The sequence below is a fragment of the Pseudomonas sp. JL2 genome, assembly GCF_031570495.1.
Classification (GTDB): Bacteria; Pseudomonadota; Gammaproteobacteria; order Pseudomonadales; family Pseudomonadaceae; genus Aquipseudomonas; species Aquipseudomonas rhizophila.
Genome location: NZ_JAKUDH010000012.1, coordinates 1 through 115,343, shown reverse-complemented (window position 1 = coordinate 115,343; position 115,343 = coordinate 1). Strand labels below are relative to the sequence as shown.

At 60.0% G+C, this 115,343-nt stretch carries 97 protein-coding genes and 2 pseudogenes (1 of these 99 running past the window's edge); 55 read left to right on the top strand and 44 right to left on the bottom strand.

Annotation, left to right across the window (positions count from 1 at the left end; translation table 11 throughout):
* The 5 genes from hflK (MKS85_RS16805) to cfaB form a co-directional block, all read left to right on the top strand.
* Window positions 1-1,393: the 3' portion of a protease modulator HflK gene (gene hflK, locus MKS85_RS16805; protein WP_188251898.1), read on the top strand. Its footprint begins 569 nt before the window's first position; only the last 1,393 of its 1,962 coding nucleotides appear in the window; its start codon lies off the left edge, out of view; it ends in the stop codon at window positions 1,391-1,393.
* Window positions 1,390-2,427 carry a protease modulator HflC gene (locus MKS85_RS16800; RefSeq protein WP_310663033.1) on the top strand — a complete coding sequence of 346 codons (1,038 nt, stop codon included), beginning with the start codon at window positions 1,390-1,392 and terminating at the stop codon, window positions 2,425-2,427. Before hflK (MKS85_RS16805) ends, MKS85_RS16800 begins: the two co-directional genes overlap by 4 nt.
* On the top strand, window positions 2,424-3,473 hold the full coding sequence (gene hflK, locus MKS85_RS16795; protein WP_188251896.1) for a protease modulator HflK: 1,050 nt from the start codon (window positions 2,424-2,426) through the stop codon (window positions 3,471-3,473). Before MKS85_RS16800 ends, hflK (MKS85_RS16795) begins: the two co-directional genes overlap by 4 nt.
* Window positions 3,470-5,413, top strand: coding sequence for a cation-translocating P-type ATPase (locus tag MKS85_RS16790; protein WP_188251895.1), 1,944 nt, complete (start codon window positions 3,470-3,472; stop codon window positions 5,411-5,413). Before hflK (MKS85_RS16795) ends, MKS85_RS16790 begins: the two co-directional genes overlap by 4 nt.
* A gap of 152 nt (window positions 5,414-5,565) precedes the next feature.
* Complete coding sequence (cfaB, locus tag MKS85_RS16785; RefSeq protein WP_047226679.1) at window positions 5,566-6,753, top strand: C17 cyclopropane fatty acid synthase CfaB; 1,188 nt, start codon at window positions 5,566-5,568, stop codon at window positions 6,751-6,753.
* 15 nt (window positions 6,754-6,768) lie between these two features.
* On the opposite strand, the gene cls is transcribed toward cfaB, so the two are convergent.
* A complete protein-coding gene (gene cls / locus MKS85_RS16780; RefSeq protein ID WP_310663032.1) occupies window positions 6,769-8,208 on the bottom strand; it encodes a cardiolipin synthase in 1,440 nt (479 codons plus the stop codon).
* 141 nt (window positions 8,209-8,349) lie between these two features.
* Between cls and MKS85_RS16775 the strand changes: the two genes are divergently transcribed.
* Complete coding sequence (locus MKS85_RS16775; protein WP_139048682.1) at window positions 8,350-8,871, top strand: DUF3617 domain-containing protein; 522 nt, start codon at window positions 8,350-8,352, stop codon at window positions 8,869-8,871.
* A gap of 105 nt (window positions 8,872-8,976) precedes the next feature.
* On the opposite strand, the gene MKS85_RS16770 is transcribed toward MKS85_RS16775, so the two are convergent.
* From MKS85_RS16770 to MKS85_RS16750, 5 genes are all read right to left on the bottom strand, one after another.
* Window positions 8,977-9,852 (bottom strand): metal ABC transporter substrate-binding protein, encoded by an 876-nt coding sequence (locus MKS85_RS16770; RefSeq protein ID WP_188251893.1) that lies wholly within the window; start codon window positions 9,850-9,852, stop codon window positions 8,977-8,979.
* An 11-nt stretch (window positions 9,853-9,863) separates the two neighbouring features.
* A complete protein-coding gene (locus MKS85_RS16765; RefSeq protein ID WP_188251892.1) occupies window positions 9,864-10,730 on the bottom strand; it encodes a metal ABC transporter permease in 867 nt (288 codons plus the stop codon).
* A complete protein-coding gene (locus MKS85_RS16760; RefSeq protein WP_188251891.1) occupies window positions 10,730-11,398 on the bottom strand; it encodes a metal ABC transporter ATP-binding protein in 669 nt (222 codons plus the stop codon). The genes MKS85_RS16765 and MKS85_RS16760 overlap by 1 nt, the downstream gene beginning before the upstream one ends.
* The gene (folE2, locus tag MKS85_RS16755; RefSeq protein ID WP_076383191.1) at window positions 11,395-12,291 is read right to left on the bottom strand and encodes a GTP cyclohydrolase FolE2; all 897 of its coding nucleotides are present in this window, start codon (window positions 12,289-12,291) and stop codon (window positions 11,395-11,397) included. Before folE2 ends, MKS85_RS16760 begins: the two co-directional genes overlap by 4 nt.
* Before the next feature lie 127 nt (window positions 12,292-12,418).
* A complete protein-coding gene (locus tag MKS85_RS16750; RefSeq protein ID WP_076383192.1) occupies window positions 12,419-12,811 on the bottom strand; it encodes a glutamine synthetase in 393 nt (130 codons plus the stop codon).
* Between the two features lie 163 nt (window positions 12,812-12,974).
* Between MKS85_RS16750 and zigA the strand changes: the two genes are divergently transcribed.
* Together zigA and MKS85_RS16740 are read left to right on the top strand one after the other, a co-directional pair.
* The gene (zigA, locus tag MKS85_RS16745) at window positions 12,975-14,183 is read left to right on the top strand and encodes a zinc metallochaperone GTPase ZigA (RefSeq protein WP_188251890.1); all 1,209 of its coding nucleotides are present in this window, start codon (window positions 12,975-12,977) and stop codon (window positions 14,181-14,183) included.
* Window positions 14,183-14,833, top strand: a complete 651-nt coding sequence (locus MKS85_RS16740; RefSeq protein WP_188251889.1) for a DUF1826 domain-containing protein — start codon at window positions 14,183-14,185, stop codon at window positions 14,831-14,833. The genes zigA and MKS85_RS16740 overlap by 1 nt, the downstream gene beginning before the upstream one ends.
* Here the strand turns inward: MKS85_RS16740 and MKS85_RS16735 are convergent.
* Entirely contained in the window at window positions 14,830-15,183 is a 354-nt protein-coding gene (locus MKS85_RS16735) for an NADH:ubiquinone oxidoreductase (protein WP_188251888.1), read from the bottom strand. The genes MKS85_RS16740 and MKS85_RS16735 overlap by 4 nt on opposite strands.
* Window positions 15,184-15,210: 27 nt before the next feature.
* Between MKS85_RS16735 and MKS85_RS16730 the strand changes: the two genes are divergently transcribed.
* Window positions 15,211-16,176, top strand: a complete 966-nt coding sequence (locus tag MKS85_RS16730; protein WP_188251887.1) for a GTP-binding protein — start codon at window positions 15,211-15,213, stop codon at window positions 16,174-16,176.
* Between the two features lie 12 nt (window positions 16,177-16,188).
* Here MKS85_RS16730 and MKS85_RS16725 read toward each other — a convergent pair whose 3' ends face one another.
* Entirely contained in the window at window positions 16,189-16,611 is a 423-nt protein-coding gene (locus tag MKS85_RS16725) for a DUF3301 domain-containing protein (RefSeq protein ID WP_047226690.1), read from the bottom strand.
* Window positions 16,612-16,730: 119 nt separating this feature from the next.
* On the opposite strand from MKS85_RS16725, the gene pdxY reads away from it, so the two are divergent.
* A complete protein-coding gene (pdxY, locus tag MKS85_RS16720) occupies window positions 16,731-17,603 on the top strand; it encodes a pyridoxal kinase PdxY (RefSeq protein ID WP_139048674.1) in 873 nt (290 codons plus the stop codon).
* A gap of 39 nt (window positions 17,604-17,642) precedes the next feature.
* On the opposite strand, the gene MKS85_RS16715 is transcribed toward pdxY, so the two are convergent.
* Window positions 17,643-18,128: an acyl-CoA thioesterase gene (locus tag MKS85_RS16715; RefSeq protein ID WP_047226692.1), complete on the bottom strand. Its 486-nt coding sequence runs from the start codon at window positions 18,126-18,128 to the stop codon at window positions 17,643-17,645.
* A 255-nt stretch (window positions 18,129-18,383) separates the two neighbouring features.
* On the opposite strand from MKS85_RS16715, the gene MKS85_RS16710 reads away from it, so the two are divergent.
* Window positions 18,384-20,147 (top strand): cation:proton antiporter, encoded by a 1,764-nt coding sequence (locus tag MKS85_RS16710; protein WP_139048673.1) that lies wholly within the window; start codon window positions 18,384-18,386, stop codon window positions 20,145-20,147.
* Between the two features lie 22 nt (window positions 20,148-20,169).
* Here MKS85_RS16710 and MKS85_RS16705 read toward each other — a convergent pair whose 3' ends face one another.
* The 3 genes from MKS85_RS16705 to uvrD form a co-directional block, all read right to left on the bottom strand.
* Window positions 20,170-20,577: an SMI1/KNR4 family protein gene (locus MKS85_RS16705; RefSeq protein ID WP_003187120.1), complete on the bottom strand. Its 408-nt coding sequence runs from the start codon at window positions 20,575-20,577 to the stop codon at window positions 20,170-20,172.
* A gap of 138 nt (window positions 20,578-20,715) precedes the next feature.
* Entirely contained in the window at window positions 20,716-21,591 is an 876-nt protein-coding gene (locus MKS85_RS16700; RefSeq protein WP_139048672.1) for a Tim44 domain-containing protein, read from the bottom strand.
* 308 nt (window positions 21,592-21,899) lie between these two features.
* Window positions 21,900-24,083, bottom strand: a complete 2,184-nt coding sequence (uvrD, locus tag MKS85_RS16695; protein ID WP_047226695.1) for a DNA helicase II — start codon at window positions 24,081-24,083, stop codon at window positions 21,900-21,902.
* Between the two features lie 260 nt (window positions 24,084-24,343).
* On the opposite strand from uvrD, the gene MKS85_RS16690 reads away from it, so the two are divergent.
* The 3 genes from MKS85_RS16690 to MKS85_RS16680 all read left to right on the top strand — a co-directional run bounded on the left by MKS85_RS16690 (window position 24,344) and on the right by MKS85_RS16680 (window position 28,566).
* Window positions 24,344-27,217, top strand: coding sequence for a bifunctional diguanylate cyclase/phosphodiesterase (locus tag MKS85_RS16690; protein ID WP_076383197.1), 2,874 nt, complete (start codon window positions 24,344-24,346; stop codon window positions 27,215-27,217).
* A 140-nt stretch (window positions 27,218-27,357) separates the two neighbouring features.
* A complete protein-coding gene (hexR, locus tag MKS85_RS16685; RefSeq protein ID WP_003187110.1) occupies window positions 27,358-28,224 on the top strand; it encodes a transcriptional regulator HexR in 867 nt (288 codons plus the stop codon).
* 132 nt (window positions 28,225-28,356) lie between these two features.
* The gene (locus MKS85_RS16680) at window positions 28,357-28,566 is read left to right on the top strand and encodes a PA3496 family putative envelope integrity protein (RefSeq protein WP_047226697.1); all 210 of its coding nucleotides are present in this window, start codon (window positions 28,357-28,359) and stop codon (window positions 28,564-28,566) included.
* Here the strand turns inward: MKS85_RS16680 and MKS85_RS16675 are convergent.
* Window positions 28,508-29,470: a LysR family transcriptional regulator gene (locus MKS85_RS16675; protein ID WP_047226698.1), complete on the bottom strand. Its 963-nt coding sequence runs from the start codon at window positions 29,468-29,470 to the stop codon at window positions 28,508-28,510. The genes MKS85_RS16680 and MKS85_RS16675 overlap by 59 nt on opposite strands.
* Window positions 29,471-29,658: 188 nt before the next feature.
* Between MKS85_RS16675 and MKS85_RS16670 the strand changes: the two genes are divergently transcribed.
* Entirely contained in the window at window positions 29,659-31,074 is a 1,416-nt protein-coding gene (locus MKS85_RS16670; RefSeq protein WP_047226699.1) for an acetyl-CoA carboxylase biotin carboxylase subunit, read from the top strand.
* Between the two features lie 11 nt (window positions 31,075-31,085).
* The gene (oadA, locus tag MKS85_RS16665) at window positions 31,086-32,894 is read left to right on the top strand and encodes a sodium-extruding oxaloacetate decarboxylase subunit alpha (RefSeq protein WP_047226700.1); all 1,809 of its coding nucleotides are present in this window, start codon (window positions 31,086-31,088) and stop codon (window positions 32,892-32,894) included.
* Window positions 32,895-32,957: 63 nt separating this feature from the next.
* Here the strand turns inward: oadA and MKS85_RS16660 are convergent, their stop codons facing one another.
* Window positions 32,958-34,616 (bottom strand): autotransporter domain-containing protein, encoded by a 1,659-nt coding sequence (locus MKS85_RS16660; RefSeq protein WP_257220619.1) that lies wholly within the window; start codon window positions 34,614-34,616, stop codon window positions 32,958-32,960.
* Here MKS85_RS16660 and MKS85_RS16655 point away from each other — a divergent pair.
* On the top strand, window positions 34,581-35,045 hold the full coding sequence (locus MKS85_RS16655; RefSeq protein ID WP_310663031.1) for a hypothetical protein: 465 nt from the start codon (window positions 34,581-34,583) through the stop codon (window positions 35,043-35,045). The genes MKS85_RS16660 and MKS85_RS16655 overlap by 36 nt on opposite strands.
* A gap of 282 nt (window positions 35,046-35,327) precedes the next feature.
* On the opposite strand, the gene MKS85_RS16650 is transcribed toward MKS85_RS16655, so the two are convergent.
* Entirely contained in the window at window positions 35,328-36,164 is an 837-nt protein-coding gene (locus MKS85_RS16650; RefSeq protein WP_188251885.1) for an amino acid ABC transporter permease, read from the bottom strand.
* Complete coding sequence (locus MKS85_RS16645) at window positions 36,161-36,982, bottom strand: ABC transporter substrate-binding protein (RefSeq protein WP_188251884.1); 822 nt, start codon at window positions 36,980-36,982, stop codon at window positions 36,161-36,163. The genes MKS85_RS16650 and MKS85_RS16645 overlap by 4 nt, the downstream gene beginning before the upstream one ends.
* Window positions 36,983-37,095: 113 nt before the next feature.
* On the opposite strand from MKS85_RS16645, the gene MKS85_RS16640 reads away from it, so the two are divergent.
* Entirely contained in the window at window positions 37,096-37,995 is a 900-nt protein-coding gene (locus MKS85_RS16640; RefSeq protein WP_047226704.1) for a homocysteine S-methyltransferase family protein, read from the top strand.
* Between the two features lie 248 nt (window positions 37,996-38,243).
* On the top strand, window positions 38,244-43,592 hold the full coding sequence (locus MKS85_RS16635) for a dermonecrotic toxin domain-containing protein (RefSeq protein ID WP_310663030.1): 5,349 nt from the start codon (window positions 38,244-38,246) through the stop codon (window positions 43,590-43,592).
* 159 nt (window positions 43,593-43,751) lie between these two features.
* Here MKS85_RS16635 and MKS85_RS16630 read toward each other — a convergent pair whose 3' ends face one another.
* Genes MKS85_RS16630 through MKS85_RS16620 form a run of 3 tightly spaced genes read right to left on the bottom strand, consistent with a single transcriptional unit; the run spans window position 43,752 to window position 45,524 of the window.
* A complete protein-coding gene (locus MKS85_RS16630; protein WP_310663029.1) occupies window positions 43,752-44,423 on the bottom strand; it encodes a GNAT family protein in 672 nt (223 codons plus the stop codon).
* Between the two features lie 10 nt (window positions 44,424-44,433).
* Window positions 44,434-44,880 carry a GNAT family N-acetyltransferase gene (locus MKS85_RS16625; RefSeq protein ID WP_281459698.1) on the bottom strand — a complete coding sequence of 149 codons (447 nt, stop codon included), beginning with the start codon at window positions 44,878-44,880 and terminating at the stop codon, window positions 44,434-44,436.
* Window positions 44,881-44,882: 2 nt separating this feature from the next.
* Complete coding sequence (locus MKS85_RS16620; RefSeq protein ID WP_310663028.1) at window positions 44,883-45,524, bottom strand: FMN-binding negative transcriptional regulator; 642 nt, start codon at window positions 45,522-45,524, stop codon at window positions 44,883-44,885.
* A gap of 100 nt (window positions 45,525-45,624) precedes the next feature.
* Between MKS85_RS16620 and MKS85_RS16615 the strand changes: the two genes are divergently transcribed.
* Entirely contained in the window at window positions 45,625-47,175 is a 1,551-nt protein-coding gene (locus tag MKS85_RS16615) for a PLP-dependent aminotransferase family protein (protein ID WP_310663027.1), read from the top strand.
* A 124-nt stretch (window positions 47,176-47,299) separates the two neighbouring features.
* On the opposite strand, the gene MKS85_RS16610 is transcribed toward MKS85_RS16615, so the two are convergent.
* The 8 genes from MKS85_RS16610 to aspA form a co-directional block, all read right to left on the bottom strand.
* Window positions 47,300-51,901 (bottom strand): dermonecrotic toxin domain-containing protein, encoded by a 4,602-nt coding sequence (locus tag MKS85_RS16610; RefSeq protein WP_310663026.1) that lies wholly within the window; start codon window positions 51,899-51,901, stop codon window positions 47,300-47,302.
* 152 nt (window positions 51,902-52,053) lie between these two features.
* Entirely contained in the window at window positions 52,054-53,154 is a 1,101-nt protein-coding gene (locus MKS85_RS16605; protein WP_310663025.1) for a polyamine ABC transporter substrate-binding protein, read from the bottom strand.
* Window positions 53,155-53,166: 12 nt separating this feature from the next.
* Complete coding sequence (locus MKS85_RS16600; protein WP_188251876.1) at window positions 53,167-54,198, bottom strand: histone deacetylase family protein; 1,032 nt, start codon at window positions 54,196-54,198, stop codon at window positions 53,167-53,169.
* Window positions 54,199-54,579: 381 nt separating this feature from the next.
* Window positions 54,580-54,942 carry a DUF6124 family protein gene (locus MKS85_RS16595; RefSeq protein WP_310663024.1) on the bottom strand — a complete coding sequence of 121 codons (363 nt, stop codon included), beginning with the start codon at window positions 54,940-54,942 and terminating at the stop codon, window positions 54,580-54,582.
* A 383-nt stretch (window positions 54,943-55,325) separates the two neighbouring features.
* Window positions 55,326-56,318 (bottom strand): AraC family transcriptional regulator, encoded by a 993-nt coding sequence (locus tag MKS85_RS16590; RefSeq protein ID WP_047226713.1) that lies wholly within the window; start codon window positions 56,316-56,318, stop codon window positions 55,326-55,328.
* 182 nt (window positions 56,319-56,500) lie between these two features.
* On the bottom strand, window positions 56,501-57,505 hold the full coding sequence (locus MKS85_RS16585; protein ID WP_139048659.1) for an asparaginase: 1,005 nt from the start codon (window positions 57,503-57,505) through the stop codon (window positions 56,501-56,503).
* A 131-nt stretch (window positions 57,506-57,636) separates the two neighbouring features.
* The gene (locus tag MKS85_RS16580) at window positions 57,637-59,088 is read right to left on the bottom strand and encodes a sodium:alanine symporter family protein (protein ID WP_047226715.1); all 1,452 of its coding nucleotides are present in this window, start codon (window positions 59,086-59,088) and stop codon (window positions 57,637-57,639) included.
* Between the two features lie 492 nt (window positions 59,089-59,580).
* Complete coding sequence (aspA, locus tag MKS85_RS16575) at window positions 59,581-61,005, bottom strand: aspartate ammonia-lyase (RefSeq protein WP_025216214.1); 1,425 nt, start codon at window positions 61,003-61,005, stop codon at window positions 59,581-59,583.
* Between the two features lie 181 nt (window positions 61,006-61,186).
* Between aspA and MKS85_RS16570 the strand changes: the two genes are divergently transcribed.
* The 5 genes from MKS85_RS16570 (at window position 61,187) to MKS85_RS16550 (ending at window position 65,002) form a co-directional block, all read left to right on the top strand.
* Entirely contained in the window at window positions 61,187-62,104 is a 918-nt protein-coding gene (locus MKS85_RS16570; protein ID WP_139048657.1) for a LysR substrate-binding domain-containing protein, read from the top strand.
* A 335-nt stretch (window positions 62,105-62,439) separates the two neighbouring features.
* A complete protein-coding gene (gene purE, locus MKS85_RS16565) occupies window positions 62,440-62,931 on the top strand; it encodes a 5-(carboxyamino)imidazole ribonucleotide mutase (protein ID WP_003196369.1) in 492 nt (163 codons plus the stop codon).
* Between the two features lie 12 nt (window positions 62,932-62,943).
* On the top strand, window positions 62,944-64,029 hold the full coding sequence (locus tag MKS85_RS16560) for a 5-(carboxyamino)imidazole ribonucleotide synthase (RefSeq protein WP_047226717.1): 1,086 nt from the start codon (window positions 62,944-62,946) through the stop codon (window positions 64,027-64,029).
* 103 nt (window positions 64,030-64,132) lie between these two features.
* Window positions 64,133-64,378 carry a GlsB/YeaQ/YmgE family stress response membrane protein gene (locus MKS85_RS16555; protein WP_039593587.1) on the top strand — a complete coding sequence of 82 codons (246 nt, stop codon included), beginning with the start codon at window positions 64,133-64,135 and terminating at the stop codon, window positions 64,376-64,378.
* 87 nt (window positions 64,379-64,465) lie between these two features.
* Window positions 64,466-65,002 carry a DUF3299 domain-containing protein gene (locus tag MKS85_RS16550; RefSeq protein WP_076383207.1) on the top strand — a complete coding sequence of 179 codons (537 nt, stop codon included), beginning with the start codon at window positions 64,466-64,468 and terminating at the stop codon, window positions 65,000-65,002.
* Window positions 65,003-65,136: 134 nt separating this feature from the next.
* Here the strand turns inward: MKS85_RS16550 and MKS85_RS16545 are convergent, their stop codons facing one another.
* Both MKS85_RS16545 and MKS85_RS16540 read right to left on the bottom strand, forming a co-directional pair.
* Window positions 65,137-66,036, bottom strand: coding sequence for a D-hexose-6-phosphate mutarotase (locus tag MKS85_RS16545; RefSeq protein ID WP_047226719.1), 900 nt, complete (start codon window positions 66,034-66,036; stop codon window positions 65,137-65,139).
* Window positions 66,037-66,093: 57 nt separating this feature from the next.
* Window positions 66,094-66,498 (bottom strand): acyl-CoA thioesterase, encoded by a 405-nt coding sequence (locus MKS85_RS16540; RefSeq protein ID WP_003177184.1) that lies wholly within the window; start codon window positions 66,496-66,498, stop codon window positions 66,094-66,096.
* 362 nt (window positions 66,499-66,860) lie between these two features.
* Between MKS85_RS16540 and MKS85_RS16535 the strand changes: the two genes are divergently transcribed.
* The 8 genes from MKS85_RS16535 to MKS85_RS16500 all read left to right on the top strand — a co-directional run bounded on the left by MKS85_RS16535 (window position 66,861) and on the right by MKS85_RS16500 (window position 77,695).
* The gene (locus MKS85_RS16535) at window positions 66,861-68,159 is read left to right on the top strand and encodes an MFS transporter (RefSeq protein ID WP_047226720.1); all 1,299 of its coding nucleotides are present in this window, start codon (window positions 66,861-66,863) and stop codon (window positions 68,157-68,159) included.
* A gap of 230 nt (window positions 68,160-68,389) precedes the next feature.
* A complete protein-coding gene (locus MKS85_RS16530; protein ID WP_047226721.1) occupies window positions 68,390-69,394 on the top strand; it encodes a phosphate ABC transporter substrate-binding protein PstS family protein in 1,005 nt (334 codons plus the stop codon).
* 467 nt (window positions 69,395-69,861) lie between these two features.
* A complete protein-coding gene (locus MKS85_RS16525) occupies window positions 69,862-71,895 on the top strand; it encodes an ABC transporter permease subunit (RefSeq protein WP_188251916.1) in 2,034 nt (677 codons plus the stop codon).
* Between the two features lie 15 nt (window positions 71,896-71,910).
* Entirely contained in the window at window positions 71,911-73,581 is a 1,671-nt protein-coding gene (gene pstA / locus MKS85_RS16520; protein ID WP_047226723.1) for a phosphate ABC transporter permease PstA, read from the top strand.
* 139 nt (window positions 73,582-73,720) lie between these two features.
* Window positions 73,721-74,554 carry a phosphate ABC transporter ATP-binding protein PstB gene (gene pstB / locus MKS85_RS16515; RefSeq protein ID WP_047226724.1) on the top strand — a complete coding sequence of 278 codons (834 nt, stop codon included), beginning with the start codon at window positions 73,721-73,723 and terminating at the stop codon, window positions 74,552-74,554.
* Window positions 74,555-74,667: 113 nt separating this feature from the next.
* Window positions 74,668-75,429, top strand: a complete 762-nt coding sequence (phoU, locus tag MKS85_RS16510) for a phosphate signaling complex protein PhoU (RefSeq protein WP_047226725.1) — start codon at window positions 74,668-74,670, stop codon at window positions 75,427-75,429.
* Window positions 75,430-75,598: 169 nt separating this feature from the next.
* Window positions 75,599-76,561: a response regulator gene (locus MKS85_RS16505; protein WP_047226726.1), complete on the top strand. Its 963-nt coding sequence runs from the start codon at window positions 75,599-75,601 to the stop codon at window positions 76,559-76,561.
* A gap of 237 nt (window positions 76,562-76,798) precedes the next feature.
* On the top strand, window positions 76,799-77,695 hold the full coding sequence (locus MKS85_RS16500; protein ID WP_047226727.1) for a M23 family metallopeptidase: 897 nt from the start codon (window positions 76,799-76,801) through the stop codon (window positions 77,693-77,695).
* A gap of 144 nt (window positions 77,696-77,839) precedes the next feature.
* Here the strand turns inward: MKS85_RS16500 and MKS85_RS16495 are convergent, their stop codons facing one another.
* The 3 genes from MKS85_RS16495 to phoB all read right to left on the bottom strand — a co-directional run bounded on the left by MKS85_RS16495 (window position 77,840) and on the right by phoB (window position 81,361).
* Window positions 77,840-79,180 (bottom strand): hemolysin family protein, encoded by a 1,341-nt coding sequence (locus tag MKS85_RS16495; RefSeq protein ID WP_047226728.1) that lies wholly within the window; start codon window positions 79,178-79,180, stop codon window positions 77,840-77,842.
* A 123-nt stretch (window positions 79,181-79,303) separates the two neighbouring features.
* Window positions 79,304-80,590: a phosphate regulon sensor histidine kinase PhoR gene (gene phoR, locus MKS85_RS16490; RefSeq protein ID WP_230682609.1), complete on the bottom strand. Its 1,287-nt coding sequence runs from the start codon at window positions 80,588-80,590 to the stop codon at window positions 79,304-79,306.
* 81 nt (window positions 80,591-80,671) lie between these two features.
* Window positions 80,672-81,361 (bottom strand): phosphate regulon transcriptional regulator PhoB, encoded by a 690-nt coding sequence (phoB, locus tag MKS85_RS16485; protein WP_003177195.1) that lies wholly within the window; start codon window positions 81,359-81,361, stop codon window positions 80,672-80,674.
* 152 nt (window positions 81,362-81,513) lie between these two features.
* Between phoB and MKS85_RS16480 the strand changes: the two genes are divergently transcribed.
* Window positions 81,514-81,900, top strand: a complete 387-nt coding sequence (locus tag MKS85_RS16480) for a hypothetical protein (RefSeq protein ID WP_076383212.1) — start codon at window positions 81,514-81,516, stop codon at window positions 81,898-81,900.
* Between the two features lie 92 nt (window positions 81,901-81,992).
* Here MKS85_RS16480 and ubiA read toward each other — a convergent pair whose 3' ends face one another.
* The gene (gene ubiA / locus MKS85_RS16475; RefSeq protein WP_188251872.1) at window positions 81,993-82,883 is read right to left on the bottom strand and encodes a 4-hydroxybenzoate octaprenyltransferase; all 891 of its coding nucleotides are present in this window, start codon (window positions 82,881-82,883) and stop codon (window positions 81,993-81,995) included.
* Entirely contained in the window at window positions 82,883-83,446 is a 564-nt protein-coding gene (locus tag MKS85_RS16470) for a chorismate lyase (RefSeq protein ID WP_047226791.1), read from the bottom strand. The genes ubiA and MKS85_RS16470 overlap by 1 nt, the downstream gene beginning before the upstream one ends.
* A 197-nt stretch (window positions 83,447-83,643) precedes the next feature.
* Here MKS85_RS16470 and MKS85_RS16465 point away from each other — a divergent pair, with 197 nt between their 5' ends.
* The 3 genes from MKS85_RS16465 (at window position 83,644) to MKS85_RS16455 (ending at window position 85,460) form a co-directional block, all read left to right on the top strand.
* Window positions 83,644-83,808 (top strand): rubredoxin, encoded by a 165-nt coding sequence (locus MKS85_RS16465; RefSeq protein ID WP_047226732.1) that lies wholly within the window; start codon window positions 83,644-83,646, stop codon window positions 83,806-83,808.
* 35 nt (window positions 83,809-83,843) lie between these two features.
* Window positions 83,844-84,992, top strand: coding sequence for an NAD(P)/FAD-dependent oxidoreductase (locus MKS85_RS16460; RefSeq protein WP_047226792.1), 1,149 nt, complete (start codon window positions 83,844-83,846; stop codon window positions 84,990-84,992).
* 192 nt (window positions 84,993-85,184) lie between these two features.
* Window positions 85,185-85,460 (top strand): HU family DNA-binding protein, encoded by a 276-nt coding sequence (locus tag MKS85_RS16455; protein ID WP_024777879.1) that lies wholly within the window; start codon window positions 85,185-85,187, stop codon window positions 85,458-85,460.
* A 194-nt stretch (window positions 85,461-85,654) separates the two neighbouring features.
* On the opposite strand, the gene MKS85_RS16450 is transcribed toward MKS85_RS16455, so the two are convergent.
* Together MKS85_RS16450 and MKS85_RS16445 are read right to left on the bottom strand one after the other, a co-directional pair.
* Window positions 85,655-86,563, bottom strand: a complete 909-nt coding sequence (locus MKS85_RS16450; protein ID WP_310663023.1) for a hypothetical protein — start codon at window positions 86,561-86,563, stop codon at window positions 85,655-85,657.
* Entirely contained in the window at window positions 86,560-87,255 is a 696-nt protein-coding gene (locus MKS85_RS16445) for a hypothetical protein (RefSeq protein WP_310663022.1), read from the bottom strand. The genes MKS85_RS16450 and MKS85_RS16445 overlap by 4 nt, the downstream gene beginning before the upstream one ends.
* A gap of 499 nt (window positions 87,256-87,754) precedes the next feature.
* Here MKS85_RS16445 and MKS85_RS16440 point away from each other — a divergent pair, with 499 nt between their 5' ends.
* Both MKS85_RS16440 and MKS85_RS16435 read left to right on the top strand, forming a co-directional pair.
* Entirely contained in the window at window positions 87,755-88,552 is a 798-nt protein-coding gene (locus MKS85_RS16440; RefSeq protein ID WP_310663021.1) for a restriction endonuclease, read from the top strand.
* Window positions 88,553-88,646: 94 nt separating this feature from the next.
* Complete coding sequence (locus MKS85_RS16435; protein WP_310663020.1) at window positions 88,647-89,465, top strand: hypothetical protein; 819 nt, start codon at window positions 88,647-88,649, stop codon at window positions 89,463-89,465.
* Window positions 89,466-89,831: 366 nt separating this feature from the next.
* On the opposite strand, the gene MKS85_RS16430 is transcribed toward MKS85_RS16435, so the two are convergent.
* Window positions 89,832-90,191: a DUF6124 family protein gene (locus MKS85_RS16430; RefSeq protein ID WP_310663019.1), complete on the bottom strand. Its 360-nt coding sequence runs from the start codon at window positions 90,189-90,191 to the stop codon at window positions 89,832-89,834.
* A 501-nt stretch (window positions 90,192-90,692) separates the two neighbouring features.
* On the opposite strand from MKS85_RS16430, the pseudogene MKS85_RS16425 reads away from it, so the two are divergent.
* A pseudogene (locus MKS85_RS16425) lies at window positions 90,693-90,872 on the top strand (serine/threonine protein kinase); the annotation flags it as partial.
* A 69-nt stretch (window positions 90,873-90,941) separates the two neighbouring features.
* Here the strand turns inward: MKS85_RS16425 and MKS85_RS16420 are convergent.
* Together MKS85_RS16420 and desA are read right to left on the bottom strand one after the other, a co-directional pair.
* Complete coding sequence (locus MKS85_RS16420) at window positions 90,942-91,475, bottom strand: cysteine hydrolase family protein (RefSeq protein ID WP_310663018.1); 534 nt, start codon at window positions 91,473-91,475, stop codon at window positions 90,942-90,944.
* Between the two features lie 272 nt (window positions 91,476-91,747).
* Complete coding sequence (gene desA / locus MKS85_RS16415) at window positions 91,748-92,932, bottom strand: delta-9 fatty acid desaturase DesA (protein WP_076383221.1); 1,185 nt, start codon at window positions 92,930-92,932, stop codon at window positions 91,748-91,750.
* A 146-nt stretch (window positions 92,933-93,078) separates the two neighbouring features.
* Here desA and dibA point away from each other — a divergent pair, with 146 nt between their 5' ends.
* From dibA to MKS85_RS16370, 9 genes are all read left to right on the top strand, one after another.
* The gene (gene dibA, locus MKS85_RS16410; RefSeq protein ID WP_139048649.1) at window positions 93,079-94,986 is read left to right on the top strand and encodes a phosphodiesterase DibA; all 1,908 of its coding nucleotides are present in this window, start codon (window positions 93,079-93,081) and stop codon (window positions 94,984-94,986) included.
* A gap of 142 nt (window positions 94,987-95,128) precedes the next feature.
* Window positions 95,129-95,311, top strand: coding sequence for a sulfur starvation response protein OscA (oscA, locus tag MKS85_RS16405; RefSeq protein ID WP_047230313.1), 183 nt, complete (start codon window positions 95,129-95,131; stop codon window positions 95,309-95,311).
* Window positions 95,312-95,362: 51 nt separating this feature from the next.
* Window positions 95,363-96,376: a sulfate ABC transporter substrate-binding protein gene (locus MKS85_RS16400; protein WP_047230312.1), complete on the top strand. Its 1,014-nt coding sequence runs from the start codon at window positions 95,363-95,365 to the stop codon at window positions 96,374-96,376.
* A gap of 213 nt (window positions 96,377-96,589) precedes the next feature.
* Window positions 96,590-97,408, top strand: coding sequence for a sulfate ABC transporter permease subunit CysT (gene cysT / locus MKS85_RS16395; protein WP_047230311.1), 819 nt, complete (start codon window positions 96,590-96,592; stop codon window positions 97,406-97,408).
* A 12-nt stretch (window positions 97,409-97,420) separates the two neighbouring features.
* On the top strand, window positions 97,421-98,290 hold the full coding sequence (gene cysW / locus MKS85_RS16390) for a sulfate ABC transporter permease subunit CysW (protein ID WP_107321447.1): 870 nt from the start codon (window positions 97,421-97,423) through the stop codon (window positions 98,288-98,290).
* Window positions 98,291-98,293: 3 nt separating this feature from the next.
* On the top strand, window positions 98,294-99,283 hold the full coding sequence (locus MKS85_RS16385) for a sulfate/molybdate ABC transporter ATP-binding protein (RefSeq protein WP_076383223.1): 990 nt from the start codon (window positions 98,294-98,296) through the stop codon (window positions 99,281-99,283).
* A 288-nt stretch (window positions 99,284-99,571) separates the two neighbouring features.
* Window positions 99,572-100,942 (top strand): cytochrome C, encoded by a 1,371-nt coding sequence (locus MKS85_RS16380; protein WP_188251852.1) that lies wholly within the window; start codon window positions 99,572-99,574, stop codon window positions 100,940-100,942.
* Window positions 100,932-101,444, top strand: a complete 513-nt coding sequence (locus MKS85_RS16375) for a sorbitol dehydrogenase (protein ID WP_188251851.1) — start codon at window positions 100,932-100,934, stop codon at window positions 101,442-101,444. Before MKS85_RS16380 ends, MKS85_RS16375 begins: the two co-directional genes overlap by 11 nt.
* A complete protein-coding gene (locus MKS85_RS16370) occupies window positions 101,441-103,663 on the top strand; it encodes a GMC oxidoreductase (protein ID WP_188251850.1) in 2,223 nt (740 codons plus the stop codon). The genes MKS85_RS16375 and MKS85_RS16370 overlap by 4 nt, the downstream gene beginning before the upstream one ends.
* Before the next feature lie 51 nt (window positions 103,664-103,714).
* On the opposite strand, the gene MKS85_RS16365 is transcribed toward MKS85_RS16370, so the two are convergent.
* Window positions 103,715-104,239, bottom strand: coding sequence for a DUF962 domain-containing protein (locus MKS85_RS16365; protein ID WP_047230305.1), 525 nt, complete (start codon window positions 104,237-104,239; stop codon window positions 103,715-103,717).
* 87 nt (window positions 104,240-104,326) lie between these two features.
* On the opposite strand from MKS85_RS16365, the gene MKS85_RS16360 reads away from it, so the two are divergent.
* From MKS85_RS16360 to MKS85_RS16350, 3 genes are all read left to right on the top strand, one after another.
* Entirely contained in the window at window positions 104,327-105,013 is a 687-nt protein-coding gene (locus MKS85_RS16360) for a Crp/Fnr family transcriptional regulator (RefSeq protein ID WP_188251849.1), read from the top strand.
* A 121-nt stretch (window positions 105,014-105,134) separates the two neighbouring features.
* The gene (locus MKS85_RS16355; RefSeq protein WP_139048643.1) at window positions 105,135-105,383 is read left to right on the top strand and encodes a helix-turn-helix domain-containing protein; all 249 of its coding nucleotides are present in this window, start codon (window positions 105,135-105,137) and stop codon (window positions 105,381-105,383) included.
* On the top strand, window positions 105,376-106,614 hold the full coding sequence (locus tag MKS85_RS16350; protein ID WP_139048642.1) for a type II toxin-antitoxin system HipA family toxin: 1,239 nt from the start codon (window positions 105,376-105,378) through the stop codon (window positions 106,612-106,614). The genes MKS85_RS16355 and MKS85_RS16350 overlap by 8 nt, the downstream gene beginning before the upstream one ends.
* 95 nt (window positions 106,615-106,709) lie before the next feature.
* Here the strand turns inward: MKS85_RS16350 and MKS85_RS16345 are convergent, their stop codons facing one another.
* Window positions 106,710-107,714 (bottom strand): AraC family transcriptional regulator, encoded by a 1,005-nt coding sequence (locus tag MKS85_RS16345; RefSeq protein ID WP_047230303.1) that lies wholly within the window; start codon window positions 107,712-107,714, stop codon window positions 106,710-106,712.
* 100 nt (window positions 107,715-107,814) lie between these two features.
* On the opposite strand from MKS85_RS16345, the gene MKS85_RS16340 reads away from it, so the two are divergent.
* Window positions 107,815-108,888, top strand: coding sequence for a fatty acid desaturase (locus MKS85_RS16340; protein WP_188251847.1), 1,074 nt, complete (start codon window positions 107,815-107,817; stop codon window positions 108,886-108,888).
* Between the two features lie 153 nt (window positions 108,889-109,041).
* On the opposite strand, the gene MKS85_RS16335 is transcribed toward MKS85_RS16340, so the two are convergent.
* From MKS85_RS16335 to MKS85_RS16325, 3 genes are all read right to left on the bottom strand, one after another.
* A complete protein-coding gene (locus MKS85_RS16335; RefSeq protein WP_188251846.1) occupies window positions 109,042-111,546 on the bottom strand; it encodes a TonB-dependent siderophore receptor in 2,505 nt (834 codons plus the stop codon).
* Window positions 111,547-111,632: 86 nt separating this feature from the next.
* Window positions 111,633-112,634: a FecR domain-containing protein gene (locus tag MKS85_RS16330; protein ID WP_188251845.1), complete on the bottom strand. Its 1,002-nt coding sequence runs from the start codon at window positions 112,632-112,634 to the stop codon at window positions 111,633-111,635.
* On the bottom strand, window positions 112,624-113,124 hold the full coding sequence (locus MKS85_RS16325) for a sigma-70 family RNA polymerase sigma factor (RefSeq protein ID WP_047230328.1): 501 nt from the start codon (window positions 113,122-113,124) through the stop codon (window positions 112,624-112,626). The genes MKS85_RS16330 and MKS85_RS16325 overlap by 11 nt, the downstream gene beginning before the upstream one ends.
* Window positions 113,125-113,327: 203 nt before the next feature.
* Between MKS85_RS16325 and MKS85_RS28995 the strand changes: the two are divergent.
* Both MKS85_RS28995 and MKS85_RS28990 read left to right on the top strand, forming a co-directional pair.
* Window positions 113,328-114,353 (top strand): annotated as a pseudogene (locus tag MKS85_RS28995) (cache domain-containing protein); the annotation flags it as partial.
* A gap of 117 nt (window positions 114,354-114,470) precedes the next feature.
* Window positions 114,471-115,256 (top strand): methyl-accepting chemotaxis protein, encoded by a 786-nt coding sequence (locus tag MKS85_RS28990; protein ID WP_371517439.1) that lies wholly within the window; start codon window positions 114,471-114,473, stop codon window positions 115,254-115,256.
* Window positions 115,257-115,343: the final 87 nt, after the last annotated feature.

Here is a 115,343-nt window from a genome sequence, read left to right as displayed (position 1 = left end):
GCAATGGCCGGAGGCCCAGGCGCTGGCTCAGCTGACCCGGGTGGCGATTGTCGTACTGGTGCTGGGCGCCTTGTGCGTGCTGTTCGCCGCACAAGCGTCCATCTGGCCGGTGCGCCTGGCCGTGCTGATGGGGGTGCTGCCGGCTCTGGTGGCGGCGGAATTGTTACTGCGCGCATTGCTGTCGTTGTGCAGCCCGCGCCGGGATTCCCTGGAGCCATCATTGCTGGGCCGAAGCGTCGTCGCCGACCTGTTGCGCTGGCCACCACGGCCGTTGTCGGCGCTGCAACATGAGCTGCACAGCCATTTCGGGATCGACTTGCGTCAGATCTGGGCGTTCAGCTACATGCGTCGCGCCTTTTTGCCGGTGCTGGCGCTAGTGTCCTTGGTGGGGTGGCTGCTGACCGGCGTGCATGAGGTTGCGTTGCAAGGGCGGGGCATCTACGAGCGTTTTGGTAAACCGGTGGAAGTATTCGGCCCTGGCCTGCAAGTCGGCTTGCCGTGGCCGTTGGGCAGGGTGTTGAACGTCGAGAACGGCGTCGTGCATGAACTGGCCACCAGCGTCGGCGGCAACCGGATGGTTACCGAGGCTGATTCAGCGGAAGGACCGGCACCCGCGGCTGCCAATCGATTGTGGGACGCCAGTCATGTGAACGAAAAATCCCAAGTCATTGCCAGCCGCCGAGCCGACCAGCAGAGCTTCCAGATCGTCAATATGGACGTACGTTTCATTTATCGCATCGGCCTTACCGACGCGGCGGCACTGGCGGCCACCTACAACAGTGCCGATGTGCCCGCGCTGATCGGCAGCACCGCCAGCCGCGTTCTGGTGCATGAGTTCGCCTCGCGGACGCTCGATGGTTTGCTGGGTGTCGATCGGGTCAGTCTGGCGGATGAAATCGGCCGTGCAGTACAGGCTGACTTGCAGAGGCTCGACAGCGGTGTGGAAATTCTGGCAACGGTGGTCGAAGCGATTCATCCGCCGGCCGGCGCCGCCAATGCCTATCACGGCGTGCAAGCGGCGCAGATTGGCGCCCAGGCCCTGATCGCCCGGGAGCGTGGTGCCGCAGCGCAGCAGACTAACCAGGCGCAGTTGCAAGCCAGCATCGTCCATGACCAGGCTCAAGCCACCGCCCGAGAAATCAATGCGACCGCCCAAGCCGCCGACTTGCGCTTCAACGCCGAACGCCAAGCCTACGCAACGGCTGGCCATGCTTTTGTGCTGGAGCAATATCTCAGCCAGCTAAGCCAGGGACTTGGCAATGCAAAGCTGCTGATTCTCGATCATCGCCTGGGGGCTGGGAGCAACGCACCCACCCTCGATTTGCGTACGTTCACGCTGCCGGCGGATCCCGCGTCGCCGCCTAACCCGGTCCAGCCAGGAGCTGCCCATTGAGCCAGTCTTCTTCACATGATCACCATGATCATCCCGGTCACGCTCATGCCGGCCACCACCATCACCATGGGCATCATCACCATCATGACGATCCACATGTGGCCGGCCCGTTTCCTTGGGGCCGGATGGGCTGGGCGGCGCTGCTGGTGGCGTTTGCTATCGCTGCCGCCAGCCTGGTGCAAGTGCGCTCGGGAGAGGCGACGGTCATTACCCGTTTCGGCAATCCGGCGCGGGTGCTGCTGCAACCGGGTTTGAACTGGCGCTGGCCGGCACCGTTCGAAGCGGCGATCCCGGTGGACCTGCGATTACGCACCACCTCCAGCGGGCTGCAGGACGTGGGTACCCGCGACGGATTGCGGATCATTGTTCAGGCCTACGTCGCGTGGCAGGTGCAGGGTGACCCGCAAAACGTTCAGCGCTTTATGCGTGCGGTGCAGAATCAACCGGATGAAGCTGCACGGCAGATTCGCACGTTCGTTGGTTCAGCCTTGGAAACCACCGCCGCCAGTTTTGATTTGGCCAGCCTGGTCAACACCGATGCCAGCCAAGTGCGCATCGCCGATTTCGAAGCTCAGTTGCGGCAGCAGATTGATCAACAATTGCTCAGCACCTACGGCGTTCGGGTGCTGCAAGTTGGCATCGAGCGCTTGACCTTACCGTCGGTGACGCTGGCTGCGACGGTGGACCGCATGCGCGCTGAGCGTGAAACCATTGCTACTGAGCGCACCGCCATTGGCAAGCGTGAAGCGGCGCAGATTCGTTCTGCCGCAGAGCGTGATGCGAGGATTCTTCAGGCCGATGCAAAGGTGAAAGCGGCTGAGATCGAGGCGCAGTCCCGTGTTGAAGCTGCCGGGATCTATAGCAAGGCATACGCCGGGTCCCCCCAGCTCTACAACCTTCTGCGCTCTCTGGACACCTTGGGAACAATTGTTTCCCCGGGTACGAAACTGATTTTGCGCACCGACGCCGCACCGTTTCGCGCCTTGGTAGAGGGCCCACCATCCGTGGAACGTTTAGGTGGAACACGGCCATGAGTTTGGTTCCACGTGGAACAAATGCGTCCAGTCCGTGGATTCAGGCCGGACGGCTAGCCTTTCTGGCGCTCTATGCCGTCACGGTTTTAGCCGCGCTGGCCTGGGCATTTTCAAATGTGCGACAGATTGATCCGCAGAGTCGTGCAGTGATCCTGCGTTTCGGCGCCCTGGATCGAGTCCAGAATGCCGGCCTTTTACTTGCTTGGCCTCGTCCGGTGGAACACGTGATCTTGCTGCCGGCGGCGGATCGGGTCCTGGAGCGGCGGGTTGAAAACCTGCTGCGTTCGGATGCGGCTTTGCAGGCTGACCGCGTCGCCAGTTTTGCCTCACCGGTCAGCGATGCGCTGGCCGGTTCTGGCTATCTATTGACCGGTGACGCGGGAGTGGTGCAGTTGGATGTGCGGGTGTTCTACAAAGTCAGCGAGCCCTATGCCTTCGTTGTACAGGGCGAGCATGTGTTGCCGGCGCTGGACCGGTTGGTCACCCGCAGCGCCATAAGCCTTACTGCAGCACGGGACCTGGATACGATTCTCGTGGCTCGTCCCGAATTGATCGGCCGCGATAACCAGGCGGCCGAACGTCGTGAACGCTTGCGCAGTGATCTGCTCCAGGGCATCAATCGACGCTTGGCCGATCTTGCCGCGACAGGGCAGGGGCTAGGGATTGAGGTGGTGCGCGTCGATGTGCAATCGAGCCTTCCGGGCCCTGCGGTGAGTGCGTTCAATGCGGTACTGACCGCTAGCCAGCAGGCAGACCAAGCCGTGGCGAACGCCCGCACCGAAGCCGAGAAACTGACCCAGACCGCCCGCGAGGACGCCGACCGTGCCCTTCAGATTGCCCATGCTCAGGCCAGTGAACGGCTCGCCAAAGCCTCGGCTGACACTGCTACGGTCCTCAGCCTGGCGAAGACTCAGGAGAGCGATCCTCAGATGTTGCTACGTCTTTATCGTGAACGTATCCCCGGGATTCTTCGCCAGGCCGGTTCAGTGACAACGGTCGATCCGCAAGACGATTCCCGCCTGATCATTCAGGGAGCTGAGCAATGAACGCCGAGACCCTCACCGCGCCCATGTTGTCTTCCAGCGAACAGCGTACGGTTGCGCGGCAACTGACGCTGGCGATGATTGCCCTCGGTCTGCTCGCGTTGGGTCTGGTATGGCGCGGGTGGGCGCCGGAGCAGAACGCTGTCAGCCAACTACTGTGGGGGGCGGCCTCCGTGTTGGTGGCTGGACCGGTGATGCGTTCGGCCTGGTACAGCCTGCGATATCCGAGCCTGCATGGCGTCACCGATCAACTGATTGCCCTGGCCATGCTCGGCGCTTGGGCGACGGGGGATTTGCTGACGGCTGCGCTGTTGCCGATCATCATGACCTTCGGTCACGTGCTGGAGGAGCGCAGCGTCCTCGGTTCCCAGGAAGCCATCGATGCCCTCGCCCAACTGACCCGAAGCCAGGGGCGCAAGGTTCAGGCCGACGGCTCGATAATCGAAGTCGACAACGCCACGCTCCAACCCGGCGATGTGGTGGAGGTGCGTGCCGGTGATCGGGTGCCGGTGGATGGTCGGGTCCTGTCTGGCCAGGCCAGTCTCGACACCGCGCCCATTACGGGTGAATCGGTGCCGTTGGAGGCGCTGGTGGGCACTGAGGTCTTTGGGGGCGCGATCAACCTCGATGGCCTGCTACGCCTGGAAGTGACTCGCACGGGGGATGAGTCGACGCTGGGCAGAGTCATTGCCCTGATGCAAAACGCCGAGCGCTCCAAACCGCCCATCACACGGTTGCTTGAACGGTACGCCGCCAGCTATCTGGTGCTGGTGTTGCTGTTGGCGGCGGTGACCTGGTTCGTTACAAACGACGCCCAGGCGATGCTGGCGGTGTTGGTGGCAGCGTGTCCTTGCGCACTGGTCCTGTCAGCTCCGGCGACGGCGGTTGCCGGCATCGCAGTCGCGGCGCGTCATGGAATCCTGATCCGTAGTGCGGCCTTCCTGGAGGAACTGGCGGACCTGACCTCGCTGGTCGTCGACAAAACGGGCACGCTTACCCACGGCATCCTTCGCCTGCAATCCATCGACAGCGTCCGCGAGCATGAATCCTTTCTGCTGCCATTGGCCGCCAGCCTCGGTTCGGCCAGTAGCCATCCGGTCAGTCGTGCGTTGGCTGGGTTGGTGGCGCCGGAAAAATATCTGCCGCTGACCGAAATCCACGAACACCAAGGGTTGGGTGTGGTGGCGACGACCGACCAAGGTGAGGCGGCTCTTGGTCGGGCTGAGTTGTTCGCCCGGTTGGGGATCGAGACTTCGCCGATCCCTGACCATGACGGACCTATTGCCGGCCTGGCCTTGGGTGGAACGTTCATCGCCTGGCTGTTGTTGGCCGACAGCACCAAGCCGGAAGCGCGCCAGGCCATGGCTGAGTTGCGGGCGCTGGGCCTGGGGCGCCAGTTGTTGCTGACCGGGGACCGCCAGAGCGTAGCCAACAGACTGGCGCGTGAAATCGGTATTGGCGAAGTGCAGGCTCACGCTTTGCCTGAAGACAAACTTAAACGGGTCATGGCCGAGATCGACCACGGCTTGCGACCCATGGTGGTGGGGGATGGCATCAATGATTCCCTGGCGCTCAAGGCCGGAGTAGTGGGCATAGCGATGGGGGCGGGTGGCTCGGACATCGCGCTTGCGTCGGCGGACATTGTATTGATCGGCAGTGACCTGCGCCGCCTCGGCACCTGCGTGCGCCTGAGTCGTCGATGCAGGCGCACGTTGCAGGTCAACGTGATCATCGGGTTGGGCTGGACGCTGGCGATCATCGCTTTCGCCGCATTCGGTTGGCTTGGCGCGGCTGGGGCGATGATCGCGGCATTGCTGCATAACGTGAGCACGTTGCTGGTCTTGGGTAATGCCGGGCGTCTTTTGCGGTTTCAGGAACCGTTGTTGAAAATCGAGACCCTCGACCAAAGGGGAATTTCGGCGAACTGTAGGCCATACTCATAGTCAGCTACGCAGAGGGTGTACCCCTTCAGGGAGTTACTGGTTAGAACAGTAGATGTGGAAGGCGATAGAAAAAGGCTATAAATTCGATAGCCTGCTATTTTTCTAGGATGGTCTACCCTCATTTCAGTCGTCTGAAACAAGGGGGATATCTCATGCTCGCGCAACTTCCACCGGCCTTACAGAATCTGCATTTACCGCTTCGGCTGCGGCTCTGGGACGGCCATGAGTTTACGTTGGGTGCCGACCCCAGCGTCACGATCGTGGTCAAGGACCCACAAATGGTCGCGCAATTCACCCACCCCAGTCTGAACGCGCTGGGTGCGGCGTTTGTAGAAGGCAAGCTGGAACTCGAAGGTTCGATCAACGAAGTCATTCGCGTCTGTGATGAACTGAGTCAGGCGCTGATGGAAGACGATGGCGCGAATCAACCCGTGCGTTCAGTTCATGACAAGGAAACCGACGCCAAAGCGATTTCCTATCATTACGACCTTTCCAACGCGTTTTATCAGCTGTGGCTCGACAGCGACATGGCTTATTCCTGTGCCTATTTCGAGACCGGTAGCGAAACCCTCGAACAAGCCCAGCAAGCCAAATTTCGCCATCTGTGTCGCAAACTGCGTCTGCAACCCGGTGATTATCTGCTGGATGTGGGGTGCGGATGGGGTGGTTTGGCCCGTTACGCTGCCCGGGAATTCGGCGCCAGGGTCTTCGGCATTACCCTCAGCCAGGCGCAACTGACCCTCGCTCGGGAACGGGTCAAGGCGCAGGGGTTGGAGGATCAAGTGGAGTTGCAGTTGCTCGACTATCGGGACTTGCCCCAGGACGGTCGCTTCGACAAGGTGGTCAGCGTCGGCATGTTCGAGCATGTCGGTCATGCCAATCTCCAGCAGTACTGCAAAACGCTTTTCGGCGCGGTTCGCGAGGGTGGCTTGGTGATGAATCATGGCATCACCGCCAAGCACACTGACGGTCGCCCGGTCGGACGTGGCGCGGGCGAGTTCATTGAGAAGTATGTGTTCCCCAATGGCGAGCTGCCGCACCTGTCGATGATTTCCGCCCAGATCAGCGAAGCGGGGTTGGAGATTGTCGATGTGGAAAGCCTGCGCATGCATTACGCCCGCACGCTCGATCATTGGAGTGAGCGGCTGGAAGACAACCTTGAGGCCGCCGCCAAAGAAGTGCCGGAGCAAGCGCTGCGGATCTGGCGGCTTTATCTGGCCGGATGCGCCTACGCATTCGCCAAGGGGTGGATCAACCTGCACCAGATCCTGGCGGTGAAGACGCACGCCGATGGCAGCCATGAATTGCCCTGGACTCGCGACGACATCTATACCCCTTGATCAGATGTGTGCCACTTAGAGTATCGGGGAAATAAGCCGGGCGATCCGCATGCCGATCTTCTGCAGGCGGTGGGTCTCCCGGCTTTCCTGTTTGTCTATTTCCAGCGCTTGGGCGAAGTCGTCCTCGAGCATCTGCTCGACCTGAGTGGCGAACGAAATATCCACGGTCAGTAGCATCACCTCGAAGTTGAGCCGGAACGAACGATTGTCCAGGTTGGCGCTGCCGATGGCGCTGATTTCCCGGTCAATCAGCACGACTTTCTGGTGCAGGAAGCCCGGCTCATAACGAAACACCCGCACGCCGGCCCGTACGGCTTCGAACGCGTACAGGCTCGACGCCGCGTAAACGACCTTATGGTCCGGGCGGGAGGGCAGCAAGATGCGCACGTCTACCCCGCGCAATACCGCCAGGCGCAACGCAGCGAATACCGCTTCATCAGGAATGAAGTACGGCGTGGTGATCCAGACACGTTCGCTGGCCGCATGGATCGCTTCGACAAAAAACAGTGAACAGGTTTCGTACGCGTCGGCCGGGCCGCTGGCCAGTAACTGGCAGAGCACGCCATCATCCGGGTACGCGTCCGGCAGGATGAGCGGCGGCAATGAGCGGGCCGCCCAGAACCAGTCTTCAGCAAACGACTCTTGCATGCTCGCCACGACGGGCCCGCGTACTTCCACATGGGTATCGCGCCATGGCGCCAAGGGCGGCTTTTCACCCATGTACTCATCGCCCACGTTATGGCCGCCAACGAAACCCAAGACGCCGTCCACCGCGACGATTTTGAGATGGTTGCGAAAATTGACCTGGAATCGGTTGAGCCAGCCGCTACGGGTGGCGAAGGCTTTGACATGGACCCCGCCATCACGCAAAGCCTGGACGTAGCGGTGGGGCAGGGAATGGCTGCCAATGCGGTCATACAGCAGATACACCGCAACACCTTCGGCGGCTTTCTTCAGGAGCAGCGCTTTTAGACGTTGACCGAGACGGTCGTCGTGGATGATGAAAAACTGAATCAGCACGGCTTCCCGGGCCCTCTCAATGGCCTCGAAAATCGCCTCGAATGTGGCGAAGCCATTGATGAGCAAGCGCACCTGGTTGTTCGCCAGGCACGGCGTGCGGCCCAGCTTGGGCATCGCCCGTAACGAGGCGTAGGCCTCAGAGGCGCGGGCGGCGAGGGCTTCTTCGACCCATGGCCGCCAGTTCAGCTCGGAAACCGCTTTGCGCATTTCTTCGTTGGCTTGCCGGCGCGCCTTGATATAGCCGTCGAACGTGCTCCGGCCGAAAACCAGATAGGGAATCAATGTCAGGTAGGGGATAAATACCAACGACAGGGCCCAGGCGATGGAACCCTGAGCGGTGCGCACCGTAAGCACCGCGTGAACGGCGGCGATGGAACCCAGAGTGTGAAGCAGTGCGATCAGGTAACCGAAAACATGCGGGCCGAAGTAATCCATGGGGCAGCCTTGCTCCTGAAGTTTCAATGCTTAACAGACCATGTTCCACGACGGATGTCGCTAATTAATTCACTCCTGCCGAGCCTGAACCGAAGCCTGTGGGAGACGTCTAACGGCCACCTGTCCTCTGGAGTGCTTGTGATGAAAGTTTGTCTGCTGGGTTTGGCCCTGACGGTTGGTTTGTCGGTTTCTGTGGCGGCTCAGGCGCAGATGCTTCAACCAGGGTTGTGGGAACTGACTACAAGCAATATGAAGGTCGACAACCAGAATCTGCCGGACCTGCAACTGATTCTTGGCCAACTGCAAAACCAGATAACCCCGGAGCAACGGGCGATGCTGGAAAAGCAGGGCATCACCATGGGTGGCAAGGGTATTCGCGTATGCCTCACCCCGGAGCAGGTCCAGACCAATGACATTCCGCTGCAAGACCCGCAATCGGGGTGCAAGCAGCAGATCACCGAGCGCACCGGCAATCAGTGGAAGTTTCGTTTCAGTTGTCCGAAAGCCCAAGGCAATGGGGTCGCGACATTCCAGAGTGATCGGGAATTCACTACGGCGGTGAACGGCACATTCAATGCCACCGGCATCCAGCAGAACGGCAGCCTGGACACTCGCGCCGTGTGGCTGGGGCAGGATTGCGGGACGGTCAAGCCGAGGGCTTGAATCCAGCTCTGGCGTACATGAGCTGGTTGATCTGTGGCAGCAAGGCTCGTGCGCGTCGCGAGCAAGCTTTGCTCCCACGAAAGTTCGTTCAAGGACGCTTGCAAATCATGGCCGGCGCAACGCGTCGTACAACGTATTCAGGTTGTACTCGAACAGCCCGATGAAGGTACTGGCCGGTCCGCTGGCCGCCAGCGCATCGGAGTAAAGCGTGCCGCCGATGTGCGCACCGCTTTCAGCCGCTATCTGCTTGAGCAGGCGCGCGTCCTTGATGTTCTCCATGAACACGGCTTTTACTTTCGCTTTGCGTATCTGGGTAATCAGCGCCGCGACATCGGCGGCCGAGGGCTCCCGTTCAGTGGACAGGCCCTGGGGCGCGATAAATTCGATGCCATAGGCCTGTCCCAGATAGCCGAAGGCATCGTGGGACGTCACGATCCTGCGATTGCCCGGTGGCAAGGCACCAAGCTTGGCCTTGGCATCAGCGAGAAGCGCGTAGATCTTTTTCAGATACGCCTGGCTGTTACGTTCGTAGTCGGCCTTGTGGGCCGGGTCGGCGGTTTCCAGCGCCTTGGCGATGTTCCTGACGTACAGCTCGGCGTTTGCCAGGTTATGCCAGGCATGCGGGTCGGGGACGGTCTCGCCCTCTTCATCCAGCGAACGAGGAATAACGCCGCGACTGGCGCTGATCACCGGTGCGCTGGTTTCGGTGCTGGTGACCAGGCGATCCAGCCACGGTTCAAAACCCAGACCATTCTTGATGATCAGTTTGGCGCTGAGCAACGCCTTGGCGTCGTCTGGGGTGGGTTCGTAAGTGTGAGCATCCGCGTCCGGCCCCACCAGGTTGGTGATCTGGATATGCTCGCCGCCGACCTCTTGGGTCATGTCGGCAAGGATGCTGAAGCTGGTCACCACTTGGAGCTTTTCGGCGGCAGACGTGGAGAAGGACACCATCAGACTGAACAGCACGAGCAGAACGCGCATCGGGAAACACCTCATTGGGATGTGAGTAAAGGCGGGCGACGCAGCAAACCGTGCACCGGACCGAACACTACGGACAGCAGATACAACGCGCCCGCCACCAGCACGATGGCCGGCCCGCTGGGTAGCGAGAAGTGGAATGACAACAGCAGTCCGAGCCACACCGACACACATCCAAACAGCGCCGCGACTCCCATCAGAACCGGCAAACGACGGCTCCAGAATCGTGAAGCGGCAGCCGGCAACATCATCAAACCGACCACCATCAGTGCGCCGATGGCCTGGAAGCCGATGACCAGGTTCAGCACGACCAAGGTCAGAAATACGCCATGGGCCAGAGGGCCCAGCCGGCTGACGGTTTGCAGGAAAAGAGGGTCCAGGGTGTCGAGCAACAGCGGTCGGTAAATCAGCGCCATGGCGAGCAGGCTGCCCCCCGAAACCCAGAGCATGCCGGTAAGTGTCGGGCCATCTACCGCCAGCGCGGAGCCGAACAACAGGTGCAGCAAGTCCAGGCGTTTGCCGGCCATACCAAGAATCAACACACCGGCGGCCAGGGAAATGGGATAGATCGCCGCAAGGCTGGCGTCTTCCCGCAGACCGGTGCGACGGGTAATCCAGGCTGCCAGCCCGGCCATGCTCAAGCCTGCACCGAGTCCGCCCAGCGTCAGGGCTGGCAGGCTCAGCCCGGCGAACCAGAAACCCAGTGCGGCTCCGGGCAAGATGCCATGAGCGACGGCGTCGCCTATCAGGCTCATGCGTCGCAGAATCAAAAACACCCCAAGCGGTGCCGTGCTGCACGCCAATACTAGGCCGCCCAGCAGCGCCCGGCGCATGAAGACAAATTCCTGAAAGGGTTGCCAGAGGTGGGTGGCCGCGAGCATCAGGCCACCTGCGTGAGGGGTTGTTGGGTAATCAAATCGACACTGCGGCCCAGCGTGCAACCAGCCTGGCTGACCAATAGTGTATGAGGAATATGTTGGCGCACCGCAGCGAGATCATGACAAACCACCACCAGGGTGCGGCCTTCGGCATGCCAGCCGTGAAGGTGTTTCCACAGTAGCGCCTGGCCTTGTTCGTCGAGGGCGGCGTGGGGTTCGTCGAGCAACAACAGGGGCGCTTCGGCCAGACTCAAACGGGCGAGAAGGGCGCGTTGCAGCTCGCCTCCCGACAACGCCATCAACGAGCGATGCTCCAGGCCATCCAACGCCCAGTCTTGCAGTACGGCTTTCAAGCGATGGCGGCGCATCGCTGGCGTGTGTCTGCTCCCCCAGGATCCCGCCGCCACCAACTCTTGCAAGCTGATTGGAAATTGCCGATCCAGATGTTGCTGTTGCGCCAGAAACGAGACGCTGCCGCGACGTGGAACATCCAGCACGACTTTGCCGGATAGGGGTTTTTGCAGGCCCGCCAGCACTTTCAGCAGGCTGCTTTTGCCCGCACCGTTGGCTCCGACGATGGCCGTCAGGCTTCCCGCCGGCCGCTCTATGTTCAACGGGGGTGTGAGGGGGCGGCCCGGGGCGCCCCAGCGCAATGACTGGCAACGAATCACAGTGCCTCCCTGACCCAACGGCTTTGTGCCACAGCGTCATGGGCATGCAAACTTTCGGCGTGCACCACTCGCACATCGAGGCTGGCGATATCGGGGGATCGCCTCAAAGCCATGCTCAGCCGCCGCGCGGCGTCTTCACAGAACATTAGGTTTTGACCATTGGCGAGGGCGAAGGCTTGTTCGTCTGCCCGTTTCACGGCGGTTTGTACGGCCGTGCCGAGGGCTGCTTCGGCTTCGTTGATGAGCGACAGCAGCGGCAATTCGTCGACGTCGCTGTTCAGTCTCAGCTTCACCGTGGCCGTGCTGCGTTGACTGTGAGGCGTGGCGAGGATGCCTTTTGATGAGCCTAGCCAGGCCAGGACTCCGGCGTGCTCGAGCGCTTTATTGGCAAAGTCGTCTACAAATTGCTGCTGGATTAACTGACGAGCGAGCGCGGCCGAGCAAGGGCAGGTGGACGAGTAGGCAATCTGAATGGTCAGTTCCACGTGGAACACATCATTTTTCAGGTGGGCCTCGATGCTGACCGGATAGCGCTTCCAGCCAGCCAGTGGGCTGACTAGCGCAGGGCGCTTGAACAGTAGGTCGGTACAAATGCTCAGCGAGGCGGCGTCGGACAGACCGGCGTGACTGTCGAGGAATTGCTGGAGGATTCGGCGTAACAGCATGGGAGACAGCGCTGCGCTTTCGAGCAGCTCCAGCGCCAGGTACAAGCGTGACATATGGATGCCTCGGGCTTCACCGTCGTCAAGGCTGACACCGGCATCAGCGATCGCGTTAAGACGCTGACCGTCGATCAATACGGGTACCGCGATGCCGCACATGCCTACCCAGTCAAGGGCCAAGGCCTGGCGCGAAGCCTGCGCGGCAACGTCCGGCAGAGTGAACGCATTCATATTCAAGGTCCGTCATAGGTACACAACAAACGTTATACTATAACAGTGTGTTCGACGAGCACTAGTTCATGAACGCAGTTTCATTTTGCTGGGTGTGAGGGCTTTTCGTACCGTTCCACGTGAAACATCAGCGTGGTGCGTCCTGGCAACCGCTTATGCGTCCGCATAAAAATTTCCCAGTGCTTCCACCCGAGCTCGAGAAACGGTTGAGTGTCGTCCAACCTACGCGCCGGCTGTATCCCACCCAGGTCTCTCCGTCAGAAGCTATTCCGGTAAAGAACGTCAGCTGGCCATAGCGGCTAGTGGTTTGTGCCCAATAGCGGCGGCCATTTACTTCAAATCCACGGAGATACAGGGTGTTTCCGGCCGTCATGACGCTGTAGGCATTACCTTGCCCATCGACACAGGCCAGTAAATTCGCGCTGCGAGTGCAGTTTGCCAACATAGGGCTCTGGGCTGAAGCATCTAGCGCCAATAGCAGCATCGGGCTTGCGAATACGAATTTCAGAAAACTGCGCATGTTTTTTACTTCAGACCGGTGGAGCCGAGAGGCTGGTTAAATGTTGTTGTTATACTATAACATTAAAAAGGCTTAGACCTTGAACCGAACCCAAGCCTGAAGAAAAGAGCCGCGACATGCATTCAACCGCATCAGCGCGGCCCGCCCGATGAGGATATACCTGGTGCCCAATCGTCTCCCTGTAACCGTGCTGTCCGGATTTCTCGGCGCCGGTAAAAGCACACTGCTCAATTACGTCCTGCGCAATCGCGACAACCTGCGCGTCGCGGTGATCGTCAACGATATGAGCGAGATCAACATCGATGGCAGCGAAGTCCAGCGAGATGTCACCCTAAGCCGGTCTGAAGAGAAACTGGTGGAGATGAGTAACGGCTGCATTTGCTGCACGTTGCGTGAAGACCTGCTGGAAGAAGTCGGCCAGCTCGCCAGGGAAGGCCGTTTCGACTATCTGCTGATCGAGTCCACGGGGATTTCCGAACCCTTGCCGGTGGCGGAAACCTTTACTTTTCGTGATGAACAAGGCCGCAGCCTGGCGGATGTGGCACGGCTGGACACGATGGTAACGGTGGTCGATGGGGTCAATTTCCTGCTGGATTTCCAGGCGGCCGAAAGCCTCGCTTCACGCGGCGAAACCCTGGGGGAGGAGGATGAGCGTTCCATTACTGATCTGTTGATTGAGCAGATCGAGTTCGCCGATGTGATTCTGATCAGCAAAATCGACCTGATTGGCCGTCACGAACGGGAGGAGTTGATCGCGATTCTGGAACGGCTCAACGCCCAGGCGCAGATCATTCCCATGGTTATGGGCCAAGTACCGCTGGAAAAGATCCTCGACACAGGCCTTTTCGACTTCGAGCGCGCGGCTCAAGCACCGGGCTGGCTGCAGGAGCTGCGCGGTGAGCACGTGCCCGAAACAGAAGAATACGGCATCGCTTCGGCAGCTTACCGGGCGCGCAGGCCGTTTCATCCCCAGCGTTTTTTCAGTTTTATCGACCGTCCGTGGACCAATGGCAAGCTCCTGCGCTCCAAGGGCTTCTTCTGGCTGGCCAGCAAACATGAGGAAGCGGGCAGTTGGTCCCAGGCCGGCGGCTTGATGCGACATGGATTCGCCGGGCGCTGGTGGCGGTTCGTGCCGAAAAGCCAATGGCCGCAAGATGAGGAAAGCAGCGCAGCCATCCTGAAAAACTGGCTTCCCACCACCGGTGATTGCCGGCAGGAGCTGGTATTCATCGGCCAGAATATCGACTTCACGCAACTGACCGCCGAGCTGGATGCTTGTCTGCTCAGTGACGCGGAAATGGCCCTGGGTGTCGACAGTTGGCGTTTGCTGCCAGATCCGTTCGGCCCTTGGCATGACGAGGCGGCAGCGTGATGCTGGCGCCCAATCCGAAGCGGGAAGTGCCGGTACGCCAGGTTCAGGGCGATACCCCGCGGATCCTGACGCAAATTCTGGACGACGATACCAACCTGGCGGTCTGGCAACGTCAACTGCCGGCGCACATCAGTGATTTTGCGGCAATGGTGCTTTCCATGGATCAGCCTCTGGCCGAATCGCGGGTGCTCGACCTGCCGCACGAGGACGCGCAACCGGCACTGGACGGTCTCGCCGCAGGCTTTGGCGATCTGCATGGCTATGAAGGCTTCATCACCGATGTCTCCTGGCTGGTCAGTGCGTTTGCCTGCCTGCTGGGCGCCAAACGTGTCGGCCTGCGCCTGCGAACGCTGGACAAGGCCATGTGCCCGCGTTTTCACGTCGACCATGTGCCGGTACGGCTGATCACCACGTACGCTGGCGTGGGCAGCCAGTGGCTAAAGGAAGGTGTGATGGATCGTCGATGTCTGGGGCAACCTGACGCTGAGCCGGGTGACCCGCATGCGGTTCAGCAGTTTGCCTGTGGCGATGTGGCGCTGCTCAAAGGCGAGAAGTGGCATGGAAATGAGGGCATGGGCCTGATCCATCGTTCGCCGCAGCTGACGCCGGGTGAGCGGCGATTGATCCTGACTCTGGACTGGCTCGCTTAAGGTTTGAGCCAGTTGCCCTGACTTTGTCCTTCACAGAACGGCTGCAAATAGGCCGCATCGCTGGCTACGCCGTAATAGTGAATATCCTGGCGGTAGGGCATATTGGCGACCTGGGCATTGCTGCAGATGCCAAACGCGCCGCCAGGGCATTGATCGACGTACTGTACCTCGACTTTTTGTCCGGCAAGGTTTGGCTGGCAGAAGCCGTCGGCGAACAGTTTCTGCGGAATATTGCGGTTCTGCTGGCAGACTTTTACATCGAGCCGTTCTGCCTGGCTATGCACGACACAAGCCTGGGCCAGCGCCTGGTTCGACGTCAGCGCCAATAACAAACAGCCGATCAACCGCATGTTCACCTCCCTCGAAAGCCGCCGATTATGTTGCAGAATATTCCCACCCACGTCATCGCAGGCCCTTTGGGGGCTGGCAAGACCAGCCTGATCAAGCAATTGCTGGCGCAGCGCCCGGCGAATGAGCGCTGGGCGCTCCTGATCAACGAGTTTGGTCAAATCGGTCTGGACGCGGCGTTGCTGACCCAGACTGCCGATGGTATCGCACTGGGCGAAGTGGCCGGGGGCTGTTTGTGTTGCGTCAACGGCGCGCCATTTCAGATCGGCCTCGCTCGTTTACTGCGCAAGGCGCGCCCGGATCGACTGTTTATCGAGCCGTCCGGCCTGGGCCATCCGGCGCAGTTGATGCGGCAACTGAACGAAACGCCATGGCTCGGCGTGCTGGCGGTTCAGCCTTGCGTGTTGGTGCTCGATGCCCGAGCGATGGCGGATGGCACGCCGTTGCCCGACGCCCAACGGCAAACTCTGGCCGATGCAGGGTTGGTGGTGCTGAACAAATCCGAGCACTTGAGCGAAACCGAACGCCTGGGCATCACCGCGCAACTGCCGGAGATTGCCCTGTACTGGACCCGACAGGCAGCCTTGCCGATCGATCGACTGCCAGGTCTTGCGGCTCGCGGAAGCGGGATTGTGGCTAACGTGAGTCTGCCCAGGGAGGTGGGACAGATGCCGGCCGTCTGGACCGACCCGACATCGCCCATCTGCCTGTATCAGCAACAGGAAGGCGGCTGGAGTATTGGCTGGCGCTGGCATCCGAGTCAGCGACTGGACACGGCGACGTTGACGCGCTGGCTGCAAGGCTGGGGCTGGAAGCGGGCGAAGATGGTTATCCACAGCGCCGATGGCTGGGTTTCAGCCAATGCGCTGGAGGGCGCGACGCTGCGGTGGCAGGCCAGCGAGTGGCGCCAGGACTCACGAATCGAATTGATTTTTGATGAGCCTCAAGACGTGGCAGCGCTGCAAGCCGGCCTGGCTAACTGTCGGTGCCCGTGAGTCAGCCTTGCTTCAAGGCTTCCACTTGTTGTGTTCCTGGCGCCACTGACTCAACTCGATGACTTCGGCCCTGGGCCTGGTCTGGACCGGTTCGATCGGTGTCGGCGCTGACTCTTCGAACGGCATTGGGTAAGGCGCCAGCTCGATTTGCGCGCTGTGGGCCCCGAACTGGGTAATGGTGCCCGAATGGCGCGATTCACCCGTGACGGTGAATTCGAAGTTATAGATACGGGCCAGGCGCCGGCGTCCGCTGGCGTCTTTGACGAACCCAATCTTTTTCAGCGCCACGTTGCCGTCCAGCAGCTCGATCTTGAGGTTGGCGCAATGTTGCATGACCCTCGCCAACGCTCGTTCGCGCAAACCATGGTTGTGCCACAGCCAGGCGCCGGCGGTAGCCAACAGCATCAGCACGAAAATATTTCCAAGGGTCAGCATGAACGAAGTGCTCCTACAAGTTGCTGTCAGCTTAACTGTGTCCCCGGTCTGTCGTACAGGTTGCGTTTAGTCGCATACTGCGCGGCTTGAATTTCATTCGTTTTACGGAAACATCCCGCATGAAACGTACCCCTCATCTGCTTGCCATCCAGTCCCACGTGGTCTTCGGTCACGCCGGTAACAGCGCTTCAGTCTTTCCGATGCAACGGGTGGGGGTGAACGTGTGGCCGCTCAACACCGTACAATTTTCCAATCACACTCAGTACGGACAGTGGACCGGCGACGTGCTTGCCTCTGAGCAGATACCGGCATTGGTAGAGGGGATCGCCGCAATCGGCGAGCTGGGCAATTGTGACGCGGTGTTGTCCGGTTACCTGGGCAGCGCCGCCCAAGGGCAGGCGATTCTGGCGGGCGTGGCGCGAATCAAGGCGTGCAATCCCAAGGCAATTTATTTGTGTGATCCGGTCATGGGGCATCCGGAGAAGGGTTGCATCGTGGCGCCCGAGGTGAGCGATTTTCTCCTGGAGGAAGCGGCTGGTGTGGCGGACATCATGTGCCCGAACCAGCTGGAGCTGGACAGTTTTTCGGGACGCAAGGCGCAGTCGCTGCTGGACTGCCTGGCCATGGCTCGCGCGCTCCTGACCCGCGGACCCAAAGCGATACTCGTCAAACACCTGGCCTATCCGGGCAAGCCGGAGGACAGCTTCGAAATGTTGTTGGTAACCGCCGACAGTAGCTGGCACCTGCGTCGTCCATTACTCGCATTCCCTCGTCAGCCGGTGGGGGTGGGAGACCTGACCTCGGGGCTGTTCCTGGCGCGAGTGGTGCTGGGAGACAGCCTGGTGGCGGCGCTCGAATTCACTGCCGCAGCCGTACATGAAGTACTGCTGGAAACCCAGGCGTGTGCCAGTTACGAGTTGGAACTGGTACGCGCCCAGGACCGGATCACCCATCCGAGGGTAAGGTTCGAAGCTGTACCGATCAGCCTCTGATCAACGCGAATCCCTGTGGGCGCGAGCCGGGCGGATCTGTTAAGGGCCGTCGGCTTTGATTTCCTGATAGCGCCTCTCCAGCTCCTGGCGAATTTGCCGACGCTGCTGGGCTTGTTCGTAACGGCGTTTTTCTTCGCTGTTCTGCGGTTGCAATGGCGGGACGGCGGCGGGTTTGCGCTGGTCGTCCACCGCAACCATGGTGAAGAAGCAGCTGTTGGTGTGGCGCACCGAGCGTTCACGAATGTTTTCCGTCACGACTTTGATGCCCACTTCCATTGACGTGTTACCGGTGTAGTTCACCGACGCCAGAAACGTCACCAGCTCGCCGACATGAATCGGCTCGCGGAAAATCACCTGGTCAACCGACAGCGTCACTACATAGCGCCCGGCGTAGCGGCTGGCGCAGGCGTAGGCGACTTCGTCGAGGTACTTGAGCAGGGTGCCGCCATGCACATTGCCAGAGAAGTTGGCCATATCGGGGGTCATCAGCACCGTCATCGACAGCTGGGCGTTTCCGGGTTCCATAACGTACTCACGGTTCAAGGCAGCAATTTCGGGAGTGCACCTCTGCGGGTGCTGGAAGGTTTTCAAACTACCAGTATCGGGACGCTGCGCCTGTGGCAGCCGTCACGCTCCGGTGGATCTGTTTCCATATATTGCACTGTCTTTTTGTCGGAAGTCGCGGTGGTACCCTTCAAAAGCCCCTTGCGAGGGTATTTCCTACAAAGGAAACGGACTCGTCCAGCTCTGTGATGAGTCATTTGAACAGGGAGCCCCACCATGCATGCCATCAGTTTTATTCAAGACCTGGCGATCATCATGATGGCAGCGGGGCTGGTCACGGTACTCTTTCATCGTTTCAAACAACCCGTGGTGCTGGGTTACATCGTTGCAGGCTTCATCATCGGCCCGCATACGCCGCCTTTCGGTTTTATCCATGACGAAGAGACGATCAAGACCCTGGCCGAGTTGGGGGTCATCTTCCTCATGTTTTATCTGGGCCTGGAGTTCAGCCTGCGCAAGTTGTTCAAGGTGGGCGCCACGGCGTTCATCGCGGCGTTTCTCGAAATTGTGTTGATGATCTGGATCGGCTACGAAATCGGGCGCTGGTTCGACTGGAACACCATGGACTCGTTGTTCCTCGGGGCGATCCTGGCCATCTCCTCGACCACCATCATCGTCAAGGCTCTCAATGATCTGAAGATGAAGAACGAGCGCTTTGCGCAACTGATCTTCGGGGTCCTGATCGTCGAAGACATCCTGGGCATCGGCATTATCGCCTTGCTGTCGAGCATCGCTGTCAGCGGGACGGTCAGCTCCGGCGAAGTGTTCTCCACGGTCGGCAAATTGTCGTTATTCATGATTGTCGCCCTGGTGATCGGCATATTGCTGGTGCCCAGGCTGCTGGCTTACGTGGCGAAGTTCGACAGCGACGAGATGTTGCTGATCACCGTGCTGGGCCTGTGTTTCGGCTTTTGCCTGCTGGTGGTAAAGCTGGAATACAGCATGGTGCTGGGAGCGTTTCTGATCGGCGCGATCATGGCCGAGTCGCGGCAGTTGCTGAAAATCGAACGGTTGGTGGAGCCGGTACGCGACTTGTTCAGCGCAATCTTCTTCGTCGCCATCGGCCTGATGCTCGATCCGGTCATATTGCTCCAATACGCTTGGCCGATTGCCGTGATTACCGCCGCGGTGGTGCTGGGCAAGATGCTCTCTTGCGGCCTCGGTGCTTTTATTGCCGGCAACGACGGGAGGACCTCGCTGCGAGTCGGGATGGGCCTTTCGCAGATCGGCGAATTTTCCTTCATCATCGCATCGCTGGGGATGACCTTGCAGGTCACCAGCGATTTCCTTTATCCGGTAGCGGTCGCGGTTTCGGTACTGACCACTCTGCTGACCCCGTACCTGATCCGGGCCGCCGACCCTTTATCGGTCAGGCTGGCTGCCGTTATGCCACAACGGCTGTCGAGGGTACTGGGAATGTATGGCGAGTGGCTTCGCAGCATTCAACCCCAAGGGGAGGGGGCGCTGGTGGCCGCCATGATCCGGCGGATTTTGCTGCAGGTGGGCATCAATCTGGCGCTGGTCATCGCGATTTTTATCGCCGGTGGCTACTTTGCCGAACAGATGTCGGCCTACCTGCAAGCCTGGATCAGCGACCCGAGTTGGCACAAAGCACTGATCTGGGGCGGGGCGTTGTTGTTGTCGCTGCCGTTTTTGATTGCCGCGTATCGCAAGCTCAAGGCGTTGTCGATGCTGCTGGCGGAAATGGGCGTGAAGCCGGAGATGGCCGGCCGTCACACCCAGCGCGTGCGTCGAGTGATCGCAGAAGTGATCCCGATCCTCTCGCTGCTGATGATTTTCCTGCTCTTGGCAGCCTTGTCGGCCAGTATTCTGCCGACCAACAAGTTGCTGGTACTGATCGCGGTGGTGGCCACGGTCGTGGCGGCATTGCTCTGGCGCTGGTTCGTCCGCCTGCATACGCGGATGCAGGTGGCCTTGCTGGAGACCCTGGACAATCACAAGGAATCGTCCGGGCATTGACCGGCGGCGGACGTGCGGCGGATCAGCTTTCCAGCCAGACGTCCCGGGCCCAGTGCCAGACCGATTCCCAGGTTTCTTCGGCAATCAGCTCTTCTTCGGCCTGCCACAACACCACGGTCCCGTCTTCTTCGACGCAGTAGTAGTCGTCGCCGTCCTGGCAGATCGGGATCAGGCTACGGTCGACACCGGCATCCCAGGCATTGGCGGCCACATCTGGCAGATAGGTGTGGGACTGCGGATCGGTGACGGTCACGGGTTCCAGGCTGCCGTAGACAACATCGCTGACCGTCAGCAAAAACTCTCTGAATACGAACGGAATATCGATGAACAGCTGCTCTTCGATCTCCACCAGCAAGTCTTCGTCAGGTAACTCCAGTGGAACCGGCACGGGTTCGTTGGCTTCACGCAATTGTTCGATGATTTCTTCCACGTCCGGGATCCTCTTTCTCGATGGCGCGGTTTATATGGAGCGGTTTATACAGTAGCTCGCTATAGATGCAACCGCGAAATAGAAAACCCCGGCCTGAGCCGGGGTTCTTTTATTTCAACATGCAAAACGCGCAGAGGTTCAACTGTTCTGGCGAATACCGGCCACCAGCCAAGGCTGGTCATCGCCCTGGGGACGTTCCATGTTCCAGCTTTCGCTGAACGCTTCGCCTTTGTCGAAGCGCGAGTCCTTCGACACACCGCTGAAGGTCAGGGTGGCGATGGTCTTGTCGGCGCGATCATCGACACCATCCAGCTGTACTTGCAGATTGTCGATGTAGGTCGACTGGAAGCCATCGCCCAGTTCGGCCCGCTCGCGCTTGAGGAATTCCAGCAGTTGCGGGGTCACGAACTCAGAGATCTTGTCCATTTCGTTCGCATCCCAGTGTTGCTGCAGGGACATGAAATGGTTGCGCGCCGCTTCGATGAAGCGCTCTTCGTTGAACCAGGCTGGCGCGTTGATCACCGGACGAGCAGCCACGGGTGCTGCCGAACCGCCGAAGATCGAACCACTGGCCGGTTGCTGGTTGAACACCTCACGTTGCATCGGCGCATGACCGGCCGGAGCCAGTTGCTCCTGCTGCTTGCGACGACGGGCGGCAATGAAGCGGAAGACCAGGAAGGCGATGACCGCCATGATCAGGATGTCGAAGATCTGCATGCCCTGGAAGCCGTCGCCCATGAACATGGAGGCGAGCAGGCCACCGGCGGCGATGCCGGCCAGGGGGCCGAGCCAGCGCGAAGCACCGCTGGCTTTGGTGGCGGCGCCAGCCGCACCGGCCGCGCCCGCAGTAGCCGCGGTAGAGCCGGCCGCAGAGGACGGCGCCATCTGGCTGGTCTGGTGGGTCGGGGCAGCGCCCGAACTTTTACCACCGCCAAAGCGCTTGGCGGCATTGGCGTCGATGGCCATCGTCAGGCCGATGCACAACGCCATGGCGATGCTAAGAAAACGTTTCATATAAGGGCATTCCCATTTGTGGATAGCACGCGCGCCATGTTGCACAGGTGAACTGTTGCTGGCTAGCGGCAGAGTGTTTCGGGCTTTTGCGTGACAGGTTAGGTTCAGCTTCAGCCGCGCAAGAGGGCTTGTTGGCTTTTGGCTGTAGGAAAGGGGGACAAGTTCTATCGGAAAGGCAGCAGGCGTGAGCAATCCGACCTGTGGGAGCGAGCCTGCTCGCGATCGCGGTGGATCAGTCACTGTCAATGTTGCCTGATCCACTGCTATCGCGAGCAAGCTCGCTCCCACATAAAAAGCTTTCAGAACGCCTAGATCGCTTCCAACTTGGCATACCCCAGCATCAGCCACTTGCTGCCTTCGCTGAAGTTCACCTGAACCCGGGCCTGGGCGCCGGCGCCTTCGAAGTTGAGGATCACGCCATCGCCGAACACCGAATGTCGCACGGTCTGGCCGAGACTGAAGCCGGTTTCCGGGATGTCGCTGCCGCCAAACAGACTGCTGGTGCTTTGCTGCTGGCCGCCGCCGAACGGACGGCTGACGCTGTTGGACAGCCGCACCTCCTGAATCAGGCCTTTGGGCACTTCACGGACGAAGCGCGACACCTTGTTGTAGGTTTCGCTGCCGTACAGGCGTCGGGTCTCGGCGTACGTCAACACCAGGTTCTGCATGGCGCGGGTGATGCCAACGTAGGCCAGGCGTCGTTCCTCTTCCAAGCGTCCCGGCTCTTCCAGGCTCATCTTGTGCGGGAACAAGCCTTCTTCCATTCCCACCAGGAACACGTAGGGGAATTCCAGACCCTTGGCACTGTGCAGGGTCATCAACTGGATGCTGTCTTCATGCTCGTCGGCCTGGGTGTCGCCGGCCTCCAGAGAGGCGTGGCCCAGAAAGGCCGACAGTGGCGAAAGCTCTTCGTCTTCCTCGGTGTTCTCGAAGTTGCGTGCGGCGCTGACCAGTTCCTCGAGGTTTTCCACCCGGGCCTGGCCTTTCTCGCCCTTTTCCGCCTCGTGGTAGGCGATCAGGCCGGACTGCTCGATAACGGTCTGAGTCATCAAATGCAGCGGCATGTCCGTGCACTTGGTGGCCAGGTCGTCGATCAGGTCCATGAACGCCTTCAGCGCACCGGCGGCGCGGCCGGTCATGCCCTTGTTGGTGACCAGCTGGCGCATGGCTTCCCACATCGACACATGGCTGTGGCGCGCGTGGTCGCGAATCGCTTCGACGGTTTTCTCGCCAATGCCCCGGGTCGGGACGTTAATCACCCGCTCCAGGGCCGCGTCGTTGCCGCGTCCTTCGAGCAGGCGCAGGTAGGCCATGGCGTTCTTGATTTCGGCGCGCTCGAAGAAGCGCTGGCCGCCATAGATGCGGTACGGGATACGTTCGCGCAACAGGGCTTCTTCCAATACCCGGGATTGGGCGTTGGAGCGATACAGGATGGCGATGTCGCTGCGGGCCAGACCGGTTTTCAGCGCGCTTTCGATGGTTTCCACCACGTAGCGGGCTTCATCGTGTTCGTTGAAGGCGGCATAGAGGTTGATCGCTTCGCCTTCGCCGCCGTCGGTCCACAGCTCTTTACCCAGGCGCCCGGTATTGTTGGCGATCAGGGCGTTGGCGGCCTTGAGAATGCCGGCGGTGGAGCGGTAGTTCTGTTCCAGGCGGATCACTTGGGCGTCAGGAAAGTCCGCCGAATACTGATGAATATTCTCGATTTTGGCGCCGCGCCAGCCGTAGATCGACTGGTCGTCATCGCCCACCACCATCAGGCTGTCGCCGCCCTTGGCCAGCAGGCGCAACCAGGCGTATTGCACGGCGTTGGTGTCCTGGAACTCGTCCACCAGCACATGCCGGAAGCGCTTCTGATAGTGCGCCAGCAGGCCTGGGTGATCGCGCCACAGGTCCAGTGCGCGCAGCAGCAGCTCGGAGAAGTCGATCACGCCAGCCCGCTGACACGCCGCCTCGTAGGCTTCATAGATGCTGCGCATGGTCGCCAGGAACAGATCGCCGCTGGCCTGGATGTGTTGCGGGCGCAGGCCTTCGTCTTTCTGGCCGTTGATGAACCACTGGGCCTGACGGGCCGGCCAGCGCTGTTCGTCCAGGCCCAGCTCACGGATCACCCGCTTGACCAGCCGCTGCTGGTCGTCGCTGTCGAGAATCTGGAAAGTCTGGCTCAGGCCGGCTTCCTGCCAATGCGCCCGCAACAAGCGGTGCGCCAGGCCGTGGAAGGTGCCGACCCACATGCCGGCCGGGTTGATGCCCATCAGTTGCTCGATGCGATGGCGCATCTCGGCAGCGGCCTTGTTGGTGAACGTCACCGACAGGATCGAATGGGGCGAGGCGTTCTCGACCTGGATCAACCAGGCGATACGGTGCACCAGCACCCGGGTTTTACCGGAGCCGGCACCGGCCAGGACTAACTGACGACCCACGGAGGCCGCTACGGCCTGGCGTTGGGCATCGTTGAGGGAGTTCAGCAGAAGGGAGAGATCATCGCGCATCGGGGCATTCTAGGGTGCGGCGGCAGCCCGGGCAAACCGAGCTTTGCCCCAGCCGATAAAAGACCGGTCGGTGATGACCGGTTGGTCATGGGCCACAGGCATTGGCCGGGCTCGCTTGAAGGGCTCGCGACCCAATGAAATAGCGACTTTTTCAGCATTTTTATGAGCTTGGGCAGTGTGGGATGGCCGTTGCCTTGTGTATGCTCGCTGCATGTTTCGGGTTCTCCATGCTCCGCTGAATAAGAACAAGAACAGTGCCTATGACCCTAAATTCCGATCTGGCGGGCCCCTGTGTGGAGCCACGGATCATCTGCAAGCAGTACGCCACGGAAATGGCGGTCGAACGCACAAGGCTGTTGTATCAGGGTTCGCTGCTGCCCACGCTGTTCATGTTGGTCAACGGCCTGGTTTGCGCCGCGTTGTTGTGGGGGCCTTCGCGTCATTTTCAGGTCAGCGTCTGGCTGGTCTGGTTGCTCTCGCTGGTTGCGCTACGGGTCATTCAGGTGGCGGCCTTCGATTCGGCGATACCCAGCCGCCAGGCGCACCCGATATGGTTGCGAATGTTTTTGCTCGGCTCGGCGATGACCGGGCTGACATTGGCCGGAGCGGGTATTGCACTGGTACCGGCCGACAGCTTCCAGCAACAGGCCTGGGTGTTCGGCCTGATTGGCGCGGCCACCTTGTCAGCCAGCGTTGCCTATGCCGTGAGCCTTCCGGCGTTTTTGTCCTTTACCTTACCGTGCCTGTTGCCGGCCATCGGTTATCTGTTCTGGGGCGGCGATGAGCAGCAGCGCGGATGGGGCTGGCTCGGACTGGTCGTACTCGTCTCGCTCAGCGTGGTGGCCTGGCAGGTCAACCGGTTGATACAAAGTGGCATGCTGCGAAGGTTCCAGAATCAGGCGCTGATCGAGCATTTGCAGCAGGCGCAAGCGCGTAGCGCACAGCTCAACGAGGCACTCGGCCGGGAAGTCGAACAACGCCGCAGCGCCGAGGAAAAACTGCGGTCGGCCCAGGTAGGGCTGGAGGCGCGCGTGGTACAGCGCAGCCTCGAGTTGGAGGCGACCAGCCAGGCCCTGAGCAAGAGCGAAGCCCGTCTTGACCTGGCGCTCAAGGCCAGTGAGTTGGGGCTCTGGGATTGGAACCTGCAAACCGACGAAGTCCATCACACTCAGCTCAAGGAACTGTTCGGCCTGGAGCCTGAGTACATCACAGCGATGCTCAGTCACCTGACCCCGCGTCTGCACCCTCAAGACGTGCCGGCCCTCAAACGCGCCCTCGTTGAGCACCTCAAAGGCCGCAGCGAGGACTACCAGATCGAATACCGCGTACGTCACGGCGATGGCCATTGGGTCTGGATCGAAGACCGCGGTCGGGCTGTGGAGCGCAGCCCGAGTGGCCGAGTGTTGCGCATGGTCGGCACCCGGCGAGACATCAGCACCCGTAAAGAACTTGAGCAACAGCGCCAATTGGCGGCCACGGTTTTCGAGGCCGCCAGCGAAGGCATTGTGATTTTTGACCCGCATTACGCACTGCTGGCCGCCAATCAGGCGTTCACGCGGGTCACCGGTTTTAATATCGATGACATGCTGGGACGCAATGTCGTCGATTTGCCCTGCAGTCGTGATGCCCGCCGGCACTACCCGATTATCCGCCAGGCGCTCAAGCAGCACGGCACCTGGCAAGGTGAACTGGTGGAGGCCCGGGCCAATGGCGAGTTGTATCCCCAGTGGCTGCAACTGAACGTGGTGCGCGATGCTCGGGGAAATGTGAGCCATATCGTGGGCTTCTTCGCCGATCTTTCGGCCCGGCGCGAGTCCGAAGAGCGAATGCGCTACCTGACCCATTACGACGAACTCACCGGGCTGGCGAACCGCTCGTTATTCCGTGAGCGCCTGCACGAAGCCCACCAGCGGGTGCGTCAGGGCGGACGACGCAGCCTGGCACTGCTGCATATCGACCTGGACCGTTTCAAGCTCCTCAACGATAGCCTCGGCCATGATGTTGCTGACCAACTGTTGCAGAAGATGGCCCGCCGCCTGATCAATGCGTTGCCCGAAGCGGACACCATCGCCCGCTTGTCTGGCGATGAGTTCGGGGTGCTGTTCGACGCCTACGGCAACCTTTCCAGCCTGGCGCGGGTGGCGACCCGCCTGTCCGCCAAGCTGCGCCTGCCGCTCACCATCGAGGGCCACGAACTGGTGGTCAGCGCCTCGATCGGCATCAGCATGTTGCCCGACAATGCGAGGGAGATTTCCACGCTGGTCAGTCAGGCGAACATGGCCATGCAACATGCCAAGCATCTGGGCGGCAACAATTTCCAGTTCTATACCGACAGCCTCCAGGCCAGCACGCTGGAGCGCCTGCAACTGGAGAATCAACTGCGCAAGGCCCTTGAAGAGCAGCAGTTGAAGGTTTTCTATCAACCCAAATTGTGCCTGGCGACCGGCCGCCTTAACGCCGCCGAGGCGTTGGTGCGTTGGGATCATCCGGTCATGGGCCGAGTTCCGCCGGGAGACTTCATCAGCCTGGCCGAAGAGACCGGGCTGATCGGGCCGATCGGCGAGTTCGTGTTGCGCCAGGCCTGTTGGCAGGCGTGCCAATGGCAGCGTGAGGGGCTGGCGCCGATCAGGGTGTCGGTCAACCTGTCGGTGCATCAGTTGCGCCAAGGCAAGCTGGTCAGCCTGGTTCGGCAAGTGCTGGAGGAAACCGGTCTGGCGCCGCAATACCTGGAACTGGAACTGACTGAAAGCCAGTTGCTCGACAGCGTTGAGCACATCATCGCGACGTTCCAGCAATTGCGCGACCTCGGGGTCAAGCTGGCGATCGATGACTTTGGTACCGGCTATTCGTCTCTGAGTTATCTCAAACGCATCCCTGTGGATTACGTGAAAATCGATCAGGCGTTCATTCGTGGGCTGACGGAGGGTAGCGAAGACGCGGCCATTACCCGGGCAATCATTGCAATGGCCCATGGGTTGTCGCTCAAAGTGGTGGCCGAAGGCGTCGAGCGGCCAGAGCAGCTCGAGTTTCTGAAAGCTGAACAATGTGATGAGGTTCAGGGCTATCTCATCAGCCGACCGGTTGAAGCACAAGGGTTGGCCGCGCTGTTATGGGCTAATCGGGATGATTGCTAGCCCGCCGTTGCTACATGGCGTGCATGCGGCATGAAACCGGGAGATTGAGTTACGGATTGGGCGGGCAAAAAGCCGATTCTTGTAGTATAACTACAAGCTTGCTACATCCCGGCTTCTGCCAATAACAAGAGTCCAATCCCTTGAACCTGTTGCAACACATCGCCCAGTCACGCCATCTGCTGCGCAAGTCGGAGCTGAAAGTCGCCGATCACGTATTGCTTGATCCTGCGGCCGTGATGCACAGCTCCATGGCCGATCTTGCCCACAGCGTCGGCATCAGCGAACCGACCATTGTGCGTTTCTGCCGAGCCATCGGTTGTTCGGGTTTCCAGGACCTGAAACTCAAGCTGGCGCAAAGCCTCGCCGCGGGTGCGAGCTTCGGCCAGTTTGCGATCCATGAAGACGATTCGGTCGCCGACTACAGCCTGAAAATCTTCGACACGACCCTGCATACGCTGATGGAGGTTCGCGAGAAGCTTGATCCGGTGGCGTTGCAAAAAGCCGTCACGGCCATGTCCCAGGCCCAGCGTGTCGAGTTTTATGGTTTCGGTGCTTCGGGCGCGGTGGCGGCCGATGCCCAGCACAAGTTCTTCCGGTTGCTGCTGACGGCCGCGGCTTATTCCGACCCGCACATGCAGGCGATGTCGGCGGTCACGCTGAAGCCCACCGACGTGGCGATCTGCATTTCCCAGTCGGGCCGTTCCAAGGATCTGCTGATCACCGCCAACCTGGTGCGCGAAAGCGGCGCCTCGTTGATCACCTTGTGCCCGAGCCAGACCCCATTGGCCGAGCTGTCCACGGTGAACTTGGCCATCGACGTGCATGAAGACACGGAGATCTACACGCCGTTGACCTCGCGCATCGCCCATCTGGTGGTGATCGATGTGCTGGCGATGGGCGTCGCCATGGCGCGCGGCCCAAGTTTGGTCAATCACCTCAAGAGCGTGAAACGCAGCCTGCGCAGCTTGCGGTTGTCACCCAAGTCGGTGAAAGCGCTGGACGATTGACCGCTGGTCTTGAAGTTGGGGCATCTGTGGCGAGGGGATCTGCGAATTCATCGTTCTGTAACGCTCGCGCCGCCAAACCGTCATCGCGCGCCTTCATCGTAAAGCTCCCGTATACGTCTTGGGAGTCTCGACATGACCCAGTCCTACGAAGAACGCAGCGCCGTCAAAACCCGTCGTCAGCAGGAAGACCAGCGCCGCATGGCGTTCCGTCGTGCCATCGAAGACCGCTGTGAGCAGCGCCAGCTGCTGGCCGAAATCAGCGAGTTTCCGGACGCAGCAGAATTCAACTATTGGCAGGCAACATCGGCGGCTTCCCGTCGAAACGCTCAACCAGGCCAATGATCTGAGCACGCTCGCCGCGAACGAACGCCAGGAAGGCGTGAGCCACCGGTGACAAGCGTTTCGCCCTGGCTTGTACCAGGCACCAACTGCGGTACAGCGGCAGCTCCTCCACCGGCAACTCGATGAGAGCGCCGGACACCATCTCCCGGCTTACGGCGTGGCGCGTCAACAGCGCCACGCCCAGCCCTGCGAGAACGCATTCGCGTTGGGCCTCCGCCGACGCCACTTCCAGCGTCTGGGTGAAGTGCACCCGTTTCTCCTTGAAATACTCCTCGCAGGCCAGCCGCGTGCCTGACCCTGGCTCGCGCAGCAGCAGCGTATACGGCTCAAGGTCTTGCAAGCGCAACGGGCCCATGTGGCACAGCGGATGGTCGGGCGGCGCCACAGCGACGATCGGGTTATTGAGAAATGGCAGGAATTCCAGGCCCATGTCCTGAGGCACCATGGACATGATCACCAGATCGTCGCGGTTGTCCGAGAGCCTTCGGATCACTTGGCCGCGGTTGACCACCGTGAGGTTCAGGTTGACCTCCGGGTGCTGGCGCTTGAAGGCGGCGAACAGGTGCGGCACGAAGTACTTGGCGCTGGATTCCACCGCCAGCTTCAATTGGCCTTGCAGCGAGCCCTGCATGTCCGACAACTGCATGTCGAGGTTTTCCAGGCGCCCGAAGATGTCCCGGCTGGCGCGTTGAAGGGCTTCGGCGGCTTCGGTCATGTAGAGTTTTTTGCCAACGTACTCAAACAGCGGCTGGCCAATCAGCTCCTCAAGTGATCGAATCTGTAGGCTAACGGCCGGTTGTGTGAGAGACATTTCGTCGGCTGCGCGGCTGTAGGACCTCAGGTCGCACACCTCATTGAAAATCTGCAGTTGACGCAATGTCATACGCATCAATGACTTACGCATTTTCTATAGGCTCTCGGGCGGGGCGGATGAGTCAACTATAAGTCTTTGCTTATGCACGACCCAATAAATATTCATTTTTGTTAATCAACAGCCAGGACTAGTGTGGTGCTGCGACCGATTGTTACATCTGGTCACGCGTCGACCTGAAGCTCCAGGTCGTGGTACCACCGGCTCAAGGGAACCTCCAATTGATAACAAAGATCCTGATCGCCAACCGTGGTGAGATTGCCGTCCGCATCGTGCGCGCTTGCGCCGAGATGGGCATTCGCTCGGTCGCGGTCTATTCCGACGCTGACCGTCATGCGTTGCATGTCAAGCGTGCGGACGAGGCCCACAGCATCGGCGCCGATCCGCTGGCCGGCTATCTCAACCCGCGCAAACTGGTGAACCTGGCTGTGGAAACCGGTTGCGATGCGTTGCATCCCGGTTATGGCTTTCTCTCGGAAAACGCCGAGCTGGCGGACATCTGCGCCGAGCGCGGGATCAAATTCATCGGTCCGTCGGCTGAAGTCATTCGCCGCATGGGCGACAAGACCGAAGCGCGTCGCAGCATGATCAAGGCCGGCGTACCGGTCACGCCGGGCACCGAAGGCAACGTATCGGGCATCGAAGAGGCCCTGACCGAAGGCGACCGCATTGGTTACCCGGTGATGCTCAAGGCTACGTCCGGTGGTGGCGGTCGGGGTATCCGTCGTTGCAACAGCCGCGAAGAGCTCGAACAGGCTTTCCCGCGGGTCATTTCCGAAGCCACCAAGGCCTTTGGTTCGGCGGAAGTGTTCCTGGAAAAATGCATCGTCAATCCCAAGCACATCGAAGCGCAGATCCTGGGTGACAGTTTTGGCAACGTGGTGCATCTGTTCGAGCGTGATTGCTCGATCCAGCGTCGCAACCAGAAGCTGATCGAGATTGCCCCCAGCCCGCAACTGACGCCTGAGCAGCGCGCCTACATTGGTGACCTGTCGGTGCGCGCCGCCAAGGCTGTGGGCTACGAGAACGCCGGCACCGTGGAGTTCCTGCTCGCCGAGGGCGAGGTGTACTTCATGGAGATGAACACCCGGGTGCAGGTGGAACACACCATCACCGAAGAAATCACCGGCATCGACATTGTTCGTGAACAGATCCGCATCGCCTCCGGCCTTCCGTTGTCGGTCAAGCAGGAAGACATTCATCACCGTGGCTTCGCGCTGCAGTTTCGGATCAACGCCGAAGACCCTAAAAACAACTTCCTGCCCAGTTTCGGCAAGATCACCCGCTACTACGCCCCCGGCGGCCCGGGCGTGCGCACCGACACAGCGATCTATACCGGCTACACCATTCCGCCCTTCTACGATTCGATGTGCCTGAAGCTGGTGGTCTGGGCGCTGACCTGGGAAGAAGCAATGGACCGTGGCCTGCGGGCCCTGGACGACATGCGTCTGCAAGGGGTCAAGACCACCGCGGCGTATTACCAGGAAATCCTGCGCAACCCGGAATTCCGTAGTGGCCAGTTCAATACCAGCTTCGTTGAAAGCCATCCTGAGCTGACCAACTACTCGATCAAGCGCAAACCCGAAGAGCTGGCCCTGGCCATCGCCGCCGCCATTGCCGCCCACGCAGGCCTGTAAGGAAAATAACAATGTCCAAGAAGATTCACGTAACCGATACGATCCTGCGCGACGCTCACCAATCGCTGCTCGCCACTCGCATGCGCACCGAAGACATGCTGCCGATCTGCGACAAGCTCGACAAAGTCGGCTATTGGTCGCTGGAAGTCTGGGGCGGCGCAACATTCGACGCCTGCGTGCGCTTCCTGAAGGAAGACCCGTGGGAGCGCTTGCGCCAACTGCGCGCGGCGCTGCCCAACACTCGCCTGCAAATGCTGCTGCGTGGTCAGAACCTGCTGGGCTATCGCCATTACAGCGATGACGTGGTCAAGGCGTTCGTGGCCAAGGCTGCGGTCAACGGCATCGATGTGTTCCGTATTTTCGATGCGATGAACGACGTGCGTAACCTGCGGGTCGCCATCGAGGCGGTGAAAGCCGCAGGCAAGCACGCCCAAGGCACCATCGCCTACACCACCAGCCCGGTGCACACCATTGAGGCTTTCGTAGCCCAGGCCAAGCAAATGGAAGCCATGGGTTGCGACTCGGTGGCGATCAAGGACATGGCCGGTTTGCTGACCCCGTACGCCACTGGCGAGCTGGTGAAGGCATTGAAGACCGAGCAGTCGTTGCCGGTGTTCATCCATTCCCATGACACCGCTGGCCTGGCCGCGATGTGCCAGCTCAAGGCGATCGAAAACGGCGCCGATCACATCGACACCGCGATCTCCAGCTTCGCCTGGGGCACCAGCCATCCGGGCACCGAGTCGATGGTTGCGGCCCTTAAGGGCAGCGAGTTCGACACTGGCCTGAACCTGGAATTGCTGCAGGAAATCGGCCTGTATTTCTATGCGGTGCGCAAAAAATACCACCAGTTCGAAAGCGAGTTCACGGCGGTGGACACCCGCGTCCAGGTCAATCAGGTGCCGGGCGGGATGATTTCCAACCTGGCCAACCAGCTCAAAGAGCAGGGCGCGTTGAATCGCATGAACGAGGTGCTGGCAGAGATTCCACGGGTGCGCGAAGACCTTGGCTTCCCGCCGCTGGTGACCCCGACCTCGCAGATCGTCGGCACTCAGGCGTTCTTCAACGTACTGGCCGGTGAGCGCTACAAGACCATCACCAACGAAGTGAAGCTCTATTTGCAGGGCGGCTACGGCAAGGCTCCGGGTTCGGTGAATGAGAAGCTGCGCCGTCAGGCCATCGGCAGCGAAGACGTGATCGATGTGCGTCCGGCCGACCTGCTCAAGCCGGAAATGACCAAGCTGCGTGGCGAAATCGGCGCACTGGCCAAATCCGAAGAAGACGTACTGACTTACGCCATGTTCCCGGACATCGGGCGCAAGTTCCTCGAAGAACGCGAAGCCGGCACCCTGACCCCGGAAGTGCTGTTGCCAATCCCTGAGGCGGGCAGTGTGAGCTCGGCGGGTGGTGAAGGCGTGCCGACCGAGTTCGTCATCGATGTTCACGGCGAAACCTACCGCGTCGACATCACCGGCGTGGGCGTCAAGGCTGAAGGCAAGCGTCACTTCTACCTGTCCATCGATGGCATGCCCGAAGAGGTCGTGTTCGAACCGCTCAATGAGTTTGTCGGCGGCGGCAGCAGCAAGCGCAAACAAGCCACTGCGCCGGGCCATGTCAGCACCACCATGCCGGGCAACATCGTCGATGTGCTGGTCAAGGAGGGCGATGTGGTGAAGGCCGGCCAAGCGGTGCTTATTACCGAAGCCATGAAGATGGAAACCGAAGTGCAGGCGGCTATCGCCGGCAAGGTCACCGCCATTCATGTCGCCAAGGGCGACCGGGTCAATCCGGGCGAGATCCTGATCGAGATCGAAGGCTGAGCTAACAGCCTCGATACAACCGTTTAACCTCGGGGGGGCATGTGCTCCCCTTTTTTTTGCCTGTCAGAACATCATTCGCCATTGGCCCATCAACGCCCCGTTACGGTTGTCCTGACCGGTTTCACCCTTATAACTCACCCCCAGGGTATGCCTGGGCGAAACGGCCAGGTCCAGCCCTGTTTCGAAGAGCAGGCTGTCACGGTCCAGTTCGACGCCTTCGACGGTATACGACTTGCCTGCGCCGACCAGGCCCTGGCGGGAAGCGCCTCGGGTCTCGCCGTAGAGATGTTTCCAACCGAGACTCAAGCGCGGCGTCAGTCGCATGCCCTGGTCAAGAGAGAATGACCGGGCGAGGTGCAGGCCCAGGTTGCTGTGGAAATAGTCCTGGGTCTGACCGTTGAACTGCAACGCCGCGTCGCCACCGTTCTCCGAATAGCGATCGCGTTGGTAGCGTTGGTAACCAAGGTCGATATAAGGCTCGATATCGAAGTGACCGATGTTCAGGTTGTAACCGAGCTGGCCAAAGACCTGCTGCGTATTGGCATCGTAGCGACCTTTGAGGCGATCCCTGAAACCGTTGAAGAGCACATGACGCTTGGTACTGCCGTCATGATTGCCGTAAACGGCGCCCAGGCGCAGCGCCCATGGCCCGTCCTGGCGCAAGGCGTAGGCGCCCAGGTGCCAACTGTCGAGCCGACCATCGAACTGCTGGCCGTCCAGCCGGGTTTGCGTCTTGCCGCCGATTATCCCCAGGCGCCAATCCGGGCTGATGGCCCAGTCGGTTCCCAGCATCACACCTTTTGTCGAGTGTTTCAGGGCATAGCTGCCCAATTGTTTGCCGATACTGCCGCTGTTCCCGATGGCCTGGACCCAGACTTGACCGTCAGCGTGCACGCTCCCGGGGTTTTTCTGGCCCATGGCCGAAAGCATTCCGCTGCTGATCGGCGCGATGCTGCTCAAGGTGGCGTTGCCCAGATCCGCAGTGTTGTAGCCACTCAGTTGGTCGATGGCGCTGGCGGCGGTCATCATATCGCTGCCGAGCAAGGCGTTGATGGCGGCGTTGGGTTTTGCGACTGGCTGGGTGGTTTGCAATTGGCCGGTGGGTTTGGGAGCGGTGCTGGTGATTTTGGGTGGCTCGACGGGTTTGATTGCTGGGGCTTCGATCACTGGTCGGGCACCAGCTGCCAGTGCAACGGTAGGCACGTCGATGGGGGCGGGCGCTGCTGGTTTGACCGGTTGCAGCGCTTCGATATGGGCCGCAAGTTCTTGCCCGTTTTCGGTAGTTGCTGCTTGCTTGAGGGGAACATCGTTGCGCGCGTAAGTCAGGTTGACTTGCGTATCGGTGGGGCTCAGCGTCGCCGTCATGAAGGCCAGATTGCTGGAGACCGTGCCGAACGTTCCTTCGATCTTCCCCGCGCGGATGACCGTGTGCTCGCGCGCCTCAATGTATTCGCCCGGCACGCCGGCGACGGTCAGCGTCGCGTTGTTGAGGAGCGCGGTGCCTTCAACGTTGATCGTGGAGCTACCACCATCTGCATTGACCCCGTAGATCAGCTCGGCAGTCTCCGCCAACGAGAAATCCTGAGTTACGGAGGGTGCGCCTGTTTCGGGGCCGACTTCCAACTGGCCCGCGATACTCAAGAACTCCACAGTGCCATTGCCGCTGAAGCTGGCCTTCTCGCGTACATGAACCTGCCCATTGACCACGCCGGAGTTCGTCATGCTGGCACCTGGCTCGACAGTCACGCGATTGGCGATCACGCCCTGGTTATCCAGAGTGCCGAGAACCCCTACCTGCCCGTCGATTCGACCAGTATTGAGCAACGTGGTGTCTGGCTCGATCACTCCCCAGCCTGCGAAGCTCCCGGTGTGTTGCCATTCGCCTTGCGCAACCTGCAAAGCCATGAAATTTCGGGTTTCAGCCAATATCGGATGCTTGGCGGCGTCCAGGCGCAGAACGTTTTTTCCTCCGCCACCATCAATGATCCCGGGAAATTTTGCGTTTGCGCTGATGATGACCCAGTCATTTTTGCCCGTCCATTTCGCGTCGCCTTTACGGGAAGTGATGGCATTTTGCCGCTTGGTATCCTTAGCTTCGGCGAAGGCCTTGAGGTGCTCTTGTTGCTCGGCGGTTGTGAGGATATCGGCTGATGGCTGAGCCATCGAAACATCGGCGCCGCCGAGCGCCAAGGCGATTGCCAGGGCAAGGTGTTGGGGTGGGTGTAAATGTTGGATAGACATCGAGTGCGGCCTCTCTTGAAAGAAGTCCGCACTTTAAAAATTCCACCCCCGGTCACGCTGCCAGCTAACGCCGCGCCTTGGGCAAGCCACAGCAGATGGAATCTGTAGGCCGGTCGTGTTGCGATCCAGAGATCGTCGCGTTGGCTTCCATGACCTGAAGCGTCGCCCTACAAGATCCTCGGAACTGTCCTGTCAGCTGCGCTTGAGATAAGCCTTCCCATAATGCCGCTCCATCCGCGCCTGGATCAGCTCCAACGCGATGGACATCAACCAGTAAATGATCGCCGCCGTGGTGAGCATTTCGATGTAGCGGTAGCTGGAACGACCATAGGATTGCGCCAGGAACATCACTTCCCAGACGCCCATCACCGAGATCAGGGACGAGTCCTTGAGCATGGAGATGAATTGGTTGGTGGTCGGTGGAATGATGGTGCGCATGGCCTGGGGCAGGGTGACGCGCCAGAAGATCACGGTTTCACCCATGCCCAGCGCAAGGGAGGCTTCGCGCTGGCCATGGGGGACGCCAAGGATGCCGGCGCGGAAGATTTCGCTCAGGTAGGCGCCGTAGTTCAGCGACAGGGCGATGATCCCGGCGGCAATCGCGCCCGGCACCAGCCCCAGTTGTGGCAGCCCGAGGTAGATCAGCAGAATCTGGATCAGCAGCGGTGTGCCGCGAAAGAACGACGCGTAGAAACTGGCAATGCCGAAGGCAACCGCGCTGCTGGACAGCCGCGCCAGGGCGGTGATGAAGCCCAGCAAGGACGAAGCGACGATCGAACACAGGCATAGAAACAGCGTCAGCGCCGCGCCCTGCAGAAAGCCGTTGGGTGCCAGGTGCACGCCCAGCAGATTCGGCAGCTTGTCCAGGATGATGGAGAATTTCAGGTCGAAGCTCAGGAAAAAACTCGCGAACAACACCAGCATGGTTGCCCAGGTCAGGTACAACCGTGTGCGAAAACCGAAGATCTTTTTCAGGCGCGACTCGGCCACCGGTTGCGGTGGCCGAGAAGGGGATGGAAAGGAAGTCATTGGCTGATGTCGGCGCCGATCCATTTTTGGGAAAGCTTGCTCAAGGTGCCGTCCTGTTTCAACTGGGCGAACACTTCACGCACCTTGCTGTTCCACTCGGCGTCGCCTTTTTCGATGGCCACCGAGTTCGGCTCGGAATAGAGCGCCTCGCCCGCCAGTTTGAAGCGTTTGTCTTCGCTCAGGCGCGGCTGCGCAGTCACCAGATTGGTCAGCACCGCGTCCAGCCGCACCCCGGCACCCAGCCCCAAATCCTGGAAGGCCACGTTGTCGGTGTCGTACGGGGCGATCTGCACGTCCTCGAAGGGGTAGCTCAAACGGGTGTCTTCCGCGCCTTCGATCACCAGGTTCTTGTTCAGGTAGCTCTCGTAGCTGGAGGCGCTGGTGAGGCCGACTTTCTTGCCGCTCAGGTCACTGGCGCCATGGATTCTGTCGTCCTTGGCGTTGACCACGATCACCGCTGGCGAAGCGTAATACTGAACCGGGAAATCGAACACCTCGGCGCGGGCCTTGCTTGGCGTCATGGAGCAGATGCAGATGTCGTAGCGCCCGCTCCAGCGCCCGGCGGCAATCACGTCCCAGGAGGGGGTTTCCAGGCGCAGCTTCACGCCCAGTTTTTCAGCGACCGCTTTGGCAACATCCACGTCAAAACCGTCGAGCTGGTTCTGATCGTTGAGGAATGAGAAGGGCGGATAGCTTTCCATCAGCACGCCGACCAGTTCTTTTTTCTGCTCGATGCGATCCAGCGTGGCGCCAGCGAGCGCTTGTGACGAAACGGCCAGTAGAGTCAGGCCGAGGGCCAGCAGCGGTTGAAATTTCACGAGAGATCCCTGGCTGAAAAATAAGTTGTGGTTAACCGATGGGTGCGTATTAAATAGTTATAAGAAGGACTCCGGTAGTGAGTATTTTTCATAAGCTTATGAGTGAATCGCATATGGGCGCAGCAACGATAGTCATCCTTGATGGCGGCATGGGCCGCGAACTGCAACGCCGGGGCGCCCCGTTCCGACAGCCCGAGTGGTCGGCGTTGGCCTTGAGCGAAGCACCGCAGGCGGTCGAAGCGGTACACGCGGCCTACATCGCCAGCGGCGCCAACGTGATTACCAGCAACAGCTACGCCGTAGTACCGTTTCACATCGGAGAGGAGCGCTTTGCAGCCGAGGGCCAGGCATTGGCGGCGCTGGCTGGGGAGCTGGCGCAGCGGGCGGTACAGGCCTCAGGCAAATCAGTACGGATTGCCGGGTCGCTGCCACCGTTGTTCGGTTCCTATCGACCCGATTTGTTCGATGCTTGCCGTGCCAATGAATTGCTGGCGCCGCTGGTGACAGGCCTGGCGCCTCATGTTGACCTGTGGTTGGCCGAAACCCAAAGCTCGACGGTTGAAGCGCGAGCGATCCACGCCGGGCTGCCGAAGGACGGCAAGCCGTTCTGGCTGTCATTCACCCTGAAAGATGAAGACACCGATGAAGTGCCGCGCCTGCGTTCCGGTGAGCCGGTGGCGGACGCGGCGGCAGTGGCCGCCGAGCTCGGCGTCGAAACGCTGCTGTTCAATTGCAGCCAACCAGAAGTGATCGGCGCAGCAATCGATGCCGCGCGGGACACCTTCGAGCGTCTGGGGGTGAAGATCCACATTGGAGCCTACGCCAACGCGTTCCCACCGCAGCCGAAGGAGGCGACGGCCAACGACGGGTTGGACCCGCTGCGCGAAGACCTTGATCCACCAGGGTACCTTCAGTGGGCGGCTGACTGGCGCAAGCGCGGGGCAAGCCATCTGGGCGGCTGCTGCGGGATTGGGCCGGAGCATATTGCGGTGCTGGCGCAAAAGCTGGTCTGAGCCTGGTTCATCGTAATAACTCTATGGCGAGGGAGCTTGCTCGCGCTGGGCTGCGCAGCGGCCCTAAGAACTTGCGGTTGCTGCGCAACCGAGCGCGAGCAAGCGCCTTCGCCACGGAGTCGTGAGATTCTGCTGACATTTGGACTTACGCTTTTCCCCGAACCCTCTAACCCCTCCATACATATGTATGTCATTTCCGCTCGAACGGCGCGATAGGGTCCCAGCCCTGATCACAACCGGACACTGAAATGACTGTTTTCTCTGAAAATGAACGTGGCGTGCCTTCTTTCGCGCGCTTGAAACCCATCAGCCTGTTACCCAACGGGAGCCGATTTCAACCCCATACATTTGCCGATCAATGGTTAGCCCAATGGGGCCTCACCGGCGAGGCGCAGGTTCAGGTCACTTATCTGGAGGTCGAGACTGTTGATTCGGCCGCTGAACGCAAAACCGCCGCGGTGGCGTTGCGGGACGCCGTGACACAAGGCTTTCTGAGAGCCCATCAAAGCCGGGCTTCCTCCTCCGCCTTGTCCCCGCGAGAGGGCTGGGTTTATCCCCACCGAAGTCAGATGTCCCTGGACTTTTCGTCACTGCGGGCCAACGGTAAAGCACTCTCGCAAGACGTCCTGCAGCAATTGCGAGCCGGCATCGAGCCCGGTTATCAGGGCACTGGACAGCCCCTCATCACCGAGGTGGATGCTCACGGCAATCTGCTCGGCGCCCGTGAAAAAGAGCAGCTCCGGCAATTGGGGCTTCTGGATGCCAATCAGGTGAAGCTGGCCCGGTTGCTCGCCGCGCTTCCAACGTTCGACACGGTACTCAAGAGTCTGCTGGTCGGCAGAATCAAGGCAAAGCTTGCGCAAGGGAAATTCCGTGCCTCGGCGTTTGAGCACCTGGACCCGGATCACTGCTACGTGAACCACTTTAGCGTCGACTCGATGGGTAAGCGTGCGTTGATCTCCTCGCAGCGCTTTACCGACGTCATGTTGAGCTGCCTGACAACGGACACACGGCCCACCTACACGGTCGATGGCGTGGGATTCTTCAGTCGTGCGGATACGGTGGAAGAGGCTGACAGCCTATTTGTCAGCCCATTGGATCGGAAAACTGCAGCGATCATGGAGTCGGCATTCTATGTCGCTCAACCGGCCACCAACGAAAGTCTCAAGCGGCAGTTTCAGGATGACCTCCTTGCGTTTCGCACGGGTAAGTACGTAGCGGACTGGCTCGATACACCAAGCCCATCCACAGCTGAAGCGGCGCTTGCTTTTTTGCTGTCCCGGCGCTTCTTGTATTTGTTCGATCTGTACAAGGCTGATCGGGATCCGGCCCTCCAATTGACTCTGAGTGAGCGCAACCTGCAGAACGATGAGGATCGCCTGCTGGACCTCATCACGACCCATCCTCGCATGACGGACAGAAACCGCCTGTTGCGGGCGCCCATTCCCCATGTTTATGCCGTCATGCTCGACATGGGTGCCGCAGCGCCCCGCAAATGGCCCGCTGCAATGACCATCAAGCGGGCCGATCAGTCCGCATTGTTCCTGTACTCGCTGGAAGGAGGGATCCAGAAATTCCGTTCCTTCAAGGATCTGGTCAATAAGGTCAGCCCTGTCTATGAGGGACAAAAACGCAGGATTCGGGATATCGCCTCTGAATTGTCTGGACACGCCTTTGAAATCGCCGCAGATGACCTGCTGCGGTTTCAAAGTGCCGCGCTGGAAACGTTTCTGAATGCGCCTGTAAACGAAACACTCGCCTTGCCTGCCTTTGCCCTGAATGTCGAAAATGCGCTGGACCTGCCCATGCTGTCCCTTGCCGGGCCACTGGCTGCGCGCCAGGAAACCCTGGTTGAAGACAATCGCCCCGATTTCTTTAAAACGGCAACCTCTGCGGAAAAATCGCATTATCGCGGTCTGGAGCTGCTGGTATTGGAAGCCGCCTATAAATCGGCAGCTAGTGATATCCAGACGTTGTTGCAGTTCACCCGCCAGAAGATCAGGCAATATCTGCAAAAGGTCGTGCACGCGGACATAGACCCCGATCCGGACCTGTCCATGGTTACGTTTTTCTATGGGAAGAGGGCCAACCCGGGGCAGTCCCGTGTCAGCAGCCTGACCCAGTTGCTATTGGATAACCTGCGACCGTCTCAGCACCCGAATGCAATGAGGGAGGTACTGAGCGCCTACCTGATCGATTCCGACGGCGAACGTATCCGCAACCCGGCCAACGGCTATTTCATTACGTTGAGCGGGCGCGAACTGGCCAAGATGGTGACGAGCATCGATGCCGGTGGCAGTTATGAGGCCATGCTCAGGGAGCAAATGAATAAACCGGCCTACAAGAAGGCCTGGCAGACAGCGTACCTGGCCAATCTGAAATTCAAAGGCTATGAGGCCTCGCTCAAGGGCGACGCAGTGTTCAAGGCCATGGTGGTCGATAAGGCCTCCAACCCACCCAAATCAACGAAGAAACTCGCCCTCTGGCTGGACGCTGTCCTGAGCTCGCCGTCGGTAGAGGCCCGCGCCTCCGTCATGGGACGCAGCGTGCATGTGTACGGTCTGATGTTGGGTGGAAGCATGGCTGTCGGCGGCCGGCACGCCCATATGGGCAATGCGGTCAGCATCAATGGTGTGCTGGTGTTTTCCGATCAGGAAGGGCCGGATATCAAGGGCACCGTGGGGGTTTATTTTCCCGACAGTCCCGAGGGCGAGGACTTCCACGAGTTTGCCGATCTGAGCGAGGGCGTTGCCGAGCTGTTGTCACGGGAGGATTGGCAGGCGTATTTCCGTTCGCGTATCTCCACGCGTAACCCTTCCGAGATAAAACGCACGCTGGGGCAGCAAGGGGGGCGTCCGCTGATTCGCGGTTCGTTGATCACCGGCGATCTTCTTGAAGCCCTCCACCGGGCGCACATCAACTTTCACAGTGCCCATGCCGATCAACGCTCCAACAGTAACCGCGATGTCCGTCATCAAACCTATGGCAGGTTCGGGCAGATGGCGATCGAGGTTGTCATGGAGTTGGCCGGTATGTTCCTGGCGCCGGGTTTCCAGATGCTCAAGAGCGCCGTCAAGACCGGCTTGCTGGTGTACAGGACCGGGGCTATTCCGCTGAACCTGAAGACTCTGGCGCTTGTGCATGCGGTAGCGAACCATGGCGGATCGCGTCTTGCCCGAGGCACCGTGCCCTCCCGGGGCCAATCTTTTTTCCGCGCGGTGACCGCGCGCCAGAGTCAGGATGAAGCGCTGTCCGGGTTGCCATTGGACATGGCGATCTATGCTCCTTATGCGGTGAAGGATGTCTCGGTGATCCGTGGGCTGACCGCGGACGCGCGAGGCTTTTATCGTGCAACGATCAACAATGTGGCCACCGGCAGTGTGACGGCTCGCCCCGTGTATGTGCGACAACCCGACGGGATGGTGTTCCGTGTGCATGACCACACGAAGCTGGATGCAACCGAAGCCACTCTGGTCAACCCGATGACGGGGCTGGACATCCGCTCCAGTGGGGTGATGCGCAGCACCGTGGCGCGCATGTCCGATGGGCAGTGGCGTGCCGTGGGCTTTGGCCGGGGCGGCGGCAAACGGCCGGCGCAGACGCCTGCCCAACCGGGCCCGTCAAAGAAGCCTGCCCTATCGGTTTCCGCTGTTTCCAATTCGATACGCACGCCGGGCAGTTGGAACAATCGGATCATAGACCTGGTGCCGTCAATCATGACGCGCCTGGCGATCTGGCCACAAAACCGCAGCTTGCTGATCATTGATGAAATATCCGCACAACGTGCCTGGTCGGTGCGTTTTACCCCGGGGCAACATGAAACGATTTATCCGGTGGCCGAGCATCCGGATAGAGCAGATACAGATGTCGTTTTGAGACGAACCGGTCATGACCATTACAGTTTGCTCTTGGGTGAGCGCGTGGTGGATATCGATGCCGATGGTGATTGCCTATTCAAGGCCTTGGCGGCTGGGTTGAATGAAGGGCAGGCCCAGGAGACGTTCACGATGCAGGGGCTGCGCGATGCGGCAGCCGATCATGTCGATCTACATCCGGAGTTGAGTCAATACGTGGCGCCGCCAGTCTCCAGAGTGCAGCAAGCGCTTTTTGAGAATGCGCCATCGCTTGTCAATCTTCTGGACAATGCGGCGATGCTCGATCTCACCCGGATCGTCTACGGAACGCCCAACCCGCAGCGCTTGTTCCAACCGACCTTGGATTACTTGGACCTGCATGCAAACAGAACTGTTCGTATGGCAATTACTGCGGCACCAGGGACTAAGTTACCTCCTGAGATCCTGCAGGAAGTCGGCCGCATGTTATCGCCCCGGCCCCCGGCAAATCTGGCGGCAGGCACCAGCGGCCCTTTTTCCGCGCAGGAAAAAGTCACCATGAAGCAACTGTTCGAGGACATTCTGCTGCCGCCTGTCGATGATCAGAACATTCTTCGGCTGCTCGGTGACAAGTACCTGCTGGTTTCCAAAGACGTGGCCCACATCATGCTGGAGTATGGGCTCACCGCCCGGCAGTTGGTCGGTCATCATCCCCGCAATAGCCTGGCCTATGTCAGGCATGAGGAGGCGCTGCACGATCATCTGGACCCGGATGAGCTAGAAACGCTGCTGGACGGTGCCCATCTCGTGGATCGCAATGATCTGGATGACGTAAAAGACCAGCTGATGCGCGTTCGGGACAAGTTCGTCGATGACGATGCTGAGCTGTTTGATCAGTTCATGTATGCCGACATGGTCGAGCGGACCGTTGATTTATTCAGAACGGCCCTTGGGCGTTTCCCTGATCTGCTGCGGCGGGCCAACATTATCCTGAGATCCCGCGTTATCGCTCACAACCTCGGTGGCATGTTGTCCGTGAGTGACGTCGCGAGGTGGATCCGTAATCCGGCGCTGTCCGACAGGCGCTTTGAACTCATTGCCGCGTATGCAGACGCCCGTTATGCCGAACTGGAGCGTACGGGACGCATCGACCTTGACTGGATGCAGGTGTTCAATGATCAGAACCTGCAAAACATTCTCGTTTATCGACCTAATTTGATGGCGTTCATGAAGTTCCTGGGCGGGGCGCGGAAGAACGTTGAGAGCATAGACGTACCTGCCGTCGCGAAATTGTTTAGCCCTCCAGGGGAGTTGCCGTCCAATAACCGGGTGGCCATCTTGTTAAATACCCCGGGTTTAGTGGGGAACCTTATGCGTCTGCGAGCCGATTACGCCATGCAGATCTGGCTCGACCTGATTGGGCCGCATTTTAGCGATGCGACTATTCGGCAGGCGCTTGGACGACCGGGGTCGCTGCGTACTGGACTGGAATTTGGATTGGCATTAAGAGAAAGCCTGGGGGCAGAAGAAGCCCGTGCGAATCGAATCATCCAGACCCTGTTCGCCATCGGCCAACGACGGGCCCAGCTCTATCTCTACAACTTTAACTTCCCAGCTAACCGCTTGGGGCATAGCCGTCTGGATTTTGCCGTGTACCTGGAAAGTCATCTGAGCATCCCGCAATGGGCCTGGCAGTATGCACGACGGGGCGTAACTCCTGACTCGCTCAAGCAGTTTGGTGAGGTGAAGCGCAAGTCGGAGTGATTTGACGGTGGGCAGGCGACGAATGTGTCGACTGCCCACTAGCCATCGCGAGCAGGCTCGCTCCCACAAGGGATTGGCGGCGAATACAGATTCTGCATTCGCCCTGGGCTCCTGTGGGAGCGAGCCTGCTCGCGATAGCTGACTGTCAGGCGAAACAATTCAAGAGCGACACTCCACCAACCCAAGCACCTGCCCACCCGCGCTCTGGTTCTCCTCACTCAGCCAGCGCTCGAATCCTGCCCGGATCGCCGGCCACTCCGAATCCAGCATCGAGTACCACGCGGTGTCGCGGTTCTGGCCCTTGACCACCATATGCTGGCGGAACACCCCTTCAAAGGTGAAGCCCAGCCGCTCGGCGGCGTATTTGGAACGGGCATTGGCGTTGTTGCACTTCCACTCCAGGCGCCGATAACCCAGAGCGAAAGATTCCTTGGCCAACAGATAAACCGCCTCGGTGCTTTTCGGCGAGCGCTGCATCGGCGCGCCGAAGGTCACATGGCCGATCTCGATGCGGCCTTGTGCTGGCACGATCGACATCAGGCTGAGGATGCCCTGCACCTCGCCACTGGCGCGGTCGATCACGCTGAAGAAATACGGGTCGACGTTGGCGGCGTGATTGGCCAGCCACGCATCGAACGCGCTGCGATCCTTGAACGGGCCGTAGGGCAAGTAATCCCAGAGTTTCGGGTCGGCACCGGGCCCTTCGAGGGCTTGCCACAGGCCGTCGGCATGGCGCGCCGGATCGAGTTTTTCCAGGCGGATGAAGCGCCCTTCGAGCAACTGCGTAGACGGCGCCGGAGCGCCTTTCCAATCGGCAGGGGAAATCGACATGCTGCGCTCCTTACAGGGCTTTGCGAAATTGAATGAAACCCGGGCGTTCGGCGATGCGCTCATAGAGCTGGATCGCCGTCGCGTTGGTTTCGTGGGTCAGCCAATGCACCTTGCAGCAACCATCGGCCTTGGCGGTGGTGTAGACAAATTCGATGAGCTGGCGACCGACCCCGGTGCCGCGGCTGTGCTCTGTCACCAGCAGGTCTTGCAGGTAGCAGGAGTTTTCGATGCTCCAGTTCGACCGGTGATAAATGAAATGCACCAGGCCTACCGCCGTGTCGCCGTTCCAGGCGAGGGCGCCGTGGGTCGGTTCGCGGTCATCAAGCAGACGTTGCCAGGTGCTTTGGCTCACGGCCTGCGGCAGTTCGGTGTTGTAGAAACGCAGGTAGGCCTGCCACAACGGCAACCAGGCGGCGTGATCGTCAGCGCTGACGAGGCGGATCTGGGGATGGCTCATGTTCACTCCTTGGAGGATAGGTCATGCATCAGGTGTGCGAGGGCCTGGTCCTGCGGGTCCAGGCTGGCGGCAAGACCCTGGCGCACCCCGCTGATGTCCGCGGGGCTGCGGTTCTGGCTGAGTTTGCGTTTGCCTTCCAGGCGCTGGATGGGCAGGGTGAAACCGACGATGGCCTTGAGCATGCTGTCGATGTACTGCGCCGGTGCATCATCGATTTTCCAGGGCTGGGCGCGGCCGGCTTCGTGACGATCGGTCAGGGCGCCCACCAGGTTACGCAGGCGATGGGGATCGCTGAACACCTCTGCGCGGCCATAGGCGTGTACGGCCAGATAGTTCCAGGTCGGCACGACTTTGCCGTGTTCGGCCTTGCCGGGGTAGAAACCGGGGCTGACGTAGGCGTCGGCCCCTGCGAAAACCACCAATGCTTCGGCACCGGCTTCCAGGTCATGCCATTGTGGATTGGCCCGGGCCATGTGGCCGTAGAGGCTGCCATTGGGGCCTTGTTGCGGGTCCAGCAACAGTGGCAAATGACTGGCCTGCAAGCCGTGTTCACCGTGAGTGATCAATACAGCCAGGCGGCAATCACCCATCATGGCATGCAGTTGGGGCAGGTCTTCGACGACAAAGGCTTGTGGGTTGTACATGACGATTTTCCTTGGCGAATGCGAGCATCCTAGGCAGGCTATTGGTCTGTTGTAAGAGCCACTTATGACCAATTCGATAGGTCCATTTGCGAGGACTCTCATGAACAATGCCGTGCCGCCACTGTCGTTCAACCCCGCCGGCATTGAGCTGGACCGCCGTCAGGGGCTCAGTCGCCAGCTTTACCAGGCTTTGCGTATGCGGGTGCTGGATGGGCGGTTGGCCAGCGGTACGCGTCTGCCGGCCAGTCGCGATCTGGCGGCGGCCTTGGCGATTTCCCGCAATAGCGTGGTGCGGGCCTATGACCAGCTCTACGCCGAGGGTTTCATCGAAGGACGGGTCGGTGACGGCACTTATGTGGCAAAACTGTCGTCGACGGCCCTGCCGCTGAAAAACATATCCACAAAAGTACCCACAGGGTTTTCAACAGGCTTATCCACTGGTTTATCCACAGATTGGCTGGATTTACCTGTGGGTCCATCCAGTAAAGTTATCCACAGCGGTGCATTGGAACGGGTCGGAAAGCACCATTTGCCCCAACCACCCCTGGGTCCGCCAAGGGCATTTCGGGTCGGTGTTCCGGCGTTCGATCTGTTTCCTTTCGAGGTTTGGGCCAAACTGAACGCGGCTTTCTGGCGCAAGCCGGATCTGCAGCAACTGTGCTATGGCGATTCCCAAGGTGATGCGCGCTTGCGCGGTCTTATCGCAGCGTATCTGCGCAGCTCCCGAGGCCTGCACTGCACAGCTGAACAAATTGTGATCACCAGCGGAGCTCAGCAGGGCATTAGCCTTTGTGCACAGCTACTGGTGGACCCGGGTGACGTCGTGGCTGTGGAAAACCCCGGCTATCGCGCTGCCGGGCATGCGTTCTCGGTCGCCGGTGCCGAGGTCAGAGGGGTGCCCGTGGATGGCGATGGTCTGGATTGCGCGGCGCTGGGTACGTTGAACCACTGTCGGCTGGCTTATGTCACGCCGTCCCATCAGTACCCGACCGGGGTCGTCATGAGCCTTGCGCGGCGCTTGGAGCTGCTGACCTGGGCCGAGCGCAATAATGGCTGGATCGTCGAGGATGACTATGACGGCGAGTATCGCTACAGCGGTGCGCCGCTGGCGCCTCTGGCTGCACTGGATCGCCAGGGGCGGGTTCTTTATGTCGGGACGTTCGGCAAAGTCGCGTTCCCGGCCTTGCGCCTGGGTTATCTCGTGTTGCCACCCGGCCTGGTAGACGCCTTCGCCCGACGTCGCGCGGTGGATGTACGCCACTCTGAAGTCAGTACCCAGGCGGTGATGGCCGAATTCATGGCCGCCGGGCATTTCCAACGGCACATCAGGCGTATGCGCCGGGCCGCCCTGGCCCGGCGTGACGCGCTGCTGGCCGGCTGGCCGAAGGCGGTTCCAGGCGTTGGCGCCATGCCCACGGTGGTGGCGGGCCTGCACGTCACTGTGCCGGTGGACAGCGTCGAGCGTGAGCAAGAGCTGATAGCCCGAGCGACCCATGCCGGTGTCGAAATCAATGGCTTGAGTGGTTATTGGTTGCCCACCACAACGACGCCAGTGCGAGCCGGGCTGGTGCTGGGGTTCGCGGCCGTCCCGCCAGCAGCGATTGGCACCGCGCTGGCGAGCCTGGCCAAGGCCTGGAGAACAGGAGGCTGAGCGCCTGGCACAATCCCTGTGGGAGCGAGCCTGCTCGCGAAGACGTGGGCGCATCCAACATGGCGGCTGGCTGATCCACCGCTTTCGCGAGCAAGCCCGCTCCCACAGATTCAGATCCTGACCGTTATGAGGGCCGCTTTGGAAAGAACACTTCCCTGGCCTGATCCACCGCAATTTCGCTGCGGTAAAGATCGATCAATTGACGCTGGGTGAGATCCTGGGTGGCGTCGGCGCGTGCTCCCTTGTTGACTTGTTCCGGTGTTTTCAAGCGACCGGAAAGGTAGGCGTGGGCGGGGACCCAGTCGGTGGAGTAACGGAAATCGGCAAACCAAAGCGTTTTGTTTTCCTTCACGTCCCTGATCTCATACCGGTCGAGATAGCCGCGAAGAGGGCCTTTGTTTTTTTGTCGGTTCTTTAGTTTGGTGATGGAAATACGGTTGCGGCTTTTAAGCCAAATGACGCCATCCATGGTCGGAGGGCGATGTTTGATGACATTCAGTACGGCATCGAAGGCTTCCTCGTACAGGGCCTTCGCTTGCGTCTTGAGTGCCATGCGCAGGGCTTCGGCGGTACGCTTTTGTTTTACTGACACTTCAACGGTTTCGTTCGAGGCACTGTCCACTGCCTTTTTGATTGCAATGCCGACTTTCTCCATCCTGTTTGCATGGGCGTTCAGGATCATTCCGAGACCGGTGGGCGATCGGCCTGGCGCATTCATGTGCTCCTCGACCTGCGCCTGGAACGCCTCCAGCCCATCGATCAGGGCTTGGCCCTTTGCGAGGCTGGTTGCCAGTGGCGGGACGATCTGCGGCGTGTCGGCGAGCGCATGGGGCACCCACTCACCGGTTCCCTTGCGGTGGAAGGTGGCGATGATCTTGTCCGTGACCGGGTTCTTCACATCGACCCAATCGGTTTCTTCCTGCATTTTCGTTAAACGAGGCTCACCACTGACAAGGCCCCAAAAGCGTGCCCTGATGAACTTCTTCCTGAACCTGGGGCGTGGCTCGTAAGGGTTGCCCGCGCTGCGCCGGTTGCTTCTCTCATCCAGGGCCTGGGCCAAATGTTGCAGTGCCCGTTTTTTCAGGCCGCCGATCTGCTTGTTCAGCCGATTGAGTTCGGCCGGCCGGGCGCTGTCCTTGTATTCAGTGCCCACGTATTCGAGTTGTTCTTCAAGGGCGGTGAACTGTTCCGTGAGACTGCCAAATGCATCGATTTGCTCATCCAGCCGGATCACGCTGCGTTCCTCGATGGCGTCGTGCAGGCTTTGGAAGGCGATCGTGGCGCTATCAACCAGTTGGTTAATGACCGCCCAACCTTCGGGCACTGTATTGATGCTGTCGAGCGACAGGCAGAGGTGGCGATACATGTCCAACTGGATAAGACGAATACCGTCGCTCTTGTAGGTCGGCATTCTTCCACGGTGCTGCCGGATAAACTCAAAACCTTCACGCCCCAGTATCTTGAGCCTGGAAAAACGGGTCTCCATGTAATCCAGGCGCTCGTTCATGTCCTCGCCGACCCGGATCATGCTTTCGGCTGCATCGACGTGCTGCTGCTCCACGACCGCGACGCCGGTGGTGGCCATGTCCATGGCTGTTCTCAGGGCAGGGGTAAACCGCTCTTTCAGCGCGTCTATCTCTTCGAACGTGAAGTTGATCTGTGCGTTCAGGTAGCCAAGCCTGGCTTTAGGCGCGTCGGGTCTTGATTGGAAGACGGGCCATTGCGTCAGTATGTTCAGCGCTTCTTCATAGCTTTCGCGCTGGGTTTTCAAGGTGCTCAAGTAAACGTTGCGCTTGGTCTCCTTGGCGGAGCCCGAGGCGCTGTTCAATTCTTGTGCATTCATTGTCAGCAGTGCCTGGTGCTCCGGTTTTTTTTCTTCGAAGCGGTTCAGTTCGGCCAGCAGTTGAACGCTGCGGCGGTGAGTGTCGGCGATGACTTTTTCCATCGCACCTTTTGAGCCCGTTCCGCGCAGGCGCAGACGGATGTCGATATGCCAATTGCCGTGTACATCCAGCCTCAGGGGAGGGCCCAGGCGCGAGGGATTCTTCCCGTCGACGACGCAGACCTTATCGCCCACCATCAGCACGTTGAACCATTTTTCTCCCACTTTGGCGTACCACCGCCCCTGGCGTTGATAGAGCCCTTTGGACATGCCTTCGGTATGGGCCTGCCCTGGTGTTTCGGGCGCGTCGACACTGAAACTCTCAAGGAGCTTGGCACCCTCTCCCGATTTGCCTGTCAAGGCACCGCTGGAATGGATGGACTCATAGTGTTCGGGGTGCGGTTGCTTAGCGGTGGAAGGCGCGAGTTTTTCGATAATGAGCTTGGGTTTAACCAGCTTGACCGGCTCCTCTAACACCTCCGGCGCCGCTGCCCTGCGACTGCGTATGCCTTCTCTGGCATGGTCGATAGCGTGGGTGGTGATCGCCATGGCCAGGTTCAGCAGCAGGTCGACGAATGCCTCCCATGTGGCTTGGTCGTTGGCGTGTTCGCTGTCCTGCATCAGCGTTTCAATGTCATCCAGAATTTGCCAGAGCCAGACGGCGGTGCCCACGGCAGCGCCCAGATAAGGCAGGGCCAGGTTGAAAATCAGCCAGCCTGCCTGCTTGAACGTACTCCAGCGGGTTTCGCTGTTGGAGACCGATTGCCGGTCTGCAAGCTCGACCAGGGCATTGGCATTGGCCTTGAACAACAGTGGCAGGAAATCGGGGCCCAGGGTTTTTTCGCTCAAACCGACGGGGGCGCTATCGAGCCATGATGTAAAAGGGTCCGTCGCAAACTCAACGATGACCCAGGGTGAGGGCAGCGGGCCCGAGAAAATGTATCGGCTGTAATTGCTGCGCACCTCATCGGGTAGCCAGGCCAGGACCGATTGGCGCAATTCAGGGATTTGCCTGATCGCATACAACAGGTTGCTGGAGGAGGGGTACTGGCACAACTGCGGCTCAAGCAGCGGTCGATAAAGCAGGCAGGGACCGGCGTCTGGATTCTTCGGACCGATCACGAACATATTGGTCACAATGTCTTCCGAGGGGATCAGTTTCTGTTGGGATATGAAGGCCAGCCTGCGCAAGACGATGGGTTGTCCGTCGACCTTGCGATCGGCTTCCTCCGGTTCCATCAGTGCGGCGACATAACGGTAACCCCGTTCGTCGATGTTCCCACGCCCTCGGATCTTTCCCTCCAGCGCCAGCATGGGCAGTTGAATGCGCAACTGGGAGGTGTACAACTCTTCGCGGCGGGCCGATTCGGTCGGATCGTCGAGCAGTTTGCTCTTCACCAGATCGGGATAGACGCGACCGATATCGATTTTGGTGATCAGGCTTTCGATGTAGTCGGTCGTCATCCAGGTGGGCAACACCTTGTCGGTGAGGGACCTGACGGTTTTGTTGCCCAGGGGCAGTGCAATCAGGTTTTGCAAGGCCAGCTCAACGAGATTGAACCGGGTGGTCTCGAATTTGCCCGGAACGATAAAAGACCCCCAGGCCACGAGGCTGCGAATCTGGATCTCGATTTTTTCCGGATCGAGTGTCGCAGCGTCGGCATGGTCCGCTTGCATCTGCTTCTTGAGGGCGTTCAAGGCAAACTCCTTGATAGGAGCAATATCGTCCAGGTAGGTCTTGCCGGCATGGGAACTGCTCAACGCCGAAAGGTTTTTCATGTGCTGGGCGAACAGAATCTGATCGGATATCGACGCTGCCAGCAGCCAGTCGGGGATCTTTTTATCGAACCAGGTCGCGCCAAGACCTTTTTCTGCGTCCAGCCCGCTGGTCACTGGCTGGTCGTCTTCGATGGATGCAACTTTTTTCAGAAAGCTGGAGGAACCGAGGATCTTGACCTGCATGGCGATCAGGCCGCAGGCCTTTTGATCGAAGATGTTGCCGGTGGGCTCATACAGCCGCCACTGGATTTTCTTGCGGAACGTGGTGTCCAGTTGCGTCGGGAGAAATTGCCCCAGCGCCTGCTGTGAATCGAATTTTTTATAGCTGTCGCGCAGCGAGTACGTAAGGATGACCTCTTTACTGGCGATGGTTCCGATCAGTACCACCAACGAATTTTCGTTCAGGCGGCTCACTTTGGTCCCGTCAACTTCATCGATGTCGATCAGGTACGCGTGAGTGTCGTAGCGATCATGTTGCTTGCGGTCCTCCGGGTTGGGGTAAAGGAACAATTGCCTGGCCATGTCGCATTCGGTCGCGGTCCAGCCATTGACCTCTTTGACGTCCCAGATCTTGCGCAGCGTTCTGGAGAGCTCATGCCAGCGTGGGCCGGATGTGCCCACTGGCGCGTTCCAGTACGCCAGTTGCTGTTCCTGGCAGGCGGACAACATGACGGGCTCCAGTTCGTTGATCAGGGCTCCGATCTGTTCGATACGTACCGGCAGATGCACCTCCGGGGTGCTGATCGGTAGCTGAGTCAAAAAGTGCACGCCTTCAATCAGCATGGTCGAATCGCTCACGCCTACTCGTTCGGCCACCATATCGCTGAGGGTTTCGTAACGGGTGGGCAGTTCCAGGATTTCGCCGTCGACAATGTCCCAGCGAGGCTCACCAACGACTGTGTTGAGCGGATCGAGGTCCAGTGTCGGATACATTTTCTTGAGGGCCCTTCGCAGGAGCACCGCGGCAACTTCCGGGGAGGTAGGCCCTGCGAGTAGCTGGTTGAGCACAGCATTCTTGAGGCTGGCTTCAGGTGTAGTGTTCGTGGTTGTAGAGGTTCTGGTCATCTGACGCTCCCTGTCTTGCGATAGGTGGAATCCCCGCCGCTGAATGCTTCGGGGATTCCATGCTAGGGAGGTACAAGACAGGGAAGGTGGTAACTATGTATAGGCCGCCTCACTATGCCCGGGTGGGAATAAATCCCCTTGCCACAGGTGCCTTACTGCCCGGATTTGATCCGGGTCCAGGCCCGCGTCCGCGCGCGCTCGGCGTCCCTGGGCAACGGTTGCAAGGTGTAGAGCGTAGCCATCGCCGCCTCGGTCGGATACAGGTTGGGGTTGCTGCGGATCGCCGGGTCGACCATTTCGGTGGCGTCCTTGTTGGGGTTCGGATAGCCAACGAAATCGCTGACCGGTGCGATCACCTCCGGTTGCAGCAAGTAGTTGATAAAGGTGTAGGCGTCGTCCGGATTTTTCGCCCCTTTAGGGATGGCGAGCATGTCGAACCAGATTGGCGCGCCTTCCTTGGGCAGGCGCATGTCCACGGTCACGCCGTTCTTGGCATCCTTGGCGCGGTTGGCCGCCTGGGAGAAGCTGCCGGAGTAACCGACCGCCACGCAGATATCGCCGTTGGCGATGTCAGCCATGTACTTGGACGAGTGGAAATAGGTGATGTGCGGGCGGATCTTCATCAGCAGCGCTTCGGCCTTGGCATAGTCCGCCGGTTGCTTGCTGTTGGGGTCCAGGCCCAGGTGCTGCAAGGCCAGGGGCAGGATCTCCGACGGTGAGTCGAGCAGCGCCACGCCGCACTGCTTGAGCTTGCTGATGTTCTCTTCCTTGAAAATCAGGTCCCAGCTGTCCACCGGCGCGTTGTCACCCAGGGCAGCTTTGATTTTGTCCGGATTGAAACCGATCAGGATGGTGCCGTACATGTAGGGCACGGCGAATTTGTTGCCGGGGTCGTTGGCTTCGATCAGCTTCATCAGCTTGGGATCGAGGTGGTTCCAGTTTGGCAGTTTGCTGCGGTCCAGGGGTTGGAACACCCCGGCCTCGATCTGCTTGGCCAGGAACACGTTGGACGGCACCACCACGTCGTAGCCGGAATTGCCGGTCAGCAGCTTGGCCTCCAGCGCTTCGTTGGTGTCGAAGATGTCGTAGACCAGCTTGACCTGGCTGTTCTGCGCCTTGAAATCCTCCAGGGCCTTGGGCGTGATGTAGTCGAACCAGTTGTAGACACGCAGGGTGCGCTCTTCGGCCTGGGCAGCGCCGCACAGCAGCGCGGCGCACAGGCTGGGAACCATCAAACGCTTGAGTCTGTTCATGCTGTTATTTCCTCATTGGGCGCTTTGAAAACCTTCGAGAACGTTCACGGCATTGATGCCGATTTCTGCTACCGCATAGCCGCCTTCCATCACGAACAGGGTCGGTTTGCCGAGCGCGGCGATGCGCTTGCCCATCGCCAGGTAATCCGGGCTGTCGAGCTTGAACTGCGAAATCGGGTCGTCCTTGAAGGTGTCCACGCCCAGGGACACGACGATGACATCGGCGTCGTAGCCTTGGATTTGCCCGCAGGCCTGCTCCAGCGCGGCGCTCCAGGTGTCCCAGCCTGAGCCGGCCGGCAAAGGATAGTTGAAGTTGAAGCCCTCACCGGCGGCTTCACCGTACTCGTCGGCGTAGCCGAGGAAGAATGGAAACTCGGCTTCCGGGTGGCCGTGGATCGAAGCGAACAGCACGTCGCTGCGCTCGTAGAAAATCGACTGAGTGCCGTTGCCGTGGTGGTAATCGACATCGAGGATCGCGACCTTCTTATGGCCCTGGTCGAGAAACGCCTGGGCGGCGATGGCGGCGTTGTTGAGGTAGCAATAGCCGCCCATCAAGTCGCCGGCGGCGTGGTGCCCCGGCGGGCGACACAGCGCAAAGGCACTGCGGGCGCCGCGCTGGATCTCGGCCTGGGCGGTGAGGGCGACCTGGGCGGCGCTGTAGGCTGCCTGCCAAGTGCCAGCGGTAATCGGCGCGCCGGCGTCGAAACTGTAATAACCCAACTGGCCGTGCAGGCTCGTGGGTATGACCGTGCGAAAGGTCCGCGCCGGCCAGGTGAAGGGCAACAAATCGCCCTCGCGGTTGTACTTGGCCCAGCGGTCCCAAGCACCTTTGAAAAATTCCAGATACGCCGCGCTGTGGATGCGCTGGATCGGCCCCAGGCCAAAATCCTGCGGCGCCTCCACCGGCCCCAGTCCCCGCGCCTTGACCCGCTCCAACACATGATCGGCCCGGGACGGCATCTCGAAGCAGGGCATCAATTGCCCGTCCATCAACTCGCAACGCCCGTGGTGCAGGTGGTGATCGTCTGAATAGATCGTCAGCATTTTTTTGTTCTCCGCAAGGCTGGTCGGTTTGAACACAGTCTTGCGGCGTGCGGCGTTTCAGAGAACGGCAGGAGAGGCCAAAAGGGGATCGAAATGGCCAAAAGGTTTGACCGTAAATCGCCCCTTGTTGGCGCGGGTGCGCGCGGGGTTGGGGCATGGAGCCCCTGTGGGAGCGAGCTTGCTCGCGATGGCGGCGGCACATTGCAGTCTGGTCTAACGGATGTAAGAGGTCCGTGGCGAGGGAGCTTGCTCCCGCTCGGCGGCGTAGCCGTCGTAAACCGGCTGATGCGATTTGTCTGGAGAATGCGTCAGCCTGTTTTGGGGCGGCTTCGCCACCCAGCGGGAGCAAGCTCCCTCGCCACGGGGTTGATGGTGTAACGGCTAGTGTGGCTCGACGTTATCCAGCGCTCGGTTCGCCAGCAATGAACTCAGCTCAATCAGTTGCTGGATGCCGAGGAGGAAGTGGCGGTGCGAGCCTTCCAGATCGAAAGCCAACTCGTTGACCATCGCGTCGGCAGAAGCCAGAGTTTCGCTGAGGTTGGCCAGCAGGCATTCGTTGTCGAGGCCTTTTACGACGGAGAATAGCTGGCCGGGTTGGATGGTTTCCGCGGGTTTTGCTGGTTTGGCCGCCAGGTAATAGTCCAATGCGCGTTTGGAGGCTTCGTCGAGCTTTTTTGCGTTGAGACCGTCCAAGTAGGGGGAGTTGGGATCTGCTTCTGCTGGGTTTGGTTTAATCTTGAACATAGTGAAGCTCCTTTCACGTGAGGAACTTTCGTCAACCGGGCCGCCAAACCCGTTCGCTGGTGTCAGCGACAGGGAGACGATAGGTGGTGAGGGCAAGGCGCACAAGCAGGCGGATTCTGGCGTAGTTGTAGGCAACTGCGCAGGGTTGCGTGGGTTGGTGGAAGTGTGACGGCGGGTGGGTAAACAGAGCTTCGTGTCGCTCTGCGATTCGTGGCGAGGGAGCTTGCTCCCGCTCGGCGGCGCAGCCGTCGTAGACCGGTTGTTGCGGTCTATCTGGCGTCAGTTTTTAGGGCGCTGGATGTGTCTGAGCGGACGCCATCGCGGGCAAGCCTTGCTCCCTCAGGGGATAGGTGTTGTGCGTGAAAGCGGCGATTACCGAAGGTTCAGGACCTGAACTGACTCGGCGCCACCCCACTCCAGCGCACAAAGGCATGTCGAAAACTGGCGGTTTCGCTGAAGCCGAGCATTTCGGCAATCTGATAGATCGGCAATTTATCCTCGCACAGCATCTGCTTGGCCCGTTCGAAGCGCAGTTCGTCGAGCAGTTCCTGATAGCTGCAGCCCATATTTTTGAGGTGACGACGCAAGGTGCGCGACGAGCAGTTCATCTGTTCTGCCAAGCCTTCCAGGCCGGGAGCGGCGTTCAATTGTGCACTGAGCAGTTGGCGAATCCGCCCCAGCCAGGCCTGGCGACCGGTGAACTCGGTGTTCTGCCGACGGCAACGTTCGGCCATGGCGTGATGGGTGATGGGGTCGGCCAGGGGCAGTGGTTGTTCCAGCCAGTGACGGTCGAAGGCAAACGCGTTGTCGATGCTGTCGAAACGCACCGGGCAGTCGAAAAGCGCTGCGTAGCGCGCCTGGTAATCGGGTGCCGAATGTTCGAAGCGCGCCGCGCGCAGGGGCAGCGTCTGGCCGAGCAGGTCGTTGCAGATGACTTTGAGCGAAACCATGCAGAACTCGGCGTTGAACACCGCCAGGGCCGGGTTCTCCCGATAATCGCTGGCGCTGAGCCAGACCGTTTCATGGCCTTCTTCCAAGTGCAGGTCGAAGAGTGTTCCCAATAGCGCCGGATAGCGCAGCGCCAAACGCAAAGCGTCACCCAAAGTGGCACTGCTGAGTAGGGCATACCCCAGCATCCCGTAGGACGACACGTGCATGCGCAAGCCCAGTTCCAGGCCGATGTCGCGCTTGAGGGCCACGGCATTGGCGCAGACCTGCATCTCCTGATTGGTGGTGATGCGCGTGTCGGCCCGGCTCAGATCCGCCGCGCTGATGCCGCTGCCGGTCAGCAATGCATCACTGGGCAGGCCTTCGTGCTTGAAGGTATTGAGTACCAGGGAGACGGCGTTGAGTGTGGTGAGGTGGGAGTGAAGCATGTTCGTTTCCGGCCGGGGGAGGCTGGAAATGGAGCAAGTTGTATGCCGAACGAAGATTGCCAGGCTTGAGCGAACCCCTGTGGGAGCGAGCTTGCTCGCGATAGCGGTGGAACATTCAATATTGATGCTGAATGAAAGTCAGCCATCGCGAGCAAGCTCGCTCCCACAGGTTTTGCCGGGTGTCAGCTCAACTCGCCACACAGATCCAGCTCAACCAGCCGCCGAACCTCATCCACCGGCAGCCCAGCACCAATCAACGCCTGCAACTTGCCGAATGCCGCCTCACGGGTCATGCCGCCACCGGACAGCACGCCGACGCCACGCAAGCGACTGCCGGCCTCGTACACGTCCAGCTCGACGCCACCTTCATGGCATTGGGTCACTGCCACCACGACCACGCCGCTGTCCCGCGCCCGCTCGAGGCTGGCGAGGAAGGCCGGGTTGTCGCTCGGGCCGGTGCCGCTGCCGTAGCATTCCAGCACCAGGCCCTGGATGCCGCTGCCCAGCAGGCCATCGAGAATTTCGGCGCTGATGCCGGGAAACAGCGGCAGCGCCGCGACGTTCGCCAGTTGCTTGGGCTGGTCGTAATTGAGCTGTGCCGGCAGCGAGGTTGCCTTGATGCCACCGCCCTGACGCTCCAGGCGTTTGAACGGATGGCGACCGAAGCTGCGCACCTTGGCGCAACGGGTCGGGGCCAACAGCTCGCCGTGGAAATACAGATGCACACCCGGCGCCAGCCCCTGGCCGAGGGCGACCAGCGCGCCACTGAGGTTTTCCCAGGCATCGCTGTCGGTCACGCCGGCGGGCAACATGGAGCCGGTGAAACACACCCGCGCATGCAGGCCGAGTAACTGGAAGCTCATGGCGGCCGCGCTGTAGGCCAGCGTATCGGTGCCGTGCAGGATCAATACGCTGTCGCAGCCCTGCACATCCACGGCGTCGACCACTGCTTCGCGCAGTTGCTGCCAGTAGGCCGGGGTCATGTTGGCGCTGTCGATCAGCGGCGACATTTCCCGAAAACGCCATTGCGGGATGACGAGTTCGGGTTGGCTGTGCAGGTAATCGCGCATCCGTGCTTCGAAACCGGATGCCGGGGCCAGGCCATGGGCGCTGGCCTGCATGCCGATGGTGCCACCGGTGTAGAGCACCATGACGTGCTGGGCGGCAGGGTAGGTCGAGAAATTCATGGGTGTTCTCCGAGGACGAAAGCGACAGCTCATCGGGCTGTCACAACATAAGGTCGAGCATGACGCCGACCTTACGCTGTGTCACGCCGGGCGCAGAGGGTGCGCCCGGCTTTTTCCAATCAGCCTACCGATCAGCGTTGCGCGGCGGCCACGCCTGCCGAAGCCTTTCCAGGCGCGGCTACCGGTGCCGAAGGGTTGGCTGGCCAGGCCTTGCGGTCCAGATCCAGGTCCGGGAACTTGCTGGAATCGAAAACCGGAACCTTGATGCCGGCCGAACGCTGGTCATCGTAGTCACGCAGGATGCGCATGCCGACCTTGAACAGCAGGAACAGCGCGATCAGGTTCACGAACGCCAGCAGGGTCATGGTGATGTCGGCGAAGGCGAACACGGTGCCGAGGTTCTCGATGGCACCCCAGAAGATCAACACCAGTACCAAGGTGCGGTAGCCGATCAGCACCTTGCGGTTTTCGCCGACCATGAAGCGCAGGTTGTTCTCGCCCAGGTAGTAGTTGTAGAGGATCGAGGTAAACACGAACAACGACAGGGCCACGGAGATGAATACCCGCCCCCAGTCACCCACCACGGCGGCGAGGGAGTTCTGGGTCAGGGCAATGCCGTCACCTTCGAAGCCCGGGGTGTAGAAGCCCGACAGCAGGATCAGCAGCGCGGTGCAGGTGCAGATCAGAAAGGTGTCGAGGAACACGCTGAACGCCTGAATCACACCCTGAGCCACCGGGTGCTCGACCGAGGCCACGGCGGCGACGTTTGGCGCACTGCCCAGGCCCGCTTCGTTGGCGAACACGCCACGCTTGACGCCCATGACAATGGCGCTGCCGATCAGGCCGCCAAAGGCCTGGTCAAGGCCGAAGGCGCTTTTGACGATGGTGGTCAGCATGGCCGGCACCTGATCGAACTGCAGCACGATCACGTAGAGGGTGACGCCGATGTACGCCAGGGTTTTGACCGGCACCAGCAGGTCAGCGACCTTGGCGATGCGCTTGATTCCACCGATGAACACCAGGCCCAACAGCACCGCCAGGCCAATGCCTGTGTAGGTGGTGTCGAAACCGAAAGCGTTGTTCAGCGAGTGAGTCACGGCATGGGCCTGCAGGCCGTTGAAGGCGAAGCCGAAGGTGATCAGCAGCAGGAACGCCATGATCATGCCCAGCCAGCGCTTCTGCAGGCCGTGCTGGATGTAATAGGACGGGCCACCACGGAATTGGCCTTCGGCGTCGCAGCGCTTGTAGAGCTGGCCGAGGGAACATTCGAAGAAGCTGCTGGACATGCCGACCAGCGCGGTCACCCACATCCAGAACACCGCGCCGGGCCCGCCGAGGGTGACGGCGATGCCGACACCGGCGATGTTGCCCGCGCCGACACGACCGGCCAGGCTGAGCATCAGGGCCTGGAAGGAACTGAGCTGACCGGCGCTGCTTTTGAGGCTGTCACGGAATACCGCGAACATGTGAAAGAAGTGGCGGAACTGGACGAAACGCGAGCGGATCGTGAAGTAGCTACCGAGCCCGACAATGAGCACGATCAGCACTTTCCCTGAGAGGAAGTCGTTGATGACTTCGAGCATGAGTATTCCTCGCTGTTTTTTGTTTAAGCAAATGCTGGCCATTTGGAAACATCGTGTTACATCGGTCGGCGCGCGGCACGACAGGTGAGGCGATGTTTCGTCCCGGTCCATATTGCGGGTTTGTTATTAGTTCGGTTTTCGCATGTGTTGGGGGTCTCGTTTCTGACGACCGCTCACGCGAAGAGGGGCGGCACTATACCTACCAGTGCGGCGCCCGTCTGCACGATTGTGGTGCGTGCGACGAAACGGACCTTTGAATCACCTGGCCTCGCGGTCAGGTTCTTGCGGGGGCGAGCCTGCTCGCGATGGCTGGCGACGCGGTTTTTTCAAACGGCAGCGCGTCATCGTTTATCGCGAGCAGGCTCGCTCCTACAGGTTCTCTAATCGTTTGTAGCTATCAGTTAAAAAAAAGGGCTTGGGGAATAAATCCCCAAGCCCTCAAAAGGTGAGAGGTGTCTAGTCCCTCGACCTGGTGAGCAGTCATTGCGTCGATCACGCCTTCAGCGGGACGAGACGCGGAGCAATCATGTTTTCGGGGCGCAGGATGTCGTCGAGCATGGCATCGTCGAGCAAGCCTTCTTCGCGCACCAGTTCCAGTACGCCGCGGCCGCTTTCCAGCGCAACACGGGCGATACGGGTGGCATTTTCATAGCCGATGTACGGGTTCAGGGCGGTGACCAGGCCGATCGAGTGCTCGACCAGTTCGCGGCAGCGCGCTTCGTTGGCGGTGATGCCGACGATGCAGTGTTCGCGCAGCATGTCCATGGCCCGTTGCAGCAGGCGGATCGAGTCGAAGATCTTGAAGGCGATCAACGGCTCCATCACGTTCAATTGCAGTTGCCCGCCTTCGGCCGCGATGGTCAGGGCCAGGTCGTTGCCGATGATCTGGAACGCTACCTGGTTGACCGCTTCGGGGATCACCGGGTTGACCTTGCCCGGCATGATCGAGCTGCCTGGCTGGCGAGCCGGCAGGTTGATCTCGTTGATGCCGGTGCGAGGACCGCTGGACAGCAGGCGCAGGTCGTTGCAAATCTTCGACAGCTTGACCGCGGTGCGCTTGAGCATGCCGGAGAACAGTACGAAGGCACCCATGTCGGACGTGGCTTCGATCAGGTCGGCGGCCGGTACCAGCGGCTGGCCGCTGATGGTTGCCAGGCGCTGTACGGCCAGGGCCTGATAGCGCGGATCGGCGTTGATGCCGGTGCCGATGGCGGTGCCGCCCAGGTTTACTTCGGTGAGCAGTTCAGGCGCCAGGGTTTTGAGGCGTGCCAGGTCTTCGCTCAGGGTGGTGGCGAAGGCGCGGAATTCCTGGCCGAGGGTCATCGGCACAGCGTCCTGCAGTTGGGTGCGGCCCATTTTCAGGACGTGGCTGAACTCTTCACCCTTGGCGGCAAAGGCTTGGATCAGGCTGTCGAGGCTGGCCAGCAACGCGTCGTGACCCAACAGCAGACCCAGGCGAATCGCGGTCGGATAGGCGTCGTTGGTGGACTGCGCCATGTTCACGTCGTTGTTGGGGTGCAGGTACTGGTATTCGCCTTTGTTGTGGCCCATGGCCTCCAACGCAATGTTGGCGATGACTTCGTTGGCATTCATGTTGGTTGAAGTGCCAGCGCCGCCCTGGATCATGTCCACCACGAACTCTTCGTGGAAATCGCCGCGGATCAGTCGTGCACAGGCTTCGCTGATAGCGGCGTGCTTGGCTTCGCTGAGTTGGCCCAGCTCGCGGTTGGCATCAGCGGCGGCCTGTTTGACCATTGCCAGACCGACCACCAGCTTGGGGTAATGCGAGATCGGGACGCCGGAGAGACGGAAGTTGTTCACCGCTCGCAGGGTCTGGATGCCGTAATACGCTTGCGCCGGTACTTCAAGTACGCCAAGCAGGTCTTTTTCTGTGCGGAATGATGCAGCGGAAGACATGATAGAAATCATCTCGATAAGGACCCGGTCTGAGCCGGAACGCTGTGAATCCTAGGCTTTCAGAAAAATTAGGGCCAATGCTGTTAAACACTGCCCTATGCACATTCGGCATAATGCGGGTGTGACGCCGACGGTACGGCGAGCGTGTGACCTGTTTTGGTGCGTGCCTTGGGAGGACGTGATGAATCTAGAAAGCAAATGGCTCGAGGACTTCAGTGCCCTGGCCGCGACTCGCAGTTTTTCCCAGGCGGCCGAACGGCGCTTCGTGACGCAACCGGCCTTCAGCCGACGCATCCGCAGCCTCGAAGCGGCGCTGGGGCTGACCCTGGTCAACCGCTCTCGCACACCGATCGAACTGACAGCAGCGGGGCAGTTGTTCCTGGTGACGGCGCGTACCGTGGTCGAGCAACTGGGTGAAGTGCTGCGTCATCTGCACCATCTGGAAGGCGGGCAGGGCGAGGTGATGCAAGTGGCGGCCGCGCACTCCCTGGCGTTGGGCTTCTTCCCGCGCTGGATCGCACAACTGCGCAACGAAGGCTTGAACATCGCCACGCGGCTGGTGGCGACCAACGTCGGCGACGCCGTGCATGCGTTGCGTGAAGGGGGTTGCGATCTGATGCTGGCCTTCTATGACCCGGATTCGGCCATGCAAATGGACCCGGAGATTTTCCCCTCGCTGCACTTGGGCCAGACCGAAATGCTGCCGGTGTGTGCCGCCGATGCTGAGGGCAAACCGCTGTTCGACCTTGAAGGCGAGGCCAGCGTGCCCTTGCTGGCCTATAGCGCCGGTGCATTTCTCGGACGCTCGGTGAACCAGTTGCTGCGCCAGCGGGCCCTGCGTTTCACCACGGTTTACGAAACGGCCATGGCCGACAGCCTCAAAAGCATGGCGCTGGAGGGCTTGGGTATCGCCTGGGTGCCGCAACTGAGCGTGCGCGCCGAACTGGCCCGGGGCGAACTGGTGGTCTGCGGCGGCACGCAATGGCACGTGCCCCTGGAAATCCGCCTGTACCGCTGCGCGCTGGTGCGCAAGGCCAACGTGCGCTTGTTGTGGCGCAAGCTCGAGGGCGGCGCGGCGCAAGGCGTGACTGGCACCTGATACCACGAAGATCTTCTGTGGGAGCGAGCCTGCTCGCGATAGCGGTGTGTCAGGCAACGATGATGTTAAATGTCAGTCCGCTATCGCGAGCAAGCCCGTTCCCACAGGGGAATTGTGGTGCTTTTTCGCTGACCTGAGAGTCAATAAAACCGCCGTTTAACCACAAATGACAGATGGTCGCGACAGGGGCTGTTTATCTATTTCATTGAGGTATACTGCGCGGCCTTCGGCCGGTCCAGATCGGCCATAATTCGTACAACAAGCCACGCCGGTTTCCTGCGTGGCTTGTTGTTTTTTGACGCGCCTGCGGGCGCCCAGAGAGAAGAGGCACGACGATGAGTGCACTGGTTGGCGTGATCATGGGCTCCAAGTCCGATTGGTCCACCCTTAGCCACACCGCCGATATGCTGGAAAAGCTCGGCATCCCTTACGAGGTGAAAGTGGTCTCCGCCCACCGCACCCCGGACCTGCTGTTCCAGTACGCCGAAGAGGCTGAGGCGCGTGGCATCGAGGTGATCATCGCCGGTGCCGGTGGCGCGGCCCACCTGCCAGGCATGTGTGCGGCCAAGACTCACCTGCCGGTGCTGGGCGTGCCGGTGCAGTCGTCGATGCTCTCGGGCGTCGATTCGCTGCTGTCGATCGTGCAGATGCCGGCCGGCATTCCGGTCGCGACCCTGGCCATCGGCAAGGCCGGTGCGATCAACGCGGCCCTGCTGTCGGCGAGCATCCTGGGCGCCAAGCACCCACAATTTCATACCGTGCTGAAAAAATTCCGTGCTGAGCAGACAGACAGCGTCCTGGACAATCCAGACCCACGCATTGCCTGAGGTGGTTGACGAATGAAGATCGGTGTAATCGGTGGCGGCCAGTTGGGTCGCATGTTGGCCCTGGCGGGAACGCCGCTGGGAATGAACTTCGCTTTCCTCGATCCGGCGCCGGACGCCTGCGCCAGCGCGCTGGGTGAACATCTGCGGGCCGACTACGGTGATCAGGACCATCTGCGCCAACTGGCCGATGAAGTCGATCTGGTGACCTTCGAGTTCGAGAGCGTCCCGGCCGAAACCGTTGCCTTCCTGTCCCAGTTCGTCCCGGTCTACCCGAGTGCCGAAGCCTTGCGCATCGCCCGCGACCGCTGGTTCGAAAAGAACATGTTCAAGGACCTGGGCATCCCTACACCCGCGTTCGCTGACATCCAGTCCCAGGCCGACCTGGAGGCCGCCGTTGCCTCCATCGGCCTGCCGGCCGTCCTCAAGACTCGCACCCTGGGCTACGACGGCAAGGGCCAGAAAGTCCTGCGCAATCCTGAGGATGTGGCCGGCACGTTCGCCGAGCTGGGCAGCGTGGCCTGCCTGCTGGAAGGTTTTGTACCGTTCACTGGGGAAGTCTCGTTGATCGCCGTGCGGGCTCGCGACGGGGAAATCCGTTTCTATCCGCTGGTGCACAACACCCACAAGGACGGCATTCTCAAGCTGTCCGTTGCCAGCACCGATCATCCGCTGCAGGCCCTGGCCGAGGACTACTCCAGCCGTGTGCTCAAGCAACTGGACTATGTCGGCGTGATGGCGTTCGAGTTCTTTGAAGTGGACGGCGGCCTCAAGGCCAATGAAATCGCCCCGCGCGTGCACAACTCCGGGCACTGGACCACCGAAGGCGCCGAGTGCAGCCAGTTTGAAAACCACCTGCGGGCGGTGGCCGGGCTGCCGCTGGGCTCGACCGCCAAAGTCGGCGAAAGCGCGATGCTCAATTTCATCGGCAAGGTGCCGGACAGCGAGAAAGTCCTGGCGATTGCCGATTGCCACCTGCATCACTATGGCAAGGCGTTCAAGGCCGGACGCAAGGTCGGCCACGCCAACCTGCGCTGCGCTGACCGGGCCACGCTGGCCCAGCAGATCATCAAGGTCGAGACACTGATCGCCGAACAATAGTCTTCAGTGTCGGTGGAACCATTGGTCGGCTAACTTCTCTGATGGCTAGGTGCCAAAGCCCGAACGGGCTTTGGTCTAGCGACTTACCTCAGAGGGAAATGCCATGGGAATCATTGGAACCATCTTTATCGGCTTGATCGTGGGCCTGCTGGCGCGCTTCCTGAAACCGGGCGATGACAGCATGGGCTGGATCATGACCATCCTGCTCGGTATCGGCGGTTCGTTGGCAGCCACTTACGGCGGCCAGGCCCTGGGCATCTACCAGGCTGGCGAAGGCGCCGGTTTCATCGGTGCCCTGGTGGGCGCGGTGGTGTTGCTGGTGATCTACGGTCTGATCAAAAGAAACTGATTCTGTGACAAAGCCCCCTCTGCGTTGGCGCGCAGGGAGGGCTAGAATGCCCGGCGTCGTACTTCCTACTTATTGCCGAGCTCATTCATGCGCCGTTTAGTCTTGACCCTCCTTCTGCTGGGCAGCGGCCTGGCCCACGCCGCCGAACTGCCGGAAACCGACTGGCTAGAACTGATGCCCAAGTCGGACCAGAAAGCCCTCGAGGCCATGCCCGAGATTGACCACAACACCCCCGAAGCCAGCGGCACCTTCACCGAAAAAGGTGGCTTGAAACAAAGCAAGGGCTTACCGGCGGTGATGTATTCGAGCAAGACCGTGGCGTCGATGAACGACCGGCATATCCGCCTGGGCGGCTACCCGGTGCCGCTGGAGTCCGACGCCAAGGGCCGCAGCACGCTGTTCTTCCTGGTGCCTTACCCTGGCGCCTGCATCCACGTCCCGCCACCTCCGCCCAATCAACTGGTGCTGGTGCGCTATCCCAAGGGTTTGAAGCTGGACGACATCTACACACCGCTCTGGGTGACCGGCACGCTGAAGATCGAAAAGGTCGACAACGACCTGGCCAGTGCGGCGTACGCGCTGGAAGCGGAAAAGGTGAGGGTGGTGCAGGAGGCGGATCTGTAACGGCCGGCTGGCCTGATACAAATCCCAATGTGGGAGCGAGCTTGCTCGCGAAGCGGTGGGTCAGCCATCAACGATATTGACGGTCAGTCCGCTATCGCGAGCAGGCTCGCTCCCACAAAGTTTTGTGGTGTGGCTTAGAGCGGCTTGCTACCGATGCTCACCCCGAGGGTATGACTGGCCTGCGGCAACAGCGTTACCACATCGTCCATCACGTTCGCCGTCTCGATACACAGCATGCGCTGCCAGCCATCGTCGGCCATGTCGCTGAAGGCCTTGGCGCGTTCGGTCCAGGGGTTCCAGATCACCGCCGAGCGTGAACCGCTGCTGGTCAGTTCGATGCGTCGTTCCCAGTGCGGGTCAACGATGCTCAGCTTCGCTGGGGTATCGAGATAGATGCGATCAGTCTCGCCGGCAAAGTGCAGGTCGCCGGCCTGGGTCACGGTATTCCAGTCGTCCAGTGTTTCGATATAACGCAAGCCATCCACGCCTTCGACATGCACGTTGCGCACGTCACTGACAGCGAAGTAACTGTGCAGCGCCTGGCTCAGACTGACGGTTTCGCTGCCGCGGTTATGGCTGGTGAGGTGGATGTGCAACTGCTCGTCCATCACGATAGTCAGCGTCAGGTCCACCTGATGGGGCCAGCCCGAGAGGCCGTTTTCGGGGTAGGGCAGCACGAATTCCACTTTCAGGCTCTCGCCCTGGGCTTCGATGCCCTTGAGCTCCCAATCCATGGCCCGCACCAGGCCGTGAGCGGTGGCCGGATCGTTGCTCACGCGCATGGCCTGCACGCTGTCGGGGTTGCGCGTCAGGTTGCCGAACCACGGCCAGCACACCGGCACCCCGGCACGGATGCTCTTGCCCGCCTTGAACGTTGCCTGGTCGTTGAGCCAGATCAGCGGCGGCTGGCCGTCGACCTGATAGCTGAGGATGTGCGCGCCTTGCTGGGCCACCAGCAACTCGGCCTGACCGTGGCGGATGCGCCAGCCGTTCAGTTCATCCAGTTTGACGGCTTCGACATGGGGCGTAGGCATACTGCAAGTCTCGCTCAGGAACATGAACTGCAATGGACCGCAAAACGGCCCCCGTGTTTAACGGGCGCGCGGCGGAACCGAGCGGGTACGGCCACTGCCATCGATGGCGACGAACACAAACACCGCCTCGGTGACCTTGCGCCATTCGCTGGACAGCGGATCGTCACTCCAGACTTCGACCATCATCTGGATCGAACTGCGGCCGATCTCCAGCGCCTGGGTATAAAAAGACAGCTGGGCACCCACGGCCACCGGCACCAGAAACGCCATGCGATCGATCGCCACGGTGGCCACGCGTCCACCGGCCACTTTGCTGGCCATGGCCGTGCCGGCCAGGTCCATCTGGGAAACCAGCCAGCCGCCGAAAATATCGCCAAAGCCGTTGGTTTCGCGGGGAAGCGCGGTGATTTGCAGGGCCAGGTCGCCTTGCGGGATTGGATCTTCCTGTTCGAGCTCTATCATGCCGGGGGTGCCTCTGACCCGTAACTCTGTCTTATGTATCAGGTGAATAGCCGTCTTTGAAAAAAACGATTCAGCCCGAACATGCGTTCGTCACGTTTTTCGTAAAGGCGTGCCAAAGGGAAACTCTGCGAAACCGGCTGGCAGGTTACTACGCCGCCAACGACGTTTTCGCACAGCAACCCCTTACAGAGTGTTGCAAGGTTGCGAGTATATCGAGCGATAGACGTCGAGACGACCACCCGGTTCCGATTTTGACTGTCAATTACGCACCTCTATGTGCTTTTTTGAACAATTTGCTATCGTGCCGAGCCTGCCCACCGTTGTCCGGGGTTGCAGAACTGACTATAAGAGAAGCCCTTGCCATGACCACTGCGCCTTCGAGCACGGCGACACCCGTTCAATCGGCTCGTCCGTTGACCCGTAACGACTACAAGACCCTGTCGCTTTCTGCCTTGGGCGGTGCGTTGGAGTTCTACGATTTCATCATTTTCGTGTTCTTCGCCACCGTGGTTGGCAAATTGTTCTTCCCCGCCGAAATGCCTGAGTGGCTGCGCTTGATGCAGACGTTCGGCATTTTTGCCGCCGGTTATCTGGCCCGGCCGCTGGGCGGGATCATCATGGCTCACTTCGGTGACCTGCTGGGACGCAAGAAAATGTTCACCCTGAGCATTTTCATGATGGCCGTGCCGACCCTCATCATGGGGTTGCTGCCGACCTATGCCCAGATCGGCATGTGGGCGCCGATTCTGCTGTTGCTGATGCGCGTGATCCAGGGCGCGGCCATTGGTGGTGAGGTGCCGGGAGCCTGGGTGTTCGTTTCCGAGCACGTTCCGGCGCGCCACATCGGCTACGCCTGCGGCACGCTGACGTGTGGCCTGACCGTGGGGATTTTGCTGGGTTCGCTGGTGGCCACGGCCATCAACAGCATCTATACGCCGGTGGAGGTCGCGGATTACGCCTGGCGGATTCCGTTCCTGATGGGGGGTGTGTTCGGCCTGTTCTCGGTGTACCTGCGCCGTTGGCTGCACGAAACCCCGATATTCGCCGAGCTGCAACTGCGCAAGGCCCTGGCTGCGGAAGTACCGCTGCGAGCGGTGCTGCGTGATCATCGTGGCGCCATTGCCCTTTCGATGTTGCTGACCTGGCTGCTGTCGGCCGGCATCATCGTGATCATCCTGATGACCCCGACCGTGCTGCAAACGGTGTATCACTTCAGCCCGACCACCGCGTTGCAGGCCAACAGCCTGGCGATCGTATTCCTGAGCTTTGGCTGCATCGGCTCGGGCGTGCTGGCCGACCGCTTCGGTGCCGGACGAGTGTTCGTGTTCGGCAGCGCGTTGCTGTTGATCACCTCCTGGACCTTCTACCACAGCCTGTTCAACCACCCCGACTGGCTCTTTCCGCTCTATGCCCTGAGCGGGCTGTTGGTGGGCACCATCGGCGCGGTGCCCTATGTCATGGTCAAGGCGTTTCCGGCCGTGGTGCGCTTCAGCGGTCTGTCGTTCTCCTACAACCTGGCCTATGCAATCTTCGGCGGCCTGACTCCGATGATCGTCACCCTGCTGCTCAAGGAAAGCCCGATGGGGCCGGCCTATTACGTGGCGGTTATCTGCGGTATCGGGATTGCGGTGGGGGCGTATCTCTGGAAGGAAGGTCGTTAAGCAGTTATTGACTGTATTGACTTCATCGCGAGCAGGCTCGCTCCCACACCGGATCTGCGTTCACCGCACATCCCCTGTGGGAGCGAGCCTGCTCGCGATTGGGCCTGCTCGATCGTCTTTTAAATCTCAATAATGGCCTTTCATCCAATTGTCATATTTCAGCCATAGAGTGTTCACACGGCTTACCGATACTTGGCCGACTTAACACACCTATCTGCTAGGAGTAAGGCATGAAACTGAAGCGTTTGATGACGGCAATGACCTTTGTCGCCGCTGGCGTTGCGACCGCCCACGCGGTTGCCGCTGTCGACCCAGCCATCCCGAGCTACACCAAGACCACCGGTGTGTCGGGCAACCTGTCCAGCGTCGGCTCCGATACTCTGGCCAACCTGATGACCCTGTGGGCCGAGAACTACAAGAAAGAATACCCGAACGTAAATATCCAGATTCAGGCCGCCGGTTCTTCCACTGCGCCACCTGCGCTGACCGAAGGCACCTCCAACCTGGGCCCGATGAGCCGCAAGATGAAGGACAACGAGCTGCAGGCCTTCGAAACCAAATACGGTTACAAGCCTACTGCTGTTCCAGTGGCCGTGGACGCCCTGGCTGTGTTCGTACACAAGGACAACCCGATCAAAGGCCTGACCATGGCTCAGGTCGATGCAATTTTCTCGTCGACCCGCCTGTGCGGCGCCAAGGCTGACGTCAAGACCTGGGGTGACCTGGGCGTGACCGGTGACCTGGCCAACAAGCCAATCCAGCTGTTCGGTCGTAACTCGGTATCCGGCACCTACGGCTACTTCAAAGAAGAAGCCCTGTGCAAAGGCGACTACAAGTCCAACGTCAATGAACAGCCTGGTTCGGCGTCGGTTGTACAGTCCATCAGCAGCTCGCTCAACGGCGTTGGCTACTCGGGCATCGGCTACAAAACCGCCAGCGTGAAAACCGTTGCTCTTGCCAAGAAAGAAGGCGGCGAGTTCATCGAAGACACCGAAGAAAACACCCTGAACGGCAAGTACCCACTGTCGCGTTTCCTCTACGTTTACATCAACAAGGCTCCGAACAAGCCTCTGGCCCCGCTGGAAGCTGAGTTCCTGAAGCTGGTTCTGTCCAAGCAAGGTCAGGAAGTTGTGGTCAAGGACGGCTACATCCCACTGCCAGCCAAGGTTGCCGCCAAGGCCCTGGCTGACCTGGGTCTGTCCGAAGGCGAAGGCTCCAACGTCGCCAAGAAGTAATACCTGAGCCCGGGCCACACCCGGGCTTTTGTGGGGGCGAGCTAGCTCGCGATAGCGGTAGGTCAGTCAACATTGAGGTTTGAATGTGATGACCCCATCCCGAGCAAGCCCCCCCACACCCCAATTTCTGTCCGCTGCCGGTATTCACGGGCGGCGGATTTGTTGCGTCACTGCATTGTCATCTTTCTGTCATACAGGATCGCTAGGGTGTGCGCATGAATGATCTGGCCAATTCCACAATGACTACGACTTCCCCTCCCAAGCGCATTGACTTCAATACGCCTGAACTGCAACGCAAGCGCCGCATCCGCGCGCTCAAGGATCGCCTGACCCGCTGGTACGTTCTGGTCGGCGGGCTCGCCGTGCTGGCGGCCATTACCTTGATTTTCTTCTTCCTGGCGTATGTGGTCCTCCCGCTGTTCCAGGGCGCGGACCTGACCTCCAAGGACTCGATTACTCCTGCCTGGATGCAGGACGCCGGCAAACCGCTGATGATCGCCATCGAAGAGCAGAACCAGGTGGCGATGCGGATTTCCGACAAGGGCGAGGCGCTGTTCTTTGATGTAGACACCGGGGCAGAGCTGCGTCGTGTCGACCTGCCGGTGCCGGCGGGTGCCAGCGTGACCTCCATCGGCGAAGACCAACCCGGCAGCCCGCTGGTGGTGATCGGTCTGTCCAACGGCCAGGCACTGGTGGTGCGTCATACCTATAAAGTCAGCTATCCGGACGGCAAGAAAACCATTTCGCCGGCCATCGAGTACCCGTACGGCGAAACGCCGATTGTGCTCAACGAGCAGGGCGCGCCGCTGGAGCACGTATCGCTCAACGCCACTGATTCGACCCTGTTGCTCGCCGGTTCCACGGGCGCGCAACTGCAGGTGCTGTCGATCACCAGCGAAGAAAACATGATGACCGGTGAAGTCACCAGCGAGCAGACGCGTATCGATCTGCCGCAGATGACCGAGCCGGTCAAAAACATCTTCGTCGACCCGCGTCAGCAATGGCTGTATGTGGTCAACGGGCGTGCCCAGGCCGATGTGTTCAGCCTGCGGGAAAAGAGCCTCAACGGTCGCTACAAGCTGCTTGAGAACGGCGACGCCCAGGTCACCGCCAGCACCCAATTGGTAGGCGGGATTTCCCTGATCATTGGTGACTCCACAGGTGGCCTGGCTCAGTGGTTCATGGCCCGCGATGCGGACGGTGAGCAACGCCTGAAACAGATTCGTACGTTCCAGATGGGCACTGCGCCGATCGTTGAGATCACCGCCGAGGAACGGCGTAAAGGTTTCGTGGCCTTGGACGCTTCCGGCAAACTCGGCGTGTTCCACAGTACCGCTCACCGCACCTTGCTGGTGGACCAGGTGGTCGACGGCCAGGGCCTGTTCGGCATGTCACCTCGGGCCAACCGTCTGATCGTGGAGCAAGGCGGCAAGTTGCAACCGTTGCTGCTGGATAACCCGCACCCGGAAGTCTCGTGGAGCGCGTTGTGGGGCAAGGTCTGGTACGAAAACTACGACGAGCCTAAATACGTCTGGCAATCGACTGCGGCCAACACCGATTTCGAACCCAAGATGAGCCTTTCGCCGCTGACCTTCGGCACCCTGAAAGCGGCGTTCTACGCGATGCTGCTGGCTGCGCCGCTGGCGATTGCTGCCGCGATCTACACCGCGTACTTCATGGCCCCGGGCATGCGCCGCAAGGTCAAGCCGGTGATCGAACTGATGGAAGCGATGCCGACGGTGATCCTCGGTTTCTTCGCCGGCCTGTTCCTGGCGCCCTACGTCGAAGGGCACCTGCCAGGTATCTTCAGCCTGCTGATGTTGTTGCCCGTTGGCATCCTGGTGGCCGGTTTCGTCTTCAGCCGCTTGCCTGAGTCCGTGCGCCTGAAGGTGCCAGAGGGCTGGGAAAGCGCGATGCTGATCCCGGTGATCCTGTTCGTGGGCTGGCTCTCGCTGTACATGAGCCCGTACATGGAAGCCTGGTTCTTCGGTGGCGACATGCGCATGTGGATCTCCCATGATCTGGGCATCACCTACGACCAGCGCAACGCCCTGGTAGTCGGCCTGGCGATGGGTTTCGCGGTCATCCCGAACATCTACTCCATCGCTGAAGACGCCGTGTTCAGTGTGCCGCGTGGCCTGACCCTGGGCTCGCTGGCCCTCGGTGCCACGCCGTGGCAGACCATGACCCGCGTGGTGATTCTCACCGCCAGCCCCGGCATCTTCTCGGCGCTGATGATCGGCATGGGCCGTGCGGTCGGTGAAACCATGATCGTGCTGATGGCCACCGGTAACACGCCGGTCATGGAAATGAACCTGTTCGAAGGTCTGCGCACCCTGGCGGCCAACGTGGCGGTGGAAATGCCTGAGTCGGAAGTCGGCGGCAGCCATTACCGCGTGCTGTTCCTGTCGGCGCTGGTGCTGCTGCTGTTCACCTTCATCATGAACACCCTCGCCGAGCTGATCCGTCAGCGTCTGCGCAAGAAATATTCGTCGCTTTAAGAAAGGTAGAAGTCTGTGAAACAGAACTCCCTGAAAGGATGGTTCAAGAGCGGCGCCCCCGGCGTCTGGATCAGCGGTGGTGCGGTGTCCATCGCGGTCATCATGACCATTGGCCTGCTGGCAGTGATTGCCGTGCGCGGTCTGGGCCATTTCTGGCCGGCGGACCTGATCCACGCCAGCTACAACGTGCCGGGCATGCCCGCGCATCTGGTTGTAGGCGAAGTGGTGCAGAAGGAATCAGTGCCCCGCGAGCGTCTGAAAAGCGCTGGCCTGCCGGTGCCGGACGAAGGCCCCGAGTTCATGACCCGCGAGTTGATCAAGGTCGGCAACCGAGACCTCAACGGCACGGATTTCACCTGGATCGTCGGTGACTGGCTGACCAACCAGACCACGCCGCCGGAGCTGATGGCCATCGAGCGTCGTGAGTGGGGTAATTTCTACGGCTACCTGGTCAACGTCAAAGAGAACGGCAAGGTCATCGCCGAAGGCGAAGCGGCCTGGCCGGAACTGCAAGCTCGCGTGGCCCGGGTCAACAAACTCGCGGCTGAGCTCAAGACCCTGGAAAAATCCGACATCGGCGCAATCAACGCAGGACTTGAGCGCATTCGTCTCAAAGGTCGCAAGCTGGAGCTGGAAGGCAAGCTGGACGCTGCTGCACAAGCGGACCTGGACGCTGACCGCGCCGAGCTCGATGCCCGCTACAAAGACATCGAAGCGCGTCTGGGCGACCTGCATTCGCAGTTCAACCGCGACAGCCTGACCGCCCGCGATGCCAATGGCAAAGAACTGGAAATCGAGATCGGCAAAGTGGTGCATGCCTACCAGCCGAACGGCATGGGGACGTTCACCAAGATCGGTTTCTATTTCAGCAAGGTCTGGGAATTCCTCAGCGACGATCCTCGTGAAGCCAACACCGAAGGCGGGATCTTCCCGGCGATTTTCGGCACCGTCATGATGACCCTGATCATGGCGATGGTGGTGACGCCATTCGGTGTGCTGGCAGCGGTGTACCTGCGCGAATACGCTCGCCAGGGACCGATGACCCGCCTGATCCGCATCGCGGTGAACAACCTGGCGGGCGTACCGGCCATCGTCTACGGTGTGTTCGGCCTGGGCTTCTTCGTTTATGTGTTAGGTGGTTCGGTTGACCGGTTGTTCTTCCCCGAAGCCCTGCCGGCACCGACATTCGGTACCCCGGGCCTGCTCTGGGCGTCCCTGACCCTGGCGCTGCTGGCGGTGCCGGTGGTGATCGTCGCCACCGAAGAAGGCCTGGCGCGTATCCCCCGTACCGTGCGCGAAGGCTCCCTGGCCCTGGGCGCGACCAAGGCTGAGACACTGTGGAAAATCGTGCTGCCCATGGCGAGCCCGGCGATGATGACCGGCATGATCCTCGCGGTGGCTCGCGCCGCGGGTGAAGTGGCGCCATTGATGCTGGTAGGCGTGGTGAAACTGGCCCCGTCGCTGCCGCTGGACGGCAACTACCCGTACCTGCACTTGGACCAGAAGATCATGCACCTGGGCTTTCACATCTATGACGTAGGCTTCCAGAGCCCGAACGTCGAAGCGGCGCGACCGCTGGTATACGCCACGGCGCTGTTGCTGGTGCTGGTGATTGCCACGCTCAACCTGTCGGCGGTGTGGATCCGTAACCACCTGCGCGAGAAGTACAAAGCACTCGATAGCTGATTTCACACTGATCTTTTGTGGGAGCGAGCCTGCTCGCGATGGCATCACCTCGGTTTTAAAGCCAAACCGAGTTGCCTGAATCGCGAGCAGACTCGCTCCCAGACAACCGAACCGAATTTGTTAGCACAGGGAGCCTCCCATGCAACACGAGACACAAGCACGCGGCATCAACATGTCGGCCCTGGGCCGCGACAAGCAGAGCCTGGACCTGGCTCAGGAAACCGTCGCCATCGAAGTGCCCGGCCTGAACCTGTTCTACGGTCAGAAGCAGGCGCTGTACGACGTCAGCCTGAACATTCCGAAACAGCGCGTCACCGCGTTCATCGGCCCGTCGGGCTGCGGCAAGTCGACCTTGTTGCGCACCTTCAACCGTATGAACGATCTGGTGGACGGCTGCCGCGTCGAGGGCGAAATCAACCTCTACGGCAACGACATCTACCGCAAGGGCGAAGATGTGGCCGAGCTGCGTCGTCGTGTGGGCATGGTGTTCCAGAAGCCTAACCCGTTCCCCAAAACCATCTACGAGAACGTGGTCTACGGCCTGCGCATCCAGGGCATCAACAAAAAGCGCATTCTTGACGAAGCCGTGGAATGGGCGCTCAAGGGCGCGGCGCTGTGGGACGAGGTCAAGGATCGTCTGCACGAATCGGCACTGGGCCTGTCCGGTGGTCAACAGCAACGTCTGGTGATTGCCCGTACCATCGCCGTTGAGCCGGAAGTCTTGTTGCTCGACGAACCTTGCTCGGCCCTGGACCCGATCTCGACCCTGAAAGTCGAAGAGCTGATCTACGAGCTCAAATCCAAATTCACCATCGTCATCGTGACCCACAACATGCAACAGGCGGCGCGGGTTTCCGACTACACCGCCTTCATGTACATGGGCAAACTGGTGGAATTCGGCGACACCGACACCCTGTTTACCAACCCGGCCAAGAAGCAGACCGAAGACTACATCACCGGTCGCTACGGCTAGCCGTAGAGCCGCAAGCGTCAAGCTGCAAGCGGCAAGTAGAAGCGATCCGAGTAACGACACACATCAGCTTGCAGCTTGTAGCTTGCAGCTCACAGCTTTTGCGGAGCAAAACCATGATTTCGAAGGAAGGCCTTACTCACCACATTTCCGCACAGTTCAACGCCGAGCTGGAGGAAGTACGCAGTCACCTGCTGGCCATGGGCGGGCTGGTGGAAAAGCAGGTCAACGACGCGGTGACCGCGCTGATCGAGGCCGACTCCGGCCTGGCCCAGCAAGTGCGCGAGATCGACGACCAGATCAACCAGATGGAGCGCAACATCGACGAAGAGTGCCTGCGCATCCTGGCCCGTCGTCAACCGGCCGCTTCCGACCTTCGCCTGATCATCAGCATCTCCAAGTCGGTGATCGATCTGGAACGAATCGGCGACGAAAGCACCAAGATCGCCCGTCGCGCCATTCAGCTGTGCGAAGAAGGCGAGGCGCCGCGCGGTTACGTCGAAGTTCGTCACATTGGCGACCAGGTGCGCAACATGGTGCGCGACGCACTGGATGCCTTCGCCCGTTTCGACGCCGACCTGGCACTGTCGGTGGCCCAGTACGACAAGATCATCGACCGCGAATACAAGACCGCGCTGCGTGAGCTGGCGACCTACATGATGGAAGACCCGCGCTCTATCTCCCGGGTGCTGAGCATCATCTGGGTGCTGCGTTCTTTGGAGCGTATCGGCGATCATGCGCGCAACATCTCGGAACTTGTGATCTACCTGGTGCGCGGCACCGACGTGCGGCACTTGGGGCTCAAGCGCATGAAGGCCGAAGTGGAGGGCACCTCGTCCGAAACCGCTAATGTTCCGGGCGAAACTGACGATAAGTAAGATTGCCCAAGAAAAGCGCCCGGCCTTCTGGTCGGGCTTTTTTTTGCGGCTTTTTTAATCGATAGCAGCACCCCGCGAACGAAGAGTCCCGGCGTGACTGAAGGTTTTTTGGCAATATGCCATCAGTAAAAGCGGTATGCTTGCCGGGATTTTTTAGAGGTGTATCTGGATGAGTAAGGTCAGTGTGTTGGTCGTGGACGACGCTTCGTTCATTCGTGACCTGGTGAAGAAGTGCCTGCGCAACTACTTCCCGGGCATCCGCATCGAAGATGCGGTGAACGGTAAGAAAGCCCAATCCCTGCTGGCCCGTGAGGCGTTCGACCTGGTGCTGTGCGATTGGGAAATGCCGGAAATGTCGGGCCTGGAGCTGCTGACCTGGTGCCGCCAGCAGGACAATCTCAAGGGCATGCCGTTTGTGATGGTCACCAGCCGCGGCGACAAGGAAAACGTGGTCCAGGCGATCCAGGCCGGCGTTTCCGGCTACGTCAGCAAGCCGTTCACCAACGAGCAACTGCTGACCAAGGTCAAGCAGGCCCTGCACAAGGTTGGCAAGCTCGACACCCTGATGAACAGCGCTCCGACCAAGATGAACTCGGCGTTCGGCAATGATTCGCTCAGCGCGCTTACCGGCGGCAAGGCGGCTCCGGTTGCGGCGGCGGCTCCGGCGGTCAATCCGTTTGCCAAGCCTGCTGTCGTTGCAGCTGCCGCGCCTGCCGCTGTTGCTGCTCCAGCCCGCGGCATGCTCAATAGCCCGCCGGTCAAAGCGCCTTCAGCCTCCACCGCCCCGGCTGGCGCCAACCGTGGTCAGGGCCAGTTGCGCCTCTCCAGCGGCACCCAGCAATGCGTGATCAAGGCCCTGAGCCTCAAGGAAGCGCTGCTGCTGGTCAAACGCACCGACACCCTGCCACAGGTGCTGGAAAGCGCCGTGCTGGACATGGAGCAGGGCGACAACGCCGAAACCGCTCGCCTCAACGGTTACTTGCACGCCATCGTTGCTCACGAGCAGACCCCCGACAGCGAATGGCTGCAACTGACCTTCCGTTTTGTCGATAAAGACCCACAGAAGCTCGACTACATCTCCCGCCTGATTGCCCGCGGTACAGCGCAGAAGCACTTCGTACCTGGCGCCTGATTCGGCGGCGTCCTTCAGTCAGTCATCGCGAGCAGGCTCGCTCCCACAGTGATCTCTGTTGTTCACAAAATTTGTGTCCACAGCAGATCCAGTGTGGGAGGGAGTCTGCTCGCGATGGGGTCACCAGCGACAATAGCGCCCTATCGGCCAACCCATTTTGAAACATCCGTCGACTACGCTGGTCCATCCAGCTGCTAGGCTGCAGTGCAGGCCTTCATTTCGACAGAATTTTTGCCCATGTTTTTGCCCCTGCTGTTTGCCTGTGGTCTTGTCCTGGCCTCCACCTCGGCCGTGGCCATGACGATATACAAGTCCACCGATGCCAATGGCGTGGTGTCCTACAGCGACCGCCCCAGCAAGGGCGCGCAGGTGTTCGTGTTCCGTGATCGCATGGTCGAACGTCTCGAGCGCCAGGTGTTTCTCGATATCAAGAAACAGAAGGGCGCGGACGCGGTGTTCGTGCGCAACGACTTGTACGCGCCGGTGGAGATCGAATTGAGTTTTGCCGGGCTACGCAACGTCAGCGGGGCACCGAGCCGGCCGATCCGGCGGGTGCTGCCGGCGCGCAGCAACCTGCGTCTGGCGCTGCTCACGGCCACGCGCCCCGGAAAGCCTTTGGTGTATACCCCGCGGTTCGAATACTCCCTGGGCGACCCTGCAGGCACGGCGCAGGCCTATCGATACCCGCTGCCGTGGCGTGGCGGTCCGTTTCGGCTGAGCCAGGGGGCCAACGGTCAATACAGCCACTATGGCCCCAAAAACCGTTATGCCATGGACATCGCCATGCCCGAGGGCACGCCGATCATCGCGGCGCGCGGCGGCGTGGTGGTCAAGACGGAAAACCACCAGACCGGCCGTGGCACCGACCCGTCGGGCAACTTCGTGCGGGTGCTGCACGATGACGGGACCATGGGCGTGTACCTGCACCTGCAAAAAGGCTCGGTGAGCGTGCGGGAAGGGCAACGGGTGATGGTGGGAACGCCGCTGGCGCTGTCTGGCAATACCGGCAACAGTTCAGGTCCGCACCTGCATTTCGTGGTGCAGCGCAATACCGGGTTGGGGCTGGTGTCGATTCCCTACCAGTTCAATCAACCGGTGGGCGACTTGCCCAACTTTGCGTTGGGCAAGCAGTAAGCGGCTGGCGCCGATCTACTGTGGCGAGGGAGCTTGCTCCCGCTGGGTCGCGAAGCGGCCCCAAAAGCGACGACTGCTTCGCAGCCGAGCGGGAGCAAGCTCCCTCGCCACAGAGATTGTACATGCCTTGTAGAAAGGTGGGGCTCAACCGAGCATCAACACCTTCGCCAGAATAATCTTCGGTCCTTTCATCTTCTTGATGATGATCCGCAGGCCTTCGACTTCCAGCACTTCTTCCTCTTCCGGCACGCGCTTGAGGGTTTCATAGACCAGCCCGGCGAGGGTCTCGGCCTCGATGTGGTCCAGGTCGATGCCCAGCAGGCGCTCGACCTTGAACAACGGCGTGTCGCCGCGCACCAGCAGCTTGCCCGGCTGATAGGCCAGGATGCCGCGCTCGGCCTTGCGGTGTTCGTCCTGGATGTCGCCCACCAGCACTTCGAGCACGTCTTCCATGGTCAGGTAACCGATGATGTTGCCGTCGGCTTCTTCAACCAGGGCGAAGTGCGAGCCGCCCTTGCGGAACTGCTCCAGCAGCTGCGAGAGCGGCATGTGCCGCGACACGCGCTCCAGTGGGCGGGTGAGTTCGGCCAGGTTGAACGACTCGGGAATGTGATCCAGGGCCGCCAGTTCCAGCAGCAGATCCTTGATGTGCAGCAGGCCGACGAACTCCTGGCGATCGCTGTCGTACACCGGATAGCGGCTGAACTTGTGGCGACGGAACATCGCCAGGATCTCCTTGAGCGGCGCATTGAACTCCAGCGTCACCAGGTCTTCCCGGGAGTTGGCCCAGTCCACCACTTCCAGCTCGCCCATTTCCACAGCCGAGGCCAGCACACGCATGCCCTGGTCGCTTGGGTCCTGGCCACGGCTGGAGTGCAGGATCAGTTTCAGTTCTTCACGGCTGTAATGGTGCTCGTGATGCGGGCCGGGTTCGCCTTGGCCGGCGATACGCAGGATGGCGTTGGCGCTGGCGTTAAGCAGGTAGATCGCCGGGTACATGGCCCAGTAGAACAGGTACAGCGGCACGGCGGTCCACAGCGACAGCAGCTCGGGCTTGCGAATCGCCCAGGATTTGGGCGCCAGCTCACCGACCACGATGTGCAGGTACGAAATGATGAAGAACGCGGTGAAGAACGACACGCCCTTGATCACTTCCGGCGACTCAACGCCGACCGCGCCCAGCAGCGGCTCCAGAACGTGGGCGAACGCCGGCTCACCGACCCAGCCTAGGCCCAGGGAGGCCAGGGTGATACCCAGTTGACAGGCCGACAGGTAAGCATCGAGCTGGCTGTGAACGGTACGCAGGATATGCCCGCGCCAGCCGTTTTTCTCAGCGATGGCCTCGACCCGGGTCGAGCGCAGTTTGACCATGGCAAATTCGGCCGCAACGAAAAAGCCGTTGAGCAGAACCAGGATCAGAGCAAAAAGAATCATGCCGAATTCGGCGAAGAGTGTTGCCAGGGACAAGCCAGGGGAAGGGTCCATGATGGAGTTTTGCGGGTTCCGTATATTCGAAAGGATTGGAAATGAGTGCCTGAAAAGGCAGGCACAAGTCAGCCAATGTAGCGGCTGACTGGGCCGTTGCCTAGTGGCGAGTGCTGGCCGGTCTCAATCGGCGGCGCGGGTGAGGCGCGCGCGAACCGTCTGTGCCGGGGCAAAATGGCAGGTAAACGTACTGCCATGGCCGGGCACGCTGCTGATTTCCATGCGCCCGCGATGCCGCAGTAACACGTGCTTGACGATCGCCAGGCCCAGCCCGGTGCCGCCGGTATTGGAGTTGCGACTGGAATCGACGCGGTAGAAACGTTCGGTCAGGCGCGGCAGGTGTTTGCTGTCGATGCCGATGCCCGAATCCTGCACGCTCAGGTGTGCGCCTTGGCCGTCGCCCCACCAGCGAACGTGAATCCGGCCTTGTTCCGGCGTGTACTTGACGGCATTGAACACCAGATTGGAGAAGGCACTGCGCAATTCGGCCTCGCTGCCCTTGAGCTGCACGTTAGGGTCGGCTTCAAGGGTGATGGTCTGCTGCTTGGGCCCGGAGAGTTCCTGGGCATCCTCAACAATGATTTGCAGCAAGTCGTCGACAGGCACCGGCTGGTTGTCCGAGGGGTAATCGGTGGCTTCAAGTTTGGCCAGCAGCAGCAGGTCATTGAGCAGGGTCTGCATACGCCCGCTTTGCTGGTGCATCTGCTGCAACGCGCGGCTCCAGCGTGGGTTCACTTCCTCGACATTGTCCAGCAGGGTTTCCAGATACCCGCAGATCACGGTCAACGGCGTGCGCAACTCATGGGAGACGTTGGCGACGAAGTCTTTGCGCATCTGTTCCAACTGATGGATGCGCGTCACGTCACGTACCAGCATCAAGTGCTCGTTGTTGCCGTAGCGCGTGAGGTACAGCTGAATGCGCACCCGGTCATTGGTGGGCGAAGGAATCTCCAGCGGCTCGGCGTAGTTTTCCTGTTCGAAGTATTCCTTGAAGCGAGGGTGGCGCACCAGGTTGGTCACTGGCTGGCCGCTGTCTTGAGGGGTCTTGAGGCCCAGCAGGGTTTCGGCGGCGCGGTTCCACCATTCCAGGTTGCCATCGCTGTCGAGCATGATCACCGCGTCCTTGAGCGCCGCAGTGGACTCCTGGACCCGGTCGATCACCGCTTGCAGGCGGCCACGCACGCGCTGGTCGCGCCGTTGCAGGTGATAGATGCTGTCGAATACCTCACCCCACAGGCCATAGCCGTCAGGCGGGGCCTCGTCGGGTTTATGCAGGCGCAACCACTCATGCATGCGCAGCAATTGCTTGAGCGTCCAGGCCAGGTACAGCGCCAGGCCCGCCGCCAGACTCCAGCCGTAGAAGCCGGTGATCAGGCCCACGACCAGACAGCCGGTCACTAGCAACAACATGTGGCGAATCAGGGTGCCATGCCAGTTTTGATTCAATTGAACGCGCGTCCTTGTCAGCTTGTCGGGCGGTAAGGGCTCGGGTCAGGCCTTGGTCGAAAAACGGTAACCGGTGCCGCGCACAGTTTGTACCAGATTCTCATAGGCATCGCCGAGGGCTTTGCGCAGGCGACGAATGTGCACGTCCACGGTGCGCTCCTCGACATAAACATTACCGCCCCAGACCTGGTCCAGCAGTTGCCCACGGGTATAGGCGCGCTCCTGGTGAGTCATGAAAAATTGCAGCAGACGGTATTCGGTCGGGCCCATCTCGGCGGGTTTGCCGTCGATGGTCACGCGGTGGCTGATGGGGTCCAGCAGCAGGCCGCCGACTTCAATCGGTGCCTCGCCATCGGTCGGACCGGCGCGCCGCAACACGGCCTTCAGGCGTGCCACCAGCTCCCGAGGGGAAAACGGCTTGGTGATGTAGTCGTCGGCGCCAACTTCCAGGCCCTGGATCTTGTTGTCTTCTTCGCCCTTGGCGGTGAGCATGATGATCGGGATATCACCGGTCAGCTCATCGCGCTTGAGGCGTCGCGCTAGTTCAATGCCAGACGTACCGGGAAGCATCCAGTCCAGCAGAATCAAGTCGGGCTTGCGGTCGACGATGATGGCGTGGGCCTGTTGGGAGTTTTCTGCTTCCATGCAGTCATAGCCGGCCATCTCCAACGCAACGGCGATCATCTCGCGGATGGGCGCTTCGTCGTCGACGATCAGAATGCTCCTGCCAACCATGGGGTAATCCTCTTGTCATTTAACTGTCTTGCGCCGCATTAGATAACGGAATTATTGCAGTCGTGTGACACTTGTTTCGGCACCCGGCAGTGTAGAGGATCCTGGACTAAGCTTTTGAGTCCGATTCCTGACAACTGCAAAAGAAGGTTTCCATGACTTACCTTACCCAATCCATCAAGGCCCTGGGCCTGGCGGTTGCCTTGGTGCTGCCGGCGCTGGCGTACGCGGCTGACGAACCGGCGATGATCAAAGATGGCATGCTGACCGACCACAAGGGCATGACGTTGTATACCTTTGAAAAAGACCAAGGCGGCAAGTCAGCGTGCGTCGCCAAATGTGCCGAGAACTGGCCACCGCTCAAGGCTGAAAGCGCTGCCATGCCCATGGGTAAATGGACCGTGATTACGCGCGACGACGGGTCGTCGCAGTGGGCCTACGACGGCAAGCCGCTGTACACCTTCGTGAAGGACGAGAAAGAAGGAGACAAGACCGGTGACGGCGTAATGGGCGGTGCCTGGAAGGTTGCCAAGCCCAAGTAGCTGATCGGTGCTAAAACGCTTTTGTGGCCGGGGAGCAAGCTCCCCGCCACAAAGATTTTCATGACCGTGGGTTCAGCGCTGGGTCAGCGGTCTCACCGCAACGCGTAATCCAGCACAATCCCCACGAAAATCGCCAAACCGGCCCAATGGTTGTGCAAAAACGCCTTGAAGCAGCGCATCCGGTCCCTGCTCCGGGTGTACCAGAACTCCCAGGCAAAACACCCGGCAGCGGCCACCAGCCCCAAGTGGAACCAGCCGCCCAACTGGAATTTCGACCCGGCCAGCAGCAGACAACCCAAGGCCAAGCCCTGCAGCGTCAGGATGATCACGCGGTCGGCATCGCCAAACAGAATGGCCGTGGACTTGACGCCGATCCGCAAGTCATCGTCCCGGTCAGTCATCGCGTAATAGGTGTCGTAGCCCACCGTCCACAGCAGGTTGGCGATGTACAGCAGCCAGGCCGCCGCCGGCAAATGCCCGGTTTCGGCAGTGAACGCCATCGGCATGCCCCAGGAGAACGCTGCCCCCAGCACCACTTGCGGATAGTAGGTGTAGCGCTTCATGAACGGGTAACTGAACGCCAGCGCCAGCCCGCCGAGGGACAGCAAGATGGTCGGTGCATTGGTGCACAGCACCAGCAGGAAGCTCACGCTCATCAGCACCGCGAAGAACACCAGTGCCTCTTTCGAACTGATCTTGCCACTCACCAGCGGGCGCTGTTCGGTGCGTTTGACGTGGCCGTCCACCTTGCGGTCGGCCCAGTCGTTGATCACACAACCACCGGCGCGCGTCAGGACCACGCCAAGCACGAAAATCACGATGTTGGCCAGGGACGGCGAACCTTCCCCGGCAATCCACAAAGCCCACAACGTCGGCCATAACAGCAGATAGATGCCGATGGGCTTGTCCAGGCGCGTCAGTTGCACGAAGTCCCACGCCCGCGGGTTCAGGCGGTTCAAGGATTTGAGCAGTTGCACGTACATCAGCAGTTCTCCGAATAGGCGCGGGCGACGGTCCACAGGCGCGGCAGGAAAATTTCCGCCACCAGCACACTCAACGTTCCGCGATCAAAACGCGAACGGCGGCCCCACAGTTCACGGGCGCGCACCTCAGCCGGCAACCATTGTTCGGGGTAATGGCAAACCTCGATGGCCCGGCGCTGGAACGCCTGGTCGCAAAACAGCAACTCGCCCAGAGAGCGACTGCCCAGTTCGTCCATCTGCAAACCGTCGCCCTGCAACGCGCTACGCGCCGCCACACTGCGGGCAAACACCCAGGCCTCGCCATGGCCGCGCAGATACACCTCGCGTACCCAGCCTTCGCTGCCCTCGGCCAGATCCAGCGCGGCACATTCGTCGGCCCGCAAGGGTTGCCAACCTTCGAACAGCGGCGTCACGCTGAAACGCTCATCCGACAGCCGCGTCAGGCGCCGGGTCAGGGACCCTTCGTCGAACAGCCAGTCGAGCACACAGGCGTCAGGGCGAGGCGACAGCAGGGGCTGGGGCAACCATTGGAGTGTAGGAAATATCGAATTTGTATGCGGCACAGAGGTCTTGAATGGCAGCAAATGAGGCCGCGAGCTTACCATGTCGGTTGGCGAATTTGATTCAGCGGGGCGGTCTTAGCGTCGATCATGCTTGCATCTATCGCGACCGATCAGTACAAAACGCCCTGAGCCGGAAGGGGCAGCTTTACATCGACCCAACCATACCGGCAAATGCCGACACCTGAGGAAGTACCTGAATGAAAAAGTGGCAATGTATTGTCTGCGGCCTGATCTACGATGAAGCCCTTGGCTGGCCGGATGACGGCATCGCGCCCGGCACTGCCTGGCAAGACGTACCCGAAGACTGGCTCTGCCCGGACTGCGGCGTGGGTAAATCGGATTTCGAAATGATCGCTATCTGATCGTTTCCTGCATGGAGAGCTACATGGAGAGCAACATGAGTGCACCTGTCGTCATCGTCGGTACGGGCCTTGCCGGTTACAACCTGGCCCGGGAGTTTCGCAAACTCGACAGCGAAACTCCGCTGCTGCTGATCAGCGCCGATGACGGTCGCTCCTACTCCAAGCCGATGCTCTCCACAGGCTTTGGCAAAAACAAAGACGCCGACGGTCTGAGCATGGCCGAGCCGGGCGCCATGGCCGAGCAACTGAACGCCGAAGTGCGCACCCACACCCGCATCAGCGGCATCGATCCGGGCCATAAACGCTTGTGGATCGGCGAAGAAACGGTGAACTACCGCGACCTGATCCTGGCCTGGGGCGCAGAAACCGTGCGCGTGCCGGTACAAGGTGATGCCTCGGACCTGATCTTCCCCATCAACGATCTGGAAGACTACGCACGCTTTCGCGCAGCGGCCGCCGGCAAGCGCCGGGTGCTCTTGCTCGGTGCCGGGCTGATTGGCTGCGAATTCGCCAACGACCTGATCCTGGGCGGTTACGAAGTGCAACTGGTCGCGCCGTGCGAGCAAGTCATGCCGACCCTGCTGCACCCTGCGGCCGCCGCTGCGGTACAGGCCGGGCTGGAAAGCCTCGGCGCGCGTTTCCACCTGGGGCCGGTGCTCAATCGCCTGCAACGGGTGGCCGACGGGCTGGAGGCGCACCTGTCCGACGGCCAGGTGATCGCCTGCGACCTGGTGGTCTCGGCCATTGGCCTGCGCCCCCGCATCGACTTGGCCGCCGCTGCCGGCCTGGTGGTCAATCGCGGCGTGGTGGTCGACCGCCACCTGAAAACCTCCCACGCCAACATCTACGCCCTGGGCGACTGCGCCGAGGTCGACGGCTTGAACCTGCTGTACGTCATGCCGCTGATGAGCTGCGCCCGCGCCCTGGCCCAAACCCTGGCCGGCAACCCGACCGCCGTGCGCTACGGTGCCATGCCAATTACCGTGAAAACCCCGGTGTGCCCACTGGTGGTTTCGCCACCACCACGGGGCAGCGAAGGCGTGTGGAGCGTCGAAGGGCAGGGCAGTGACATCAAGGCCCTGTGCCGCGACGCCAACGGCAACCTGCTGGGTTACGCCCTGACCGGCGCGGCCGTGATGGAAAAACTGGCACTGAACAAAGAGCTTCCAGCGCTGCTGGCGTAAATGCCAGTCCTTCTGTCGTAAATACCCTGCTTTCGGCGCGACAAAGGCCACCCTGACACTGGCGTCGCCTGCGGCCCCGTGCCATCCTCACTCCCGTCTGCCGCAGAGTAGAGCCTGCGGCGCCTTAGGGGCTGTTTCCATGAGTACAGCCCAGACATAACAACAAAAAAACCGTCAAAAGGGGCTTCATTCATGCGTAAACCAGAACTCGCCGCCGCCATCGCGGAAAAGGCCGACCTCACTAAAGAGCAAGCCAACCGCGTCCTCAACGCCGTTCTCGAAGAAATCACCGGCGCCCTGCACCGCAAGGACAGCGTCACCCTGGTAGGCTTCGGCACCTTCCTGCAGCGCCACCGCGGCGCGCGTACCGGCAAAAACCCACAGACCGGTGAGCCGGTGAAGATCAAGGCCAGCAACACGGTCGCCTTCAAGCCGGGCAAAATGTTGAAGGACAGCGTCAATCCATAATCGCCGCGGGTTCCCCGGTTAGGGGGCAAACGGTAGAAAAAAAGGGCATGCCGATTGAGTCGGATGCCCTTTTTTTATGGCTTTGTCCCGAACGTCGAAGGCCCCAAACCGCCAATGTGGGAGCGAGCCTGCTCGCGATGGCCGCCTGTTGGTTGGGCGAGGGGATTTATCCCCGCTCGGTGGCGCAACCCAGATTAACGCCCGTATACCTTCTGCAACTGCGCCTCTGTCAGCGCATCCTCGAACGGCACCGGCACTGATTTCACCGCGCCGTAGAGGTTGCGATAACGCCAATAACTGCCGTTGTGGGCCAGTTGATAACCGCGCTCGACCACGCGCTGACCATCGAGCACATAACGCAAGGTTTCCTGGGCGGCTGGCGGTGGGGTCGGCAGCATCAGGTCGGTGGTCAGCACGCGCATCGATTCGTCGATGCACTCGTCCAGCACCGCCGTGACTTGCGCCAGATCCAGGCTGCCATCATCAATGCAGCGGCTGCCGCAACGCCGAATCGGCTGGCTGGTGACTTCGATGCGCATGCGGTACAGCGCCGAACCGGCAATATCCTGGACCTGCACCTGATTGATCAGCACGAAACTGCCGCGATCGGGGGTGAGCATCAGTTTAGGTTCGACCAGCAAGCGCGCAGTCACGGGCCCCGTTCCCTGCTTGAGGCCGGCCGCCAGCGAAGCCTGCTGGAAACGCTGTTGCAGACGTTCCTGCAACGGCACGCCCGCCAACAGGTCGGCCAGCGGGCGCGACTCCTTGGCGGCAGCGTTTTCCGCGTCCCGCTGCAAGCTGCCGCTGCCCATCTGGGTATTGATCAGGCTGGCGACCAGCAAACCGGCAAGCCCGGCAGTGTTGCCGGAACTGGCGATCAGATTATGGCTCGACGACGCGGCCTGCTGCGCGGCCTTGGCGTCGACCACAGTGCTGGCCCCCACGAACGCCGGCGGCAGTTGTACATCCACCCTGACCCCATGGGCCTGGACGTAAGTCACCGCCTCTTGCGACTTGAAACCGGCCGGCGGCGCAGGCTTCTGCGCGCAACCGGCCAGCACCAGCAGGGCCAGCGTGCCGGCCGTTATCAGCGCGGGTTTCATTGTTCGAACGGGGTGATCATTTGCTGGCGGCTGGTATCCATCGCCTGGTAGAAGGCGTTGGTCAGATTGGCGTAGTTGGGCTCGTCCCACTCACCCTGAGCGGCCTGCACGACGGCAAAAGGTTTGAACCACAGCAGCTTGTTGTCGGCCAGATCAACCACCATGCCTTGCCCGCCCACCTGGGCCATCGGCACGCTGGTCGGCACGACGCTGTAATAGCTGCGAGTGGCGCCGGTAGCCAGAATGTTGACCAACAACAGGCGATCCACCCCGTAAGTCGCCTTGAGCGGCGTCAGGTCGCGGACCGTGTAGCCTTCGCGGAAACTGACTTCCTTATAGACCTTCAGATCCACCGGCTCGTCGATTCGTTTGGCCTTGTAACCCTTGGCCTGCAACTTGGCGACAATGGCGTCCGGCAGCGTGTTGAGGTCCTTGACTTGCCATTTCTCGACACTGTCGCTGAGTGTGCTGTTAACGCCCTTGTTGATGGCCAAATCCAGAAGGCCCTGATTGCCGGTAAGCGCCAGCACAGGCTCCGGCACCACGGTAATCGCCACACCGATAGTCGGCTCCTTGGCATCCCAGAATTGATGATCCAGCGGTACTGGTGGTTGAACGTGGGCGCAGCCGGTGAGCGTGAGGCAGGCGAGTAACGTCAGTGCAGCGAGGGTGCGGAAGGTGTGAAAAGACATGCATCAAGTCCTTATGATTTAAAAACGATGCTGCCTGTGTCGGCAGCATCGGGCGGAACAATAGTGGCAGATTGATATATTTTTTTCAGCTGGGTTACAGAGCGCTTGGCAGCGGGCCAGCACTCTTAACTGGGAAGCGGAAGGTCTCAAGGCGCGTTGAGGTGATTGGATCTATAGCGTGCGTACGGGTTTGTGCGGTTCATTGCGGACTGGCAGCTATAGGCCAGAAGCTGCGTCTTAGTGAAGGTGACTAATTCCTCGTCACGAGCAGAGCAGTAACCGGCCAAAAACAGGCCATGGACACGCTGCTAGTAACTTCGTAATCTCCTTGCAGGCCATGTCGCTTTTTCTACCCGCCCATGTCGCGGTTCCTCCGCGTTTTGCAAGCTTGTGAAGGAGTTATCCATGGACAGGGAACGTTATTAGACACAAGTGGCGGAAAAATATTACCCCGCTTGTGTCGTCTACTTATGGTTAGCTACATCTTGAGATTTGTGCGATGCCAGAAGAATGGTTCCAATTCCAGGAGCGGATAAAAGATCACTTTGTGTCTCTGGGCGCAGAGGCTCGAACAAACGTTCGCATACACGGTGTCAGGACATGTCACGATATCGATGTCTATGTGCAAACCAGATATCTTGGGGAAGATTTGGTATGGCTGATCGAGGCGAAATTCTGGAAAACAAAAGTTAAAAAGAATCAGGTGCTCGCGCTCAGGGCAATCGTTGAGGATGTAGGCGCTGATCGGGGCTTCATTATTTCTATGGCGGGTTTTCAGAAAGGCGCTATTGAGGCCGCGAGCAAAACCAATATAAAACTTAAAACATTCGATGAGCTAGTCTCTGATACAAGAGAATTTGCAGAGAGCGAGATTCTAAAGGTTTATAGAGAAAGAGTAAATTTGCTTGAGGACAGATACTGGTCGCATTCCAAGCGCACGAGAATTGAGTACGGCCTTCGACATGACATCATTGACAATGTTTTTACTTTTACTGGTCAAGAACTTCTTAGAACCGCTAGAAGCGCGATAATGGCGGCAGAAGATAGAAGTTATCCTATTGATCTACAGATGGTGCTGACGGAGCGCAAAGGTGAAGCCGTCGCGGACAGCTTCCAGCAGCTATGCAACTGGCTTAATTTGAACCTGAATCACTTGGATGAGCGTCTTCTCAATGCAGAATGGAGCATGTACGAGAATGGGGAATATCAACCAGACACTGGAAGAACTAGAGCGCGAGAGTTTTACGTTACTGAACTCATGGCAAAGGCAATGATGGGCAAGCTTGAGGAGGAGTAGCGGCTAACATCTGATTCAAACCGTTCGCTTCACTCACTGGGACGGGCTAACTCCCCCCCCCCCCCCCCCCTTAACCAAAGGTTAGAGGTTACTCATGGAAGTCAGTAACGTGATTGAAATAGATTTCAACCAGAAACTTGAAATAAAGATTAACAATCAAAGGCCGGTTGTGTTAACTGATCTGACGATGTCTTTGCTTGGCATAAATCAGCAATATCAGCGATTTATCGAATCCGAAACTAACCAAGATTACAATGCAAGCACAGAGCTATACATTAAAGAGGTTCGCACGGGCTCCATAATTGTCGAGCTTGTAGCGCTTGCAATGCCTATTGTTCCATTAGTCTGGGGTGAAGGCTCACTATCAGAGTGGACAACCCAAGCTAAAGCAGTCATAGATTGGTTTCTTGGCAAAATTGACAACCCGCCAAAAGAAGTCTCCAAACAAGACCTAAAGCAGTGGAACAACATCCTAGAACCAGTAGCGAAAGACAATGGTTCCCAGCTAAATTTCACTGTATCAAATGGCGGCACAGTGATTAATCAGTTTTTCATAAATTCTCAAGAAGCCAATGCCGCCCAGAACACTATCCAGCGCCAACTTGAACGCCTCGTTGAGCCCGAGGATCACATTCAAAGAAATAAAGTAATGTATTGGTATCAAACAAAATTTGATAGCGAGTCACACACAGGCGACAAAGCAACTATTGAGGACATATCTAAGAGGCCGTTGAAAGTAATATTCGAAAATAATGCGGTGAAAGAAGCCATGCTTGCGGGTGACGAGCGATTCTCTAAACCATGGCACAAGCTAGCATATGTAGTCGATGTTGAAGTTCAAACAATAAACGGCGTAGCAAAAATGTATACGATTCTTCGCTACCATGAAGAACATACATTCGATCCAGAGTAACGCAACCTCTAACAACTGGTTCAAACCGTTCGCTTCGTTCACTGGGCGTACGAAAGTCCGCCCCTTAACCAAACGTTAGTGTCTACTTTGGATCATAGCGACGTGACGGGAGTGGCTGGTTGTGGCCGACAGCAGGCGAGGGTCAATAGTCAGTATTTGGGCCGTTTGCTTGATGTCGGTAGGTGATGCATCGAAACGAAAGCGCAGCCTTGAGTTACTGCGGAATGCGCATGGAGTATCAGAGATAAGCTAGGTGGAAGCGCGCAGCCCAGTGATGAAATGAAACAGGCTCGCTAGGAAGGCTGCGGTTGGATGCAAATACATCAAACCCGACGCAATACGTCGGGTTTGATATCGGATGGTTTGCTATCGCGGATCAACGTTATCCAGCACCCGGTTCGCCAGCAACGAACTCAATTCAATCAGTTGCTGAATGCCAAGGGCAAAGTGGCGGCGCGAGCCTTCCAACTCGAAGGCCAGGTCGCTGACCATCGCATCCGCCGAAGCCAGGGTTTCGCTGAGGTTGGCCAACAGGGATTCGTTGTCGATGTCTTTTACGACGGTGAATAGCTGGCCCGGTTTAGAGGCGTCTTCGGGCTTCGTCTGTTTTGGCAACAGATAGAAATCCAGGGCGCGTTTTGCGGCTTCGTCGTGCTTTTTGGTTTTGGATCTGGTGCGCGGAGGAGCTTGGTCCGCCTCTGGCGGATTCGGTGAATGTTTGAACATTTGTATATTTCCTTTAGTAGGCCGCCACCATCTCGCTACTAAACGAATGGAGGCAGCTGTGCGCAAGTTAGTAGACCGGTGAAATACACAAAGCCCGGCGCGCCCGAGGGCGCCATGCGCACAGCCACCATCGAGTGCAGGCAATGCCTGACTGATGAGACTCATGCAGCCATGTGTATTACTGGGCTACTAAACCCGACCACTGATGGGCAGTGGCAGGGAAAACGATAGAGCCCGGAGACAAGGCGCACAAGCGGGCGGATTCTGGCGTAGTTGTAGGCAAAGGCGCAAGGATGCGTAGCTTGGCGCAAGCGCGACAATCGGGCCGTAGGCGCGGTCTGAAGGATGCCTGCAATTTGTGGGAGAGGACTTACCAAAACGTCGCCTCAACACTGGGCGCTGCACCGGTCATCCCGTTTGCGCATCAAATCCAGCTTGAACTCCCCCGTTTCTCATGGGCATGCAGCGCATAAAATTGGTGAATTTTAATTGGAGGACAGCCGTTTACCTTCAACCCAAGCTCGAGACGCCCGCATGGAGCGCCAACTCAAGGCGCCGCGCAATTTGCCCAGGCGTTGCTGGGCGGCGTTGCGCTTGGCGCTGACGTTTGATCCGGGACAGCGCCGCATTACTGCGGCGCAGTTGCGTGACGCCTGGGGTGCTGAGTCGTCCTGGTGGTGAGTCGGTTGCGAGCAATGTCATGAGCGTGCCGGCAATGCATCTTGTGGCCGGCAAGCCATGTGCATTCCCTTAGTTTCGGCTCTGCTGGAAGCTCCACTCCTCAGCCCGAACCAGTTGGCAGAACGGCCCTTCAAGAGTCGCATTGTGATGAGCAACGATGTCCTTGGCTTTCATTACTGGCGTGTCTGAACAGGTATGGCCTTCGGCGACAAGTACCGCGTCGAAGCCAAGATCACGAGCAGCACGACAGGTGCTATCGACGCAGTATTGGGTTTTCATGCCAGTGATCACCACGCCGGTAGCCCCGAGAGACCGCAAATTCTCCGCCAGGTCGGTCATTTCGAAGGCGTTGGGCCGCCGTTTTTCGAATACCACCTCTTCACCCAGAAGCTTCAGTTCCTGCGCAATCATCGTCAACGGGCTGCCTGGTTCGATTGGAGATCCATCGGGCCCAATGTGGCGCGCGAGAAAAATCGGGGCGCCAGCGCTGCGTGCCTTGTCCATCAGGGTATTCACTGTTCCCAACAACTCTTCGCAGCGCCATGGTTTTTCCGGGCCGTGAACAAGCCCGACTTGGATATCGAGTATCAATAGGGCGTACATGAGTGCATCTCCTTGCGTTTGAGCCAGCGACACAAGGGCGAAAAAAAGGCCCTGTCCATCGCTGGCGGGCCTTTGAAGTTCGTCTGCTATTGGCTCACGACACCTCGCACGCTCCGCTTTCAGCGGTCGTGGTGGTGGTAGTCGAGGTGAGGCAATAATGGGTCATAGCTCGACACTAGCACACAAAACCCCAAAAAAAGGCGCTTCCCCACTCAAGGAGAAGCGCCATCTTTTTAAGTGAACAGCATTCCGCCGGCTGGCGGGGTTGCTTATCAGGCCGTTGCAGGCCGCAGCGAGTAGGTCTTGAGCTGGTCAGCGAAGTCGCGCAGGGACTGGATGCCGCTGGCCTCGGCTTCGTGGATCCATTCCTTGATGGCCGCGAGCATGTCGTGGCCGTTGCTGCTGGTCTTGGCCCAGATCTGCTGCAAGGCCAGGCGTTTTTCGTAGATCACCTTCAACGCCTGACTGTGTTCCAGCATGCTCTGGATGCGCGCGTGGTGACGCTCATCCAGCAGGCTGGTTTCCCGCGATAACAGGCGTTTGGCCCGGTGGAATTGGTGGCGGACCGAGTGATCGACCTTTTCCAGTTCCTGCTTGACCAGCGGCGCGATGACCAGCCTGCGGTACTGGGCCATGATCTGGAAACGGTTGTTGAGGATCGCCATGGCGGTGTCCATGTCCAGATGCCCCTTGCCCTCGACACGGTGGGCGATCGGCGCGACTCGCTGGACCTTGGCCAGGCGCAGGAAACTGAATACCTGGATCCAGGCCCAGCCCAGGTCGAACTCCCATTTGCGTACCGACAGCTTGGCCGAATTGGGGTAGGTATGGTGATTGTTGTGCAGTTCTTCGCCACCGATCAGGATGCCCCAGGGCACCAGGTTGGTCGCCGCGTCGCGGCATTCGAAGTTGCGGTAGCCCACGGCATGACCCAGGCCATTGACCACGCCCGCGGCCCAGACTGGAATCCACATCATCTGGATGGCCCAGATGGTGATGCCGATAGTGCCAAACAGCAGCAGGTCGATGACGCCCATGATCGCCACGCCCATGAGTGGGAAGCGGCTGTAGAGGTTGCGCTCGATCCAGTCATCAGGGCAGTTCTTGCCGTAGATGCGCAGGGTTTCGGGGTTTTCCGCTTCGGCGCGATAGAGTTCGGCGCCTTTGCGCAGCACGGTGGACAGGCCTTTGATCACTGGGCTGTGGGGATCATCGACGGTTTCGCATTTGGCGTGGTGCTTGCGGTGGATGGCGGTCCACTCGCGGGTGTTCTGCGCCGTGGTCAACCACAGCCAGAAGCGGAAGAAATGTTTGAGGCCGGCGTTGAGCTCCAGGGAGCGATGAGCCGAATAACGGTGCAGGTAGACCGTGACGCCAATGATCGTGACATGGGTCATCAGCAGGGTGACTGCCACCAGTGACCAGGGCGACAAGCCAAGAAAACCTTCGTACCACATAGGCTATAGGGCCCTCGATAAAGATAGAAACAGCCGTTGCATTATCACCTGCCGCACAGATAAAACCAGTCGGCCTTTCAGATAACAGTGGCAGGATGTTTCTTACTCTATAATTCCCACCTCTTTGTGGGGACATGGATCGCCGAATGACCGTCTATCACCGCAGCGCCATGCGTGGAGCGCTGCTTTATCTCGTGCTGTCGGTCGTCTGGCTGCAGCTGGTTGGTTATTTATTGAGCAGCTTTTTCGATCAATCTGCCGATCAGCTTCGCTGGCAGTTGATCAACGGATATGCCTGGGTCCTGGTCAGCGCCGGATTGGTTTTCCTGGCGGGTGTGCGGATATCCCGGCTTTTCGGAACAGGCGAACACCGTGCCGACGGCGAACGTTTGCGCCAGGCCGCCGCCGTCTTCGATTGCACGCGCGAAGGGGTGTTGGTGACGGACCCGAACGGCCTGATCGTGCACGTCAATCGGGCCTTCATGACGATTACAGGGTATGCCCGGGATGAGGTGTTGGGCCGGCGGCCCAACCTGTTCAAGTCTGGCCGTCACGGGGCGGATTTCTACCAGGAGATGTTTGCGTCCCTGGGCAGCCGTGGCGAGTGGAGCGGCGAGATCTGGAACCGACGTAAAAGCGGTGAGATCTACCCGCAATGGCAAACGATCCGCGTCGTTCGCGACGATAACGGTCAGGTGAGCCATTACGTCGCGGTGTTTTCGGACATCAGCGCGATCAAGGATTCGGAGCACGAACTGGCGTACCTGGCCCACCACGATCCGCTGACCGGTCTGCCCAATCGCCTGCTGTTTTCCGATCGCGCCGAGCAGGCGCTGGCGTCGTCGCAGTTGCACAAACGCGGCTGCGCCTTGTTGCTGGTGGACCTGGACCATTTCAAGAACATCAACGACAGCCTGGGGCATCACGTTGGCGATCAATTGCTCAAAAGCGTGGCGGAGCGATTCCGGGGGTTGTTTGCGCCCGGCGTGACCTTGGCCCGGCTGGGGGGCGACGAGTTTGCGGTGCTGGTGGAAAATTGCTCGCAGCCGGCGCAGGCGGCGGTGCTGGCCCAGCGCATTATCGATGCCCTGAAAGAACCGTTGCGCCTCGAAAACCAGCTCTTGTTCATCAATGCCAGCGTGGGCATCAGCCTGTTTCCCGGGGATGCCCTCAGCGCGGGGCAACTGCTGCGCAATGCCGACTCCGCCTTGTTCAAGGCTAAGAGTGCCGGGCGCGATGGCTACGCCCTGTATACCGAAGAACTCACCGCTCATGCCCAGCAACGGGTCGAGATCGCCTTCGAACTGCGACGCGCGCTCCAGCAGCAGGAGCTGCGGGTTCATTACCAGCCGGTACACGATCTGGCGACCAGCCGCCTGATCGGTGTCGAGGCTTTGGTGCGCTGGGAACATCCCGAGCGCGGTCTGGTTTCGCCGGCCGAGTTCATTCCCATCGCCGAGCGCACCGGGCTGATCGCCCAAATCGATGCCTGGGTCATGGAGCAGGCCTGTCGACAGATGCGTCAATGGCAGGAGGCCGGGGTGGCGTTATCGTTTGTCGCGGTCAACGTTTCCAGTCGGCTGTTCGCCCGTCGGGAGCTGTACGAACAGGTCGCGCGGGTGCTGCACGTTTCAGGCCTGGACCCGGCCTGTCTGGAATTGGAAGTGACCGAAAGCGCGGTGATGGACGATCCGGAGGTGGCCCTGGAGCAAATGCACCGTCTGCGGGAATTGGGGGTGCGACTGGCTATCGATGATTTCGGTACCGGTTATTCGTCGCTGCTGCGACTCAAACGCTTGCCCGTCCAGAAGCTCAAGATTGATCAGGGCTTTGTGGCCGGGTTGCCGTGGGATGAGGACGACGCAGCGATTGTCCGGGTAATCATCGCCCTGGCCCGCAGCATGGGTATGCAAGTGCAAGCCGAAGGCATCGAGCAGCGCGAGCAGGCAGCGTTCCTGCTGGAACATGCCTGTGGGATGGGGCAGGGCTACTGGTTCGGACGACCCGTTGCCGCGCAGCAGCTGGATTGGGATCGCGCGCCCGCAATCAATTAATTGCCTTTGCACATCGGCTGCTTGTGTTTTTGGTTATATAAAAATTCTTAAATAGTCTTTTTAAGAATATCTACGCCTATCTAGTATTGCTCCTACGCCACAAACGGTGCCGCCCACTTCCAGGCATTCAAGGAGCAATAGCATGAGCGCATCTCTACGCAGCGTTGACGGTCAGGACGAAGCAACTCTGTTGCGCGAGATCCTCAATGCCTTGCGGGACCTTCGTTTTGGCGCGGTGGAAATCACTGTGCACAACGCGCAAGTCGTCCAGATCGAGCGCAAGGAAAAATTCCGGTTGCAGCAGCCGAGCCACAAACCGGGTTGAAGACCAACACTTCACAAACATAAAAAAACCGGAATTCCAGGAGTTTTCACCATGCCGTCAATTCGCCGTTATGCCTTGGCCGTCTTGGCCAGCGCTGTTTTTGCAGGTTCCGCTTTTGCCAAGGATTACGAGTTGCTTAACGTGTCCTACGACCCGACTCGCGAGCTGTACCAGGATTACAACGCCGAATTCGCCAGTTTCTGGAAGAAAGCGCACCCGGACGATAGCGTGAAGATCCAGCAATCTCACGGTGGCTCGGGCAAGCAGGGTCGGGCGGTGATCGATGGCCTGCGGGCTGACGTGGTGACCCTGGCTCTGGCTGGCGACATCGACGAAATCGCCAAGCTGGGCAAGTCCCTGCCGGCGGATTGGCAAACACGCCTGCCGGAAGCCAGCACACCGTACACCTCGACCATCGTTTTCCTGGTGCGTAAAGGCAATCCCAAGGGCATCAAGGACTGGGGCGATCTGATCAAGGATGACGTGTCGGTCATCACCCCGAACCCGAAGACCTCCGGCGGTGCTCGCTGGAACTTCCTCGCCGCCTGGGCCTATGGCCTCAAGGCCAACGGTGGTGACGAAGCCAAGGCCAAGCAATACGTTCAAGCACTGTTCAAGCATGTGCCGATCCTCGACACCGGCGCCCGTGGCTCGACCATTACCTTCGTCAACAACGGTCAGGGCGACGTGTTGCTGGCCTGGGAAAACGAAGCTTTCCTGGCGCTGAAAGAAGACGGCGGCGCGGACAAGTTCGACATCGTCGTGCCGTCGTTGTCGATCCTCGCCGAACCGCCGGTGGCGGTAGTGGACAAGAATGCCGAGAAAAAGGGCAACCTGGAGATCGCCGAAGCCTACCTCAAACACCTGTACAGTCCGGCCGGCCAGGAAATCGCCGCAAAAAACTTCTATCGTCCACGTGACAAGGACGTGGCCGCCAAGTACTCCCGGCAGTTCCCGAAATTGGACCTGGTGACCATCGACAAGGACTTCGGTGGCTGGAAAACCGCCCAGCCGAAATTCTTCAACGATGGCGGCATTTTCGACCAGATCTATCAGGCGCAGTAAGCTGGGCAGGCCTGAATGAGCTGATTACAAGCTAAGGCCGGACACTGAATCTGTGGCGAGGGGATTTATCCCCGTTCGGGCGCGAAGCGGCCCTGAATCTGGCATGTCTTTATGCTCAGGTGAATTGAGTCGGCTGCTTTGGGGCTGCTTCGCAGCCCAACGGGGATAAATCCCCTCGCCACAGTTTTTGCGCGTTCTCAACCAAGGACCTTTATGTCGCGTCGCATATCCCCCGTCATACCCGGCTTCGGGCTGACGCTGGGCTACACCCTGGTGTACCTCAGTCTGATTGTGCTCATACCACTGGCGGCAATGTTCGTACATGCCGCCCAACTTACCTGGGAACAGTTCTGGGCGATCATCTCCGCGCCACGGGTGCTGGCGGCCTTGAAGCTCAGCTTCGGCACTGCTCTGTGCGCGGCGATCATCAACGGTGTGATCGGTACGCTGTTGGCCTGGGTGCTGGTGCGCTACACCTTCCCCGGTCGCAAGATCATCGATGCAATGATCGATCTGCCGTTCGCCTTGCCCACCGCCGTGGCGGGTATTGCACTGACGGCGTTGTATGCGCCGACCGGCCTGGTCGGCCAGTTTGCCACCGACCTGGGTTTCAAGATCGCCTACACCCCGCTGGGCATCACCCTGGCGCTGACCTTCGTGACGCTGCCGTTCGTGGTGCGCACGGTGCAGCCGGTGCTGGCCGATATCCCCCGTGAAGTCGAAGAGGCCGCCGCCTGCCTCGGTGCCAAGCCGTGGCAGGTGTTCCGCCACGTCCTTGTGCCGGCGTTGTTGCCGGCCTGGTTGACCGGCTTCGCCCTGGCTTTTGCCCGTGGCGTGGGCGAGTACGGGTCGGTGATTTTCATCGCCGGCAACATGCCGATGAAAACCGAGATCCTGCCGCTGCTGATCATGGTCAAGCTCGACCAATACGACTACACCGGCGCCACCTCCATCGGCGTGCTGATGCTGGTGGTTTCCTTCGTCCTGTTGCTGCTGATCAACCTGCTGCAGCGGCGCATCGAAACCCCATAAGGAGGCGCGAACATGTCCCAATCGTCTATTTACGCGGCCTCCACCAACGCCGCCCGCCGCGGCAGTGCAACATCGCGGCGAGTCCTGATCGGTCTTGGCTGGTTGATCTTTGCGCTATTCCTGCTGCTGCCGCTGTTCATCGTGGTCTCCCAGGGGCTGAAGCTGGGCCTGGGGGCGTTCTTCGCCGCAATCTTCGAACCCGATGCGCTGTCGGCGCTCAAGCTCACGGTGATCGCGGTGCTGATCTCGGTGCCGCTGAACCTGGTGTTCGGGGTCAGCGCCGCGTGGTGCGTGAGCAAATATTCATTCCGTGGCAAGAGCATGCTGGTGACCCTGATCGACCTGCCGTTCTCGGTGTCGCCGGTGATCGCCGGCCTGGTCTATGTGCTGATGTTCGGTGCCCAGGGCCTGTTCGGGCCGTGGCTGTCGGATCACGACATCCAGATTGTGTTTGCGCTGCCGGGCATCGTGCTGGCGACGATCTTCGTCACCGTGCCGTTCGTGGCCCGTGAGCTGATCCCGCTGATGCAGGAGCAGGGCACCCAGGAAGAAGAAGCCGCGCGCCTGTTGGGTGCCAATGGCTGGCAGATGTTCTGGCATGTCACCGTGCCGAACATCAAGTGGGGGCTGATCTATGGCGTGGTGCTGTGTACCGCCCGGGCCATGGGCGAATTCGGCGCGGTATCGGTGGTGTCCGGGCACATTCGCGGGGTCACCAACACCCTGCCGCTGCACGTCGAGATCCTCTACAACGAATACAACCACGTGGCCGCGTTCGCTGTGGCGAGCCTGTTGCTGATCCTGGCGCTCTTCATCCTGCTGCTCAAGCAGTGGAGCGAAAACCGAATCAACCGCCTGCGCGCCAGCGCCGCGGAGGAATAAGTCATGTCGATCGAAGTTCGTAACGTCAGCAAGAATTTCCACGCCTTCAAGGCCCTCGACGATATCAGCCTGGACATCCAGAGCGGCGAGTTGGTGGCCCTGCTGGGGCCGTCGGGTTGCGGCAAGACCACTTTGCTGCGGATCATCGCCGGCCTCGAAACCCCGGACCAGGGCAACATCGTGTTCCACGGCGAGGACGTTTCCGGCCACGACGTGCGTGATCGCAACGTCGGTTTCGTATTTCAGCACTATGCCCTGTTCCGCCACATGACGGTGTTCGACAACGTTGCCTTCGGCTTGCGCATGAAGCCCAAGAACCAACGCCCGAACGAAAGCCAGATCGCGACCAAGGTCCACGAGTTATTGAACATGGTGCAACTGGACTGGCTTGCCGACCGTTACCCCGAACAGCTTTCCGGCGGCCAGCGCCAGCGTATCGCCCTGGCCCGCGCCCTGGCGGTGGAGCCCAAGGTGTTGCTGCTGGACGAACCCTTCGGCGCCCTCGACGCCAAGGTACGCAAGGAACTGCGGCGCTGGCTGGCACGGTTGCACGAGGACATCAACCTGACTTCGGTGTTCGTGACTCACGACCAGGAAGAGGCCATGGAAGTCGCGGATCGGATCGTGGTGATGAACAAGGGTGTGATCGAGCAGATTGGCTCACCGGGCGATGTCTACGAAAACCCGGCCAGCGACTTTGTGTATCACTTCCTCGGCGACTCGAACCGCCTGCACTTGGGTGAGGATCGACATGTGCTGTTCCGCCCCCATGAAGTCTCGCTGTCGCGTTCGGAGCTGGAGGATCACCACGCCGCCGAAGTGCGCGACATTCGCCCGCTGGGCGCCACCACCCGGGTGACCCTGAAGGTGGAAGGCCAGAGCGATCTGATCGAAGCTGAAGTGGTGAAGGACCACGACAGTCTGGTGGGCCTGGCGAAGGGCGAGACGCTGTTCTTTAAGCCGAAGGTCTGGCAGAAAGTCTCAAACCTCTAGGATCAAAAGCATCGCGAGCAAGCTCGCTCCCACAGTAGAACTTCAGTGAACACACTATTTGTGTACCTATGAAAATCCACTGTGGGAGCGAGCTTGCTCGCGATGGCGCCCTCACTGACACCCCGAGCCGAATCCGAATAACCCCGCTTGGCCTTGCTTCGATCGGTTCTACTTCTGCACCTGGCCTTGAACCAAACCCTACCTAGACTCTGACTTGCCAGGAGGCAGTAAGAGTCCAATGACGGACCGGTGTTATCTCCTGGCGCCCTGATGCCAAGGAGATAAAGCATGAGAATGGAAGTCAGTCGGCATGGCCCGTTTGGCTGTGCCTTGCTAAGCGTTTTATTGAGCCCATCCGTCAGCGCCACCCCCTCGTTGTCACCGCAGATACCCTTCGATGTCACGGTTGCCGAGGAACATCCCACGCTGGCCAGCCTTCAGCGCGATTTCGATGACCTGTCATGGCAGACCTTCATTGCCTTGAACTGGCCGGCGCTGGACAACGGCAATCCCAATACCGGCACTCCCATCGGCAAACAGGATGGGGCCACGGTGTGGGAAAGCTGGAAAGAGAGCTACCAGATCTTCCGGGCCAAGGGTCAGGCGCCGTTGGCCTGGGACGCGCCGGCGACGATTCCCGAAGCGTGCAAGTCGCTCAAGTCCGGGCGCCTGTTGCAGCAGATGGGCAAGGTGCCCGATGTACTGGATGAGTTTATCCAGCCTTTCGAGAGCGGCCCGCTGGTGGATCAGAACGGGGCCTATACGCGCAACGAAATCGTGGTCAACCAATCGATGTTCAATTCCATTGTCGACAATGGTCTGTACAGCATCGAAGGCCAGCAGAAGTTTTTTGCCGCAAACCCGACCAACGCCGTGGCTTTCAGTTGCGGCTCGGCCAAGACACAGGACGTCGGCGCGCTGATGGTGAAAGCATCGTGGAAAGTGCTGGGCGCCAATGATCGTCCGCAGGATTTTCACACCGTCGATGCGCTGGTCTATACACCGGGAAACAGCGACCCGAGCAAAGGACCCATTGTCGGGGAGTCGTGCAAGTCCGAACCGGTGGGGTTGGTGGGACTGCACATCGTTCACAAGACCGACAGCGCCGCGCAGTGGGTCTGGTCGACCTTTGAACATGTGAAAAACGTCCCCGAACAGACCACGCCCCCGGTCCAGCGGGTGGGACCTTATCTGTTCTACAACGCTGCCAGCCAAAGCGATATCAACCAGCCGCCGCCCCGGCCATGGAACCCGGCGGTCAAGGCAACCCCCTCGCAGATCGTGCGTGAGATACCGCTGACCGAAGCCACCAAAACCCTGAACGCCACCTATCAAGCCCTGTTGCGTACGGTCAACCCACAGAGCGTCTGGGCGAACTATCAATTGATCAGTACCCAGTGGCCGTCGGCACCACAGCCCAACTGTCAGATATCAGCCGCCAACCCGCTGGGCAATCCAGCCCCGTTGTTCCTGGCCAACGCCACACTGGAAACCTACATCCAGGGCACCGTGCCCCAAGCGTCTTCCAGTTGCGTGGCGTGTCATGGCAATGCGGCAACCCATGTCACCGAATCCCCGCGCACCAGCTTCGCGGATTTCACCTATTTGCTCGAACGCGCGCAGTCCACGACTGGACAAGGAGTCAACCATGAGCAGTGATCTGGAAAATTTCGTAGGCCTTTCATCGGTCCTGACTGGCATTTCCACTGAGCGATTGGCACCGGCGATCGACCAGGTGGGTTTGCCTCCGCTGTTTCTTGAATTCATCACGCCAAGAATCACGCCTGATGTGCTCACTACATTGCTGACTCAATACGCCAACCTGGCGGGGGACAATCAATCCCCGGATCAGATCGCCCAAGCGGTGTTGATGGAAGGAGCGCTACCGGCCGACACGCCGACCGCCAAAGCCGCGCGTTCGATCATGAAGCTGTGGTTGCTGGGCGTCTGGTACCAACCGTATGACGCGGCGAGTTTCAAAAAGGATGAGCAGACGGTGGTGTCCGACCAGGCTTATATCAATGGATGGGCCTGGAAAGCCGCCCAGGCTCACCCTATGGGCTACAGCGAGATGTTCTTCGGCTACTGGAACACGACGCCGCCCAGCCTTGAGGATTACACCGGGGTAGCCGCCAACGCGCAGCAAGGAGCTTCGTCATGAGTACCGAACAAGCAGAGGTGGTCATCGTTGGTGCGGGGCTGGCCGGCAGCATCATCGCTTATCAGTTGGGCATGGCTGGCGTGGATGTGCTGGTGCTCGAATCGGGCCCGGAGATTCCGGCCAATCGTACGCAGTATCTGGAGCGCTTCTACACGGCGACCCTGAAAACCCCGGAGTCGCCCTATCCTCCGGTATCGACCCTGGACACACCGCGGGATCCGACCAAGGAAAATGCCCCACGGGCAACCATCGCCGATCTGATCCTGGGGTGGGACAAACCGGAAATCAGTTACCTGGTGCAGAAAGGCCCGTTGCCCTTCAACAGCACCTACGAACGGGTGGGCGGCGGGACGACCTGGCATTGGGTCGGGACGTGCCTGCGCATGGTGCCGAATGATTTTCGCCTGAAGAGCAAATACGGCGTCGGAGTGGACTGGCCGATCGGCTACGACGATCTGCAAAGTGCCTATTGCCGGGCCGAGGCGGAAATCGGTGTGTCGGCCAATGTCGCCGACCAGGCTTATCTGGGCATGACCTTTCCCGAGGGCTATTCATTCCCGATGCACAGCATTCCGCTGTCACTGGTTGACGGCAGTTTTGTCAGCGCCGTGACCGGGCAGACGTTCGACGGCTTGCCGCTGGTGGTCAGTCCGACCCCGGCGGGGCGCAATTCCCAGCCCTACGCCGGGCGCCGGGTGTGTGCCGGCAATACCAACTGCACGCCGATCTGCCCGATCCAGGCCAAGTACGACGCCACGGTGACCATGAACAAGGCCCGGGCCACCGGCAAGGTCCGGGTCATGTACCGGACCGTGGCCAGCAAAGTGACCGTGGGCCCGGACAAGAACATCAATGGCATCGAATTCATTCAATATCAGCTTGGCGAGGGACCGAAGACGGGAAACGGTGTGGCCATCGGGCAGCGTTACGTGATCGCGGCCCATGCCATCGAAACCCCTAAATTGTTGCTCAACTCCAAAACCCCGGACTGGCCCAAAGGTGTGGCCAACAGCAGCGGGCAGGTGGGACGCAGCCTGTCCGACCATCCGATTTACCTGGCGTGGGGGCTGATGCCGGAAGGCAAGACGGTTTTCCCATATCGTGGCCCGGTGTCCACGGCGGGCATCGAGAGCCTGCGTGACGGTGCCTTCCGCAGCCAGCGAGCGGCATGGCGCATCGAAATCGGCAATGAAGGCTGGAACTGGCCGGTTGGCGATCCTTACGTCACCGTGGCCGATTTTATCGACGGGAAGAACATAAGTCGCACCAATCCATTGCCGGCGAAAGAGACACCGGCGCCGCCCACTGAAGCGCTTTACGGCACGGCACTGATCAAAAAACTCAACGAACTGTTCATCCGCCAGTTTCGGATCGGCTTCCTGGTGGAACAGGTGGAAGACCATCCCGACCAGTCCAACAGCTACATCGTGCCCTCGACGGATAACTACAAGGACGGGCTCGGCATTCTTCGGCCGGAAATCCACTACGACCTGTCCGATTACACCAAGGAAGGGTTCAGGCAGGCGAAGATACTGGCGAGCCACATCATCAAGGACCTGCTCGGCGCCGTGGAACTGACAGCACCCATTGGCAAAGGGACCTTCAACTACAAAGGCGAAGATTACAGCTTCCAGGGCGCCGGACACCTGATGGGGACCTATCGCATGGGCGATGATCCAGCCAAGTCGGTGGTGGACAAATACCAGCGCAGTTGGGACCACAAGAACCTGTTCTTGGTGGGCGATGGCGTGTTCCCCAGCACGGGCACCTCGAACCCGAGCCTGACGATTGCGGCGCTGTCGTTCCAGGCCGGGGACACCGTGGCCAACGACCTGAAGGCGGTGACCATGCAGGTCCAATCCAACATCGCCTGGCAGGGCACTGGAGTGCAGATCAACGGGTTGATACCGCGCGTGGTTCGCTACGTCAGTGGGTTATGGTGTGCCAGCCCGCAGGGCGGCAATGTCGATGGAAAGGGCGGTTCGCGGCACATCGACTACAGCAGCTATGCCTTGCCCGGTGCCGCCGAAGGCGCCTTGATCGGTCGTGTGGGCAACGATGGAACGCCGTTCCTGGTGGGGGATCTGGCGCAGGTTCCGGGCGACCAGCAAGGGGAACTGCAACTGTGCATCAACGATGACCTGACCGGGCAACATGGGTCTGGTTTGAAAGATAACACCGGCGCGCTGACGATACGGGTCGAGTTTGGTGCGCTGTAACTTGAGCGGTAAGGCCTGACTCTTGTGGGAGCAGGCCTTGCTCCCACAGATTCAGACGGCCGAGCGTTGGTGACGCAAGGCCACGGGCCCGGCGCGTTCTTCAATGGCCCGCTTCAGTTCGCCACGAAGCCCCAGCAGGAAACCCGCCTCCACCACCACGAACAGCGGCCCGACAATCAACCCGGTGAGGTCATCGACGAACGCCGGTTTACGGCCTTCGTAATAGTGACCGACGAACTGGATCACCCAGCCCACCACGAACATCCCCAGGCCACTTCCCAGCCACACCAAGGTGCTTTGCGCGGCGAGCACCTGGCCCAGCCATAGCGCCAGGGCCAGCAGTACCGTCATCAGCACCCCCAGGCGCAACTCAAGGCGCAGATAGAACCAGGCACTGGCTACCGCTATCAGCAGCGCCGGCGACACCAGGAGCGCGCCCACCGGCCAACCCGGCCGTGACAGCAGTACGGCGACGGCGACGAAAATCAGCGGAATACCGATGAAGTGCGTGGCGATGTTGCGTGGGTCGCGGTGGTAGGCAGCGTATTGACTGAGATGATCAACGAGGCTTTTCATTGTTGTTCCTCCTGAGGTGATGCCTGCATGATGCCCGGGTTCCACGAGGCGTTCTGTCAGTTAGCCGACACTTGTCCCGGAGTTTCCATGAATACCCATCCCTGGCACTCGCACCTGTTGGCCGGTCACTGGTACAGCCACTTGCCCGCTGAGTTACAGAATAGTCTGTTGGGCATGTCGCGGGTGCGCCGCCTGGTGCCGGGGCATCGGCTGTTTCAGCGCGGTGACCCACCCTGCGGGATGTACGCCGTATTGGAGGGCGCGGTACGGATCGGCGCAGTGAACGAACAGGGCAAGGAAGCGCTGCTCAGTGTGGTGGAAGCGCCCCACTGGTTTGGTGAAATCTGCCTGTTCGATGGCCAGCCGCGCACCCATGACGCGGTGAGCGTGGGCCAGTGCACCTTGCTGCACTTGCCTCAGGCGCCGTTGATGGCGTTTCTGCAAGCACATCCGGTCTATTGGCGAGATATTGCGCGGCTGATGAGCCACAAACTGCGCCTGACCTTCATCAATCTCGAACACCTGAGCCTGATGCCCGCCCCGGTACGTGTTGCCAATCGCCTGCTGATGATCGCCGAAGGCTACGGCGAAATCGAACCGGCGCGACGGGTCTTGCAACTGCCCCAGGAGCAACTGGCGCTCATGCTCTCACTGTCGCGCCAGACCACCAACCAGATCCTCAAGGACCTTCAGGCCCAGGGCATTGTGCAGTTGGCTTATGGTGAGATTGAAATCCTGGATATCGAGCGGCTTCGGGCGTTGACCACAATCTGAAGCCGACCTGAAGCCTCCACAGGATATGTGAATAGGCTACGCTGGTGTTGTATTTGAATTAAATGCAGTGCAAATTATGTGTTTATGACAATATTGCACTGTATACAATGCGGAGACAATGATGGAAACCCTTGGCCCATTGCTCAGGAGACTGCGCAAGGAACATAACCTCTCTCAACATGCATTGGCCGCGCAATACGGCATGAGCCGTGCCACGATCTCGGGCATCGAAAACAATACGATTGCTGAAGTCGGGATCCGCAAGGTCGAAGCGATCCTCAATGGCTTCGGTTATGAGCTGACAGCTGTTGCCCGTCCACCGAAGCGTCCTACGCTCGACTCCCTGAAAAAGGACTCTTTCCATGGCTGACGAGCAAGGTCTGGACAGGTTGCAGGTCTGCGTCGGCGAAACGCCTGTTGGCATTCTGGGACGAGGCCAACAGCGCAGTAACTCCGTGTTTACTTATGCCGCAACCACGAGTGAGGAGCAGTCTGTCTCGTTGACCATGCCCGTGCGTCTTGAAAGCTACACCTGGGAATCAGGGGTCCTGCCGATCTTTGAAATGAACTTGCCGGAAGGTGCTTTGCGTGATGAGTTGGTTCGTCGCTTCAGCAAGGCGGTGCGCGGATTTGACGACTTCGCCATGCTTGCCATTGTGGGGCCTCATCAATTGGGGCGCGTTGGCATCGGTCCTTTGCGGGCAGAAGCTGTACCACCCGAAACCAGCCTGGCGGATTTGCTGGTGCACGACGGGGCTGAAGGTTTGTTCGACGATTTACTGCACACCTATGGACAGTATTCGGGGGTTTCCGGGGTACAACCCAAGGTGCTGGTACGTGACAGTGCATCGACAGTTGATCGCTTGACCCACCGGGGCGCCACGCATTTGATCAAGGCATTTCGGGCTGACGAATTTCCGGAACTGGCGGCGAATGAATTTTTTTGCATGCGAGCTGCGCTGCACGCGGGGCTTGAGGTACCGGAGTTCGAGCTGAGTGAGCGCGGCAAATTTCTAATCATCAAACGCTTTGATATGGCGGATACCGGGGAGTATCTGGGCTTTGAGGACTTCTGTGTACTCAACGGCTCTCCGTCCAGGACCAAATATGACGGTTCCTATGAAGGGGCGGCTCGACAGATCAAGGCATTTGTCTCGCCGCACTTGCTCAATCAGGCACTGGAGTCTCTGTTCAAAATCGTTGCCCTCTCGGCGGGCCTGAAAAATGGCGACGCGCATCTGAAAAATTTCGGTGTGCTGTATGGGCATTGCGGCGTTGATGCGACCATCCGGCTCGCGCCAGCCTATGACATCGTCACCACTGCGGTGTATATCCGCAACGACAACATGGCGCTGTTGCTGGGCGGCTCAAAAGCCTGGCCCAAACACAAGATGCTCATGCAATTCGGTCGATCGGCCTGCAACCTGACCGAAAAGCGTTGCAAGGAACTGATAGAGCAGGTCATTCATGGGATGGACCTTGCCATGGCCGAGATGCGCCGTTATATGGGCGCTAATCAACAGTTCAGGGCGACCGGCGAAGCAATGATCGAAGTATGGACGGCTGGGCTCGCTCGCAGCCTCAAGCCCGGCATCGACTGACCCATCGCCTTCTCGAACAGGGATTTGTGTATGCCACAGATCAAATGTGGGAGCGAGCCTGCTCGCGATAGGGCCGGCCCAGCCAACGCAAACCCCTAGCGCAACCCGTCCCGAAACTGCCCCGGGGTCATTCCGGTCCAGCGCTTGAACGCCCGGCTGAAGCTGCTGGCATCGGCAAAACCCAGGAGATAGCCGACTTCACTCAGTGAGCACTGTGGGTCGCGCAGGTGCAGCAGTGCCAGGTTTTCCCGACATTCGTTAAGCAGCGTGTCGAAGCGGCAGCCTTCATCGGCCAAATGCCGTTGCAGGCTGCGCAGGCTCAGGTGCATGGCCTGGGCGATGCGCTCGGCGCTGGGTTCGCCTTCGGGCAGTTGGGCCTCGATAGCGGCTCGCACCTTGCGCTCCCAGGTCAGCGGCTGGAGCTGGGCGAGGGTGCGCTTGAGTACCGTCTCGTTGTGTTCAGCCAGCTCCGGATTGGCGTCGTCCAGGTGGCTGTCGAAATCGACGAGGCTGAATTCCAGGCAATCTTGCTCGGCGCCGAAATACACAGGTGAACGGAACACTTTATGCCAGGGGCCGGGGTCCGTCGGTTCCGGGCGCCGCAAGTACACCGCCAGCGGCGCGTAGTCGCGGCCCAGTCGGTTGCGACACGTGCGCACGTAAATCGCGGCGAACGCATCGATGGCTTCAAAGGCCGGCGTCGCCCGGCCCTGGGGCACGTCGAGCGTGAAGCGGTATCGGTCTTCGCAGCGGCTCAGTTGCAGCATCAACGCATCGCTGACCACCGGGTGATAACGCACGATTCGCTCAAACACTTCTCGCAAACTGCCGCTGGCCACCAGGGCATAACCCAGAGCGTGGAACGTGGTGGGACTGACGAAGCGCGAAACCCGCAGGCCGATCGCCGGATCACCGCTGGCCTGCACGGCCAGTTCCCACAGGCGCGTGGTGGCCGAGAGCGGATAACGGGCATTCGGGTCGTCCATCAACTGCGGATCGAGCCCGGCCTCCAGGCACAGGGCATGGCTGTCCAGGCCCAACGCATCAAGCTGTTTGCGCAGGGCGCGGGTCCAACTGGCGAGGGAGGTGGGTTCAGTCATGGCGATTGGCGCTTGCGGTCAACAGGTTGGCGTTTACGGCTACCACCCTAGGGGGCATCGCCCGGCAGGATGAGCACATCGATAGAAGAGGATGTAAGCCATGCACGGCACTTGCGCAAGCCCCGAGCGATTGAATGCACAACAGCGATCGGCCCATATTCGCCAGGTGGTCTTGGCCCGAGGCGAAGAACTGCGCCAGCGCTACCCGATCCTGCGTCATCAGGATGCGTTGGGCGCGGGCATCCTGGCGTTCGCCCTGGCCGGGATGGTCGGTTCGGCGCTGCTCTACATCAACGGTCACCTGGCCGGTTGGGCATGCCTGCTGCTCAACGCTTTTTTCGCTTCACTGACCCACGAGCTGGAACACGACCTGATTCACAGCATGTATTTTCGCAAGCAACGCGTACCCCACAACCTGATGATGGGCCTGGTCTGGCTGGCGCGGCCCAGCACCATCAACCCGTGGATCCGCCGCCATTTGCACCTCAATCATCACAAAGTGTCCGGCAGCGAGGCCGACCTGGAAGAGCGGGCCATTACCAATGGCGAGCCCTGGGGGCTGGCGCGCTTGCTGATGGTGGGCGACAACGTGATGTCGGCCTTCATTCGCCTGCTGCGGGCCAAGACCTGGGCGCACAAGCGCAGCATCCTCAAGCGCACGCTGAAGGTGTATTTCCCGCTGGCGCTGTTGCACTGGGGCGCGTGGTACGTGTTTCTCGGTTTCCATGGGGCCAACGCTGTCGCCTATCTGCTTGGCACGTCGATTGATTGGTCGGCAACCACGCTGGTAGTGATGCACGTGATCGATATCGCAGCGGTGGTGATCATCGGCCCGAACGTGCTGCGCACCTTTTGCCTGCATTTCATCAGCTCGAACATGCATTACTACGGCGACATCGAGCCGGGCAATGTCATCCAGCAAACCCAGGTGCTCAACCCCTGGTGGCTGTGGCCATTGCAGGCGTTCTGCTTCAACTTCGGCAGTAGCCACGGGGTCCATCATTTCGTGGTCAAAGAGCCGTTCTACATCCGCCAGATGACGGTGCCGGTGGCCCACAAAGTGATGCGTGAGATGGGCGTGCGGTTCAATGATTTCGGCACGTTTGGGCGGGCGAACCGGTTTGTGCGGGAAGAGGGTGTGGTGCGGGAGGAAGGGGATGCGGTGCGGGTTTGACGCAAACAGGTTCGAGAAGTAAAAACCGAACCTTGTGGCGAGGGAGCTTGCTCCCGCTGGGTTGCGCAGCAGCCCCAAAAAAAACAGGGCCGCTTCGCGTCCAGCGGGAGCAAGCTCCCTCGCCACAGAGAATGAGTTACCAAAGAGAACGGGTCAGAACTGGTAACTCACCGTAGCCGCCACGTTGCGTTCTTCGCCCAGGTAGCAGTAGCTCAGGCTGGCGCAGGAGGCGACGTAGGTTTCGTTGGTCAGGTTGTTTGCGTTCAGGCGCACGTCCACACCTTTCAAGCCGACCTTGCCCAGGTCATACCCCACCGACGCATCGAACAGCGTATAGGACGGCACCTTCATGGTGTTTTCCGCATCGGCCCAGCTGTAGCCGACATAACGTACGCCACCGCCCAGTCGTAGGCCATCGAGCGCGCCGCTGTCGAACTTGTAGTCCGCCCACACCGAAGCCATGTGGCGTGGGGCCTGGGTCGGTGAGTTGCCTTTGTTTTCGATGATGTCGGTGGTGGTGCTCAACGTGCTGATCATCGATTTCGAATATTCGATATCGGTGAAGGTGTAGCTGCCCAGCACTTTGAACTGCTCGGTCAGTTGCAGGTGCGCTTCCAGTTCCAGGCCCTGGGAGCGAACGGCACCGACGGCGCGGTAGAAGTTTTCCTGGGGCAGTTTGGTCGCCAGGTTCTCCTGGTCGATGCGGAACAGCGAGGCGGTGTACAGGTCATCCGTACCCGGTGGCTGATACTTCAGGCCCAGTTCCCATTGCTTGCCATCGGTCGGCGACAGCGGGTTGCCGGCGCTGTCGGCGTAGGAGTTGGGGTTGAACGACTCGGAGTAGCTGACGTACGGCGCCAGGCCGTTGTCGAACAGGTACAGCGCCCCGGCGCGGCCTGTGAGCTTGCTGCGTTTGTCGTTGATCTCGGTGCCTTCCGGGCGGCCGAACTCAGCGATGCGGTTTTCATCCGAGGTTTTCACCCAGTCCTGACGCAGGCCCAGGGAGAAACGCCATTTATCCATCTCGATCAGGTCTTGCAGGTAGACACCGGTCTGTTCCAGGCGTCGCAGGTAGCTGGTGGGGCTGAAGTAGGTGATAGCCGAGTTGCCATAGACCGGGTCGAAGGCGTTGATCGGGGCCAGGCTGCCGCTGGTCCAATCCACCACGGTCTTGCGCCGCTGATAGTCGGCGCCCATCAACACGGTGTGCTTGGTCGCCCCGCTGAAAAATTCAGCCTGCAGCATGTTGTCGACGATGAACGAATGCAGTTTTTCTTCGGCACCGGTGTAGTAGCGGTTCAGCTCGTTGCTGGTCGGCGTGGTCCAGCCGTAGGCGTAGACCTGATCATTGGTGACTTGGGAGTCCAGGTAACGGAAGTTCTGCCGGGCGGTGAAGACATCGTTGAAACGGTGTTCGAACTGGTAGCCGAGCGACTGCTGATCACGTTCATAGCCATCGACGCCCGGCTCGCCTTCGAAGAAATTTTCCGAGATACGCTTGCCGTTGCGCTGATGCAAGGTGCCGTCGGCCGGCATGCCGCCGTGATAACCACCGTCGGGGTCGTGCTGCAGGTAGGCCTGAAGCGTCAGCGACGTGTCTTCGGTAAAGTCGATGCTCACCGTGGGGGCGAGGGCAAAGCGCTTTTCCTTGGTGTGGTCGAACTGCGTGTCGGACGTATCCGCCAGCCCCACCAGGCGATAGGCGATGCGTTTGTCATCATCCACCGGCCCGGTAAAGTCGAAGCCCATGCCGCGTTGGCCCTGGGTGCCGACCGTGGCCTGGATTTGGTGATAGGCCTCGTACAGCGGTTTCTTGCTGGTGAGTGCCACCAGGCCGCCGGGCGAGCTACGCCCGTAGAGCACCGAGGACGGGCCTTTGAGAATGTCGACCCGCTCAAGGAAGTACGGGTCGACTTGCATGGAACTGTAGGTGCCGCTGTCGCCCATGGACTTGAGGCCGTCGAGGTAGATGTTGTCCACCGAGCCATCGTTGAAGCCGCGCATCGCCACGTAGTCGTAGCGATGGGTCGCGCCGTAGGGGTTGGTCAATACCCCTGGGGTGTAGCGCATGGCCTGGGAGACGGTTTGCGCGCCTTGGTCGTCCATTTGCTCGCGGGTGACCACGGAGACGCTTTGCGAGGTTTCCCGCAGGGCGGTACTGGTCTTGGTGGCGACCTGGCTGTGGGTGGCGTTGTAGCCCGCCATGCTGCCCAACGCGTTACCCAGGGCAAACCCCTTGATGTCGGTGGTCGGCAGCGCCAACGTGCCGCCCGAGGCCTCGGCTTGCAGCACATAGCTGCTGCCATCCGGGCTGACGGCGGTCAGGCCTGAAGCGCTGAGCAGATGGCTCAGGGCCTGGTCCGTCGAATACTCGCCGTGCAGTCCCGGGGACTGGATACCGCTCGTCTGCTGCGGAGTGCTTGCCAGGGTGATGCCGGCCTGACGAGCGAACTGGTTCAGCACATCGCTCAGGGGGCCGGCGGCAATGTTGTAGCTCTGGCGCGCGGTGGTGACACCGTCTTGCGCCGCGACGGCGAACATCGGCAGGGCGCCCGCACTCAACACCGTGCAGAACAGTGCAGCACGGATGGCATGGCGCAACAGGCCTGTTTGCGAGGAGCAGCCAAAGGGGGTGTTGAGGTTTACGCGCTCAGTCATTGTGGGTTTCCGTTGGAGTCGCTAAGGGCAGATAAGCGTTGCTTACTGTCCTAGCCGGACTTGCGCGCAAAACCCGCCAAAAAAAATCAGACCGATTCCTGCACCGTGACCCACCAACGAGTTCGATAGCGTAATTGAACGGGGAGCGTGCGCGGCAGGACGGCCAGCAACCTGTCGGTGTCTTCCAGGCGGAAAACGCCTGACAAGCGCAGGTCCGCAATCGACGCGGCGCATTTCAGATAGCCCTGGCGGTAACGTCCTACCTCGTTGAGGAAGTCCTCCAGACGCATGTTGCGCGTCACGAGCAAACCCTCCGCCCAGGCGCCGACGTCCATATCCAGCGGCGGCGCCATGGTCGCTGTCGATGAGCTGAGCAGATAGCTTTGCCCGGCGCTCACCTGTAGCGCAGCACCATCGGCGCCACGGTGCGAAAGGATCGCGACCCTGCCACGGGTGACGCTCAGGCGTGTGCAGGCATTGTCCTGCCGCACCACGAAGCGCCCGTCCAGCCCTTCGAACAGGCCATGTCGGCTGCGCACCAGAAGCGGCCGCGCGGGATCGCGACCACAGGTGAGCATGATTTCACCTCGCGTCAGGCTGATCAGGCGATGCTCGGTCGTGTAGTCCAGGTCGGCGGCGCTGTCAGTGTTCAGTTCAAGCCGCGTACCGTCGGGCAACTGGAAACCTCGATGTTCGCCGGTGGCAGTGGCGAAATCCGCGCTCCACGGCTGCCAGCCCAGGTCCTTGCCCAGCCAGGCGGCGGAGCCTATCAGCGCCACCCCCGACAACAGTTTCAAGGCCTGGCGCCGACCGAGTCGCTGGGCGCTGTTTTCCAGGGTGTCGAGAGCGACGTGGGCGCCGGGGACCGCCCGCAGGTTCGAGGTCAACTCACTGTGCAGCGCTTGCACCCGCTGCCAGGCCAATTCGTGTTCGTGATGGGCGGCGCGCCAGACCTCGCATTGTTGGCGCAAGGCCGGATTGGCAGCATGGTTGCGCAGGCGCAGCAGCCAGTTGATCGCTTGCCTGACTACCTGTTGGGATGGGCCGCTGCGTCGATTCAACACGTTATCCACAGGCTCAGCTTTCATAGCGCAACACATAGCAGTGATACAGCGCATCGGCGACGTATCGTTCCACCGAGCGCAAGGAAATGCCCATCTGCTCGGCAATCTGCTTGTACGTCAGGCCTTCGCACTGGGCCAGCAGAAATGCCCTGCGCACTTTCGGCTTCAGGCCCTCGAGCATTCTGGCGATGGCTTCCAGCAGCTCCAGGATCAAGGCCTGGGCTTCGGTGTCGGGGGCTTGGGCGGGTGGCAGGTGGGCGATGGATTCCAGGTAAGCGCGTTCGATTTCTTCCCGGCGCCAATGATCGATCACCAGGCCTTGGGCGATGGTGCGTAGAAAGGCGCGGGGCGACTTGAGCTCCAGGCGTTCGGTGCGTTGCAGCAGGCGCACGAAGGTGTCCTGGGCCAGGTCCGCTGCGTCGGCAGCATTGCCCAAGCGGCTGCGCAGCCATGTGTGAAGCCAGCCGTGATGGTTGCTGTAGAGCGTCTGTACTGCAAACTCGGGAGATGACATGAACGCGAAGGCCTGGATGTCGCAAATGATAATAGGTCGCATTGTCATCAGGGGTCAGTGAATTTGCAACCACCGTTCGACGCACCGTGTCCTTCCGTCGCCCATTTGTTTAAAGGGCTCATATTTTTTTAACTTTTGCCGACAGCGTTATATGCGTGCACCAAAGTGGAGCAGATCACAAGTCTGCCCGCGCTGTGACATGAATGCTGCAACCGGAATGCACCCCCACTCCCTGCATAAGAAGCCTGTCGATGAATCTGAAGTTCAGCCATAAAATCCTTCTGGCCGCCTCTGGTGTGGTCGTTCTGGCTTTTGCCCTGTTCACGCTCTACAACGACTACCTGCAACGAAAAACCATTGGCAGCAGTCTCGAATCCTCCATCCAGCAGTCCGGCGACCTGACGGCCAGCAGCGTCCAGAACTGGATGAGCGGCCGGGTGCTGGTGCTGGAAAACCTGGCGCAGAATATTGCGCACCAGGGCGCGGGTGCCGATCTGCCGGGGCTGGTGGATCAGCCGGCGCTGACGTCGAATTTCCAGTTCACTTACGTGGGTCAGGCCAACGGCGTCTTCACCCAGCGCCCTGACGCAAAAATGCCCGACGGCTACGACCCGCGCCAGCGCCCCTGGTACAAACAGGCAGTCACCATCGATCAAACCATGCTGACCCCGCCCTACCTGGCTGCGGTCGGCGGCCTGGTGGTGACCATCGCCCTGCCGGTGAAGCACAACGGTGAGTTGCTCGGTGTGGTGGGAGGCGACCTGAGCCTGGAAACCCTGGTGAAAATCATCAACTCCGTGGATTTCGGCGGCATCGGCCATGGGTTTCTGGTCAGCGGCGACGGCCAGGTCATCGTCAGCCCGGACAAAGACCAGGTGATGAAGAACCTCAAGGACATCTACCCCGGTACGCCAGTGCGCATCGAGAAAGGTATCCAGGAGGTTGAGCTCAATGGGCAGGACCGCATTCTTTCGTTTACCCCCGTCGCAGGCCTGCCGAATACCCAGTGGTACATCGGTCTGTCGATCGACAAAGACAAGGCCTACGCACCGCTGAGCCATTTCCGTACCTCGGCGCTGATTGCGATGTTTGTGGCGGTGGCGGCCATTGCGTTGTTGCTGAGCCTGTTGATCCAGGTGTTGATGCGTCCATTGACCACCATGGGGCGCGCCATGCAGGACATCGCCCAAGGTGAAGGCGACCTGACCCGGCGTCTGGTGGTACAGGGCAAGGATGAGTTCGGTGAGCTGGGCAGCTCGTTCAACCAATTCGTGGAGCGGATTCACGCGTCGATCTCGGAGGTGTCTTCCGCCACTCGGCAAGTGCATGACCTGTCGCAGCGGGTGATGACTTCGTCCAATGCCTCGCTCATTGGCTCCGACGAACAGAGCGCCCGCACCAACAGCGTGGCGGCGGCCATCAACCAGTTGGGCGCCGCGACCCAGGAAATCGCCCGCAATGCCGCCGACGCCTCGCAACAGGCCAGCGGTGCCAGCGAACAAGCCGATGACGGACGCCAGGTGGTGGAAAAAACCATCCAGGCCATGACCGAGCTGTCACAGAAGATCAGCCTCTCGTGCACCCAGATCGAAACCCTGAACGCCAGTACCGACAACATCGGGCACATCCTGGACGTGATCAAGGGTATCTCTCAGCAAACCAACCTGCTGGCGCTGAACGCTGCCATTGAAGCGGCCCGTGCCGGTGAAGCCGGGCGCGGGTTTGCGGTGGTGGCCGATGAAGTGCGCAACCTGGCGCACCGCACCCAGGAGTCGGCGGAAGAAATCCACAAGATGATCACCTCGCTCCAGGTCGGTTCCCGTGAAGCGGTGACGACGATGAACGCCAGCCAGCTTTCCAGCGAAGAAAGCGTGGAAGTGGCCAACCAGGCGGGTCTGCGGCTGGTCAGCGTGACGCAGCGCATCGGTGAAATCGACGGCATGAACCAGTCGGTGGCCGCGGCCACCGAAGAACAGACCGCCGTGGTGGAAACCCTCAACATGGATGTCAGCCACATCAACCTGCTGAACCAGCAAAGCGTCGCCAACCTCAATGAAACCCTGAAGGATTGCGATGCCCTGTCGCAACAGGCCAATCGGCTGAAGCAGTTGGTGGACAGCTTCAAGATCTGATCTCAGCCGACCTCACCGCCAACCGTGCTGCCGCCATCGCGAGCAGGCTCGCTCCCACAGGGGATTGGCGGTGTGACTGGATCTTGC

Excerpts from the sequence above, each read along its gene's own strand:
- MKS85_RS16650 (WP_188251885.1), bottom strand. The coding sequence starts at position 36,164 with ATGACTTCCTTTCCATCCCCTTCTCGGCCACCGCAACCGGTGGCCGAG.
- MKS85_RS16450 (WP_310663023.1), bottom strand. The coding sequence starts at position 86,563 with ATGAAACCCGCGCTGATAACGGCCGGCACGCTGGCCCTGCTGGTGCTG.
- MKS85_RS16585 (WP_139048659.1), bottom strand. The coding sequence starts at position 57,505 with ATGAATTTCTCGACCTACCCTGCCGCCCAGCACGTCATGGTGCTCTAC.
- MKS85_RS16600 (WP_188251876.1), bottom strand. The coding sequence starts at position 54,198 with ATGCTGACGATCTATTCAGACGATCACCACCTGCACCACGGGCGTTGC.
- MKS85_RS16545 (WP_047226719.1), bottom strand. The coding sequence starts at position 66,036 with ATGCCTACGCCCCATGTCGAAGCCGTCAAACTGGATGAACTGAACGGC.
- cls (WP_310663032.1), bottom strand. The coding sequence starts at position 8,208 with ATGGATTACTTCGGCCCGCATGTTTTCGGTTACCTGATCGCACTGCTT.
- cysW (WP_107321447.1), top strand. The coding sequence starts at position 97,421 with ATGTCCCAATCGTCTATTTACGCGGCCTCCACCAACGCCGCCCGCCGC.
- MKS85_RS28990 (WP_371517439.1), top strand. The coding sequence starts at position 114,471 with ATGACTTCGTCCAATGCCTCGCTCATTGGCTCCGACGAACAGAGCGCC.
- MKS85_RS16750 (WP_076383192.1), bottom strand. The coding sequence starts at position 12,811 with ATGCGCAGTTTTCTGAAATTCGTATTCGCAAGCCCGATGCTGCTATTG.
- MKS85_RS16560 (WP_047226717.1), top strand. The coding sequence starts at position 62,944 with ATGAAGATCGGTGTAATCGGTGGCGGCCAGTTGGGTCGCATGTTGGCC.
- MKS85_RS16730 (WP_188251887.1), top strand. The coding sequence starts at position 15,211 with ATGTTGCAGAATATTCCCACCCACGTCATCGCAGGCCCTTTGGGGGCT.
- phoR (WP_230682609.1), bottom strand. The coding sequence starts at position 80,590 with ATGTTGTTGCTAGTGACCGGCTGTCTGGTCGTGGGCCTGATCACCGGC.
- MKS85_RS16500 (WP_047226727.1), top strand. The coding sequence starts at position 76,799 with ATGTTTTTGCCCCTGCTGTTTGCCTGTGGTCTTGTCCTGGCCTCCACC.
- MKS85_RS16370 (WP_188251850.1), top strand. The coding sequence starts at position 101,441 with ATGAGTACCGAACAAGCAGAGGTGGTCATCGTTGGTGCGGGGCTGGCC.
- MKS85_RS16325 (WP_047230328.1), bottom strand. The coding sequence starts at position 113,124 with ATGTCATCTCCCGAGTTTGCAGTACAGACGCTCTACAGCAACCATCAC.
- MKS85_RS16655 (WP_310663031.1), top strand. The coding sequence starts at position 34,581 with ATGAACCTGCCCATTGACCACGCCGGAGTTCGTCATGCTGGCACCTGG.
- MKS85_RS16765 (WP_188251892.1), bottom strand. The coding sequence starts at position 10,730 with ATGCTCGCGGCCACCCACCTCTGGCAACCCTTTCAGGAATTTGTCTTC.
- MKS85_RS16690 (WP_076383197.1), top strand. The coding sequence starts at position 24,344 with ATGACCCTAAATTCCGATCTGGCGGGCCCCTGTGTGGAGCCACGGATC.
- oscA (WP_047230313.1), top strand. The coding sequence starts at position 95,129 with ATGAGCGCATCTCTACGCAGCGTTGACGGTCAGGACGAAGCAACTCTG.
- MKS85_RS16680 (WP_047226697.1), top strand. The coding sequence starts at position 28,357 with ATGACCCAGTCCTACGAAGAACGCAGCGCCGTCAAAACCCGTCGTCAG.
- MKS85_RS16460 (WP_047226792.1), top strand. The coding sequence starts at position 83,844 with ATGAGTGCACCTGTCGTCATCGTCGGTACGGGCCTTGCCGGTTACAAC.
- oadA (WP_047226700.1), top strand. The coding sequence starts at position 31,086 with ATGTCCAAGAAGATTCACGTAACCGATACGATCCTGCGCGACGCTCAC.
- hflK (WP_188251896.1), top strand. The coding sequence starts at position 2,424 with ATGAGTTTGGTTCCACGTGGAACAAATGCGTCCAGTCCGTGGATTCAG.
- MKS85_RS16710 (WP_139048673.1), top strand. The coding sequence starts at position 18,384 with ATGCATGCCATCAGTTTTATTCAAGACCTGGCGATCATCATGATGGCA.
- MKS85_RS16530 (WP_047226721.1), top strand. The coding sequence starts at position 68,390 with ATGAAACTGAAGCGTTTGATGACGGCAATGACCTTTGTCGCCGCTGGC.
- phoU (WP_047226725.1), top strand. The coding sequence starts at position 74,668 with ATGATTTCGAAGGAAGGCCTTACTCACCACATTTCCGCACAGTTCAAC.
- pdxY (WP_139048674.1), top strand. The coding sequence starts at position 16,731 with ATGAAACGTACCCCTCATCTGCTTGCCATCCAGTCCCACGTGGTCTTC.
- MKS85_RS16640 (WP_047226704.1), top strand. The coding sequence starts at position 37,096 with ATGGGCGCAGCAACGATAGTCATCCTTGATGGCGGCATGGGCCGCGAA.
- folE2 (WP_076383191.1), bottom strand. The coding sequence starts at position 12,291 with ATGAATGCGTTCACTCTGCCGGACGTTGCCGCGCAGGCTTCGCGCCAG.
- MKS85_RS16615 (WP_310663027.1), top strand. The coding sequence starts at position 45,625 with ATGAACAATGCCGTGCCGCCACTGTCGTTCAACCCCGCCGGCATTGAG.
- MKS85_RS16495 (WP_047226728.1), bottom strand. The coding sequence starts at position 79,180 with ATGGACCCTTCCCCTGGCTTGTCCCTGGCAACACTCTTCGCCGAATTC.
- MKS85_RS16355 (WP_139048643.1), top strand. The coding sequence starts at position 105,135 with ATGGAAACCCTTGGCCCATTGCTCAGGAGACTGCGCAAGGAACATAAC.
- MKS85_RS16525 (WP_188251916.1), top strand. The coding sequence starts at position 69,862 with ATGCAGGACGCCGGCAAACCGCTGATGATCGCCATCGAAGAGCAGAAC.
- MKS85_RS16595 (WP_310663024.1), bottom strand. The coding sequence starts at position 54,942 with ATGTTCAAGATTAAACCAAACCCAGCAGAAGCAGATCCCAACTCCCCC.
- cysT (WP_047230311.1), top strand. The coding sequence starts at position 96,590 with ATGTCGCGTCGCATATCCCCCGTCATACCCGGCTTCGGGCTGACGCTG.
- ubiA (WP_188251872.1), bottom strand. The coding sequence starts at position 82,883 with ATGTACGTGCAACTGCTCAAATCCTTGAACCGCCTGAACCCGCGGGCG.
- MKS85_RS16590 (WP_047226713.1), bottom strand. The coding sequence starts at position 56,318 with ATGCTTCACTCCCACCTCACCACACTCAACGCCGTCTCCCTGGTACTC.
- MKS85_RS16580 (WP_047226715.1), bottom strand. The coding sequence starts at position 59,088 with ATGCTCGAAGTCATCAACGACTTCCTCTCAGGGAAAGTGCTGATCGTG.
- MKS85_RS16775 (WP_139048682.1), top strand. The coding sequence starts at position 8,350 with ATGAAAGTTTGTCTGCTGGGTTTGGCCCTGACGGTTGGTTTGTCGGTT.
- cfaB (WP_047226679.1), top strand. The coding sequence starts at position 5,566 with ATGCTCGCGCAACTTCCACCGGCCTTACAGAATCTGCATTTACCGCTT.
- dibA (WP_139048649.1), top strand. The coding sequence starts at position 93,079 with ATGACCGTCTATCACCGCAGCGCCATGCGTGGAGCGCTGCTTTATCTC.
- MKS85_RS16790 (WP_188251895.1), top strand. The coding sequence starts at position 3,470 with ATGAACGCCGAGACCCTCACCGCGCCCATGTTGTCTTCCAGCGAACAG.
- MKS85_RS16330 (WP_188251845.1), bottom strand. The coding sequence starts at position 112,634 with ATGAAAGCTGAGCCTGTGGATAACGTGTTGAATCGACGCAGCGGCCCA.
- MKS85_RS16385 (WP_076383223.1), top strand. The coding sequence starts at position 98,294 with ATGTCGATCGAAGTTCGTAACGTCAGCAAGAATTTCCACGCCTTCAAG.
- MKS85_RS16440 (WP_310663021.1), top strand. The coding sequence starts at position 87,755 with ATGCCAGAAGAATGGTTCCAATTCCAGGAGCGGATAAAAGATCACTTT.
- MKS85_RS16630 (WP_310663029.1), bottom strand. The coding sequence starts at position 44,423 with ATGTCGATTTCCCCTGCCGATTGGAAAGGCGCTCCGGCGCCGTCTACG.
- MKS85_RS16420 (WP_310663018.1), bottom strand. The coding sequence starts at position 91,475 with ATGTACGCCCTATTGATACTCGATATCCAAGTCGGGCTTGTTCACGGC.
- MKS85_RS16635 (WP_310663030.1), top strand. The coding sequence starts at position 38,244 with ATGACTGTTTTCTCTGAAAATGAACGTGGCGTGCCTTCTTTCGCGCGC.
- MKS85_RS16660 (WP_257220619.1), bottom strand. The coding sequence starts at position 34,616 with ATGACGAACTCCGGCGTGGTCAATGGGCAGGTTCATGTACGCGAGAAG.
- MKS85_RS16570 (WP_139048657.1), top strand. The coding sequence starts at position 61,187 with ATGAATCTAGAAAGCAAATGGCTCGAGGACTTCAGTGCCCTGGCCGCG.
- MKS85_RS16400 (WP_047230312.1), top strand. The coding sequence starts at position 95,363 with ATGCCGTCAATTCGCCGTTATGCCTTGGCCGTCTTGGCCAGCGCTGTT.
- MKS85_RS16725 (WP_047226690.1), bottom strand. The coding sequence starts at position 16,611 with ATGCTGACCCTTGGAAATATTTTCGTGCTGATGCTGTTGGCTACCGCC.
- MKS85_RS16430 (WP_310663019.1), bottom strand. The coding sequence starts at position 90,191 with ATGTTCAAACATTCACCGAATCCGCCAGAGGCGGACCAAGCTCCTCCG.
- MKS85_RS16770 (WP_188251893.1), bottom strand. The coding sequence starts at position 9,852 with ATGCGCGTTCTGCTCGTGCTGTTCAGTCTGATGGTGTCCTTCTCCACG.
- phoB (WP_003177195.1), bottom strand. The coding sequence starts at position 81,361 with ATGGTTGGCAGGAGCATTCTGATCGTCGACGACGAAGCGCCCATCCGC.
- purE (WP_003196369.1), top strand. The coding sequence starts at position 62,440 with ATGAGTGCACTGGTTGGCGTGATCATGGGCTCCAAGTCCGATTGGTCC.
- desA (WP_076383221.1), bottom strand. The coding sequence starts at position 92,932 with ATGTGGTACGAAGGTTTTCTTGGCTTGTCGCCCTGGTCACTGGTGGCA.
- MKS85_RS16435 (WP_310663020.1), top strand. The coding sequence starts at position 88,647 with ATGGAAGTCAGTAACGTGATTGAAATAGATTTCAACCAGAAACTTGAA.
- MKS85_RS16540 (WP_003177184.1), bottom strand. The coding sequence starts at position 66,498 with ATGATAGAGCTCGAACAGGAAGATCCAATCCCGCAAGGCGACCTGGCC.
- MKS85_RS16715 (WP_047226692.1), bottom strand. The coding sequence starts at position 18,128 with ATGGAACCCGGAAACGCCCAGCTGTCGATGACGGTGCTGATGACCCCC.
- MKS85_RS16335 (WP_188251846.1), bottom strand. The coding sequence starts at position 111,546 with ATGACTGAGCGCGTAAACCTCAACACCCCCTTTGGCTGCTCCTCGCAA.
- MKS85_RS16375 (WP_188251851.1), top strand. The coding sequence starts at position 100,932 with ATGAGCAGTGATCTGGAAAATTTCGTAGGCCTTTCATCGGTCCTGACT.
- MKS85_RS16350 (WP_139048642.1), top strand. The coding sequence starts at position 105,376 with ATGGCTGACGAGCAAGGTCTGGACAGGTTGCAGGTCTGCGTCGGCGAA.
- MKS85_RS16480 (WP_076383212.1), top strand. The coding sequence starts at position 81,514 with ATGACTTACCTTACCCAATCCATCAAGGCCCTGGGCCTGGCGGTTGCC.
- MKS85_RS16735 (WP_188251888.1), bottom strand. The coding sequence starts at position 15,183 with ATGCGGTTGATCGGCTGTTTGTTATTGGCGCTGACGTCGAACCAGGCG.
- MKS85_RS16700 (WP_139048672.1), bottom strand. The coding sequence starts at position 21,591 with ATGAAACGTTTTCTTAGCATCGCCATGGCGTTGTGCATCGGCCTGACG.
- MKS85_RS16365 (WP_047230305.1), bottom strand. The coding sequence starts at position 104,239 with ATGAAAAGCCTCGTTGATCATCTCAGTCAATACGCTGCCTACCACCGC.
- MKS85_RS16555 (WP_039593587.1), top strand. The coding sequence starts at position 64,133 with ATGGGAATCATTGGAACCATCTTTATCGGCTTGATCGTGGGCCTGCTG.
- MKS85_RS16620 (WP_310663028.1), bottom strand. The coding sequence starts at position 45,524 with ATGTACAACCCACAAGCCTTTGTCGTCGAAGACCTGCCCCAACTGCAT.
- MKS85_RS16455 (WP_024777879.1), top strand. The coding sequence starts at position 85,185 with ATGCGTAAACCAGAACTCGCCGCCGCCATCGCGGAAAAGGCCGACCTC.
- MKS85_RS16505 (WP_047226726.1), top strand. The coding sequence starts at position 75,599 with ATGAGTAAGGTCAGTGTGTTGGTCGTGGACGACGCTTCGTTCATTCGT.
- MKS85_RS16605 (WP_310663025.1), bottom strand. The coding sequence starts at position 53,154 with ATGAACAGACTCAAGCGTTTGATGGTTCCCAGCCTGTGCGCCGCGCTG.
- MKS85_RS16445 (WP_310663022.1), bottom strand. The coding sequence starts at position 87,255 with ATGTCTTTTCACACCTTCCGCACCCTCGCTGCACTGACGTTACTCGCC.
- aspA (WP_025216214.1), bottom strand. The coding sequence starts at position 61,005 with ATGTCTTCCGCTGCATCATTCCGCACAGAAAAAGACCTGCTTGGCGTA.
- MKS85_RS16465 (WP_047226732.1), top strand. The coding sequence starts at position 83,644 with ATGAAAAAGTGGCAATGTATTGTCTGCGGCCTGATCTACGATGAAGCC.
- MKS85_RS16345 (WP_047230303.1), bottom strand. The coding sequence starts at position 107,714 with ATGACTGAACCCACCTCCCTCGCCAGTTGGACCCGCGCCCTGCGCAAA.
- MKS85_RS16380 (WP_188251852.1), top strand. The coding sequence starts at position 99,572 with ATGAGAATGGAAGTCAGTCGGCATGGCCCGTTTGGCTGTGCCTTGCTA.
- MKS85_RS16675 (WP_047226698.1), bottom strand. The coding sequence starts at position 29,470 with ATGCGTAAGTCATTGATGCGTATGACATTGCGTCAACTGCAGATTTTC.
- MKS85_RS16550 (WP_076383207.1), top strand. The coding sequence starts at position 64,466 with ATGCGCCGTTTAGTCTTGACCCTCCTTCTGCTGGGCAGCGGCCTGGCC.
- MKS85_RS16740 (WP_188251889.1), top strand. The coding sequence starts at position 14,183 with ATGCTGGCGCCCAATCCGAAGCGGGAAGTGCCGGTACGCCAGGTTCAG.
- MKS85_RS16340 (WP_188251847.1), top strand. The coding sequence starts at position 107,815 with ATGCACGGCACTTGCGCAAGCCCCGAGCGATTGAATGCACAACAGCGA.
- MKS85_RS16360 (WP_188251849.1), top strand. The coding sequence starts at position 104,327 with ATGAATACCCATCCCTGGCACTCGCACCTGTTGGCCGGTCACTGGTAC.
- MKS85_RS16625 (WP_281459698.1), bottom strand. The coding sequence starts at position 44,880 with ATGAGCCATCCCCAGATCCGCCTCGTCAGCGCTGACGATCACGCCGCC.
- uvrD (WP_047226695.1), bottom strand. The coding sequence starts at position 24,083 with ATGCGCGATGATCTCTCCCTTCTGCTGAACTCCCTCAACGATGCCCAA.
- MKS85_RS16535 (WP_047226720.1), top strand. The coding sequence starts at position 66,861 with ATGACCACTGCGCCTTCGAGCACGGCGACACCCGTTCAATCGGCTCGT.
- MKS85_RS16610 (WP_310663026.1), bottom strand. The coding sequence starts at position 51,901 with ATGACCAGAACCTCTACAACCACGAACACTACACCTGAAGCCAGCCTC.
- pstB (WP_047226724.1), top strand. The coding sequence starts at position 73,721 with ATGCAACACGAGACACAAGCACGCGGCATCAACATGTCGGCCCTGGGC.